This is a genomic window from Erwinia sp. HDF1-3R, assembly GCF_039621855.1.
GTDB lineage: Bacteria > Pseudomonadota > Gammaproteobacteria > Enterobacterales > Enterobacteriaceae > Erwinia.
This window is the reverse complement of the sequence record NZ_CP155071.1, coordinates 1,952,519-2,067,861: the sequence shown is the minus strand read 5'-3', so window position 1 is coordinate 2,067,861 and position 115,343 is coordinate 1,952,519. Positions and strand designations below refer to the sequence as shown.

The window sequence follows — 115,343 nt, the reverse complement described above, 5'->3', positions numbered from 1 at the left end:
CAGCGGTACGCTGGCCAGCCGGCGGAGGTTCTCATCAAGGCTGATGCCGGAGGCATCCAGGCCGTCGGACACCCCTGCGCGCGCACAGGGGCCCTGGTTATCAGGCTCGGAAAAGCGGTAGCTTAGCCCGGCCATATGGCACAGCAGCTGTCGCAGAGTGATGGAGGCCGGTGCGCCATCGGCCAGACGTGGCTGGAATTCAGGGAGCCAGCGTTCAATGCCGGCGTCCAGATCCAGACGCGCCTGCGCCACCAACACCATTGCCGCGGTAGAGACAATCGGCTTACTGACTGACGCCAGCCGAAATACCGTCTCCAGGGTCATGGGTCGCGCGCTTTCGCGATCGGCAAGGCCCGCGGCCTGTTGGTGGACCAGCTCGCCATTGTGGGCGACCAGCACCACCGCGCCAACCAGCCGTCGCTCGTCCAGCGCCTGCTGCACGACGCCGCGAACGCGGTCAGCCAGGTTTGCCGGGGGAACACCCGTCGTCAGGGGAAAGGCGGAATTCGTCATGACAGAACCCTCATTATTTTCGGTAATATGCTGATGAATGGTTTCAGATTAAAGAAAAAACAGCGCCCGGGATAGTCCATCTGCCCGCTGACCGTATGACCTGCTGGTACTGCACCTGACGAAAAGCCGTACGGCTTCACACTTCCCGGCTTCGTGGCGGAAGGAATGCGAAATATCGACTAAAGTTCTTTTCAGGGTCAACTACTTACAGACTGGATTTGGTCTGGACATGGAGAACAACCAATGCAACAAGTCGAAAAACGTCAATGGCGGGCCATGCTGGTACTGCCACTGCTTCTCTCTTCCACGCTGGCCGATACCGCTTTTGCAAAGCAAAGCGACGCGCAGCAATCTATGCTGAGTCAGTCCCCCCAGCCGCCGGATATCCGCCTGGGGCCGCTGTTTCAGGCCGTGCAGTCGGCGAAGCTTTTTTCCGATCAGAAAACTTTTGCGGATGCGATCCCGAAGAGCGATCCCTCGACCATTCTTGCCGACTGGCAGATGCAGAAGAAGCAGCGTAATTTCGATTTACGCCATTTTGTTGACACCAACTTCACCCTTCCCGTCGACGGCGATAAATATGTCCCGCCTGCCGGGCAGAGCCTGCGCGAACATATTAATGGCCTCTGGCCGGTACTGACCCGCTCCGCCAGCCAGCCCGCGCGCTGGGATTCCCTGCTGCCGCTGCCAAAACCCTATGTGGTGCCCGGCGGCCGCTTCCGCGAGATCTATTACTGGGACAGCTATTTCACCATGCTGGGCCTGGCAGAGAGCGGACACTGGGATCGGGTCGAGGATATGGTGAATAACTTCGCCTCCCTGCTGGATAAATATGGTCATATCCCTAATGGTAACCGCAGCTACTATCTCAGCCGCTCACAGCCGCCCTTCTTCAGCCTGATGGTCGATCTGCTGGCGCAGCATCAGGGCGACGGCGTTTACACTCAATACCTGCCGCAGCTACAGAAAGAGTACGACTACTGGATGGCGGGCGCGGACAACCTTAAGGCGGGAGACGCGAGTAAAAACGTGGTGAAGCTGAAGGACGGCACGCTGCTTAACCGCTACTGGGATGCCCGCGACGTACCGCGCACCGAATCCTGGCTGGATGACGTCAACACGGCGGAGAAAGCTAACCATCGTGAGAAAGCGGGCCTTTATCGCGATTTGCGCGCGGGCGCGGCCTCCGGCTGGGATTTCAGCTCCCGCTGGTTCGGCACCCAGAACGATATCTCCACCATTCAGACCACGCGCATTGTACCGGTCGACCTGAATGCCCTGATGTTCCATCTCGAAAAGACCCTGGCGAAAGCAAATCAGGTCGCGAAACAGGCTGACGCCAGCAGGCATTACGACGCGCTGGCGAAAAAACGTCAGCAGGCGATCAATCGCTATCTGTGGGATGAGAAACAGGGCTTTTACGCGGACTACGACTGGCAGAAAGGTGCCGTACGTCCGCAGTTAACCGCCGCGACGCTCTTTCCTCTCTACCTTCAGGTCGCGACCGATAAGCAGGCCAGCCGCACGGCAGCCGTGGTGAAGAGTCGGCTGCTGAAAGAGGGTGGACTGGTCACGACCACCGTTAACAACGGCCAGCAGTGGGATGCGCCGAACGGCTGGGCACCGCTTCAGTGGGCGGCCGTAGAGGGGTTGAACAACTATGGTCAGCAGGCGCTGGCGAAGGATATCGGCATTCGCTTCCTGAAAAATGTTCAGACCACCTATGACAAAGAGCACAAGCTGGTTGAGAAATACGTGGTGGAAGGAAAAGGGCTCGGCGGCGGGGGCGGCGGTGAATATCCGCTGCAGGACGGCTTCGGCTGGACCAACGGCGTCACGCTGAAACTGATGGATCTCTACTGTCCAAAAGGCATCACCTGCAACAACGTGGGTGATATCAAATAAGCAGGTTCGGCAGCGCGTACCTCACGCGCTGCCGTCATAACGGCTTCCTGTTACCCAACAGCGTTTTTTTCTGTCACTCTTTCTCTTTTCACCTTCCCAGGCATTAACCATGCATAACGCAACTGCCCCCGTTCCGGATAAGAAAATGTTGATTGCCGCCTCAACAGGCAATTTTATTGAGTGGTATGAATTTGCTGTTTATGGCTTTCTGGCGACCATTATTGCCAAAAACTTTTTCCAGCTTGAGGGAGAAAGTGAACTGACCGGCCTGATCCTGACCTATGCCGCCTTTGCACTGGCCTTTTTCTGCCGTCCCATCGGCGCCATGATTTTTGGTCGTATTGGCGATCGCATTGGTCGAAAACCGACGCTGATTGCCGTGCTGCTGTTGATGACCTCTGCCACCTTCCTGATTGGCCTGATGCCCACCTACGCCGTTGCAGGCGTTGCCGCCCCGCTGCTGCTTACCCTGCTGAGGATGCTTCAGGGCCTGTTCGCCGGAGGTGAATTTGGCGGCGCGGTGGCCCTGATGACCGAGCTCGCCCCACCGGGCAAGCGTGGGCGCTACGGCGCATGGCAGTCCTTTACCGTGGCGCTGGGTCTGCTGGCGGGCGCGGCGACGGTGGCGGTTCTGGCCGCCGTGCTTACCAGCGATCAGCTCACGCGCTGGGGCTGGCGGGTGCCGTTTCTGCTTGCCCTGCCGCTTGGCGTGGTGGCGCTCTGGCTGCGCACTCAGCTGGAGGAACCGCCGGCCTTTGCTGCCGCGCAGCATACTCTACCTGCGCCCTTACCGGTGGTGGTAAAAGCCATCGTGCTGGGCATTGGCAGAATGATGGGCTGGTCGGCGGCGGGCTATACCTTCCTGGTGATTATGCCCTCGTGGCTGCAGACGTCATTACACGCCAGCTTTCAGCAGGCGCTGGCGGCGACCGTACTGGGTAATCTGGGCTTTGCCCTCACCATCCTGCCCTCCGGACGGCTGAGCGATCGCTTTGGTCGGCGACGCATAATGCTGCTGGCGATGGTAACGGTGATTGTATTCAGCTTTCCGCTGCTGGCGCTGCTCCAGCAGCCCACCACGTCAGTCTGGCTGAAAGCCCTGGCAGTGATGATGGCGGGCGGGGTGGTCGGTATCATCGCCGGGCCTGGCCCTGCCATGCTTGCAGAGATGTTTCCTGGCCGGGTACGCTATACCGGACTGGGGCTGGCTTATTCGCTCTCTAACGCGGTGTTTTCCGGCTGTGCCGGGCTGATTATTACCGGTCTGATAGCCCGGACGGGCAATGTGTTTATCCCCGCCTGGTACGTGACGCTGACCTGTATTATCAGCGCCATCGCCATTATGACCCTGCGCGCCGACGATCATCTGAAGCCACTGGAAACCTGATCCGTCGCAGACAGACAAAAAAAGGGAGACGTTTCCGTCTCCCTTTTTCATTCAATTGCGTATGCGTCAGCTTTTGACTTTGCGGTAGATCCACAGCACGACAATCGCGCCTACCACCGCCACGGCAAAGCTACCAAAGTTGAAACCGTCAACCTTGCCCATATGGAACAGCGTGGTGCTGATCCAGCCGCCGACCACTGCACCCACGATGCCCAGGATAACGGTCATGATGAAACCACCGCCGTCTTTACCCGGCATAATCCATTTAGCAATGATACCTGCGATCAGACCAAAAATGATCCACGATATAATACCCATTCCCTACTCCTTCCCTTGCTACATTTAGACCGCGTAAGTATAGGCTAAGATTCTAACCTTGTGATTTAAATCTAAAGTTTTTTTCAACTTTTTTATAACAGGTGTTAAGAAGTCATCAGAATCTGCCGATAAATTGCCGCAGAACTATTCAAATCTGGTTTCAACATTCATCAGGAGAGGGATGTGAAAGAGGAAGATAACGAGCAGTACCTCAAACGCGGCCCGCTGGCCGTGCTGGGCGTCCTGAAAGATCTGGTCAAAAATCAGACCCCGGTAATGGTGACTCATCAACGCGGCCAGTTTATTACCCGGTTGCTGTGTGCGGATCGCGAAAGGTTTATTGTCGATTATGGCAGTAATGATTATGACAATCAGCTCGCCGCTGAGGCCCGGCTGCTGAATATGACGGCGGAAACCGCCGGGGCGAAAGTTGAATTTGCCGTTTCTCAACTGACTATCACCAGCCATACCGGCCTGCCCGCCTTTACCTCCGGCCTGCCTGATGACCTGATGATGATTCAGCGCAGAGAGTTTTTTCGCGTAACCGCACCGCTCTCGCCGCTGTTCACCTGTTACGTGGGCTGGCCCGACGGGAGCGGACAGGGACGCCTGCGCCTGCAGGATATCTCGCTGGGGGGGATTAGCGTACTGGCAGAATGCCCGCTGCCGCCAGGTCTGGCAGAAGGTGAGCTGTTTAAAAACATGCGTCTGGAGATGGGGGAATATGGTCGCTTCGAGGTGGATGCCCGATTAGTGAACATTGGACAGCGCAGCGTGGTCGGCAGCAAAAATCAAACCGTTATCACGCCACGTTTAAGCTTTCGCTTCCAGAAACTTAGCGCCGACCAGGAACGTCAGCTCCAGCAGGTCATTTTCTCACTTGAGCGCCTGGCGCGCGATAAAGCGACCCGCTTTCAGTAGCTGTTATCACTCTGTCAGAGTTAAACCGGCGAGAGGATCCCCTTCCCGCCGGTCAACACAGGGTTCAGATAGTCCGGTAGGCGGTGGTGACTTTCCACAAATAGCGCGGTGCCTGCGCAGCGGGATGCTTGCTCTGAACGTGATGATAGAACGCTTCCGGCGTCATCGCGTTGATCATGGCTATTGCCCGGTCGCGATCGGGAGAGAAGGTGCGCAGCAGCGCGCCGGCCCCGTTGGCATAGGAAACGATCGTCGCGTAACGCAGCGTTTCAGGGTCGCGAATGCCCGCCAGCGACTGATCCTGCAAAATTTTCAGATAGGCGGTACCGATATCAATATTTTTCACCGGATCGCGCAGCTCCGAACTGCTTGGCTGACCGCGACGCCCCTGGACGCGATAGACTTCACGGCCGGCCGTGGAGGCTTTAATCTGCATCAATCCAATGGCATTCGACTTACTGACTACCGTTGGATTGCCGCCCGATTCCACTGAAATAATGGCATCCACCAGCTTCTGATCGATTCCGTAGCTGTGGGCCGCATTCTCCGTAAAGATCGACCACGCCTGCGCGACCTTTTGCGGTGGGGCCTTGGTTAATGGTGTTTGCTGTACGGTGACGGTCTGTTTATGGGGTTTGCTGGCACAGCCTGCCAGCAGGAGCACCCCTGCGATTGCAACGTAGTTAACGCTTCTCACGTTTTCATTATCCTTTGCGCCTTAGCCTGCGACCTATCATACCCGCCGCTGACCTGTGGAAAATTACCGTAACTCTGAATTTGCCGGGTCAGAGGGTGACTTAGGACAGGCTTTTAGTCATTATCGGGTTATTGGACCCCCGGTCTGCCAAAAAAATTCACTGGAGTCGGTATAAAAAGCAAACATTATGCAGCGCATGGCTCAACCCGACCACCAGCGGTAAGCGTAGCACACTGAAATGCGCCATTTATTCCACCCGTTAGAGGATTAAAGTGAAGATTATGTCCGTTACTCCGCGTTCTTTTCATCTGATTGCCCCTTCCGGCTATTGCCTTAATCAGGATGCCGCCCATCTGGCCGTCGATCGGCTGCGTGCCCAGGGGCATCAGGTGAGCCAGACGGAGGTTATTCCCCGACGCGATCGCCGTTTTGCCGGGACTGACGAAGAGCGCCTGCAGGATGTGAACGCTCTGGCAGCGCTGGCGACGCTGCCGGATATTGTGCTGGCGGTACGCGGTGGCTATGGCGCGTCACGGCTTCTGCCCCACCTCGATTATCAGGGTCTGGCCGCACGTCTTCGGGAGCAGCCCGTAGCGCTTTGCGGCCATAGCGATTTCACCGCGATCCAGCTGGCCCTGCTGACCCACGGCGTAAAGAGCTTTAGCGGCCCGCTGCTGGCGGGTAATTTTGGTGCGGAGGTGCTCTCTGATTTCACCCTCGATCACTTCTGGCGGGCGCTGACCTCGCCAGAATTCACCCTGAGCTGGCAAACGCCACCGCAGGACGTTGACGTTAGCGGGACGGTATGGGGAGGAAATCTGGCGATGATAACCTCCCTCGTGGGCACCCCCTGGCTACCTGCCCTCTCTGACGGCATCCTGGTCATTGAAGATGTAAATGAGCATCCCTACAAGATTGAACGCATGCTGCTACAGCTGGCCCAGAGCGGCATTCTGGCCCGACAGAAAGCCATAGTGACCGGCAGTTTTACCGCTGCAAATCTGAGCGCATACGATAATGGCTACGACTTTGACAGCGTCTGGACGTTAATCCGGCAGATAACCGGCCTGCCGCTGGTTACCGGCCTCTCTTTTGGCCACGATCGCGATACCGTCACGCTACCCTTAGGCGCCCACGGCAATTTGAAAGTAGAAGGTAACCAGGCTTCGTTAAGGTTATCAGGGCACCCTACGCTGCGTTAACTTCCCGGAGCCCCTATGAAGCAGTTATATGAGGACCTCTGGGTTTCCACGCCGGAGTTGTCGGCCTGTGAGACAGAATCAGAGTGGATGATGCATGGGTTTCTGTTGCAGCATGAGCGAGGCAACATGCTGATCTCCCGCGTTGAGAATGCTGACGATCACCAGACGATTGCCGGGCTTGGCGGGATAATCCGTCATTATCTGAGTGGCTGGCAGGAGGCCGGCCCCGGTGCGCGACAGCTGCAACAGCGGTTTAATTCCGCCCTCTACTGCCATACCCGGGCGCTCGGTCCAGTAAGCGCCTTTGTTGAAGCCGATGATACCTTCAACCTGGCAGAGGTACACTGCGGCAGCTTCCACCTGGTTCCGACGCCGGGCCATACGCCAGGCAGTACCACCTATCTTTATGCCTCCCCCTTCGGCAAAACCTATCTGTTTGTCGGGGGCACGCTGGTACGGGATGGCAATCGCTGGGTGACGCTGCAGTTACCCGAGAGTAACGAGGCCGATTTGCATAAATCGCTGGAGTTCTACCGGGCGCTGCGGCCAGACGTGGTGTTGATGAGCGTGACACGGGGTCATCCGGGCTGGTGCGAGGTGACCGTACGTGAGTGGCTGGCACTGCTGGATGAAGCCGAGCACCAGCCGCGGGATTGTCGCCAGCGGGTTATCGAGTAGCCGGGCAGGTTTTTTAACTGACTGAGGGGTCAGGATTCTACGTTTCCGGTCGCATCGGTGCGCTGCAGGGTGACTGCACCGTTCTCCCGTTCACTGCTGCGGCTGCAGGGCACCAGCTTTTTGGCCCCTTCGAAGGAGAAAAATGTCTCCTGATCCGCTTTATTAACGATCATCTGATCGCCGTTTCGAAACAGCACAATCGACACCCGCGTACCGCTGTCGGTGCTCGACTGCTGCTGCCCTGCGGCAATCTGGAAATGATTACCCGGCCACATCAGGGTAGTCAGGCCGTATTGTGCTTCGGTGACGGTCATGGTCTGACGACCAGGGCAGGTAATTTGAAACTCAGCGTTCATCGGTTGGGCATCTGGCGTGGCCCGCGCCGCAAAGGTGGCACTGACCAGCAGACAGCCCGCGGCGAAAATGCGAAACATGAGCAGCGTTCTCCGGAAATTTTCTCACTTAACGCAAATACTATGAGGGAAAAGTCCGTCACATGACACTGTCACCTTCGTGAAAAGGGACAAACCAGGAGTGTTCCTGGTTTGTCCGCACCCTCTACTTGTCCAGCGCGCTCATCTCTTTGATATCAGCCTGATTTACCGCCTGCTGCTTGCCGTTTTCATCGGTGTACAGCACCATACCGGTCGCTTTATCGACCTGCGGTTTACCCTGTACCACCAGCGTGCGCCCGTCGTTCATATGCAGAATATGATTGTTCGTACAGCCTGCAAGCAGCGTGCCGGCCATCAGAACGCTGGCCATTAACAGCATTTTTTTCATTTTTCATTTCCTGTTTATGCGTTATCCCGCCTGTATCATAATTTGATTGAAGGATGGTTAAAATAACTGTATTTTTATACAGCACAGTTAACCAGGATAAGTACATGTTTGTTGAACTGATTTACGATAAGCGCAACGTAGCGGGTTTACCTAATGCTCAACAGATGATTCTGGACGAGCTTGAAAAACGCATTCAGCGGGTTTTTCCGGAGGCGGACGTCCGGGTCAAGCCGATGCAGGCGAACAGCGTGAAAACCGATGCCAGCAAAAGCGATAAGGCCGTCATGATGAGAGTCATTGAAGAGATGTTTGAAGAAGCCGATCAGTGGCTGGTAACAGGCGAATATTAACGAGCAGAAGAGGTGCGCGACGACAGCTAACTGACCCGGCCTGCCCTTCAGCATGCAGCAGCCCGGTTACCTGATTTCATTGAGTGCAGTGAGTCTTAGCACTCCGCTCAGCGCGGTTGGTCTTTGTTACGCTCAGCGATTTCCGCATAGATCAGGTCATAGACTTTTGCCGCATGGGCCGAGCTGTCACGAAGCATCTGAATCGCATCCTCTAAGGTATGCGGTTCCATCTGGCCGACAATACGCCATCCCAGCGCGATATTTTTTGCCTCTTCCAGCCGATCGGGGTGGTTTTCAACAGACGCAGCTTCTGACACATCATTCTCCTGATTTAAGTAATGGTCCTATTTTACGACCCTTTTCATCTGGCTCAACCCCTGATTTATTCTAATGGCCAGGCTGCCACTTTTATAAACGCCTCTGGCAGAAAAACCACACAATTTCCCCCTGAAACAGAAATTTCGTCCACTAAAAACGGATTATTCCTGGAGGGTGATTCCGTACTATTTCACTCTTCTGCTATGTTCGCCAACACTTTTTGCGCACCGCGGCTTTATTTGCTGCAAAAAAAAACCGCCCTGGAGGGGCGGTTAGGTTCAGGCTGTAGCACTCAGTTATAGTAAGGGAACTTACGATCGGTACCGTTAATGTTGAGCGTAATGTAACCGCCCGGTGCGGTGCTGGCAGGTACCGCAGCATCCGCAGTCGCTAAGGTCACTACGCCATTTTCATTAGCCCCTATCCCCGCTAAACCATTATGCAGGCTGAGTCTTGCACTGGGGGTCACGGTACCCAACGTAGTGAGATCGGTCACCTCACTCAGGTCCGGGGTAAACAAGGAGCATTCACCGGAATCAAACCGCGTGGGGCCGGTGGAACGAAGATTAAACATGGTATCCCCGCTGCCGGCTTTGAGTTTTACCCATACCTCAACGATGTTTTCATAGCTGCGCTTATATTTGACATCAATCACCGACGTCGAGCCGCGATGAAACATATCCGCCCAGACTGAACTGACGCATCGCTGGAGGTTCAGCCAGGTCACCCCGGATGAAACAGCCTGCACCGGACTGGCTGCCGTGCCCGCCGGGTTAGTATTCGTCAGTTTACCCACGAACTCCAGCGTCCACTGCTGATTGACTTTCGGGAAGACGAATTTGCCAATGCGGAACCATTTATCACTGTCCGAAATATTATTCAGCCGGTAGCCGCTGTACCAGCCGGCCTTCATGGAGCCGGTCATCGTGGTGCCAAAGTTCTCCTCCCGGCGCCAGCCGGATTCGTAGCCTGACAGCCAGCGGTCGCTGGTGGTATCCATGCTGACCTTTGCACCCGCCTGCAAATTAAGCTGACGAAACTGCACCCGACTGTTGTTCATTAACAGCGGATTAGCGCAATCCTCCACGCTTAATGCATCGACAATCCACTGCCCGTTAGTGAGATCGCCGGGGAACCGCGTATGCTCAATCCAGACGTTGTGAATGATCCCCTGGGTCATGCGTGGCATATACAGGGTGGCATCACCATAGCCGGTCTGGAAGTTGGCATTACTCAGCTCAATTGCCGTTGCGTGATCCCAGACGCCATTCGGCGAGTTAGACCAACCCACTTCAAAAACCCGCGCATAGGTATTCTGGCTGTAGATTTGATCAAAGCGGGTATCCAGGGTGTCCAGCAGCTTGATGACGGTGCCGCCGTTATACTGCACGCGAAAGCAGCGGATATGCACGAACTCGCCCTCGATAGTGGTGTTTTCAAAAAATGGCTGCACGTTGGAGAGCATATCGGCGGTAATGGCCCCGCTGGTAGCGGTGATATCCGCGCTGGCCTGCCCGTTCCAGCTGATACCGCGAATAACGGTGCGCCGGGCATTGACTTTAAACACCGTATTGATCGACTTATCAGAGATAATTACCGTGCCCGGAGACACGCCGTAAGGGCTGTCGTCACCATAAAGCGCAAAATAAGGTATTTCGCTGGCCGAAAGGTCGATGGGCGAAATCAAAAATTTCCCCGGCGGAAAACGCACGCCAATATCTTTTGCGTTGATATCGTAGCTCTGCGACCAGCTAAACATCCGCCTGAAGGCGTCGCCGTCATCGGTTACGCCGTCGCCGCGTGCGCCAAAGTGATAGAGATTCACCTGCACGGGATCGTTAATAATACGCTTCCAGTAAAAGCTGCTGCCCTTCGCCACCGTTCCGCCGTCATCAGTCAGCGTGGTGGTGCCCAGAAAGCCGACAAAGTCGCCGCCGCCGTGAAATGACGAGTCTTTGTCGTAATAGCGTTTCAGGGCGGCGATGTCGCCAGCTTTCGTCGGTGCAGTGGTGCGCAGATCGGCAAAGCAGTTCACTTCGATCATAAAAACCTCCAGATAAAAGGAATAGTCGTACAAGGGGTGCCCACGGGGGCAGGTTTTGGGAACAGATGGAACGCGGTGAAACGAGGAGTATCAGTGATGACAGTCGAGCTTTTGACGCTCATCAGCCAGCGTCCGCTGGCGAACAAACTGCGCCATCACCGCCATGGCGACCATAAACGCGCCAATCAGGCCAAGATAATTTGGGGGGATAACGCTCTTAACGTCAGCGGGCAGCATCTGCCAGGCCTGCATGGCAGAATCGGGAAATGAGTGAACCCATGCGCTTATCGCGGAGCCAAGTGAAGCCAGCCACACCGACCAGGTTTTAAACAGCAGCCTGGCATGCAGTACAAACTCCACTGAGCTGTAGCGACGAATCACCAACAGCAGCAGCAGCGCAATCACTACGCCGCTCAGATAAAGGGAAAATTTCATAGCAGCCCCCGATAGCTTTCATAGCTGCCGCTGCGCATCACGTCCGCGTGTCGCTTCGCTCTGGCGGGTGTCTGCCTGGCCCACAGGCTGTTTAACATACCATCAGCAGCGGACGAAAAGTCTCCCCGGGCAATGGCGGCAAGCGTATTACTGAAGCCGCTCAGACCTTCCACTCCCATCTGATAAGCCATACTGTAAAGAATGTCTGAACGCGCGTCGTTACACTGATCCAGCGCACTGGCCAGCAGGGGACGTTGCTGCATCGCAAAAATCTTCCCCTCAACCAGCGTTTGCATCCACAGTTCACCGACCTGTCGGGGAACCTTGAAGATATAGCTGGTCAGAGAGGCGCCTTTCGGACCGATTTTGATGCCACAACCTACGGTGGGATAGCCTAACGAATCGATAAACGGTTCGTCCCGGTAGCCCTCTTCATACTTCAAAATGGAGACAATCTGGCTCATGATGAACCCCCTCTTTAACGTGAAAGATAACCGGTAGCATTTTTCGGGCACCTGTATCGGCGCGTTCAGGCTGTTAAAGAGCGGGATAATACGGCGCATCATTTTACGGGCAAGAAAAATAATGCGTTATACGCATATTAGGATGCCCCTTAAAAATGCGCAAGGCGCTTTGCGTGATACGCATAAAAAAGGTGTAATAACCCGATGAAACCTGGAGAAAGAATCAGACAGCTTCGTAAAGCTAATAACATGACCCTGCATGAGCTTGCCCTGCGGGTTGAAAGTGACGTGGGTAACCTGTCCCGCCTTGAGCGTGGCCGGCAGGGTTACAGTGATGCGTTGCTACAAAAAATTGCCGATGCCCTCACCGTGCCCGTTTCTGAGCTATTCTCATCAGGAGAACTAAACAATACTGGGGTTTTATCCAGTGTTGATTCGTTAACCAGCGTGAGGAGAGGTGATGTGTATCGTGTTGATGTTCTTGATTTTGCCGCCAGCGAAGGCGTGGATCCACCCGCCAGAGAAGTGGTAGAAGTCATTAAATCCATTGAATATGTCAGAAATGAGGCAAGCGTAATTTTTGGCAATAAACCGGAAGCGTACGTTAAATTAATCAATGTTCGTGGCGACAGTATGGAAGGCACTATTGAGCCAGGCGATCTGATTTTTGTTGATGTCAGCGTGTCATCCTTTGACGGGGATGGCATATACGTTTTCGACTTCAACGGAGACACTTTTGTTAAGCGTTTACAGAAAGTTAAAACGGAACTTTATGTCATATCCGACAATCCCCGTTATAAAGAGTGGACCATATCTCATCACGAAATGGCGATGTTGAACGTAGCGGGTCGCGTGTTGCTGAGTCAGTCACAGCAGTTCCGGCGCCATGGTTAACCCCCCACAGAGGTCCCGGTAAACGGGCCTCTTTATATTCCCACCAACATATGCGCTTGACGCATATCAATTCAGCTTCCAGGCTTATCTTACCTTCACCCTAAAAGAGAGCTTGCCGATGAACTCACGCCAACGCCGCGCACTGCGCTACAAAGAAAATTGTAAACGGCTCGACAGAAAAATGACGCAGGCGCTAACCGGATGCTCGCCCCGGGTTTATAAAGCCCTGTCTCTGCCTCCGCCGGAAAAATAAAAAAAACCTGTCGCCAGCAGGCTGCGGCGACAGGATAAGGTTTTAATCAGGGCTATTTATGCTGCCTGAATACGGCAAATACCACCGCAACGTTGCCGCTGGCGCGGTATACCGCGGCGCAGATCAGCAAATTAATGGTGATAATTGCCCATGACGTATGTTCATAATGATCGAAAAAGAAGCGGAAAGGCACCGACGCGTAGGCCAGAATCATCAGATAAGCGAGCCAGGATGCCCATTTTTGGTATGAAGACCCCTCTCTGCGGAAGGACATTAGCCGTAGCACAATCGCCATACAGATCGCCACATTGGCAATGACCAACGGATCACTTATTACCATGATATCCTCCTCGCCAGCGAGCCAGCCAGATAACCGGATTCTGTTGATTAATAAAGGTCAGGGTTTTAATCGCCAGTGCCGAGAGCAGAATGGCCCCCAGCCCATCCAGCGGACGATCGCTGTAACCCAGGATCTGTGCCAGCTTTGCGCCCGCCAGCCCTGACCCAAACACCCCTACGATCATTGAAACCAAAAAGTAGGCGGCACGCACCAGAAGTCGCATATCAGATGCGCTGGCGACATAAAAAACCGCGCCCGCAAAAGCGCCAAACAGCACGCTGTAGTTGACCAACCCCGGATGACTTTCCAGGCCCGTTCCCGCGACCGCAGCCGCGCCAGTACCAACTGCTATCAAATGCCCGATCATACTGCCCCCCTTGTTACTGCAATGCCCTGGTTGCCAGAGATAAGTACCCCGTTCGGCGTCGTTATGGTAACGACTTAAGGCTGTCATCTGACAAAACGCTTACGGGACAGGAACGTCACGCTACGCCAGCTTTATCAGTTCGACGAATGGTTAGGAAATGTGTAATAAGGCCAGATGTGGTATATAAAGTAAGCGTCAGGTGAGTGGCCTGCGCGTTCTTAATTAGCATGCTTTTAATGTAGATCGATAATTGCGTACGCGTGAGCGTGAGAAACTGATAATTTTAACCCGTTGTTCCCGCTTGAAATCATGCCCTGAAACTCAGACCGGGGATCATTGTGATGTCGCATCCGGCGATTAAGAATGGATGAGTCATCAACCGGTTCCCCTGCCCCACCACGCGGGGGGGTATATCCACAATCTGAAGGATGAAACGTACGGATTGAGAAAATAAGGAGAGGAGATGGAGATAAGACTGGCCTCACCCGATGAGGCAAACGCGCTCTGGCGCATCCGTAACCTTGCCATCCGTTATGGATGCAAAGACGTTTACGGCGCATCAACGATCGGTGCCTGGACGCCCGATGCCATGCCCGCCGGTTTCCCACGCACCATTGCAGACAATCCCTTCTATGTCATCGATGCGCCCGGGGGGCGGATTCCGGTTGCCACCGGCTTTCTGGATCTGAAACAGCAGAGCGTGGAAGCGATTTTTACGCTGCCGGACTTTATGGGCCGAGGGCTGGCCGGTCGCATTTTGCAGGCGATCAAAGATGAAGCCCTGAAAAGGGGAATACGCAGGCTGACGCTCGATTCAACGCCGAATGCCTGTACTTTTTATCAGCGGCATGGGTTTCGCGTGGTGCGTGAAGGTATCTATCACTCTCCGACGGCAGGCGAATTGAGCAGCGTGGAGATGGCGTGCGACCTGACGGAGTGAGGCGTTAGCAGCAGGATAAAAATTTAGATTAAAGTTTCCGTAATTCAAACCGATGTAGATTCTACTTATCCTTAACGCTGACATGATGCTGTGTATTTCATCAAACCCATCGAGTTCGCTCTGCTTACCCTCACTCTGGTCTACTGCTTTGCCATGTCCTCATGGTTCTGGTAATCAGATAAAGGCTGAGTGGGGATTATATCGCGCTGACAGGCGTAATAGCGGATATCCGTGACTCAACCGTAACGGATATCCGTGGTTTCACTTGATTAACCATGGCTCTGTTATTCCTGCTTACCCTTATCCTCAAGCGTTAATACCTCCCGAATCTCAGTGCGCAACAGCCTGATATTTGCCCAGCTCTCGCTTCGGGTGCGCCCAGCCACCGCTAAAAACTCATCCATGCTTATCCCCCGCTCCTCACGGGTTTCGGCCGCCACGGTACTAAAACGCTCAAACATCTCTTCCTTCACGTCCGCATCGCCAAACCAGCCATCCAGCCATCGCCGCAGCGATTTCGAATCCCCACTGGCTTTTCTCTGCACGACTCGAGCCCGCTTAGGCGGAAGTACCACCACAACTTCCGGCTGTTCCACGTCATCCGCAGCCCACAGATGGGCATACTTCGACTCCAGCAGCGTATATTCAGCCTTATCGCCAAAAGCCGCTGCGGCGCAGGCCCACACTTTAATGCCGCTGCTTCTGATCATGTCGGTCTTAGCTAAAGGGTATTTAGCTGCCGGATAAGGCTCCACAGCGTGCGCCCCTGACGTGCTGCCCTTTCCGGCGGACATCCGATACTGTCCAACGATGGTCAGGATTTCCCTGAGTTTTTCCTCCGACACCATCAGCGTCCTTGTGCCGCCGGAGATCTGATTAACCTCCGCCTCGGCAATCAGCTCCACCAGGCGTCGGGCGCGGGTAGCGTTAAAACTGAGAATGGAATCATCACGGGTAAGCTTTTTTTTACCCATCGCTTTTACCGCTTTCAGTCGCGCCCTGACAATGCTTACCGCCAGGTTGCCGTACTCATGCGAAAGTGCCAGGGCGGTTGTCGCGGCGATCTCGCCCGTTCGTACCATGGCGATCAACTCTTCATCGCAGGCTAAAAGCGTGAGATGCCGGGTGATATCGCTCCGGGAACGGTTAACGCGCCTGGCTATTTCCGCGTTGCTCAAACCAAGGTTATGCAGCCGCAGGTAAGCGACCGCCCGCTCCAGTGCGCCCAACGGTTTACTCTGGACGCGGGACAGCATCAAGATCAAACGATCTGCTTCCGTCCCGCTCAGATCTTCACAGGCAAGATGCGTTATATTGAAACCCGCCTCAATGGCCATCACCGCCCCATAATAGCGATGATGTCCATCAACGATCTTCACCCCCTTTGCAGTAGCCTTTACGGACAATGGCGGCACAGGTTCCCCGGCGAGAAAAGCGTCGCGGAAAACCTGAATCTGATCCCAGTCAATGTCACGAATGTTGTAACCCGGCTCAGCATAGAGTTCGGCAATGGGCACCTGCCAGGTTGGGACCGCACTGGCTTTCAGACCATGCGGGTCAGAAGATTTATACAGCTGAGAAAGTGTTGTCATTTGCTTACCGTCTCCAAAAAAGAGTTAACATCAGCGGCGCAATCAACACGCAGGACGTACGGCTATCGTGACAGGAAAGTCATTTCAGGAACCGGTATTCGCTGCCCTGTTTTTCACCACGGACCGGTAATTGAGGTTTTACGTCGCAACTGCCTGCAGCCTGAGCGATCGCGCCCACGTCACCACGACGATTGCATTGTTATCCGCAATGCCTGGGCACGGCCTGCGGCTTAACAGCTGGGTAGAAAAGCCGCAGCCAGACCCTGTTCACGCCGGTGAAGCACGCAAGACATGGCCTGGGGGAATACAGCCAAACAGCGGTGATATTTCTATTCTGGACTGCAATTCAGCCCGATGCCTGCTGCTGCTGCGCGGTTCAGGTGGAATGAATAGCTGACGCAGCTATTCCCTTTTTGAAGGGAAAAGGCCTGAAGCGGGCTACGTTAACCTTGTCGTGCGGGCTCAACCAGAAGAGGACGGATGTGAAAAAAGGAGAAAAGAGTAATAAAAAAACTGCCGGGAGGGTGAAGACCCAGCAGCTGAACTTTCCACGATAATCGTGATAAGGAAATGCATAAAGACAGAATGCCAGACGTTATTTAATAACCTAATAAGCCGGTCAACGCGTTTAAGTTCAGGCCAAAATTTTCTATAGCATGAACGATATGATTTTTGTGAAAATAATCTGAAAACTTCATTTTCTCACTAGCCTTTGTCAATCAGGATTTCCGCAGATACGTCCAGCGCCTGTGCGATGCGCACGAGGCTCGAAAGGCTAATATTACGCTTGCCGTTCTCAACCTCACTCAGATAGCTTCTGTCCATATGTGCCAGGTGGCTGAGGTCCAGCTGACTCAGCCCTTTTCGTCGCCTGAGCTGACGTATTGTCACGCCCACTCTCAACAGCAGAGATTTGTACATAGGGTTTTCCATTTTTAACATTCACTGAGAATATTTAAGGCAAAACCTGATTAGGTACGACAATCTTTAATCAATCAAATCGCTATTAGAGCAAGCTAAATCAAAGTGATAACGGGTCACAATTAACGACAGGGAGTCTGGAAGATGATTAATCCTCCAGAATATTACTGAACCGCTTTTCTGAAACCCGCTCCTCTGATTCAGCTTGCACAGTATGATAGTGATATGGCTTGCCCGGATCGGTACTTGCCCGCCTGACTTTACCATAGTCTTTCAGCCAATCCGTGTAGACGGCCAGCAAATCATCAACATCCCTGTGCGGCGGGACATGGCAAAGAAAGAGCTGAGCATCATGCTTGGTTAAGTGATGAATATACAAATCCTTTTTAGGTAGAACGCTCTCTTCTTCATAATATTCAACAACCTTAATATGGTTAAATTCAACCAAAGGCCAGCGTGATAAAAGTGTGAAAAACTGCATTTTTTCCATTTCAGCCCCCAGACGACTTAAGATGTTATTTGAGACTTTCCTTATAAAGAAAATAATAATAAGTGGTACTATATTCACTGGTCACTTTGTTATTCGTTATACAGATGGTAAACATAGGGTTTATCACTAAGGTTTATATTTTAGTGGCGGACCCTTTTTATGCTAAACATGTAATCACTTTCTACCCATCACAGGAGAACCTGTAGACTATATACTACACCCCACCTTAGCAATCCTTATCCGCTCTCAATTTGAGCAACAATACAGCAAGATCCCGATAAAGTGGCTTTCATCAGTGTAATATGCTAAAAAAAGCTGCGTGGAAGCGCGATTGACACCATAAAACCCTATAAAATCTAAATAACTCACCTAATAAGTTTTTTAACCTAAACACTGCTTGGCACTATATTTTAAAATGGCCTGAGATTTATTAGTGATATAGTCAACACCGTGACTTATATCATTTCAAAGTGAGTGCGAAAATTAGTTAAACAAAAAATCAATAGACCGCTAAATAAATAGATCAGGTATTGACGAGATTAACTCAGTAAGTGACCGGAAAGATTTTTGATACTCTTTACATGAATGAGAATCATTACTGGCTAAAGTGGGCGCTGGTTGCTAACTGGCAGAGCACACGCCTTCTGACAGGGCATGCGTGGCGTGTGGGCAGTGATACTCTCCAGGCCCGGTAATTACTAAAGCCGTCCGGAGCATGACGGAGCCTGTGAGATAAAGGCCCTATGGCTTACAGATCACCCTCAAATCGTTACCGCCTGATTTCGGGGTGCAATGATAAAGGGCTCACCGAAGCGCGCCCTGTAGTTGTTAGATGAAGGTTTATAGAAAGTTTCTTCAGATGCACGGCCATCTTAATTTATAGCCGGTACATCTTAAAAGAGTCCTCCCTTATTTGGCTGCACGGCCCGTTCTATATCATGCGACATATTATCTTCGAAAACGGCACCAAATGCAGCGCGCGCATACCCCTCACGCAGAGATAGATTCAGGCCATTACTACCTGTACCGGTAAAGTCACAGCTATGTTTAATGCTGCTTAGCGCTTTTTTAAAAATCGCGACTGCATAAGATTTTTCCTCATAGCCAAAAGAAAAATTAACCATGTGCGTTCCATTACACTCCATCAATACCCCACCTTCAAAGCAAGCTGAAGTTACTGTATTAGCGATAGCTGCACTGGAAAAGACGGTTTTAAACATCAGCGGAGCGCCTGTTACCCATAAGGGTACGTCAGCGTCATTTGCAGCCTGCTGTAATTCTGTCATCAGGTCGGACCCAATGGCAAGCGCTGCCGGGTACGGGTCCTGCTCTTTAATAAGGCGCAAAGCGGTAAGGCCGGCTGCCATTGGCGTCACTTCCTTATTATAGGTTCCTGCCAGACCAGCTGCATCATAACTATCGATGATATCCGCTTTGCCCATAACGCATGACAATGCTAAACCATTAGCCAGCCCTTTACTAATAACAACCAGATCTGCTGGTACACCAGAGCCATTAAGACCCGCTGCGCCATAACGAAGTCCTGACATAACCTCATCCAGAATAAAAGGGATCCCTTTCTGCAGACATAATTGGTACATATTTTTAAGATGGTCTACCGAATACCATCCCGGTTCTGGTGTCACGATGACTCCTGCGATGCGCTCCTGGCCTTGCTCAAGTAATTTAGACAATATGTCCAGGTTATAGCCAAAATGGAAAATATCGCATTGGGCATCCCAACCAGGCTTATCGAATTTTCTGTGCCAGTCGTGCCAGCCATGGTATCCGCTCGATAAAATCAGGCGTCTGCCCGTATAAGCCCTGACCATTCTTACTGCAGCAGTTGTACCGTCAGATCCGGTACGAAAGAAAACGGCTTTTTCGGCTGCTGGATATCGTTCAATAATACATTCTGCTAACGAAATTCTTTGAGGTGAAAGTGTTGTGGGGAAAATGGCACCTCTTTGGCTAATCTGCTCGATAATACTGGCATTGATCTCATCGTTACAGTAGCCGAATAACGCAGTACCGTTCGAAGATGTCATATCTAATATATCCCGACCATCACAATCCTTCAGCCAGGCTCCTCTTGCGCTCTGAACCACAAAAGGGGGATGTGAATCGATATCGTATTGACGTGCAGCAGTAACTGAAAGAGCTTTATGTAATAACTTTTCATTATTCATTTTACCCTACCTGTATTTTAAGATTAGCTTATCGCTTTCGCCATCCGTCTTGCATTAGCCATAATGGTATGCGTAGGATTCCAGTTGCCTGCAAAATTCATCACTGAGGCATCCATAACGTAGATATTATCGTAACCGTGGACTTTGCCATAAGGATCTACTACGGAATTCATTGGGTTTCTCCCTGCACGTGCCGTTCCATGCAAGTGAGAGCTCCCTTTTTGGTAAACAGGTACCTCACGCTGTATATAACTGGCACCGGCCTCACGTAGAATATCCTCAGCGCGTGCGGCTAAAAAATCTAAACGCGCGATATCAGTGTGAGTGTTTCTGTAATTAAATCTGATTAGAGGCATACCGAAACCATCCACATTATCATCAAGAATAATTCTGTTATATGACCAGGGTTCCTCCCCGGCCAGATAATGTAATCTTAAACAACCAATGTTATTTTCTGGTAAAGGTGACGCTGCTTCATAGAGTAAGCCGCCCAGGCCAGTGGGTGCAGCGGAAGACTGGAAAAAATCATCTGTATATATTGTTGCTGGTGCGCCAGGGTGTTTTTTACCGAGCTCTGCATCATTTTTCCATTCCGGGTTTGAACCCACGGTATATCCGCTAACCTTGAATGACAGGCCCCGGCCCACCAAATCATATTCATTCCCAATTCCTCGTCTGGCAAGGGAGGATTTTGACCGAAGTAATAGTGAACCGGATTGAATGGCGTTACCGCAGCAAATTAGTTTATGTACGGGTATAATAAGGTGTTCAGCGCAAAAGGGGATGTAACATTCGAGTGCATGCGCATGACCTTCATTTGATAACAGTATTCTTTTAACCACACATCCATAAAGGACGGTTATATTTCCCTTGAGATATGTCCCATCAAGCAGAGAGAGATTCATCACGGAAGCTTTGGCACCCTGTGGACATGAGCGACTATCACAGGCACTGCAGTAACCACATCCTGCTCTTCTGCCAGGGGGGGAAATTGCCAGGGGTATTTTTTGTGGCTGGTAGCCGAGTGATGACATCGCATTTGCAATATTGCGTCCTCTGGCACTGATCGGATAGGCACGGTCATTGCTCATATTTAATAAATTCTCGATGTACCCGTAATGCTCCTCCAGATCATTAATCTCAATAGGCCAATCCATTTGAAGATCTGATTGCAGATATCGGCTGGCACGCATGTCTGGTTCACGATATCTGAATGTAATGGCAGAATAAAACTGCATTCCGCCTCCTACGCAACATGCAGTCCATGGATTTCCGTCCCTTGTCCCATCTCCCGATAGGCTTCGGCTAAAAATTGACTGATGTTCAGTTAATATTGCACCTGGGGAGGCGACAGATCCCAGTTCTAAAATAAGAACATTATCACCCTGCTCCGCCAGAGTATTAGCAACGGTCGAACCAGATGGCCCCGAGCCAATGATGACAGTATCGAATTGTTCAAATCGCCCTTTGAATGTCACAACATGTTGTATTTTAGCCATAAGTACCTTCAATCGGCCCTGACCAATAGCAGCCCGGAGTAGTAAAACAATAAATTATTGATTTTCTTACCGTTGGCGCTGCCGGAAGATGACGAGTTCCATCAAAGACGTAGTGTAATCAGGCGTGACATACTCTAAATAGTACCAGCGTGTCAGTAGATTTCTTGAGTATATAATTAGCAAAATTTGGGTTAAAGTCGATAATTATATTTGCTAATGTTAAGTAAAACTAACAAAACCAACCTAGTAATCTGCAGACTATGCATGGTAGAAACGGGTGAGATTTACGCGATCAATATTATCTTTTTTTCATTTAAAACAGTTAGTTAAAAACACTACAGGTAGGGGTAATTATGTCTGATTATGAAGCTAAGGCTGCCAAACATTTATTATCAAATCCGATCTTTCTGGGGGGTGAAAATCGATCGGGTACCACCTTGCTGAGTGTGATTCTTGACTCTCATCCGGATCTAAGAATTGCACCCGAAATAGATTTTACTGAACCTGTTAATCTCGGGCCACATATCCTGGAAGCGTGCGATTTTATGGATGAAAATCCTGCAATCCTTATTGGAGCAACGAAAGATTCTATCCCCTTAAAATGGTATGACGGCATACATTTTGTCGCCCAGTGCGAACGCTCTGGCTTGTGTCGTGAAGAGATCAGGTCGCAAATTGTAGACGTGATGAGACGGCGCAGGAGCAACCTTTTAGATTTAGACGGCCGTTGCTTTCTAATTGAATCCCTTGGTGAATATTTACGTGAGAAAGCGGGTAAACAGCGCTGGGGAATTAAGCTTCAGAGAAAAATCAAAGATGTTGCTCGTTATTCCGCCATCTGGCCCAGAGCACATTTTATTCACATCATTCGGGATGGCCGCGATTTGTCGGCATCGCACCTTAAAACTGTACCCGACTGGGGCTACAAGAGTGTGGCGGAAGCGGCAAAAGGCTGGCTCGAAATTGTCGGGGAGGCACACAGAATGGCGCCGAGGGAGCGATATCTCGAAATAAAATATGAAGAATTGGTTCTCAATCCACAGACTGTACTGAGACAGATCGTCGATTTCCTTGGGCTGCCCTGGAGTGAAGCTCCGCTGCGGCATACAGAACAACATCACGCCCTTAATGACAATCCCTGGGGACACCCCGCTGCTGAAGCAGTCAGTAAACCGCTGTATACCGATCGCAGTGGTCGTTATATGAAAGATTTATCGCCTGCACAAATTAAAGAGTTTGAAAAAATTGCCGGGGACGAATTACAACGTCTTGGATATGGTTTAACAGTCCACCGATAATCAGGTACCTAATGATGAAGAGCTTACCACAATCAACTCTCCGCTTGCCGTCATCTTTTTTTCTGATTCTTAGCGGACAGTTTGTTTCTTTGCCTGGTACGCAGGTAACCGTTCTTGCCATTCCGTTGACGACCATAACGCTGAATAAGGCCGCTCCTCTGAATACCAGTATACTGATTGCTTGTGGACGGGCGCCTTATTTTCTCTTAGGAATTTTTACAGGGGTGCCTGTCGACAAGGTTCCTCACATAAAACTTTTACTGACAACGAATTTATTAATGTCAGTCACTATTTTTACCCTGTCCCTGCTCTATTTTAACAGTGGCTATATCAGCATGGTCCACCTGTATACGGTTGCATTAACTATGGGTGTTGCAGCGATGGTGGCAGATATAACCTTCCTGACATTGATACCCACCTTAGTACCCTGTTACTTATTAACACAAGCTCAAAACCAGGTAGAACTACTTCAGTCAATCGCGACTATGGTGGGGCTTCCTCTTGCTGGCTGGATGATAGCGATCTTAACATCCCCTGTTGCTGTACTTGCCGATGCCTTATCATTTCTTTTAGTGGTCGCATTAATCCCTTTTGTTTCAAACTCAAAAAAAACCGCCATTATTAGTGAACCCAAACCGGAAGATAATGCAATAAAACATACGAAACTGACGCACAATTCACTTCGTGAATTTTTTAAATCCTCGCCGCTTTATGAATCTTCTTTTCACCTCTTCGCAAGGTGCGCACATCACAGTTGCTGACAGTAAATAATCATCATACCTCATCCACGCAGGCAGATTAAAAAGGAAAATTTATGAAGTTTTCTGATATGTCATCAATTACGGTCCCCCCTGGGGAGCTGACTCTCTGGCATGTTCGTGGGCCACATATCTCGGACATTCGTTGGATTACCGACAAGAGGAGAGCTGCACTTAATCAGGAAAGCAGTATATTAGACATAGTGGAGGCCAGAAAATCTGGTCAGGCTAATCCATCCTGGCTGGCTTGTCGTTTCTCTATGGCCAGCGATATTAATACCGACGCCTTTGCAAAGACTATAAGCGCCTGGACCGACCGCCATGAAAACTTAAGAACTCATCTTATAAGTTCTGGCTACCCACTCCAGAGGGTAACACTGGCAGAAGGTAATCTTAAGGTTGAACAAGAAACCCCGCCTCACATTTCCGTTCGCAGCCAGTTAATAAATTACCTGGAAAATAGATTTGACACTGAGGTCGGTCCATTACACTGGCCTGGCTATTTGATTGCCACTGTTTCAAATACTCATTCAACTACTGTGTTTGTAGCTATAGACCATACTTTAACGGATGGATACTCCATTCTTGAAGTACCGTATGAATTTCACACACTTTATACCGCTTTTATGACGTCATCAGATATGACATCCTTCAAGGACATTTTACCTTCGGTTATCAGCTACCCTGATTTTGCCGAGGAAGAACGAGCGGCGGCCGATATGATTCATTCTGATGATGAAGATATTTTACGCTGGAAGAAGTTTATTCTGGAGTCAGGAGGGGAACTTCCCAAATTTCCAATCCCTATAGATGCATCGGTAATACCTGGCCGCGCACAGTTTGAAGATTATGTCGAACTGCTTGATATGAAAACCGCTTCTCTATTTGGAAAAGCTTGCCGTTCAGCTGGTGGTGATATTTTTTCGGGCTTACTCACCTGTATGGCGAGTGTAACTTATCAAATCACGGGAGCTTCTGAATTTAGAACAATGATCCCACTTCATACTCATAAGAACCAACGTCAATCTTCAATGGGATGGTATGTGGGTATGGCCCCCGTTTCTTTTCAGATCGATGGCGATGCAGATTTTGAAAAAACGCTTTCTAAGGCCGTCTGCGGATTGCGAGGTGTAAAAAATTTAGCGAGAATACCCATTCCAAAACTGTCTGAACTCCTTAAACAACCGCTACGCGATCCCTTTATGGTTTCGTTTATGGACCTGCGCCGCGTTGCAGGTTCAGCAAACTGGACAGAATGGCAAACCAGTACTCTGCGCTGTCGTAGCTTTGATCCCTATGAAATTTGCTTTTGGTTTTTTCTTACCCGTAACGGCCTGTTTGTTAATTATCGCTATCCAGCTTCTGAGGTAGCTAAAGCTGTGCTATCCGATTTTGTCACGCGGATTAAAGCCATGACGCTATCCATACCTGACCTGTGATGCGCTGCAAACGGCGCTATGGCGGGAGCAGAACGCCCCCGCCGATCGGCACACTTACATGTGCTGAATCATAGCATCGCCGAACTCTGACGATTTCAGCAGCTTAGCGCCGTCCATCAGACGCTCAAAATCGTAGGTGACGGTTTTGGCGGCAATAGCCCCTTCCATACCTTTGATAATCAGGTCTGCGGCTTCGGTCCAGCCCATATGACGCAGCATCATTTCCGCTGACAGAATAACGGAACCTGGGTTCACTTTATCCTGACCGGCATACTTAGGTGCCGTGCCGTGGGTCGCTTCAAACAGCGCGCATTCGTCGCCAATGTTCGCACCAGGCGCAATACCGATGCCGCCTACCTGCGCCGCCAGGGCATCAGAAATGTAGTCACCGTTCAGGTTCATACAGGCAATCACATCGTACTCGGCCGGGCGTAACAGGATCTGCTGCAGGAACGCATCGGCGATCACGTCTTTAACAACGATCTCTTTACCGGTGTTTGGATTCTTAATTTTCATCCACGGACCACCGTCAATCAGCTCGCCGCCGAACGCTTCTTTCGCCAGCTGGTATCCCCAGTCTTTGAAAGCGCCTTCGGTGAACTTCATGATGTTGCCCTTGTGCACCAGCGTCACGGAGTCGCGATCGTTAGCGATCGCGTACTCGATCGCCGCACGCACCAGGCGCTTAGTCCCCTCTTCTGAGCACGGCTTCACGCCGATACCACACTGTTCTGGGAAGCGAATTTTGTTAACGCCCATTTCATCGCGCAGGAACTTGATCACTTTATCCGCTTCGGCAGAACCCGCCTTCCACTCGATACCGGCATAAATATCTTCAGCGTTCTCGCGGAAAATCACCATATCCGTGTCTTCCGGGCGTTTAACCGGGCTTGGCGTACCGGTGTAATAGCGCACCGGACGCAGGCAGATGTAGAGATCAAGCTGCTGGCGCAGTGCCACGTTCAGTGAACGAATACCGCCGCCGACCGGGGTGGTCAGAGGGCCTTTGATTGCCACGCGATACTCTTTAATCAGATCCAGCGTCTCTTCCGGCAGCCAGACGTCCTGGCCATAGAGCGCGACCGATTTTTCGCCGGTGTAAATTTCCATCCAGGAGATTTTACGGTCACCGTTATAAGCTTTCTGTACAGCGGCATCGACCACTTTGATCATTACGGGTGACACATCAACGCCAATACCATCACCTTCAATAAACGGGATGATTGGGTTGTTTGGTACGTTCAGTTTTCCCTGATCCAGGGTGATTTTCTGACCTTCCGCCGGAACAACTACTTTGCTTTCCATTAACCTCTCCTTCGAACGCTTTTTTGTTAATGATTTGTAAGATGCGCGTCAATACTACTTGAATATTGACGTCGCGCCAATCATCTCGGGTTTGCGGTATAATGCGCTCATTATCACTCAGTGCAAAGACTATGCGTAAATCTTCCCTTATGAATCACCGCGTTAAACGCCCCTCCGCGCCCGCTGCCGCTAAGGGGCCCCGACGTATCATAATTTTTAACAAACCCTTCGACGTGCTGCCTCAGTTCACCGACGAAGCGGGCCGCGGCACGCTAAAGGATTTTATTCCGGTGGCTGACGTCTACGCGGCGGGTCGCCTGGATCGTGACAGCGAGGGCCTGATGGTGCTGACTAACGACGGGCCGCTTCAGGCCAGGCTAACGCAGCCGGGAAAACGAACCGGTAAAATTTATTTTGTCCAGGTCGAAGGCGATCCCAGCGACGACGATCTCCAGCCGCTGCGAAATGGCGTGCTGCTGAAAGATGGCCCCACGCTGCCTGCTCAGGTGGCGCGGGTGCAGGAGCCAGAGTGGCTGTGGCCGCGCAACCCGCCCATTCGCGAGCGCAAAGCAATCCCCACCCGCTGGCTTAAGATTACCCTTTTTGAAGGGCGTAACCGTCAGGTCCGGAGAATGACGGCGCATATTGGCTTCCCGACGCTGCGTCTGATACGTTTTGCCATGGGCCCGCTACAGTTGCAGGACCTTGCTCCCGGCGAATGGCGCGATATCACCGACGCGTGCTCGCTGTGAGTTATCACTCTTTTCAAGGAGGCAGGCATGTTTAAACCGCACGTTACCGTAGCCACCGTGGTGCAGGCTGAAGGTCAGTATCTGGTGGTGGAAGAGATGGTGCGCGGTCGCGCCACCTGGAACCAGCCGGCAGGCCATCTCGAAGCTAATGAGACGCTGCTTCAGGCTGCCGCGCGCGAACTCTATGAGGAAACCGGCATTGAGGGCGTTCCTCAGGCTTTTCTCCGTCTGCATCAGTGGATCGCGCCCGATAATACGCCGTTTTTACGTTTTTTATTCGCGCTGGATTTACCGAAAGTGCTGCCCACCTATCCGCAGGATCGCGATATTGACCGCTGCTGGTGGCTGCCTGCCGAAGAAATTCTGAGCGCGAAAAAGCTGCGTTCTCCGCTGGTTGCAGAAAGCATTCTTATTTATCAGCAGGGTACGCGCTATCCGCTAGAGGTGCTGAGCGCCTTCCAGTGGCCGTTTAGCGAGGATGCGCCCGCCCCGGACGCGTGGTAAACTACGCCGCAATTTTACGGGGCGCTTTTCCATCGCCACTAACGTCAGGTATTTCTCATGTCTCAAAGCCAGAAAAAAGTGATCGTCGGCATGTCCGGCGGCGTCGACTCCTCCGTTTCTGCCTGGTTACTGCAACAGCAGGGTTACCAGGTCGAAGGCCTGTTTATGAAAAACTGGGAGGAGGACGACGGTGAGGAATACTGCACCGCCGCAGAGGATCTGGCTGATGCACAGGCGGTCTGTGACAAACTGGGCATGGTGCTGCACACCGTAAACTTTGCCGCCGAGTACTGGGACAACGTTTTTGAACTCTTCCTGGAGGAGTATAAGGCGGGCCGCACCCCTAACCCCGACATTCTCTGCAATAAAGAGATCAAATTTAAAGCCTTCCTCGAGCATGCCGCAGAAGATTTGGGTGCGGACTACATCGCCACCGGTCACTACGTGCGGCGTCAGGACGTTGACGGTAAAAGCCGCCTGCTGCGGGGACTGGACGACAATAAAGACCAGAGCTACTTCCTCTACACGCTTAGCCACCAGCAGATTGCGCAGAGCCTGTTCCCGGTAGGCGAACTCTCCAAGCCGGAGGTGCGCCGTCTGGCGGAACAGCTGGAGCTGGTGACTGCGGCGAAAAAAGACTCTACCGGCATCTGCTTTATCGGGGAGCGTAAATTCCGCGATTTCCTCGGCCGCTATCTGCCCGCACAGCCGGGTGCCATTGTCACCACCGAAGGCGAAACGGTCGGCGAGCATCAGGGACTGATGTACCATACCCTCGGTCAGCGTAAAGGCCTGGGGATTGGCGGCACCCGCGAAGGCAGCGAAGATCCCTGGTATGTGGTGGACAAAGACGTGACGAATAACCTGCTGGTGGTTGCGCAGGGCCATGAGCATCCCCGCCTGATGTCGCTGGGGCTTGTCGCACAGCAGCTGCACTGGGTTGACCGCGAGACGTTACGCGCGCCGCTGCGCTGCACGGTGAAAACGCGTTATCGTCAGGCCGATATCGCCTGTACGGTCACCCCGCTGGGTGACGATCGTCTGGAAGTTCGCTTCGACCAGCCGGTCGCCGCGGTGACGCCAGGCCAGTCAGCCGTATTTTATCTTGATGAAATTTGCCTGGGCGGCGGTATTATCGAAGCGCGCCTGCCGCTGCTATAACGGCATTGTGGCGACAATATGCTGCCCGACGCGTTGACCGGGCAGCCGGGTACAAACAGGAGTGACCCTGGTGAAAAATTATTACGATATTACGCTGGCGCTGGCAGGTATCTGCCAGTCGGCTCACCTGGTGCAGCAGCTGGCGCATCAGGGAAACTGTCCGGCTGAGGCACTGGATACGTCTCTGCGAAGCGTGGTGGATATGAATCCGGGCTCCACGCTGGCGGTATTCGGCAATGATGAATCCAATCTGCGCTTTGGTATAGAGACGCTGCTGGCGGTACTGAACAGCAGCAGCCGCAAGGGTGCAGGCGCGGAGCTGACCCGCTACCTGCTGAGTCTGATGGTGCTTGAGCGCAAGCTGAGCGCCAATAAAAATGCACTCGACGAGCTGGCTTCGCGTATCGCACAGCTGGACCGCCAGCTGGCGCACTACGAGTTAACCTCTGATACGCTGCTCAGTGCGATGGCGGCTATTTACGTCGACGTGATAAGCCCGCTTGGCCCGCGTATTCAGGTCACCGGCTCCCCGGCTGTTCTGCAAAACAGTCAGATCCAGAGTAAAGTACGTGCCGCGCTGCTGGCCGGTATCCGTGCTGCCGTATTGTGGCATCAGGTCGGCGGCGGCAGGCTGCAGCTGATGTTTTCACGCAATCGCCTTGCCAGTGAGGCAAAGCGCATGCTGTCCCGAATGGACGAGTCTTCACTCTAAATTTTTTGTTAACCTTTTCAGGAGTTGCACTGATGGAATTATCCTCTCTGACTGCCGTTTCACCCGTGGATGGCCGCTATGGCGACAAAGTCAGCCCGCTGCGCGGCATTTTCAGCGAATTCGGCCTGCTGAAATTTCGCGTAGAGGTTGAAGTTCGCTGGCTGCAAAAGCTGGCCGCCTGTGCAGAAATTGGAGAAGTTCCTGCATTTGAAGCCGACGCAAACGCTTTCCTTGATGAAATTGTTGCCAGCTTTAGTGAAGATGATGCGGCACGCATCAAAACCATCGAGCGCACCACCAATCATGATGTCAAAGCGGTTGAATACTTTCTGAAAGAAAAAGTGGCCTCTCAGCCCGCCCTGCATGCGGTATCCGAATTTATTCACTTCGCCTGTACCTCCGAAGATATTAATAATCTCTCCCACGCGCTGATGCTTGAAACCGCGCGCCGCGAGGTGATCCTGCCTTACTGGCAGCAGATTATCACCGCCGTGAAGGCGCTGGCCGTCGAGTATCGGGATATCCCCCTGCTCTCACGTACCCATGGTCAGCCTGCCACGCCGTCAACGCTGGGCAAAGAGATGGCCAACGTCGCTTACCGCTTTGAGCGCCAGCTGCGCCAGCTGGAACGCATTGAGATACTGGGCAAAATCAACGGCGCGGTCGGTAACTACAACGCCCACATTGCCGCCTATCCGGAAGTGGACTGGCACCAGCTTAGCGAAAGCTTTGTGACCTCACTGGGCATTACCTGGAACCCCTACACCACGCAGATCGAACCGCACGACTACATCGCGGAACTCTTTGACTGCATGGCGCGATTCAATACCATCCTGATCGATTTCGATCGTGACGTCTGGGGCTATATCGCGTTGAATCACTTTAAGCAGAAAACCATTGCGGGTGAAATTGGCTCCTCCACCATGCCGCATAAGGTCAACCCCATCGATTTCGAGAACTCCGAAGGCAACCTGGGGCTGGCCAATGCGGTAATGCAGCACCTGGCCAGCAAACTGCCGCTTTCCCGCTGGCAGCGCGATCTGACCGACTCTACCGTTCTGCGTAATCTGGGCGTGGGCATCGGCTATGCGCTGATAGCCTATCAGTCGACGCTGAAAGGCATTTCCAAGCTTGAAGTCAACCGTGACCGGCTGCTGGATGAGCTGGACCATAACTGGGAAGTGCTGGCCGAGCCCATTCAGACCGTGATGCGTCGTTATGCCATTGAAAAGCCTTATGAAAAACTCAAAGAGCTGACGCGTGGCAAGCGCGTTGATGCCGAAGGCATGAAAACCTTTATCGACAGCCTGGCGCTGCCGGAAGAGGAGAAAACCCGCCTCAAAGCCATGACGCCAGCCAACTACCTTGGCCGTGCCATTCAGATGGTCGATGATTTAAAATAAGTCTGCTCTTCGGGCCGCCTCAGGGCGGCCCACGTTAACCTGCTGTTTATTCGCTTTCACCTATACTCTTCAAAGACTAAAATAAGGCTCTGGGGCCGCTCACATCATATATAAAGGATATCCGTTATGCGCGTACTGGTCGTGGAAGATAACCCTCTGCTCCGTCATCATCTTGCCGTCCAGCTGCGGGAGTTAGGTCATCAGGTTGATGCAGCAGAAGATGCCAAAGAGGCGGACTATTTCCTCAGTGAACACACGCCGGATATCACGCTGGTGGATTTAGGATTACCTGACGAAGACGGCATGACGCTGATTCGCCGCTGGCGGGGAGAAGAGGTGAAGCAGCCGATTCTGGTACTGACCGCGCGTGACGGCTGGCAGGCGAAGGTTGAAGCGCTGGAAGCCGGTGCCGATGACTACGTGACCAAGCCCTTCCATATTGAAGAGGTGGTCGCCCGCATGCAGGCGCTGATGCGTCGTAACAGCGGGCTGGCGTCGCAGATTATTACCATCGCCCCTTTCCAGGTCGACCTCTCGCGTCGTGAACTGACCATTAACGAAAGGTACATTAAGCTGACCGCCTTTGAATATACCATTATTGAAACGCTGATCCGGAATGCGGGCAAGGTGGTCAGCAAAGACTCGCTGATGCTCCAGCTCTATCCTGATGCCGAACTGCGTGAGAGTCATACGATCGACGTCCTGATGGGAAGATTGCGTAAGAAGATGCAGGCAGAGCATCCGACCGACGTGATAACTACCGTCCGGGGCCAGGGCTACCGGTTCGATCTCTAAGCCGATGACCCACTTTCGTCCTAAAAAACCTTTCTCACTGCGGGCGCGCTTTCTGATGGCTACCGCAGCGGTGGTGCTGATCCTCTCGCTCTCCTACGGGATGGTGGCGGTGTTTGGCTATGTGGTGAGCTTCGATAAAAATACCTATCGGGTGATGCGCGGTGAAAGTAATCTCTTTTTCACCCTGGCGCAGTGGCACGATGGCAAACTGACCATCGCTAAGCCGGAGACCCTCTCTCTTAATTTTCCCACTCTGGTGTTTATCTACAATGAGAAGGGCAAGCTGCTCTGGCAGCTGCGCGACGTGCCTGAAATCCGCGATAAAATCAAACGTGAATGGCTGAAGCGCGCGGACTTTTATGAAATTGATACCGATAACAGCACCAGCCGTCAGGCATTAGGCGATAACCAGGAAGCGCAGAACAAACTGACCGCCTATGATGACGATAATAACGACACCTTTACCCACTCCGTGGCGGTTAACCGTTATGAGGCGACGCCGACCCTGCCCGCACTGACCATCGTGGTGGTGGACTCGATTCCACAGGAGCTTCAGCATTCCGACGTCGTCTGGTCCTGGTTCAGCTATGTGCTGCTGGTTAACCTGCTGCTGGTTATTCCCCTGCTGTGGCTGGCCGCCCACTGGAGCCTGCGCCCTATTGGCACGCTTGCCAGTCAGGTTCGGGAGCTGGAGAGCGGCAATCGGGATACGCTTGACCCACTGCCGCCGCAGGAGCTCAAAAGCCTGGTGAGGAACCTGAACCTGCTGCTGGACAATGAGCATCAGCGCTACACGCGCTATCGCACCACGCTAAGCGACCTGACGCACAGTCTTAAAACCCCGCTGGCGGTGCTGCAAACCACGCTGCGTTCGCTGCGCGGCAACCTGACGATTGAGCAGGCCGAACCTATTATGCTGGAACAAATCAGCCGTATTTCCCAGCAGATTGGTTACTACCTGCACCGCGCCAGCATGCAGGCCGACCACAACGTGCTGAAGCGTGAACTGCACTCGGTTCCCGCCCTGCTGGACAGCCTCTGCTCTGCACTGAATAAAGTTTATCAGCGCAAGGGCGTGTCGCTAACGCTGGATATCTCCCCCGAGGTCACGTTCGTTGGCGAACAAAATGACTTTATGGAAGTGATGGGCAATATCCTTGATAACGCCTGCAAATATTGCCTGGAGTTTGTGGAAATCAGCGTGATGCAAACCGAGGACCAGCTGCATCTGATTGTCGACGATGACGGGCCAGGGATCCCCGAAAGCAAGCGCTCGCTGATCTTTATTCGCGGCCAGCGGGCGGATACCCTGCGTCCCGGCCAGGGGCTGGGCCTCTCGGTCGCCCGGGATATACTGGAGCAGTATGCCGGAGACATCATCGCGACCACCAGTGAACTGGGTGGCGCGCGCATGGAAGTGATCTTCAAGCGGCAGGAAGTGCTGCATGATGATGAATAGTTGCTGCTCTCCCCCCGCGGTGGCAAATGCGTTTCCCCGCCCCTGCCCGGGGCTGTTATAATCGAACAAATTCAGCTTTCAGGAAATGTCATTATGGCGTATCAGCTCGACCTCAACTGGCCCGATTTTATTGCACGCTACTGGCAGAAACGCCCGGTTGTGCTTAAGCGCGGCTTCAAAAATTTTGTCGACCCGATTTCTCCGGATGAACTGGCAGGCCTGGCGATGGAAAGTGACGTTGACAGCCGTCTGGTCAGTCACCAGGACGGGAAATGGCAGGTGGGTCACGGTCCATTTGAAAGCTACGATCATCTGGGTGAAAACAACTGGTCGCTGCTGGTACAGGCCGTTGACCACTGGCATGAGCCTTCTGCCGCTCTGATGCGGCCGTTCCGCTTTCTGCCCGACTGGCGCATCGACGATCTGATGATTTCGTTCTCCGTCCCCGGCGGCGGCGTGGGTCCCCATCTTGACCAGTACGATGTGTTTATTATTCAGGGCACCGGCCGCCGTCGCTGGCGCGTGGGCGAGAAGGTGGCGATGAAACAGCACTGCCCGCATCCCGATCTGCTCCAGGTCGAGCCTTTCGACGCCATTATTGATGAAGAGATGGAGCCGGGTGATATCCTCTATATCCCACCAGGATTCCCGCATGAAGGTTACTCACTCGAAAATGCCATCAACTACTCCGTTGGCTTTCGCGCCCCCAGTGGCCGTGAGCTGATCAGCGGTTTCGCGGACTATGTGTTGTCAAATGAGCTTGGCAGCTATCGCTTTACCGATCCTGACGTCCCGGCGCGTGATAACCAGGCAGAGATCCTGCCGGAAGAGATTGATGGTATCCGTAAAATGATGCTGGATGTGGTGAATCAGCCGGAGCAGTTCAATCAGTGGTTTGGCGAGTTTATCTCCCAGTCGCGCCACGAACTGGATGTCGCCCCGCCGGAGCCGCCGTATCAGCCTGATGAAATTTATGATGCGCTGCAGCAGGGTGATTCTCTCTCACGCCTGGGTGGACTGCGCGTCGTACAGATTGGGCATGCGGTATTTGTGAACGGTGAAAAGGTTGAATCGCCGCACCGCGAGGCGCTAAAGGTACTGGCCAGTCAGCATACCCTTAGCGCTGAAGCGCTCGGAGCCGCACTCGACGATCCCTCTTTCCTGGCCCAGCTTTCCGCACTGGTCAACTGCGGCTACTGGTACTTTGGCGAAGAAGAGTAACGGCAGTTTGGGGTACCCGCCGCGTTGTATTAAGCATCCCGGCCATAAAGGCGGTATGGGTACCCGTCGCGTTGTATTATCATCCCGGCCATAATGGCGCTCTCAGCGTATAAGCAGCCGATTTAACGACGGCGCAACAGAGCACCGTCGGTAAACGGGAAGCGTAAAACAGGTCGGGCGCTACTGCCCGGCATACTTTTCTGCGGTCAGCGCGGCGATACGGGTAATGACCGTTACCGCCTTCTCCATATTATTCAGCGAGGCAAACTCATGTTTGCCATGATAGTTATAGCCACCGGTAAACAGATTCGGGCAGGGTAAGCCCATAAAAGAGAGGGCTGCACCGTCGGTTCCTCCGCGAATGGGCTTAACATCGGGTTCGATATCACAATCGCGTATCGCCTGTAGCGCGATATCAATAATATGATGATGCGCCTCTACCTTTTCCCGCATATTGAAATAGCTGTCGTCGAATGACACTTCAATATGACAGGGCTGATGCAGCGTTTGCGTTAATCTGTCCGCAATTTCCTTCATCACCGCTTTACGCGCCTTAAACGTGTCGCGACTGAAATCACGGATGATGTAGTTCATTTCGGCTTTATCCACGCCCCCTTTGATGCCGTGGAGATGGTAAAAACCTTCATAGCCTGAGGTATGCTCGGGAACCTCTTTTTCCGGCATGGCGGCATGAAAACGCATCGCTAAATCCAGCGCATTGACCATCACGCCCTTTGCCGTACCGGGATGGACGTTGTTACCGGTGATTTTTACCGTGGCAGAAGCGGCGTTGAAATTCTCATATTCAAATTCACCTATACCGCTGCCGTCGACGGTATAGGCCCATCGCGCACCAAAGGCATTCACGTCGAAACAGCGGGTGCCCTTCCCGATTTCTTCATCCGGGGTAAAGGCCACGCAGATATCACCGTGGGGAATATTCTCATCCTGCAGGCGTGCCAGCGCGGTCATAATCTCTGCCACGCCGGCTTTATCGTCGGCGCCGAGGAGCGTTTTACCGTCGGTGGTGATTAACGTATGCCCGATCAGGCTGTGCAGCACGGGGAACATCACCGGCGAAAGGGATTCTTCGCCATTACCCAGCGCAATGTCGCCCCCGCGATAGTTCTCAACAATCTGCGGATTAACGTTCTTAGCCGTGAAATCCGGTGAGGTGTCCATATGCGCGATAAAGCCAATGGCCGGAACGGGCCAGGAAACGGTAGACGGCAGAGTGGCCATAACAATGCCGTGTTCGCTAAGGGTGACATTGCTCAGGCCCAGCGCCTCCAGCTCATCCTTCAGTACCCTCGCCAGCGTCCACTGCCCCTCCGTGCTGGGAACCTGCCGCACGTGACTCTTTGACTGGGTGTCACAGGATACATAATTTAAAAAGCGATCGAGTAATCTGTTCATCTGCCGTCCCTCTGAATGCCAGTGCTTATTATCGGAAACTTATTTTACAAAGTATTGCGTCAGGTCAGTCGGGGGTGAGTTTATTTCTTCATATTCACGCCTGCCGTAACACCTTTGCCGGTTAAACCCTTATTCCGGGCTATCTAAGCGCAGCGGATAGTGTATCAGGCTGTAAAAGCGCACCCTTGCCTGCGTCTGATTATGATAACGGTGGGGTCGGTCAGCCGCAAAGCGCAGCGCCTCACCGGCCACCAGCCTGTACCCGTGGTCATCAACGTTAAGCATCAGCGCCCCTTCCGTCACCACCACATGCTCAATCACCCCCCTTTCGTGAGCCGCCGATTCACTGATCCCGCCCGGTGCCAGCTCAACGGTCAGCATGTCTAATCCCAGGGTTTTGTCGTAAGGAAACAGGGAGGCAGCCTGCATGGTAGCGCTGCGCTGCTGCCACAACGGTAATTTCTCACTGCGCAGCACCGTCGCGGGAGGTGCGCAGGGCCCGATGCCTGAAATAAACAGCGAAAACGGCGCATTAAAGCCGGTAGCAATTTTCCACAGGGTTGCCACCGTGGGGCTGGATTCACCCCGCTCTATCTGGCCCAGCATGGCTTTACTGACGCCGGTGTGCAGCGCGGCTTCGCTGAGACTCCATGCACGTTCTGTGCGCAGGGATTTTAGCGTCTGACCGGGTTCAGGGTAGCCCTCGTCCATTTCTCCTCCACAACTCTTACACATCTCTTCCAGATCGGGCAAAAGCATAACGGCTTCCCGGTGCTGGCGCATCTCGCCATCCCGATTAAGCGGTCTCGCCCGCACGGTTAAGCTGTCACGGCCTCTTTATTTTACCTGAGACTAAAGGGGACGCCGCTCTGAGGGAAATGATTTTATTGCAGGTCAAAAATTTATTCGGTCAAGCCACCCGCGCCGCAATGACCTGAATGAGCGTTAATCTTGTGCGTTAATCTTGTACGTTAATCTTGTGCGTTAATCTTGTGCGCTATAACGCACAATGATAGCTTGTGTCTCATCCCAGTGCTAATCCGAGGTCAACATGCGCCCAGAGTTGTCGCTTCGCCATCTGACGATACAGGCGATGAGTGCCGGATTTGTCGCCGTGCTGGTGGGTTATACCAGCTCCGCCGCTATTATTTTCCAGGCCGCAGGCGCGGCGGGTGCCAGTGAACTCCAGACCGGCGGCTGGCTGACCATGCTGGGGCTGGCAATGGGTGTAACGTCGCTGGGGCTTTCACTCTCGTATCGCGCCCCGATCCTTACCGCCTGGTCGACGCCGGGGGCCGCCCTGCTGGTCACCAGTCTGCCGGGAACGCCACTCGACCAGGCCATTGGGGTGTTTGTGTTTGCTGCCGGATTAATTTTCCTCTGCGGCGTCACCGGTCTGTTTGCCCGGCTGATCGGTCATATCCCACAGGCCATTTCAGCAGCCATGCTGGCGGGGATCCTGCTGCGATTTGGGCTGGACGCCGTGGGGGCGCTGAAGCTGAACTTTACGCTGACCGCCAGCATGTGCCTGGTCTGGCTGCTGTCACGACGCTACCTGCCCCGCTATGCGATAGTGATAACCCTGCTGGCGGGATTAGCGATCGCGGCGGCGAGCGGCGAGATCCATTTTTCTTCTCAGCCGGTTCGCTTAGCCATGCCGCAGTTTATCGCGCCGCACTTTACCCTGTCGACGCTGCTGGGTATCGGCATCCCTTTTTTCCTGGTCACCATGGCCTCGCAAAATGCGCCCGGTATCGCTACCCTCCAGGCTGCGGGCTATCCGGCTCCCGTCTCTTCATTAATGAGCTGGACCGGCCTGACCGCCCTGCTCCTGGCCCCGTTTGGCGGCTTTACCGTCTGCATCGCAGCCATTACCGCAGCAATCTGCATGGGCCCGGATGTGCATCCCGATCCGCAGCGCCGCTACTGGGCTGCCGCCTGCGCGGGCTTCTTCTATCTGCTGGCCGGGCTATTTGGCGCGGCCATCGGGCAGCTGTTTAGTGCCCTGCCGCCCGCGTTGATTCATACCCTTGCCGGGCTGGCGCTGCTGGGTACCCTGGCAGGCAGCCTGCAGCGCGCCGTGGCGAATGAGAAACAGCGTGAAGCGGCGGTGATTACCTTTCTGATCACCGCCTCCGGTCTGACGATGCTGGGAATAGGCGCGGCCTTCTGGGGGCTGGTCGGCGGCGTGCTGTGCCATCTGATCTTCTCCCTCCCCGGCCTCGGGAGAGGTCAGAATTAATCCACCCATTCGATGCCCTGCCTTCTACTCCACCAAATGACACGCGACAAAGTGCTCACGCGCAACCTGCCGCAGCACGGGAGGTTCCCGACGGCAGAGAGCCGTTGCCAGTGGGCAGCGGGCAGAGAAGCGACACCCGGAGGGAGGACGTGAAGGATCGGGGATCTCGCCCTGGACTATCGCTGTTGGTTCACTGCCCGGGTCCAGCGTGGGTACCGCAGCCAGCAGCGCCTGCGTGTAGGGGTGCAGCGGCTGGCTGAACAGCGCGTCACGGCTGGCGGTCTCCACCAGCTGGCCAAGATACATTACCGCAACGTCATCGCACAGATGCTCGACCACGCCGAGATCGTGGGAGATAAACAGAAAGGTTACACCGCGCTCATCGCGCAGATCGGAAAACAGATTGATAATCTGCGCCTGAATCGAAACGTCCAGCGCCGAAATGGGCTCATCGGCAACAATAAAATCCGGATTGAGGATCAGTGCACGGGCAATGCCGATGCGCTGACGCTGACCGCCGGAGAACTCATGCGGAAAACGGTCGTAATGTTCGGGGGCGAGGCCGCAAACTTTCATGACATCAATCACCCTGTCATACAGTGCCGCACGGCTGCAGAGCTTGTGCTCCAGCATCGCTTCACCAATGGCGTCGCCGACGCGAATGCGCGGGTTCAGCGAGCTGTAAGGATCCTGAAACACCAGCTGTATCTTTGGCCGCAGCGCGCGCAGTTCCGCCTGCGATAGCGTCTCTGTCTCCTGCCCGCGATATTTCACGCTGCCCGCCGTTTTGTCATACAGCCCCAGCAGCGTGCGGCCAACCGTGGTTTTACCGCTTCCTGACTCCCCCACCAGCCCAAAAATCGTCCCCTGCCGGATACGGAAACTCACACCATCTACCGCGCGGAGCTGCCCGGTTTCCCGGCCAAACAGCCCGTCACGCAGCGGGAAGTGCTTTTTCAGCCCTTCCACTTCAATAACATACTCGGCGTTCATTTTACTGGCTCCGCTAACGCACTGTGGAAACAGGCTGCCTGTCGCACCTGTCTGACCGACTTCTGCACCTCTCCGCCCGGCTGTCGCGCCTGTCTGAGCAACTGTGGCGCCTGTCTGACCAACTGTGGCGCCTGTCCAACCAAAGGAGGAATGCCGCGACGACAGCGCGCGGTTGCCCGGTCGCAGCGGTCCACGAAGGCGCAGTAAGGCGGCAGTGCGGCCAGATCCGGCACCTGACCGGGGATCGAGTAGAGCCGCCGCCGCCGTTCTCCCGGCACCGGACGCGAGGCGATAAGTCCCCGGGTATAAGGATGCAGCGGGTTACGCAGTACTTCAGCGGTGGGTCCCTGCTCGACGATACGTCCGGCATACATCACCACTACCTGCTCCGCCATCTGTGCGATAACGCCTAAGTCATGGGTGATCAGCATCAGCGCCATCCGGTGTGCCCGCGCCTGGTCTCGCAGCAGCTGCAGGATTTGCGCCTGTACGGTCACATCCAGCGCGGTGGTCGGCTCATCGGCAATCAGCAGCTTCGGCTTACAGCTCAGCGCCATGGCGATCATTATGCGCTGGAGCATACCGCCGGATAGCTGATGTGGGTAGGCGCGCATCAGCTTCTCCGCCCCCGCCAGCCCCACCTCAGAGATCAGCCGCGTCGCCTGCTGCCAGGCGGCTTTGGGCGACGCTGCGCGGTGGCGGATTAGCGGCTCGCACAGCTGTTCGCCAATCGTCAGCACCGGATTCAGGGCGCTCATCGGCTCCTGAAAAATCATCGCCAGCTCGTTGCCACGCAGATCGGCCATCTTTGTAGATTTGAGCCGCAGCAGATCGCTGCCCTGGAAGCGAATCTCGCCGCCGTCGATGCGCGCCGCCTGAGGCGGAAGCAGACCCATAAGCGACATCGCGGTGACGCTCTTACCGCAGCCCGACTCACCCACAATGCCGAGAGTCTGCCCGGCATTGATCGAAAAGGAGACCTCCTGCACCGCCCGTACGCGGCCCTGCCCGGCGGCAAACGAGACGGATAACCGGTCAAAAGCGATCAGCGGCGCGCTCACTTCAGACTCCTTTTCATCTTCGGATCCAGCGCATCGCGCAGGCCATCGCCCAGCACATTAATGGCGATGACGGTGATAAAAATGGCGATACCCGGCGGCATCCACAGCCACGGGCGGCGCTGAAAATCGATCAGGCTGTTGGCCGCATCCATCATATTGCCCCATGAAGGCATCGGCGGCACGACGCCAAGCCCCAGATAGCTCAGCGCGGATTCGCTAAGAATGGCATTCGCCACCGCCATGGTTGCCATGACCACCAGAATCGGGACAGTGTTGGGCAGCAGATGTCCAAACAGACGGCGGCGCGATGAGAGGCCAAGGATGCGCGTCGCCAGCATAAAATCGCGCTCGCGCAGGGAGAGGATCTGCCCGCGCACCAGCCGCGCCAGCTTTGGCCACTCCAGCAGGCTTAACATCACCACCACCATATAGATACGCGAATCCGGTGAGAAATCGAGTTCCGAAAGCATCGCCCCGGCCACAATCAGCAGCGGCAGCCCGGGAATGGTCATCACCAGGTCTGCCAGCCGCATAATAATCTTATCGGTCAGACCACCCGCATAGCCTGATACCGCGCCGAGCAGATAACCAAGCGTCACGGAGAGCAGCATGGTGAGCAGGCCGATAATCAGCGAGATGCGGCCGGCCATCAGCAGACGGGTATACACGTCACGGCCGAGAAAATCCGTCCCAAGCCAGTGCGCGGCGCCGGGCGGTTTATTGATCATTAGCGCATCGGTGGCATCATCCTGCCACGGTGACCAGAGCGGGCCGAGTACGCACCAGACGGCCATCACAGTCAGTAATAACAGGCACAGCATCGCCAGCGGGTTCCGGCGCAGCGCGTGCCAGGCCTGATGCCATGGGGAGGGCGTCACCTGTGCCAGCATCGGTAATTCCGCTTTACGCAGGCGGCGACCGGTTGAAAATAACGAACTGAGCATCACGACCTCACACGAATGCGCGGGTCAGCCCACGCGTAAAGCACGTCGGCAATCAGGTTGCCGAGAATGGTTAATACCGCCAGAAACAGGGTGAAGCCCATCAGCACCGGGTAATCCCGGGCGGCCAGCGAGTCGATATGGATATGCCCGGCACCGGGCCAGTTAAAGACCTTTTCCGTAATAATGGCGCCGGAGAAGAGTCCGGGCAGTTCAAACCCGAGCAGGGTAATCACCGGCAGTAGCGCATTGCGCAGCGCGTGACGGAAGATCACCGTGCGTTCGCGCAGTCCTTTGGCGCGTGCGGTGCGGATAAAATCCATCTTCACCACGTCCAGCATGCTGGCGCGAAAATAGCGCGTCAGGCTGCCCGCCTGAAGCATCACCAGCGCCACAACCGGCAGCGCCAGGTGTGCAGCCACCTGCATGACCCACGCCCAGCCGGTCGCGTCGCTGCCGGTATTCGTCATGCCACCCACCGGAAGCCAGTGCAGATCGACGGCAAACCATTTAATAAGCAGCAGGCAGAGGAAAAAGGTAGGGAACGACATGGCGGCGAAGACCAGGATGCTGACCAGATGGTCGAACAGCGAATTGGGTTTCATCGCCGAGGCAACGCCGACCGTAAGCCCGATGCCCCAGTAAAGCACCAGCGCAACGATCGCCAGCAGGAAGGAGTTCCAGATGTACTGATCGAGCAGCTGACTGACCGGGATCTGATATTGCAGCGAGAAGCCCAGATCTCCGCGTACCAGCTGAGCAAGCCAGTGCAGATAGCGGCTGAACAGCGGCTGGTCGAGGCCATAAATAGCCTTCAGCTCTGCGGCGCGGGCGGCGGTAAGCGTGATATTGCCATCAATAAAGTCGCCGGGGGTTTTCGCAAACAGCATAAAGATAATAAATGAGGCGAGTAGCAGCATCGGCAGCGTTTGCAGCAGTCGCCGCAGAATAAAATTTCTCATCACGTTTTCCAACAGCCGCCGGAACGCCCGGCGGCCGCGACAGAGAGGGGTTATCGGGTGATTTTCACATCCGGCAGGCTGCCGGTGAGCCCGTTATAGATATCGGGTTTAAAGCCGCTGACCCTGGCGCTGCTTGCCGAGAGGATCTGCCGGTAGCCCAGCAGGATCGCCGGCGGATCGGCTGCCAGCACCTGGTATAGCTGATGATAAATGGGTTTACGTTTATCAACGTCCAGCACCGCATTACCCTCGCCGATAAGCTTGTCGACCTGCGGATTGTTATACCCGGACTCTTTCGCCTCGGTACTGTAGAAGTCCCAGACGCCGTCGTGGGGGTCGTTCAGCGTACTGGTACTGAAAGAGGCCAGGTCATAGTTACCCGCTTTGCGCTGCGCCATCAGCGCATTGAAATCCACCACCTGCGGCTTCAGCAGCACGCCAATCTGCCGCCAGTTCTCTTTAGCAATAGGGATCAGCGCATCATTAAGCACTTTCTTGCTCACCAGCAGCGTCAGTTCCAGCCGCTTACCCGCTTTAACGCGAATACCGTCGGGTCCCGGCTTCCAGCCCGCCTCATCCAGCAGCCTGCTGGCCTGCGCCGGGTCGTATTTATAGGGATTTACCCCCTGGGTGTCATAAGCCCAGGAGATCGGCGCAATGGGTTCATTAGCTACCCTGCCGTAGCCCTGATACACCACATCGATCAGCTTCTGACGGTCCAGCCCGTAGATCAGCGCCTGACGCACTTTCACATCCTGCAGCGCCGGACGTCGAACGTTGAATTCCACCTTGCTGTAATCACTTGAGCCGTACAGATTTATATTGGCAAAGCCGAGCAGCTTCAGCTGCTCAATATCATCCGGACGCGATGTGAACGCGTCGTAGTCGGTTTCGCCAGTCTGGAACAGCTGGAAGTTGGTAGAGGGATTCGTAACACGATAGATAAAGCGCGGCGTGGGTGGCGTACCGCGATAAAAATGGCTATTGGCGTGAAAGCGGATCTCCTGACCGGGAAGGTATTTATCGTAGACGTAAGGCCCGTTGCCCAGCGGTTTGCCGTGCAGAGTCCGCAGATAATCCAGATTACCGCGCTGATAACCTTTGCCGTACCAGGCTTTGGACAGCACCGGCCCGCCGATCTTTGCGAGCGTGGTAGCACCTGGCTGGGTGGTAGTGACCTGTAACGTCAGCGGGTCAATCACCTTCAGGCCACTGACGCTGTCGGCCTTACCGGCTTTATACCCGGCGCCACCGGCAATATTGGCGAGGGTGATATCGGTATCCCCATCATAGTGCGGATCGTATAGCACGGTGAGGGTAAAGGCGACGTCAGCAGCGGTGAGCGGAGAGCCATCGCTGAAGGTCAGGTTCGGGCGCAGTTTGATGGTATAGACTTTATTATCAGGACTGACGGTCCAGCTTGCTGCCAGCCCCGGCACCAGCTTACCCTGACTGTCCCAGTCAATCAGACGGGAGAAAATCACGTTGGTGACGTTCTCGTCCCAGCCGTTAACAAAAAAGTAGGGATTAAAAATCCCCTGAGGTTCGGAGATACCCGCGACCACGGTATCTTTACGCTGCTCTGCCGCCGCCGGGATCTGGCTGGCATCCGTTGCAGGCGTGACCCCCTCCCTGAGTATCTCATCGGCGTTTGCAAAGGAAGAGAAAGCCATCATGCTGCTGAGCAGCGCGATATTCATTGCTGACGTTACGCCCGCTGGTTTTATTTTTAATCTGGTTAGTAACCCGTTCAAAACTGTTCCCTCATCAAATAATTGCCTGTTGAAATGACAAATAATGACGAAAGATAAGAGTCGCCCCCGTTCCTGTCTAACAACGAAAGCGTATGACTTATAACAATATATCCTTAGTAAATAGGTAGCAAAGCAATGCTGAATTCATGCTAAAGCCTGGGTGCAGCGCAGTTAACTGCCTTTCGTTTGCGGGAGAAAATTGCCGGAAAGAGTATATGCACGCTAAACACAGGGCCACATTTTTTGCATCATAACAGCGGAATATTTACTCTTACACACCGTATGGAAAGCCCTGTCCCGCTGTATGCGATTGGCCTGAGAGGTTGTTCAGCCTGTACGGCAGATTAATCAAATTCATTGAGGTTAACTGTTAATTAGCATTTATTCCCTGACATCATAATAAGGATCATTACGATGAAAAATAAAAAAACCTCCGCCCTTCTCCCTTTTATAGTTCTTTTTCTTTCGGGCTGTTCCCACTATAGCGTATCAACGGAAAAGCTCTCCGAACTCTCAGAAACTGATTTATGCATCGCCCTGGGCGAAAGAAATAATACCGGGTCTGAGGTGCTGAGGATAACAGAAGAGATTCAAAAGCGGGGAGACAAAATCAGTTCGGAAAAATGTTACTTACTCTCTCACAAAGCCATGCGGTCATCTTCAGATATTACCGTTGAGCCCTATACTGAACGTAAATATAATACGACAGACTATGACTATCAGAAAAAACGCTGGGTCACAAAACCCTGTACCGATGAAGCCGGACTGACCATTAGTATTCCCGACCGCTAAGGTTCCCTGCTTAACCGGTTTGCCTGATACACCCCCCCTGATATACCACGCAGATAAGCCGTGGCGCCTCTAACCGGCGCCCCGGTTCGGGCATTGATGCACGCGGCAACCTGCGGTGAGCGCTCAGGCAGCAACCTGCCTTTACGCGCTCAAACTTCAGCGCAGCAGGCTGGCTTTATCGGGGGGCCAGCCTGCCGCGTATAATAAGCCGAATTATTTGCCGATCCTGTCCAGCAGGCTACGGACAAAAGCCGGTACGACCTCGCTGGCCAGTCCATACTCTTTATCCTGAAATTCACTTCCCACCTGGCTTGGCTCAAGATTCAGCTCTACGGTGTGCGCGCCCTGCAGTTTCGCCTCGTGCACAAATCCCGCTGCCGGATAGACATGACCGGAAGTGCCAATGGCGATAAAATAATCCGCCTTGCCCAGCGCGTCGTAGATTTCATCCATCTGCAGCGGCATCTCACCAAACCACACCACGTGCGGGCGCAGCACGGCAGGAAACTGACAGCAGTGGCAGCGGTCATCAGGCTTGACGTCCTCAGCCCAGTGCAGCAGCTGGCCGCTGCTGACGCAGCGCACTTTAAGCAGCTCGCCATGCATATGAATGATATTGCGGTTGCCCGCCCGCTCATGCAGGTTATCGATATTCTGCGTAACCAGCAGGAAATTGTCCCCCAGCGCAGCTTCCAGCTCGGCCAGCGCCAGATGGGCGGCATTGGGCTGGATTTCAGGCTGCTGAAGCTGGCGACGACGGGCATTGTAAAAATTCTGCACCTGCTGCGCATCGCGGGCAAAGCCCTCCGGCGTGGCTACATCTTCTACCTTGTGGTCTTCCCACAGGCCATCGGCAGCGCGAAAGGTGCGGATACCGGACTCAGCTGAGATCCCGGCGCCGGTCAGAACCACCACGCGAGGCAGAGGATGACGGGCGATTTCCAGCGTGCGATCGCGCTCAAAGATGCGCTGGCGAAAGCGCTGGTGCACCTGACGTCGGGTTTTCTTGTAACGTGCCAGCCTCAGCCGGCGACGGGGTGTTCGCATCATAATTTCTTGATCCTTAACGTGCAGACGTACGCGCGACCGCGTACGTCTGATGCCTGATTCCCGTTTATTGACCGCTCAGCACGCGGGCGGGGTCAATGCGACTGGCACGGCGGGCCGGATACCAGCTGGCAATCAGGCTGAGTATCAGCGAGGTGACCAGCACAATAGCCACATCCAGCCAGTGAACCTCGGAGGGCAGGAAGTCGATAAAATAGATATCGCCCGACAGAAAGTGATAACCGGTTAAGGTTTCAAGCCCGCGAATAATCGGCGTGAGATTAAACGCGGCCAACACGCCGACCACCACGCCGCTTACGCTGCCCACCAGCCCGGCCATCAGACCGTACCAGACAAATATTGCCCGAATAAGACCATCCTTTGCACCCAGGGTGCGCAGCACGGCGATATCCCCGCTCTTATCCTTCACCGCCATCACCAGCGTGGAGACGATGTTAAAACAGGCCACGCCAATTACCAGCACCATCGCCAGATACATAATAGCGCGGATCATCTGAATATCGCGGTACATGTAGCCATAGGTGCCAATCCAGCTGCGGATATAGACGTAGGAGTGGGTCACCTCCCCCGCGTCGCGCACCAGCTTTTGAGCATTGAAGGGATTATCCATTTTAAGCGCAATGCCCGTGACGTTGTCACCCATTCCCAGGTACTGCTGGGCATCCGCCAGCGGCACCAGCGCAAGGCTGTGATCGAGCGCGCCGCTGAGTGCCAGTATACCGCTGACCTGTAAACGCACGCGTTTAGGCTGCAACAGCTTGTGACCGGGATCGCTGTTAGGGATCATAATCGAGAGCCAGTCACCCTGTTTGACCTTCAGGCTTTTTGCCACACCCTGCCCGAGAATAATTTGCTGCTTACCCGCCGCGAAGCTGCTCCATGCGTTGTTTTGTACATACGAGGGCAGCGCACTCAGCCGGCTCTCCTGCTGCGGGTCGACGCCTTTAACCTGCACCGCCTGTAGCTTTGCTCCGCTTTCAATCAGACCGGTAAAGTTAATATAGGGCGCTGCGGCGGCAATGCCCTTCACCTCAGCGATTTTCGGCAGCAGGCTCTGCCAGCCGGTAAAGGGCTGATTCACCGGCTCGATCTCACCGTGGGGCACCACCGCCAGAATGCGGTTGTTGAGCTCCCGCTCAAAGCCGTTCATCGCGCTCAGCCCGACAATCAGTACCGCCACGCCCAGCGCAATACCGACCGTGGAGATAACCGATATCAGCGAAACCATGCCGCTACGGCGGCGACCACGGCTAAAGCGCAGTCCAAGAAGAAGAGAGAGCGATCCCATCAGCGCGTTCCTGCCAGCGTGACATGCTCGCTGAGCTCACCGTCGCGCATTTCCATCTGCCGGGTCAGGCGTTTCGCCAGGTTAAGATCGTGGGTGACGACCAGGAACGCGGTCCCCTGACGCACATTCAGTTCGCCCAGCAGGTCGAAAATAGCATCGGCATTGCGCGCGTCCAGGTTACCCGTCGGCTCGTCCGCCAGAACCAGCCGTGGATTATTAACCAGCGCGCGGGCAATCGCCACCCGTTGACGTTCGCCGCCGGAGAGCTCAGAGGGGCGATGCGCCGCACGTTTTTCCAGGCCAACGGCCGCCAGCATTTCGCGCGCCTTACCCTCGGCCTCACTCTGGCTGGCTTTGCCAATCAGCAGCGGCATGGCGACATTTTCCAGCGCGCTAAAGTCCGGCAGCAGGTGGTGGAACTGGTAGATAAAGCCGAGTTCGCGATTGCGTAACTCCGCTTTTGCCGCAGATGAGAGCACATTCAGTGAGCGGTCATTGAATACCACCTCTCCCGAGGTGGGCGTATCCAGCCCCCCCAGCAGGTGCATCAGCGTACTTTTACCGGAGCCGGAGCTGCCGACAATCGCCGTCAGCTCACCGGGAGCCATATTGAATGAAACGTTACGCAGCACGTCAGTCTGAACCGTTCCTTCCTGATAGCGTTTGCACAGGTTTTTGCACTGCAACAACATCGGGTTACTCATAACGTAAAGCCTCTGCGGGTTGAACGGCGGCCGCGCGCCAGGAAGGATAAAGCGTTGAAAGCAAGGCAACCACCATCGCGGAAATCACAATGGTCACTACCTGCGAAACAGAGATCTCCACCGGCAGCGCCGCGCCGTCGAGGAACGCGCCAATTAGCGGCATCAGATTATTCAGCTGGCTGGCCAGCAGCACGCCAAGCAGCGCGCCAAGTACCGAGCCAACGATGCCTGCCGTTGCGCCCTGCACCATAAACACCATCACAATCTGGCGACGGGTCAGACCCTGGGTCTGCAGGATCGCCACTTCACCCTGCTTTTCCATAATTAACAGCCCCAGCGAGGTGATAATGTTAAAGGCGGCCACGGCGACAATCAGGCTGAGCAGCAGCCCCATCATATTTTTTTCCATCCGCACGGCCTGGAACAGCTCGCCTTTGCGCTCGCGCCAGTCTTTCCATACCAGACCTTTGGGCAGCGTTTGCTGACTGAGCGTATCCACCTGTAGCGGTTTATCCAGCCACAGGCGCCAGCCGGTGATGTTTCCTGCCGGATAGCGCATCAGACGCGATGCGTCCTGCTGGTTCACCAGAATCTGATAGCCATCGACCTCGCTGTTTGCCGCGTAGGTGCCGGCAACCGTAAACAGGCGCTGGCTGGGCAGTCGGCCCATTGGCGTAAACTGGCTGGCCGAAGGCACCATCAGGCGGATCTGCTCACCGCGCTTCACGCCGAGCTGGTTCGCCAGCTGCTCACCCATAATGACGTTGTACTGACCGGGCTGGAGCACGGTCTGGCTGACGTTAACCAGCGAGGGCGTCAGCGGGTCCGGCTCATCAGGATTGATACCGAGCATCACCCCCACCCCGACGCTGCGGGCGCTTTGCAGGACCACGTCACCGGTGGTGAGGGGCGCGATGCGGCTGACGCCCTGTAGCTTTAGCTCACTGGCGGGCGTTTGCTGGGGATTGATCGATCCCGTGTCGGACGCAATGAGCGCCTGCGGCATCAGGTTCAGGGTGCTTTTTTCCAGCTCGTGCTCAAATCCGTTCATCACCGAGAGCACGGTGACCAGCGCCAGCACCCCCAGCGTGATGCCGATGGCCGAAAGCCAGGAGACAAACCGCCCAAAGCGGTCTGAAGCTCGTCCGCGCATATAGCGCAGGCCAATAAATAACGCGACAGGTTGATACATGTATTCCGTCTTTTAGCGAATCGATGGCGAAAAGTGATCGAAGATAATAAAGGTTAGCCGGGCGTTATGGAACCTCTAAGCCGCTGAGCGGGCTGCTTTGTTTTGTCAGCAAAAACAACAGAGATGTCTGGCACACGCCAGGCGAACAAAAATTATGCGCTATTTGCGTGATTAACCAGCAATAACCAGCGTAAACTTATAAAACCCCTCTGAAAGAGAGGGTATGACGCGAGTGGAAAACGGGGTCGAAGAGCGGAATGGTGAGGGGTAAAGATGTCAAAATATCCTAAAGGCAGCATCGTCAGGCATAAAACGGGAGAAATTAAGGGACTGGTGGTTAACGTCTTTGAACAGGGTGCCGCCCCGGCGGGCTACTACGTTAAATGGGACGATGGGAATCACAGCTATCATGCCGAAAATGAACTGGTGTGGGCAAATATTGACCGACCCAGAATGCACTACACCCAACAATCTCCAAAATAGAGGTATACTCCGGTGAGCTGAATCGGGAACACTGCCTGTGTCCCGCTCTCCCTACTGCGAAGAGACTGCCTGAGAGATTATGCCTGAACAGAGTCGATATACCCTGCCCAAGAAAGCCGGTGACCAGCGTCAACTGGGTCAACTGACCGGCGCCGCCTGCGCAGTAGAATGCGCAGAAATTATTGAACGTCATGCTGGCCCGGTGGTGCTGATTGCACCCGATATGCAAAATGCGCTGCGCCTGCTTGATGAGATCAAACAGTTCACCGACCAGCCGGTTATCAGCCTGGCAGACTGGGAGACGCTGCCCTTCGACAGTTTCTCTCCGCATCAGGATATTATCTCCTCGCGGCTCTCCACCCTTTACCACCTGCCTGCCATGACCCATGGCGTTCTGATCCTGCCGATCAATACGCTGATGCAGCGCGTTTGCCCGCACAGTTTTCTGCACGGTCACGCGCTGGTAATGCAGAAAGGGCAGCAGCTTTCACGCGATACGCTGCGCAGTCAGCTGGACCAGGCGGGCTATCGCCATGTTGATCAGGTGATGGAGCACGGGGAGTATGCCATTCGTGGCGCACTGCTCGACCTCTATCCGATGGGCAGCGAACAGCCCTACCGCATTGATTTCTTTGATGACGAGATCGACAGCCTGCGTCTGTTTGACGTCGACAGCCAGCGCACGCTGGAAGAGGTCGCGGCGATTAACCTGCTGCCTGCTCATGAATTCCCCACGGACAAAGCGGCCATCGAACGGTTCCGCAGCCAGTGGCGCGAACATTTTGACGTCAGGCGTGAAGCTGAGCATATCTATCAGCAGGTCAGTAAAGGCACGCTTCCCGCCGGGATCGAATACTGGCAGCCGCTGTTTTTCGAGCAGCCGCTACCACCGTTATTCAGCTATCTCCCCGCCGGGACGCTGCTGATCAATACCGGCGACCTGGAAGGCAGTGCGGACCGTTTCTGGCATGAGGTAACGGCCCGGTTTGAAAACCGTCGCGTAGACCCAATGCGCCCTCTGCTGCCGCCCGAATCGCTCTGGATGCGTACCGATGAGCTGTTCAGCGAGCTAAAAAAATGGCCGCGCATGCAGTTCAAAAGCGAAGCGCTACCGGAAAAATCCGCCAATACGAACCTGAACTATCAGACGCTGCCCGATATCGCGGTGCAGGCCCAGGCTAAAGCACCGCTCGATGCGCTCCGTCAGTTCCTGGAGTCGTTTAGCGGCCCGGTGATTTTTTCCGTGGAGAGCGAAGGACGTCGCGAAGCGCTTCAGGAGCTGCTGGCCCGTATCAAAATTTCTCCACGCGCGATCGCTGCGCTGAGTGAAACCGGGCCGGGCGGGCACTATCTGATGATCGGGGCCAGCGAACACGGCTTTGTTGACGGCCTGCGCCAGCGGGCAGTGATCTGCGAAAGTGACCTGCTCGGCGCGCGCGTCAGTCGCCGTCGTCAGGACAGCCGCCGCACCATCAATCCAGACGTGCTAATCCGCAACCTGGCCGAGCTCCATCCCGGTCAGCCGGTGGTGCATCTGGAACACGGCGTCGGGCGCTATATGGGGCTGACGACGCTGGAAACGGGCGGAATTACCGCCGAGTATCTGATTCTGACCTATGCCGGCGATGCGAAGCTCTATGTACCGGTTAATTCGCTGCACCTGATCAGCCGTTATGCGGGCGGCGCCGATGAAAATGCCCCCCTGCATAAGCTGGGCAGCGATGCCTGGTCACGCGCACGGCAAAAGGCGGCGGAAAAAGTCCGCGACGTGGCGGCGGAGCTGCTGGACATATACGCGCTGCGCGCGGCGAAAGCGGGTTTTGCCTTCAAACATGACCGCGAGCAGTATCAGCTGTTCTGCGAGAGCTTCCCGTTTGAAACCACGCCCGATCAGGCCCAGGCGATCAATGCCGTACTGAGTGATATGTGTCAGCCGCTGGCAATGGATCGGCTGGTTTGCGGCGACGTGGGCTTTGGGAAGACTGAAGTCGCCATGCGTGCGGCTTTCCTGTCGGTTGAAAACCACAAGCAGGTGGCGGTACTGGTCCCCACCACCCTGCTCGCTCAGCAGCACTATGATAATTTCCGCGATCGCTTCGCCAACTGGCCGGTACGCATAGAGATGCTGTCCCGATTCCGCACCGCTAAGGAGCAGACGCAGATTCTGGAAGAGGCGCGGGAAGGCAAGATCGATATCCTGATTGGCACCCATAAGCTGCTGGCCAGCGAACTGAAGTGGCGCGATTTAGGGCTGCTGATTGTCGATGAGGAGCACCGTTTTGGCGTGCGCCACAAGGAGCGCATTAAGGCGATGCGGGCCGATGTTGATATTCTGACGCTGACGGCCACGCCGATCCCGCGTACGCTGAATATGGCGATGAGCGGCATGCGTGACCTCTCGATTATCGCCACGCCTCCGGCGCGTCGTCTGGCGGTAAAAACCTTCGTGCGTCAGTATGACGATTTAGCCGTGCGCGAGGCGATTCTGCGTGAGGTGCTGCGCGGCGGTCAGGTTTATTATCTGTATAACGACGTTGAGAATATCGAGAAAGCGGCGAACCGTCTGTCGGAGCTGGTGCCTGAAGCCCGCGTTGCCATCGGGCACGGCCAGATGCGCGAGCGGGATTTGGAACGCGTGATGAATGATTTCCACCATCAGCGTTTTAACGTGCTGGTTTGTACGACCATCATTGAGACCGGAATTGATATTCCGACCGCCAATACCATTATTATCGAGCGCGCCGATCGCTTCGGTCTTGCCCAGCTTCACCAGCTGCGCGGGCGCGTAGGTCGCTCACACCATCAGGCCTATGCCTGGCTGCTGACGCCGCATCCAAAAGCGATGACCGGCGATGCTCAGAAGCGGCTGGAAGCCATCGCCTCGCTGGAGGATTTAGGGGCGGGCTTTGCGCTGGCTACCCACGATTTGGAAATTCGCGGCGCGGGCGAACTGCTTGGCGAGGATCAGAGCGGCCAGATGGAAACCATTGGCTTTTCTCTGTATATGGAGCTGCTGGAGAACGCCGTTGATGCGTTGAAGGAGGGCCGGGAGCCTTCGCTGGAGGATTTGACCAACGGCCAGACGGAGGTCGAGTTGCGTATGCCGTCTCTGCTGCCGGATGATTTCATTCCCGACGTCAGTACCCGTCTGTCATTCTATAAGCGCATTGCCAGCGCCGGGGAAGAAGGCGCTCTGGAAGATTTGAAGGTGGAGCTGATCGATCGCTTCGGTCAGCTGCCGGATGCCGCCCGTAATCTGTTGGACATTGCGGCGTTGCGTATGGTGGCGAAGCAGCTGGGTATCCGCCGCATCGAGGCGAGCGAGAAAGGCGGTTTCATCGAGTTTGCCGAGAAGAACCGGGCCGATCCCGGCTGGCTTATTGGGCTGTTGCAGAAGGAACCAAAACACTGGCAGCTGGATGGCCCGTCGAAGCTGAAGTTTATCCGCGATCTTGGCGAGCGTAAGGCACGAATGAAGTGGGTGCGGGAGTTTATGGGGCAGATTCTGGCGAATGCAGCCTGATTGGAGCTGATGCTCCGGCTAGTTGTGCGGGCTGCAATTTCTGCTCTGCCAGTGGGTAAGCCCTGCATTTACCGGCTAGTTGTACGGGCTGCAATTTCTGCGTTGCCGGTGGGTAAGCCCTGTGGTTGCCGGGCGTCCTCACGCCAGGCTTTGCCTGGTGCCTTTGGCTCCGACTCCTGGCCGGACGGCCCGGTCGCGAGCGGGCATCCCTGCCCGCCGCTCCCTGAGGGCAGCGTCCCTGCTGCCCTCGCCTGGCCATTCGTCTCTGCCGCAGCGCTGCGGAATGCCCGTCAACCACAGGGCTTACCCACCTTTCAGGCTACAGAGTCGCTTTCAATAGAATCCCGGCCTTTACCATGCACCTGCGCTATATCAGCCAAACCCTGTTAATACGCAGGCCTCTGAGTCGCTTTAATTGTCCATGACTTACCCCGAAGAAAGCCAGAGGACTCTCAGTCATACTTTTTTCATCTGGTTTGCATGATTACTTTGCTTTCAATCTGGGCGATATATTCCATCACTACCCACGTTGCTGTTACTTATAAACCAGCCAGGCGAATATGTCTGAAAGCGCCGCCCTTCCTACACGCTTATGCACAATGCTGACTGTGATTAACAGCTCCAGTCAGAATACCTGGCTGAATAATCAAAATGGATGAGGATAGCAGCGGCCCAATCGGAGGACAGTAACAGGAGAAGTATTAGCGGGCAGGAGCCTGGGAAACTGCCGATTAAATCGATTTAACGTAAACCCTCTCACAAAGCCGCAAAATGCTGCCCTCAGGAAACGGTGACATTTTAGCTAAAAGCTGCGTTGGGGCTAAACATAAAAATAGTTTTGCTTATCGTTATATAGTTTTTTTTATCGTTCTATTTATATAGTTTTGTTTATTGTTTTATTTATTGTTTTATTTATAAAGGCGGCTCTAAAGCCCGAGAGGTGGATAATCCCAGCCATTGCCGTGCATTCCGCAGCGCTGCGGCGTAGATGGAAGGCCAGGCGAGGGCAGCAGGGACGCTGCCCTCAGGGAGCGGCGGGCAGGGATGCCCGCTCGCGACCGGGCCGTCCGGCCTGAAGTCGGAGCCAAAGGCACCACGCGTAGCGTGGCGTGAGGACGCCCGGCAATGGCTGGGATTATCCACCGACACCGCAGAAACCGAAGCTTACATAACCAGCCAGCAAACGCCGGGACTACTTACCGACACCGCAGACACCGCAGCTTACATAACCAGCCTGCAAACGCCGGGACTACCCACCCGCACAGCAGGTATCCCAGCCTGCACAGCCAGTTTCTAAGCCCGTTATTACGCTTTATCGTTCAGGATAAGCTGACCATTACTGTCCAGTGGGATACGCGTACCGGGATCGTTATCCATGCGGACTTTGCCCTGCTGGCTACCGATCTTATAGGTCACATCATAACCCATCATCTTTTCCTGCTTATCGTAAACCGTCTTGCAGCGCTGTTCGGTAGTGGTATAGGTATCTCGATCCTGCAGCGCGCCCTGCGCCTGATTACCGCCATAGCCACCCGCCAGCGCACCGGCAACGGTTGCCACGCTGCGGCCACGACCGCCACCAAACTGATGACCCAGCACGCCACCGGCGACGGCGCCCAGAACGGAACCGGCAATGCGGTTTTCATCCTGAACCGCACGACGGTGGGTCAGCGTAATATTCCGACATTCCTGACGTGGGTTTTTAGAGGTCTCTTTAATCGGGGTAGCAGAAAGCACCTGTGCGTACTGAGGACCACGGTCAAATACGTTCATACTCGCTACCGCTGCCACACCCAGTGCAGCCGCCACGCCAATCCCGATACCCGCCAACATTGATTTATTCACAGGACACCCTCCTGAAATTGTTACCGCGCATTCTTTCCTTCTGCACAATCTCGTTGCAGGAGTTTGTACTCGGCGTGCGCGACGCGCCGTGGTATTGCATTGAATTGTGCGCATCAGGACCAGATGTGACAATAAGAATACCGGACGAAAAGTAACGGTTTGACATAAGTAAAAGCTTTTAAGAGTGTTCTGACTGGCAGGCGCGTGGAATAGGTGAACCTGAAAGGCTCAGGGTGGACGCGCCACCCTGAGTTTTACTACATGGCGTTCAGCAACAGGACCGAAACAGGGCCTAGTGCAGCTTCAGGCGGGGACGAATAACGCGGTTAATGCTGCCTACCAGCATCATCAGGCCGGTTTTAAAATAACCATGCAGCGCCACCTGATGCATACGATAAAGTGAGATATAGACGAAACGCGCGATGCGCCCTTCTACCATCATCGAGCCACGCATCAGATTTCCCATCAGGCTACCCACGGTACTAAAACGCGAAAGCGAAACCAGCGATCCGTGATCTTTATAGACGTAGGCTTTCTGACTCTTGCCTTTCATCTCTGCAAGAATATTGTCCATCACCCGCGACGCCATCTGGTGAGCAGACTGGGCGCGTGGCGGGACAAATCCCCCTTCCGGCAGTGCGCAGGAGGCGCAGTCGCCGATGGCATAGATAGTCGCATCACGAGTGGTCTGGAGCGTCGGTTCAACCACCAGCTGATTAATACGGTTGGTCTCCAGCCCGCCAATCTCTTTCATAAAGTCCGGAGCCTTAATGCCCGCCGCCCAGACCATCAGATCGGCTTCAATCACTTCGCCCGATTTCGTGTGCAGCCCCTGCTTATCGGCGCTGGTCACCATCGTCTGCGTCAGTACGCGCACGCCAAGTTTGGTCAGCTCATGGGTGGCCGCGGTGGAAATACGTGGCGGCAGCGCGGGTAAAATGCGCTCACCCGCCTCGACCAGCGTCACGTTCAGCGCCTTATTGTCCAGCCCCTTATAGCCATAGCTGTGAAGCTGTTTAACCGCATTGTGCAGTTCAGCTGAAAGCTCAACGCCCGTAGCACCACCGCCGACAATGGCGATATTCACCTTCTCTTTCACCCCTTCGCTGGCAGAGAATTTGAGAAACAGGTTAAGCATTTCATTATGGAAGCGACGCGCCTGGTGCGGGTTGTCCAGGAAGATACAGTTATCCTTGACGCCCGGCGTACCAAAGTCATTAGAGGTACTGCCCAACGCCATAACCAGCGTATCCCACGCGATCTCACGCTCCGGCACCAGCAGCTCGCCGTGCGAATCACGGATCTCCGCCAGATGCAGTCGTTTGTTTTCACGATCGATAGCGGTTAACGTCCCCAGCTGGAAGTGGAAGTGATGATTGCGGGCGTGGGCCAGATAGCTGAGTCCGTCGATGCCTTCGTCCAGCGATCCGGTCGCCACTTCATGCAGCAGCGGCTTCCACAGGTGGCTGTGGTTGCGATCGACCAGCGTGATTTCCGCTCTGTTTTTCCGCCCCAGTTTTTGCCCAAGCTGCGTGGCCAGCTCCAGACCACCAGCACCTCCGCCGACAATAACGATCTTCTTCATTGGTGTAGTCAAACGACCCCCTTAAAATGTGAACCAATCGTTAACTAAAGGTTAAATTAATATCCTTAATTAACATAGGGTTGGCGAGTTTAATTCGCTATCTGCTGGCAGAATAGCACGGGGAAAATCAGGGGTCGTGCAAAAATTGATGCAGGTCAATTTTTGTCTGGTGAACTCAGAATAGTACTAAGAGGCGCAGGTAAAATTCAGGCAGCTGAGCAACGCTCACGCTGCCTGAACGGTTAACCCAGCGTTTTAAAGGCTTTGATACGCTGAAGATGGGGAGCGATATTCTTAAATTTGTGGCCTTCGGTTTCGTCCCAGATAATCTCGTAGAAACTTTGCAGCGCGGCCGCGGAACGCTGACTGTCCAGCGCGTCATCCTGACGGGAAAGCACCGCCAGGCAGCGATCGCGATTCTTTTCACGAAAGTTACTCACGCATTTGCTGGCGATATCAACGTACTCCTCCGGGCGGTTGATCTTCCCTACCATGTTCTCTTCAGGCCACAGATTGGGGTTAAACATCACCTGGCGGATATCGCTAAGAAAGCCAATGCGCTCCGCCCAGAAACCGCCCAGACCCACGCCGCAAATGAGGGGCCTGTCGTCACTGCTGCTTTGCAGCAGCTTATCCGTCTCGTTCAGCAGAAACTGCATATCGTGCTTAGGATGCAGCGTGCTGTAGCTCAGCAGCCGCACATCCGCATCAATAAATTGCAGCTGCAGGACCTTCTCATGATTACCCGGGCTGGTTGAATCAAAACCGTGCAAGTAGATTATCATCGTCTGCCATCCTCTCTGTGGTGTTAGCCGGTCAACTACCCTTATGCGCCAGCCAGCGCGTCTGAAGTGCGCTCAGGGTTTGATGCGCCTCTTTCCAGCGGGCAGACGCCATCAGCTGCTCGCGGGTAAAAGTCCCCTGATGATAAAGGGAGGTGACGCGCTCAGCGTTGATCGGGGACAGATTATCGAGCACGCTTACCGCACCGTTGCGATTGTTGCATACCAGAATCATATCGCAGCCCGCAGCCAGCGAGGCTTCACCTCGCTCCGCATAGCTGCCCATAATCGCCGCGCCTTCCATCGACAGATCGTCGGAGAAAATCACCCCTTTAAAGCCCAGCTCGCCGCGCAGCACCGTTTTTAACCAGTGTGGCGAGCCGCTGGCGGGTCGGCTGTCCACCTGAGTATAAATGACGTGGGCGGGCATCACGGCATCCAGCGCCTGTTCGTCGATCAGCTGGCGGAATATCTGCATATCATGCTGGCGGATTTCCGCTTCGGTGCGATTGTCGCGCGGCGTCTCCAGATGAGAGTCTGCGCTGACCGCACCGTGGCCCGGAAAATGCTTACCGGTGGTCTTCATGCCGGCGCTGCGCATACCGCTGATAAAATGGCGCGCCAGAATGAGCGCGATGGCCGGGTCCTGATGGAAGCTGCGTTCGCCAATGGCCACGCTGCCGTGGCCAATATCCAGCACTGGCGCAAAGCTAATGTCGATATCCATGGCGATCATTTCCGACGCCATGAGCCAGCCCGCCTGCTCCGCCAGCTTTACCGCTTCCGCCTGCGGGTGAAGCGCTGCGAATGACTGCATGGCTGGCAGGCGGGTAAAGCCTTCGCGGAAGCGCTGAACGCGCCCGCCTTCCTGATCGACGGCCACGATCAGCCGATGACGGGAAGCCTGTCGAATCTGCCTCACCAGCTCCCGCAGCTGCGCCGGGTCGTGGTAGTTTCGACTGAACAGGATCAGCCCACCCGTCAGCGGATGTTGTAAAATTTCACGCTCTTCCGCATCCAGCTCGTAGCCGAGCACGTCTAACATTACCGGTCCCACTTCACACCTCTTCTTTGATTAGATCTGCTGCCAGGCTTCTGTCGCCAGCCCGTCATACAATTTATCACCGCTCTGCTGCCAGCGTCGTTCATACCAGCAGGCGATCAGGAGCCTCAGCCACGGCGCCCAGCGGCGGATCTGCTGGCGCAGCACCGCCGGATCAAGCTGCTGCCGTATCGCATAGTCTGCGATCAGACTCTCCTGCTGTGCCAGACAGAGATCGTTACCCGCAATCATCGCTGCCAGCTCCAGCGCGACGTCGCCGTCGCTGGCATATTCCCAGTCAATCAGATGCAGGGCGTCCCCGGTCTGCGTCACGATGTTGCCCGGGTGGATATCCATATGCAGCAGCGCCAGCCGCAGCGGCTTAGGCTCGCCCTGCCGCTGACAGCGGCGCAGCGCATTCAGCCAGCGGAGATGCCGACGCGAAGCGTGGCTTAACAGCCAGTACTGCTCCAGCAGCGGCAGCAGCAGCAGGCGAAAGCCGCTCAGCGGTTGCTGATGCAGCGCCGACACCCGCGCCGTAATATCGGGTAGCCGCTGCGAAAACTCATCCGGGGTAAGCGTCCTTCCCGCCTGCCAGTGCAACAGTAGCCAGCGCCGGTTATAACCCTGCACGACAGGCGCGAGACCGCTGTCGCTAAGCCCACGCAGAATATGATATTCACGCCGACGGTCAATGCCCGGCATCGGCGTGCTTTCCTGCTGCTGACGCGCCAGCAGCGTCACATCACCCACCTGCAATTTTCCACTCAGGCCGGTCAGGCCTGACAGCGGATAAAAAGAACCGGCGGGTTTAACCGCCGGAAACTGGTGTGCAATAAGCTGGCTTAGCGACGGATCAATGCTGAACGACACCGCTACCCGACCAGATAATTTCTCCGGTCTGCACCAGCATCAGCTGCATTTGCAGCGTGGGTGACTTCACGTCCCCCTCCGCATTGCTGTAGAGCACATACTGTGCGCCAACATAGCGCGCCAGACCGACCGCCTTGCTGCGTGAGCCCAGGCTGTCTTCAGCGGAAAGGCCCAGCGTCTGCTTAGCCGTTGCCAGCTGCTGCGGGGTGACCAGGGTAAACTGTGTATTGTTGGCCAGGGCGTTTTGCAGCGCACCCGTCGCCTTTGACGATTGCAGGCTACCGTTGGTACTGTTTTTGACGTTATCTACCAGCAATACGCTGCCGGCGGTAACGCCATCCGCTTTCAGCATCTGCGCCACCAGCGGGGTAACGCTGGCGTCCCAGTTGATGGACTGCATTTTAGGCGGCACCGGCACCGTCTCGATCGGTCCCGGCTGGGCTGGCGGCGGCACGGGCTGGGCTGGCTGGGCCGGTTCTACCGGTGCAGGCGACTGCGTCTGCTGCTGTTGATGGCTGATACAGCCGCTGAGGATCAGTGCCAGTAACAGCACGCCCGAACGTTTGGTTATTTTCCTTTCCACGCAATGACCTCTTACAGATACAAATAGAGCCTGACCTTACTGGCGGTCAGATTACCGGTTTGCGATGATATTTCAATTTTGTCGTGCGGCGCGACGGTGACGGTACGCGGACGCTCGAAGGGCAGTATCTCCAGCCCCTTATCGTCGTACCAGTAGAATCGGTAGTGGAGCGTTACCGCCCTCTCCTGCTGATTGTACAGTACCGAAGAGGCGCGCTGCTGCCCCTCATGCTCCGACAGAGTCGGCTCATCGGTGGTTATCCCGGCTGAGAGCACCGACGACTCCATCACCAGCGACTGTGAGGTATTAATGGTGGTGGTATCGCTGCTGCATCCGCTGAGGAGTGCAATCAGCGTCATGCCCGTAGCAAGAGCGCGCATCATAGAGTAGGTATCCGCGTTAAACGTGCATTTACTTTGCCAGCATTGGCCCTAAAGCACGGCCCCCGACGAGGTGCAGATGGATATGATACACCTCCTGCCCGCCGTGCTGATTGCAGTTCATGATCAGGCGGTAGCCGTCTTCGGCAATACCTTCCTGTTTTGCCACTTTAGCCGCCACGGTAATCATTCGACCCAGGGCAGCCTCATGGCCCGCTACCGTATCATTCACGGTTGGGATCAGGATGTTTGGCACCACCAGAATATGGGTGGGCGCCTGGGGAGAGATATCACGGAACGCGGTAACCAGCTCATCCTGATAGAGGATGTCAGCCGGAATTTCGCGGCGGATGATTTTACTGAACAGGGTTTCTTCAGCCATGGTGCATATCCTTGAGCGGCAGATTGATTTATCGCAGTATGAGCGAGAAATTCGATTTCATTCAACCTTACCGTCACTTTTCTTTCCCTGAATGCGCGCCTTTGCAGCATTTCAGCCTTACAGAGATAAAAAAAGGGCGCTTTCGCGCCCTCAGTGGTACTGACTAACGGTTACAGCTTGCGCATGTAGTCATCCATATCGGTCTTCAGGTTATCGGATTTAGTACCGAAAATGGCCTGAACGCCCGAACCCGCCACGACCACCCCTGCGGCCCCCAGCGTTCTCAGGCCGGTCTGATCGACCTTAGACACGTCGGCCACGCTAACGCGCAGACGGGTGATACAGGCATCCAGGTTTGTGATATTTTCCTTACCGCCAAAGGCCGCCACCAGATTAGCCGCCATCTCGCTGGCATTACCCGTAGCCTGATCGCGGGTTGCATCTTCACGACCCGGGGTTTTCAGATTGAACTTAGCAATCACTACCCGGAAGATGGTGTAATAAACCAGACCATAAATGATGCCGACAATCGGGAACAGCCAGATTTTGCTGCTGTTGCCGCTCAGTACCACAAAGTCAATCAGCCCGTGGGAGAAGCTGGTGCCATCACGCATGCCCAGCAGAATACAGATTGGGAATGCCAGCCCGGCAAGGATAGCGTGAATCACATAGAGGATCGGTGCCACGAACATGAATGAGAATTCAATCGGCTCGGTGATCCCGGTCAGGAAGGCCGTCAGCGCGGCGGAGATCATAATCCCGCCCACTTTTGCGCGGTTTTCAGGCTTAGCGGAGTGCCAGATAGCAATCGCCGCAGCAGGCAGGCCGTACATTTTGAACAGGAAGCCGCCTGACAGTTTACCGGCAGTCGGATCGCCCGCCATGTAGCGCGGAATGTCACCGTGGAACACCTGGCCGGCCGCGTTAGTAAATTCGCCAATCTGCATCTGGAAAGGAACGTTCCAGATATGGTGCAGCCCGAACGGCACCAGGGCGCGTTCAATCAGGCCATAGATACCGAAAGCCACCACCGGGTTCTGATAGGCGGCCCACTGTGAGAACTCCTGAATGGCGGTACCCACCGGTGGCCAGATAAATGAGAGCACGACGCCCAGGAATATAGCCGCCAGCCCGGAAATAATCGGGACAAAGCGCTTACCGGCAAAAAAGCCCAGATACTCAGGCAGCTTGATGCGATAAAAGCGGTTAAACATATAGGCAGCGATGGAACCGGCGATGATCCCCCCGAGTACACCGGTATCGGCCAGGTGTTTAGCGTCGATTTCCGCCGCAGAAATATGCAGTACCAGCGGCGCTACCACTGCCATAGTTTTAACCATTATGCCGTAGGCGACTACCGCAGCCAGCGCCGAAACGCCGTCATTATTGGTGAACCCCAGCGCCACGCCGATGGCAAATATCAGCGGCATATTGGCAAAGACGGAGCCGCCCGCATCAGCCATAACGTGAGAAACCACGGCAGGCAGCCAGCTGAAGTTAGCCGAACCGACGCCCAGCAGGATACCGGCAATCGGCAGGACCGATACTGGTAACATCAGCGATTTACCGACCTTTTGCAGGTTTGCAAATGCATTTTTAAACATAGTGTCAAACTCCTGAGTATGAGTGCTTTTATCCGCGCGGTGCGCGTGGCAATGGGGGGAGGTCCCACTGCCGAAGGAGCGTTGTTACGCTCTCAATATTTATTACGAACTGTAAAATAAATCGGTCATGATTTGTTTGATGATTGTCACGTTTCATCTAACATTCGTTGCATACGTAGCGTATTTTTCTGATAAACGCCAATTTCTGACCATAAAAAAACGGCACCGCCCTGCGGAGGCGATGCACTTTACGATCGGCAACGAATTATTACGAGCAGTAAAATTATTTTAGCGGTCTGACAGCTCAGAGAGCGGGACGTGGAACAGCGTAGAGAAGTTTTGCGTTGTCGCTTCAGCCATTTCCTCAATGCTAACGCCTTTTAACACGGCCATATACTCAGCAACGTCGCGCGTCCAGGCCGGCTGGTTTTCCTTACCGCGGTAGGGAACGGGTGCCAGATAAGGTGAGTCAGTCTCCACCAGCATTCTGTCGAGAGGCACATAGCGCGCCGCCTCGCGGATCGCTTCAGCGTTGCGGAAGGTAACGATGCCGGAGAAAGAGATGTAAAAGCCCATATCCAGCAGTTTTTCTGCCGTTTCACGATCCTCGGTAAAGCAGTGCAATACGCCGCCACAAGCCTCTGCCTGCTCCTCTTTCAGGATCGAAAGGGTATCTTCGCGCGCGGCGCGCGTATGGACGATAACGGGCTTATTCAGATCGCGGCCTGTGCGGATGTGCTCGCGGAAAGAGGCCTGCTGCTGCGCTTTCGTTTCCTGCTGGTAGTGATAGTCCAGCCCGGTCTCTCCCATCGCTACCACGCGAGGGTCGGCCGCCAGCCGGCGAAGATCGGCGAAATCCCACTCTTCTTCCTGGTTGAGCGGGTGTACGCCGCAGGAGAATGCCACGTTTGGCCTGTCGCCAATCAGCTGCCTCATGGCGGTATAGCCGGGCAGCGTGGTGGCAACGGCCAGCATAAACTTCACGTCGCGGGCGGCAGCCTTAGCCAGTACGTCGGAGACGTCCTGATGAAGATTTTCATAATCCAGGCCATCAAGATGGCAGTGTGAATCGACTAAAAACATAATTACTCTCTGGTTCGTTTACCCGACCGTAGGGGTGTGCAGCATCTGCTCCCAGCCCAACAGCCGATCGGTTAATAACAGTTCGCGATTGACGGCAGAGACATGCAGCAGCCGATCGCGACAGATAATCCATTCCCGCAGGCTGAGATCCAGCGCGCTGCCGGGAAGCTGTGACGCCATTCCGGCAATCAGCGGCTGGCGATCTGCGTTCGCAATAAAAGCCCCACCGCCCTGCTGCCACTTCAGGGCATCCACCAATAGCGCACACAGCCAGCCAATGCGCCTGGCCGCGTCATCATGATTGAGAACCGGCAGGAGGCGCAACATATCCGACTGTAGCGCCTCCGGCAGTGCGTGACATAATGCTTCCCGCGCTGCCCAGATCTTCTCTTCCAGCAGCCCAAGGGCCGCACCCGGTGCTCCTCCACTCAGGCGCAGAGCGGTGATACAGGCATCCTGAGGCGCCCCAACCTGTTTTTGCAGCCAGCTCAGGCTCGGCTCCTCCGGCGGCGGTGCCAGATGAAAGTTCTGACAGCGGCTGCGCAGCGTGGCCAGCAGATCCGCAGGCTGGTGGCTGCTTAACAGAAACCAGGTATTTTTGGGCGGCTCTTCCAGCGTTTTTAACAGAGCGTTTGCAGCCGCCTCGGTCAGCTGCGACGCATCGGGCAGCCAGACAACCTTCGCGCCCCCCTGCTGAGCGTGATGGTAAAGTTTTTCCGTCACGCCGCGAATGGCATCAATACCCAGCGACTGCTTGCCCTTCTCCGGCGAAAGCTGATACCAGTCGGGATGCGTATGCGCCTGCATAAGCTGGCAGGCGTGGCAGGTGCCACAGCTTTTAAAGCCATCGCGGCGCTGGCACATCAGCCAGCGGCTTAGCCCCCACACCAGCGAGGCATCGCCCATACCGGGAAGCGACTGCAATAACAGGGCATGATGCCCTCTGCCCGCCTGGTGCTGGCTGACAAGCTGCCGGTAGGGTTGATTCAGCCACGGATACCAGATCAAAGCTGCGCCTTAAGCCAGCCCGCGACCGATGCACGTATGGCCTGCGTGACCTGCTCCAGTGACTGGGTGGCATCAATGGTGGTAATGCGCCGATCGCTGGCCGCCAGCGACTGATAGCGTTCGCGAACGCGGGTAAAGAAGTTGAGTGACTCCTGCTCAATACGATCCAGCTCGCCTCTTGCCCGGGCACGTTGCAGGCCGATTTCAGGCGTGACGTCCAGATAGAGCGTCATATCGGGGGCAAAGTCACCGAGCACGCTGCTTTTCAGCTGCGCCATCAGGTTGCTATCCATGCCGCGCCCGCCGCCCTGATAGGCCTGCGAGGAGAGATCGTGACGGTCGCCCACCACCCATGCGCCGCGGGCAAGGGCAGGTTTAATGACGTTCTCCACCAGCTGGACCCGGGCGGCATAGAGCATTAATAATTCTGCCCGGTCAGTGATCCGTTCATTTTCGACGCCCTGCTTTATCAGATCGCGCAGTTTTTCTGCCAGCGGCGTTCCCCCCGGTTCGCGGGTAAAAACGATCTCAGCGATCCCCTGTTGCCTTAGCTCAGCGACCACCACGTCACGGGCGGTGGTTTTCCCTGCGCCCTCCAGCCCTTCAATCACAACAAACTTACCGCTCATTTCTGTTCCTTAACGGCCAGACGCCAAGCCTGAACCGCCCGATTATGACTGGCGAGATTAGTGGTAAAGGTATGTCCTCCCTTACCATCCGCAACAAAATAGAGGAAGTCTGTTTTCAGCGGATGCGCCGCCGCTTCCAGCGAGGGCTTGCCCGGCATCGCAATAGGTCCTGGCGGCATGCCGGGGATAATATAGGTGTTCCAGTCGCTGGGCGTTTCGAGATCCTTACGCGTCAGGCTGCCCTTATAGCGATCGCCCATACCGTAAATCACCGTTGGGTCAGTTTGCAGACGCATGCCCAGCCGCAGACGGTTAATAAATACCGATGCCACCTGGCTGCGCTCTGGTCCTATCGCCGTCTCTTTTTCAACAATCGAGGCCATGGTCACCAGGTCGTTCTTATCCTTATAGGGCAGGCCGTCTGCTTTTTCCTGCCACAGCCGGTCAACCAGACGATCCATCCGCTCATGGGCTCGCTTAAGCAACGCAACATCGGTGGTGTTAGCCGTATAGGAGTAGGTGTCGGGATAAAACCAGCCTTCAACATCCTGCTCCTTCAAATCCAGAGCAGCGGCGACCGCCGTCAGGCTGTCAGCCGATAGCGTATGCTTAATATAGGGCGCAGTGCGCAGTGCGGCCAGCCACTCCTGCATGCGCGTTCCCTCAACAAAACGTATCGGGAACTGGGCTTCTTTGCCGCTGGCCAGCAGTGCCAGCATCTGGCGGACGGTCATCCCCGGCGTAAAGCGATAGGTGCCCGCCTTGAATTTGGCCAGATCCGGTTCCAGCTTCAGTAACCAGCCAAACCACCGGGTACTGGCCACCACATGCTGTTTATTCAGTTCGGCTTCCAGCACCACTCTGCCCGAGCCCGCCGGGAGGGTGAATATCGTTTCATCGTGAATGGGCAGCGTGGAATCCGCGTACTGACGCACCTGCCAGTAACAAACGGCAACAGCAGCCACGGCGGCCAGCGCCAGGATGGTAATAATTTTTCGCGTAGGTGTCATGAAATGTCCATGTTAAACGTTTCTGGCAGTAATCAAATTGAACAGCTGGCGGGAAGCGTAGTGCCACGTGTCGATCTGACGGACCGGCACCACGGGCATTAGCGCATTGGTGATAAACACCTCATCCGCATTGGCAAGCGTATCGGGCGGCATTCTGACCTCATGCAGCGCGATCCCCCGCTCTTTTAACTGATGGATAACCCACTGACGTTGAATACCCTCAACGCCAGATGCGTGCAGGTCGGGCGTATAAACCTGCTCTCCCCTGCGCCAGAATAAATTTGCCGCACAGCATTCCACCAGCAACCCTTCGGTGTCAAGCACCAGGGCTTCGTCGGCTTCGGTCTGCTCAAGCTCTGTACGGATGAGTACCTGCTCCAGGCGATTCAGATGTTTAATACCCGCCAGCAGGGGGTTTTGCCCCAGCCGGACTGAACTTAGCGTCAGCCTGGCGCCGGTTTCACGCAGTTGGGCGTAATGTTGCGGATAGGGTGACAGGTAGAGGATCCGCGTCGGGCTGTCACAGCCCGCAGCACTGTAGCCGCGCCCACCTGAGCCGCGTGAAATAATGGTTTTCAGGACGCCATCGCTGCGCTGCGATGCCGCATAGATCATTTCAGCGCGCAGCGCCCCCCAGTCAACAGCCGCAATGCGCAGACGTTCACAACCTGTAGTAAGCCGTTGCAGATGGGCTTCCAGCGCAACGATCTGCCCCTCAACAATACGCGCCGTCGTAAAACACCCGTCGCCAAAATGCACGGCACGGTCTGCTGCTGCAAGACTGTTTTGTGACTCGCCGTTTATCCAGGCCATTCATCCCTCCGGTGACGATAACATAGGGGTAAAGATTACCTGTAAGCCCGAACGGATTCACCCGATCGCCAGGACTAAATTGTATAAAGATTAAAAAATGCGGATGCGCCAGCAGCCAGAAATGAAAAAGCCCCGCTGGTGCGGGGCTTCAGATACCACATTGCGGGATTAGATCCGTCGGAAGATCAGCGAGCCGTTCGTTCCGCCAAAGCCAAAGGAGTTGCACAATGCGTATTCCAGTCCACTGACCTGACGTGCGGTATGCGGCACGAAATCAAGGTCACAGCCTTCATCCGGGTTATCAAGATTGATGGTGGGTGGGATAACCTGATCGCGCAGCGCCAGTATCGAGTAGATTGACTCAACTGCACCGGCGGCCCCTAACAGATGCCCGGTCATCGATTTCGTTGAACTGACCATCACGGTTGATGCAGCAGCGCCGAAGACGCTCTTCACCGCCTGCGTTTCCGCTTTATCACCGGCCGGCGTTGAGGTGCCATGCGCGTTGATATAGCCAATCTGTTCCGGTGACAGCTGCGCATCTTTCAGTGCATTGACCATTGCCAGTGCTGCGCCCGCACCATTTTCCGGCGGAGAAGTCATATGATAAGCATCGCTACTCATGCCGAAGCCCACCAGCTCAGCATAAATTTTCGCGCCGCGTTTTTTCGCGTGCTCATACTCTTCCAGCATCACGATACCCGCGCCATCGCCCAGCACGAAGCCATCGCGGTCTTTGTCCCACGGACGGCTTGCCGCCTGAGGATCCTCATTGCGGGTAGACAGCGCACGGGCCGCGCCAAAGCCGCCAATCCCCAGAGGGGTACTGCCCTTCTCTGCACCGCCCGCCAGCATGACATCGGCATCGTTGTAAGCAATGATGCGCGCTGCCTGTCCGATGTTATGTACACCGGTCGTACAGGCGGTAGAGATAGCAATGCTGGGGCCTTTCATGCCAAACATAATAGTCAGGTGACCGGCTATCATGTTTACAATCGTAGAAGGCACGAAGAAAGGGCTAATCTTACGCGGACCGCCGTTGACCAGAGACGTGTGGTTCTCTTCGATCAGACCAAGACCACCAATACCGGAGCCGATAGCGGCACCAATACGGTCGGCGTTTTCATCGGTGATGACCAGGCCAGAATCCTGCATGGCCTGTATGCCAGCGACAACTCCATATTGAATAAAGGCGTCCATCTTGCGCTGATCCTTACGCGAGATAAACTCTTCACAGTTAAAATCCTTTACTAAGCCAGCAAAACGCGTTGCGTAGGCACTAGTATCAAAATGGTCGATCGGGCTGATGCCACTCTGACCGGCAACAAGAGCATTCCAGGTAGACTCTACGGTATTGCCGACAGGAGACAACATGCCAAGACCAGTCACAACTACACGACGCTTAGACACGTTCGTCCTCCAGGGAGGGAAAAAATGACACTGTGTGGGACGTTCAGATAAAACTCAGGCGGTCGAGTGACCGCCTGGAGATGCTCACTTAAGCCTGGTGACCATTGATGTAATCAATAGCAGCCTGAACAGTTGTGATTTTCTCAGCTTCTTCATCCGGGATCTCGGTATCAAACTCTTCTTCCAGAGCCATAACCAGCTCAACGGTATCAAGAGAATCAGCGCCCAGATCTTCTACAAAAGAGGCAGTATTTACAACTTCTTCCTGCTTAACGCCAAGCTGTTCGCCAATGATTTTCTTAACGCGTTCTTCGATAGTGCTCATACTATTAAATTTCCTATCAAAACTCGCTTTCGCGATGGTTTTCGTAGTGTATAAAATGTTGAAAAAGATGCAACTAAATCCCGGCTGGTCTAACCACGATTTTACGTTATTTTGCGGGATTCGCCGCAAATAACGCAAATAATTTCGTGATTATCAGACCATATACATTCCGCCGTTGACGTGAAGCGTCTCACCAGTGATGTACGCCGCCTCGTCGGAGGCTAAAAATGCAACGGCATTGGCGATTTCCTGTGGGTCGCCAAGGCGCCCCGCAGGCACTTCCGCCAGAATGCCCGTACGCTGATCTTCAGTCAACGTACGCGTCATGTCGGTTTCAATGAAACCAGGAGCCACAACGTTAACGGTAATACCACGTGACGCGATTTCACGCGCCAGTGATTTGCTAAAGCCAATCAAACCTGCTTTTGCTGCTGCATAGTTTGCCTGGCCCGCATTACCCATCGTTCCGACAACGGAACCGATGGTAATAATTCGGCCTGCGCGCTTCTTCATCATAGCGCGCATTACCGCTTTTGACAGGCGGAAAACGGAAGTCAGATTCGTTTCCAGGATATCCTGCCACTCATCATCCTTCATCCGCATCAGAAGATTGTCGCGCGTGATGCCTGCATTATTGACTAAAATGTCGACTTCACCAAACCCGGCGCGAATATTTTCAAGCACCTGCTCAATAGAAGCTGTTTCAGTCACGTTCAGCGACAGGCCTTTGCCCTTGCTGCCGAGATAAGCACTGATTGCATCCGCGCCGCTCTGGCTGGTGGCGGTGCCGATCACTATTGCGCCGCGTGCGGCCAGCGTTTCAGCGATAGCGCGCCCAATTCCGCGACTTGCGCCCGTTACCAGCGCAATTTTTCCTTCAAAGCTCATCATCTTCCTCGTATAACTGTTAAAGCGCAGCGGACAGGCTGACCGGATCGTTCACCGGTGCCGCCGTCAGGGTATCAACGATACGCTTAGTCAGGCCAGTTAGCACTTTACCCGGCCCCACTTCCAGCAGCGACGTCACGCCCTGGGCTGCCATAAATTCCACACAGCCGGTCCAGCGAACCGGGCTGTACAGCTGACGAACCAGCGCACTACGGATAGCCTCAGCCGAGGTTTCGCATTTGACATCAACATTATTCACGACCGGTACAGTCGGGGCGTTGAAGGTCAACTTCTCCAGCGCTATCGCCAGCTTGTCCGCGGCGGGCTTCATCAGCGCGCAGTGTGAAGGTACGCTGACCGGCAGCGGTAGCGCACGTTTGGCGCCAGCGGCCTTGCACGCGATACCTGCACGCTCAACGGCTTCTTTATTTCCGGCAATCACAACCTGCCCTGGCGAGTTGTAGTTAACCGGTGAAACAACCTGGCCCTGGGCAGACTCATCACAGGCTTTTGCGATAGAGGCATCGTCCAGACCAATAATGGCCTGCATGGCACCCGTGCCTTCCGGCACCGCTTCCTGCATCAGTTTTCCGCGCAGCTCTACCAGCCTGATAGCATCAGTAAACTCAAGCACGCCTGCACAAACCAGCGCACTATACTCGCCCAGGCTGTGTCCCGCCAGCATTGCTGGCATCTTGCCGCCTTTTTCCTGCCAAACGCGGAAAATAGCAACAGATGCAGCCAGCAGCGCGGGCTGCGTTTGCCAGGTTTTGTTCAGTTCTTCAGCAGGCCCATTCTGCACCAGCGCCCACAGGTCATAGCCCAGCACCGCAGAAGCTTCGCCAAAGGTTTTTTCAACTGTAGGGTTTTCCGCTGCCAGTTCAGCCAGCATGCCAGACGTCTGTGAGCCCTGACCGGGGAAAACCATTGCAAATTGCGTCATTGTCATTTCCTGTTAATCAAAAACGAACCAGCGCCGAGCCCCAGGTGAATCCACCGCCGAAGGCTTCCAGCAGGATCAGCTGGCCGCGCTGAATACGACCATCGCGCACCGCTTCGTCGAGCGCGGTCGGGACCGAGGCCGCAGAGGTGTTACCGTGACGATCCAGCGTCACCACCACTTTTTCCATCCCCATGCCCAGCTTGCGGGCAGTGGCATTGATAATACGCAGATTTGCCTGATGGGGGACCAGCCAGTCAATGGCTTCGCGTTCGAGATTGTTGGCCTGGAGCGTCTCTTCAACAATATGCGCCAGTTCAGTAACCGCCACTTTGAACACCTCGTTCCCCGCCATCGTGACGTAGGAAGGCTGTTCCTGATGCTCACGATCCTGATTGCTCAGCGTTAACAGCTGGCCGTAGCGGCCATCGGCATGAAGATGGGTAGAGATGATGCCCGGCTCCTCGCTGGCACCCAGTACGACGGCACCGGCACCGTCGCCGAACAGAATGATTGTGCCGCGATCTTCAGGATCGAGCATGCGCGCCAGCACGTCGGCGCCAATGACCAGTGCATTCTTCACTGCACCGTTTTTGATGTACTGATCGGCAACGCTAAGACCGTAGGTAAAGCCTGCGCAGGCAGCCGCCAGGTCGAACGACGCGGCATCATCAATTTCCAGCATCTGCTGGATCATGCACGCCGAGCTGGGGAAGGCATGGCTGGATGAGGTGGTGGCAACCACGATCAGCCCGATGTCGTTTTTATCGATACCGGCCATTTCCAGCGCGCGCCGGGCGGCCTGGAATCCCATGGTTGCGACATTTTCATCTGGCGCGGCAATACGACGCTCACGGATACCGGTTCGGGTGACAATCCACTCGTCCGACGTATCCACCATTTTTTCCAGATCGGCGTTAGTCCGCACCTGTTCGGGCAAATAGCTGCCCGTACCGATAATCTTCGTATACATTTCCGCTCAGTCACTCTTAGGTAATACAGCCTGAAGGCGGGCAGCAATCCGCTCCGGAACTTGCCGCCGCACCGCCTGCTCTGCCTGTTCGATCGCCGCAGCGAACGCGCTTTGATTGGCCGCGCCATGGCTTTTTATCACCGTGCCGCGTAATCCTAACAGACAGGCGCCATTGTACTGGTCGGGATTGAGATGGCCGAAGCGCCTTGCGAGGCGTTTCTTCAGTAAATGCCCCAGCAGCGACAACCACCATACCCTCTTTTTACCTTCGCCCTGTGATTTCAACAGCGAAAGAAACATTCTTACCACGCCCTCCATGGTCTTTAGCGTGATATTGCCCACGAATCCATCGCAGACAAGCACATCCGTTTTACCGGTAAGAAGATCGTTACCTTCAAGGTAACCAATATAGTTAATATCTGGCGATTCACGCAGTATATCAGCCGCCTCGCGGATGCTGGCGATACCTTTATTCTCTTCCTGGCCGATATTCAGCAGCGCTACGCGTGGGTGAGTAATGGTCAGTAACTCTTCTGCCACCACCGCGCCCATAATGGCAAACTGCACCAGCATCGCGCTGTCCGACTCCACATTCGCGCCCAGGTCAAGCACCACCGTTTTGCCCTGCCTCTGGTGGGGCAGAACGGTCATCAGCGCCGGACGCTCAATGCCTTCCAGCGGTTTTAACAGCAGTTTTGACAGCCCCATCAGCGCACCGGTATTTCCGGCACTGACGCACGCCGCTGCCCGCCCCTCTTTGACCAGCTCCAGCGCCACGCGCATGGAGGAGCCGCGACTGTGTCGGATGGCCCAGGAGGGTTTGGCATCACTGGCAATAACCGACTCGGCAGGAATAACCTGCAGGCGCGCGAGTGCGGCTGAATCAGCTTTTGCAAGTAATGGCTTGATTTTGTCGGGATCGCCGACCAGAAGAAGATGCAAATGCAGATCGGAGGCCAGTGCCTGCATTGCAGCAGGCACTGTCACGCAGGGACCGAAGTCCCCGCCCATGGCATCGAGTGCCAGGGTCAGACGTGTCAAAGTATCGCCGCGCTGTTCCGCAGGAATTACTTAGCGATGACCTTGCGACCGCGGTAGTAACCATCCGCAGTGATGTGGTGACGCAGATGCGTTTCGCCAGAAACTTTATCTACGGAAAGAGTTGCTGTAGTCAGAGCATCGTGCGAACGACGCATGCCACGCTTGGAACGGGTTGGTTTATTCTGTTGTACGGCCATGGACCTTACTCCTAATTACTTACGCTTTAAACTGGCTAATACGGCAAATGGGTTTGGTTTTTCTGCCTCGGGAGGCAACTTACCAAAGACCATGTCCGCCTCGGACACTTCACAGTGTTCAGAATCATGCACCGGAACGACAGGCAGGGCGAGGATAATTTCATCTTCAACCACCGCCAGCAGATCGATTTCGCCAAACTCGTTGACCTCGATCGGCTCGTACGCTTCCGGCAGTGCTTCAGCCTGCTCGTCAGTAACGACAGGGCTAAAGCAGTACGTCACGTGGACATGTTGCGGAAAAGTTTGACCGCAGCGTTGGCAACACAGCGTAACGGAGACCGCAGCAGTACCGTTAAGTACCGCTAAACGCTGGTTATCAATCGCAAACGACATCTTACAATCAACATCACTGTCCACGCTCACTACCGATTCGGTAATACGCTCCACCTGTTCAGGGGTGTAAACGCCCTGGTAGTCCAGGCGCTTTTGAGCGGTACGAACCGGATCGAGAGTCAGGGGTAATTTTACCTTTTGCATAGGGCGCGCATATTAACTTTGTAACGAGATAGAGTCAAAGAAAAAGGCCGCTTTACGACATCTTTCACCCATAATTCGCATCCAGTGCGGCGCACAGTTTAAAATGCGCCGCTCAGATCCGCTATCTATTCCGGAAAAAAATATGACCCAACTGGTTTTAGCTTCAACCTCTCCTTTCCGCCAGGCGCTGTTAGCGAAGCTGGCATTGCCTTTTATTACCGCGGCGCCAGAGGTGGATGAAACGCCGCAGCCCGGTGAATCGGCCACTGCGCTGGTAACGCGTCTGGCCGAAGCGAAAGCCCGGGCGCTGGCTGGGCGCTATTCTGACCATCTGATTATTGGCTCCGATCAGGTTTGCGTTATTGACGGAAAAATAACCGGCAAACCCCATACGCCGGAAAATGCCCGTCAGCAATTGCGGCGTGCCAGTGGCCATAGCGTGGTCTTTTATACCGGACTGGCGCTGTTCGAGAGCCGGAATAATCGCTTACAGGTTATTTGTGAACCCTTCAGCGTCGATTTCAGGGAGTTAACCGACCGCGAAATTAAAAATTATATCGACAGAGAGCAGCCGCTAAGCTGCGCGGGCAGTTTTAAATGTGAAGGATTGGGGATTACGCTATTTGATCGACTGTCGGGGCGCGATCCCAATGCGCTGATAGGATTACCGCTGATCGCGCTGTGCGACATGCTGCGTCAGGCAGGCATGGATCCGCTTGGGTAGCTTCAGGGCAGGCCTCTCCTGCCCTGAAAATGAGGATTATCTTGCGGGAGAAGTTTTGCGCAGCACGTCAAGGCAGCGTTTTAGTTCGCCATCCAGCGGCGCTTCAACCCGCATCACCTCGCCCGTGTCAGGATGGGTAAACTTAAGCGCGGCCGCATGCAGAAACAGTCTTTTCAGCCCGGTTGGGGCTAATTGTTGATCAAAGTCGCGTTCACCATAGCGATCGTCACAGGCAATCGGATGCCCGGCATGCAGCGTATGTACGCGAATCTGGTGGGTACGGCCGGTCACCGGGCTGGCCTTCACCAGCGTGGCACAGGCGAAACGCTCTTCAACCTTAAATCGGGTTTCTGAGGGTTTACCCTCGCTGTTAACCCTAACAATCCGCTCGCCGCTTTGCAGAATATTTTTAAGCAGCGGCGCCTGGACAGATTTAATATGCGAAGGCCACTGGCCACGCACCAGCGCCAGATAATCCTTCTGCATGCTTTTCTCACGCAGCTGCTCATGCAGCGCGCGCAGGGCGGAACGTTTTTTGGCGACCAGCAGCAGACCGGAGGTATCGCGATCCAGGCGGTGTACCAGCTCAAGAAACCGCGCCTCGGGCCGTAGCGCACGCAGGCCTTCAATTACGCCAAAGCTCAGGCCGCTGCCGCCGTGGACCGCCGTACCTGACGGTTTATTGATGACCAGGAGATAATCATCCTCGTAAAGGATAGCGCTGGCGAGGGCGGCAACCTTATCGAGCTTCGGCGAAATAGCCGCATCTTCACGTTCGGCAACCCGCACGGGAGGAATGCGAATCTCATCCCCCGCCTGTAGCTTATATTCCGGTTTAATTCGACCTTTATTTACCCGCACTTCGCCTTTACGCAAGAGGCGATAAATCATGCTTTTCGGCACGCCCTTAAGCTGGGTGCGTAAAAAATTATCAATGCGCTGTTCAGCCTCATCGACGGTAATGGTCACGATACGTACTGCTGGAGTATTGGTTTTCATGGTCGGCGATTCTAATTACCGCGCCACCATAGCGCCACTTCTTTTTCTGTGCTTAACTGACAGTGACTCTTTATGTAAGGGAATTTTTCGTCCAGTTTTTAGGCAATTTGCATTCGTGTGAGGCAAATCGCGTTTAAATGGACAATAAACTGCCTGATGCAGGAAAAGTCACCTTGCTAACACAGGGTTGGCGATGGAATAATGAGAATCGTTTCCTCGCTAAACCTTGTGAAACAAGTAAATATAACCAAATTATCGGGAACGTCTTAAGGACGGCGAGTGCGAACAGCGCGATGAGCTTACAGGGTAAGCAAGTTGGGTGAGTTAACGCGACCCGCTCCGGGCCTTATCCGATAGGAAGGATATAGCGTAATAATAAGTTTTGCCGGATAGCCCTTACACGCAGCAATGGCGTAAGACGTTTTGGGTAATCAGGCATTTAGCGGGCTGCGGGTTGCAGCCTGGACGACAAGACGGGACTGGTTCACTCGGTTTTATGCTGGCAGTTCCTCCTTTTAAAAGCGCTGTTTTTCCAAATGAAAAACAGGCTGCCGAGAATTAGCACCCCTGGAGACGCCGACACCCGTGAGGTTGGCGGCGCTGCGATGAGTCTCGGGGTCATCGGTCGATCGCGTCCAGCGTTACTATTGCCCGTAGCTTTGTCACTAATGCAAGAATAATGAGTAAGTTACGATGAAAAGAATGTTAATTAACGCATCTCAGCAAGAGGAGTTGCGTGTTGCCCTGGTGGATGGTCAGCGCTTGTACGACCTGGATATCGAAAGCCCGGGGCACGAACAAAAGAAAGCGAATATCTATAAAGGCAAAATTACCCGTATTGAACCCAGTCTTGAAGCCGCCTTCGTCGACTACGGCGCTGAGCGACATGGTTTTCTCCCCCTCAAAGAAATTTCTCGCGAATACTTTCCCAGTAACTACGCCTCTCACGGTCGTCCGAATATTAAGGAAGTCCTGCGTGAGGGTCAGGAAGTCATTGTTCAAATTGATAAAGAAGAGCGCGGAAATAAAGGCGCAGCCCTGACCACCTTTATCAGCCTGGCCGGTAGCTATCTGGTGCTGATGCCAAATAACCCGCGCGCGGGTGGCATCTCACGCCGTATCGAAGGAGACGACCGCACCGAGCTGAAAGAGGCGCTTTCCGCGCTGGAACTGCCGGAAGGAATGGGTCTGATTGTCCGCACCGCCGGGGTTGGCAAGTCAGCCGAGGCGCTGCAGTGGGATCTTAGCTTCCGCATGAAGCACTGGGAAGCGATTAAAAAAGCCGCTGAAAACCGCCCTGCCCCGTTCCTGATCCATCAGGAAAGCAACGTTATCGTGCGCGCTTTCCGTGACTATCTGCGTCAGGACATCGGCGAAATCCTGATTGATAATCCTAAAGTTCTGGAGCTGGCCCGTCAGCATATCGCTGCGCTTGGCCGTCCGGACTTCAGCAGCAAAATTAAACTCTATACCGGTGAAATTCCGCTGTTCAGCCACTACCAGATTGAATCGCAGATTGAATCCGCTTTCCAGCGTGAAGTTCGCCTGCCTTCCGGTGGGTCGATTGTTATTGATACTACCGAAGCGCTGACCGCCATTGATATTAACTCCGCACGCGCTACCCGCGGCGGCGATATTGAAGAAACGGCGTTTAATACCAACCTGGAAGCATCCGACGAGATCGCCCGCCAGCTGCGCCTGCGCGATTTGGGCGGGCTGATTGTTATCGACTTCATTGATATGACGCCGGTTCGCCATCAGCGTGCGGTTGAAAACCGTCTGCGTGACGCCGTCCGTCAGGACCGTGCCCGCATTCAGATCAGCCATATTTCACGTTTCGGCCTGCTGGAAATGTCACGCCAGCGCCTCAGCCCGTCGCTGGGTGAGTCAAGCCACCACGTCTGCCCGCGCTGTAGCGGTACCGGAACCATTCGTGACAACGAGTCCCTGTCGCTCTCTATTCTCCGACTGATTGAAGAAGAAGCGCTGAAGGAAAATACCAAAGAAGTCCACGCGATCGTGCCGGTGCAAATCGCCTCTTACCTGCTCAATGAGAAACGTGAAGCGGTGAGCGCGATTGAAAAGCGCCAGGGCGGCGTTCGCGCCATCATCGTGCCAAACGATCAGATGGAGACGCCGCACTACTCCGTCCTGCGCGTACGTACGGGCGAAGAGACGCAGACGCTCAGCTACCACCTGCCGAAGCTGCATGAAGCCGAGATGGCGCTGCCGTCTGAAGAAGATCACGCTGAGCGCAAGCGCCCGGAGCAACCTGCTCTGGCGGCCTTTGTCATGCCTGATGCTCCGCCAATGCCACAGGAAAAAGTCCCTGAGGCGCCAGCAATCGCTGCACCTGAAGCCACCGCCGCGCCAAAAGCGCCTGCTGCTGCGCCCGAAGGTAGCCTGCTGGGCCGCTTCGTCCGTGGCCTGAAGAAGATGTTTGCGGGTGAAGAGAAGCCGCAGGTCGCAGAGGCTCAGCCAGAAGTCGTGGAAGAGAAGGCGCCCGTCGCCGCGCCAGCCGCCCCGCGCGGTGAGCGCCGTAATAATCGCCGACAGAATAATCGTCGCGACCGTAACGGTGAGCGTGGTGAACGCTACGGCGATCGCAACAGCAGCGAACGCAATAACGATCGTGGTGACCGAAATAACGACCGTAACGAGCGCAATAACGATCATGGCGAGCGTAACAACGACCGTAACGAACGTAACAATGACCGTGGCGAACGCAATAACGACCGTAACAATGACCGTGGCGAGCGCAACAGCGACCGTAACGAACGTAATAACGACCGTGGCGAGCGTAACAGCGACCGTAACGAACGTAATAACGACCGTGGCGAGCGCAATAACAACCGTGGCGAACGCAATAATGACCGTGGGGATCGTAACGCGAGCCGCAACGAACGTATGGTCCGCGATCGCGATCCTGCTGCTGAAGGCCGCGAAGATAACCGTCGTAACAAGCGCAACGTCGTCGTTCAGGATGAGGTTCGTGAAGAGGTTCAGTTAACTGACGAAGCCGCCATCGAGCAGCAACCGCGTCGCGAACGCAACGATCGTTCACGCCGTCGCCAGGATGATAAACGTCCGACGGCGCAGGAAGATCAGCTGCAAGAGCCGGCAGTGCTGGAAGAGGTTGCGGAAACCAGCGACGACACCGTTGAGGTGATGCCGCGCCGTAAACCGCGCCAGCTAAACCAGAAAGTGCGTATCGAAACCGCTGAGCAGACTGCTGCGCGCTCTTTCCACACCGAAGAGAGCACGTCAGAACCTTCCGACGAAGAAAAGCCTGTCGCTGTAGAGCCAGTGGCCGAAGCCGATGAGGGAGACGAGCGTGACAGCATGCCGCGTCGCTCACGTCGTTCGCCTCGCCATCTGCGCGTCAGCGGACAGCGCCGTCGTCGCTATCGTGACGAGCGCTATCCAAATCAGTCGCCGATGCCACTGACTTTCGCAGCCGCTTCCCCGGAAATGGCTTCAGGTAAAGTGTGGATCTCCTACCCGGTTGCGCAGGTAACTGATGAGCACGCTGAGCCCGAGCAGTCTGTTGTGCCTGAGTATGGCCATCAGGATCAGGCAGACGCTTTCGCCGTTGCAGAGGGTGCCGCTCAGTCAGCTCTGAATCAGGGTGAGGCAGAGCCGGTGCATATCGCCGAACCTCAGCCGGAAGAGAAGCCGCAGGTGACGCTGGTTAATACCGACGAAACGGATGCGATTGACGCGCCGGTAAATCAGCAGCCTTCAGTTATCTCGGCCGCTGATCAACAGACTGCGGAAAGCATCTCTGAACAGGCCGTTGCAGCTGATGAGATCAAACCCGCTGTAGAAGCATCGGTTAGCCCGTCTGTAGAGCCCACCGATCGTTCGTCATCAGAACCGCGTATTGCCGACGCCGCCAGCCAGCTGGCTGCCGACAGTGCCGCTGATGTGAACGCCGGGACGCAACAAGACGTGCCTTCACGCTCCGCTGCGCTGTCAGCGACCTCTGAGCCCCATGCGCCGGTCCCGGCCCGTGACGAGCCTGCTTCGGCCCCGGCTGAAGCCGCTGCTGCGCAGAGCGAGTTCGCGCCTGTGCAGGGTGAAACGCCTGCTGCCCAGGGTGACTCCGCGCCTGTGCAGGATGAAACGCCTGTAGCCCAGCGTGAATCCGCGCCTGTGCAGAATGAAACGCCTGCTGCCCAGCGTGAATCCGCGCCCGTGCAGGGTGAAACGCCTGCTGCACAGCGTGAATCCGCGCCTGAACAGGATCAAACGCCTGTAGCCCAGCGTGAATCCGCGCCTGTGCAGGATGAAACGCCTGCTGTTCAGCATGAATCCGCTCCGGTAACTCAGGCGTCAGCTTCCGCTCCGCAGGCTGGCGAAAGTCACCCAGTGGTAGAAAGCAACAGAGCATCTGCCCCTGCGCAGTCCCCTGCCGCAGAGCCCGCTACTGTCACCAGCGCTCCCGTTGCAGAATCTGCCGTAGCGGCGCCGGTCGCCAGCGAAGCGGTAGTGGCTGAGAATGTGCCTGTTTCCGCCTGGAAGCATCATGCCGCCGCGCCAATGACCAAAGCACCCGCGCCTGATTATACGCCTGAGTCCGACTCGTCACGCCAGAGTGACTGGGTACGTCCGGCCTATAACTTTGACGGTAAAGGTGCGGCGGGTGGACATGCTGCAACGCACCAGGCCACCGCGCCTGCAACGCGCCCGCAGGATTAAGCCACTCTGCTAATAAAAGCCCTGGTCAGTTGACCGGGGCTTTTTTTATCTTCCCCTTCTCGTTTTTTCCCGTCGCGATAATGATACTGATACTTCATGACCGACTGCATTGCTACCCGGCCAACAGTGCGGGTGCCGGTGTTGAGTTGGGTTTACAGCATGTCATTGAACAGAGGTGTCGCTTAGTAGGTTTAGAGGTGTCGGGCTGAGTAGGTTTAATGTGCTGATTGGGACTGAACGAAGCCGTTCCGAATAGAGCCAGAGATGAAGCCATGCTAAATCGCTAAACAGGGATAATGCAGATAAAAAAAACCCGCTATCGGGTGGTTAGCCCCAATAGCGGGAGAAGGTGAACGTACCCGGTTAAAGTACGTTCAAAATTAAGTGACTAGCCGTTCAGTTTGAACAGGGACATGCTGGACATGTCGGTAAAGACTTTATAAGAGGCCTGCAGGGCCGTCTGCTGCATGGTGTAGGACGAGATCGCGCTGGTGTAATCCACGTCAACCAGCCCGCTCATTTCCGTTGCCTGATTGGTGGCGGTATCGTCACCTTTTGAATTCAGGTTATCCAGCTCATTAAGCTGCGTACCCAGCTCGGAACGCACTTTCAGCACGTTGTTTAGCGAGTTACTTAATCCCCGGCTGGTTTTGTCGATCGCAGCGCTGGCTGCCGTACTTGCCGCATCATCGGCGCTGGCCAGCGGCGTATTCAGGGAGGCAATCGCCGTATCCAGGGTGTTAAAGATATTCGCTTCGCTGGTACTGCCGTCCGGCTCCGCTTTAGCGTTGCTGGTCAGTGACATAAAGACCTGGCTACCGGTATGGCTGGTCACCATGGTGCGGTTAGCGTCCACTTTTTGCGTAATCGCAGTAGTGCCGCCGGTATAGGAGACGCTGCCGCTGGCATCGGTGGTAAAAGGCGCGCTGTTGGTCTTGTAACCGGCGAAAATATAGCTGCCATTGCCATCGGTAGAGTTAGCCAGGTTGAGCAGCTGCGCGCGGATCCCGGTCAGCTGTGTAGCATAGGATGCGCGGTCATCATCTGACAGCGTGCCGTTAGCCGCCGCAACCACCACGGTCTGCGCCTGCTGAATGACGCTGGTCACCTGCTGTAGCGTGGTCTCTTCCTGCGAGATCCCGTTAGTCGCAAAGGTTCTCGCGGTTTTATACTGCGTGTTCTGGGACTGGGCCTGCCCCAGCACGACCGCCTGGGCTGCCGCAACCGGGTCATCAGACGGGGTCACCACGCGCTTACCGGAAGAGAGCTGTTCACCGACCTTCAGCCAGCTCGCCTGCGAACTGCTGATGCCGCGCATCTGCTGATCGTAGATCATGGAAGTACTGAGACGCATGACGGATTCCTTAATTCAGTTATCAGCTAATGGCGCTGATAAGCGCATTGAAAATGGTGCTGGCAGTCTGCAGAACCTGGGCGTTAGCCGAGTAATACTGCTGATAGCGAGTCAGATTGCCGTATTCTTCATCCAGATTAACGCCGGAAACCGACTGCTGCTGATTGGTCAGCTGAGTTACCACATTGGTCTGGGTGGTACTGGTCGCTTCCAGATTGCTGGTTTTGTTACCAATATTCGCCACCATGCTGGCATAGCCCTGGGTCAGGGTGCTGTTGCTGTTGATGACCTTTTTGGTTTGCAGATCTAAAAGCGACTGAGCGTTGGTGTTATCACTCACTCCATCATCGGCACCGGCGGCGGCAACTTTAGACTCATCGGTAATATTCACGTCCATATTAACTATGACGTCAGAGACCGGTTTCACCAGAAAGCTGTCTTTCGCCGCCGGGGTGCCGCTGACCGTCAGCTGCAGGCCGTCAAAGGCCAGCGTGGAGTTACCGCTGCTGTCGGTAGCAGAGGTGGCGGTTACGCTGGCATTATCCGACAGGCGCGTTACGTTCCAGTTTGACCCGTCGTAGCTCACCTTGTAGTTGGAGGCCTGCACCTTGCTGGTATCGGTCCACGCGGCGCTGACGGAGGCAGTGCTGGTATTTTTGGTATTGGCCGTGACTGACGGGCTGCCGAGTTTGAAGAAAGCCTCGCCCTTGTCGCCGTTCACGTCATAGCCCGCTTCATGCTGGGTATTAAAGCTGTCGCCCAGCGTCATCGCCAGCTGCCCCAGCTGATTACGGGTATTATCCAGATCGGTGCGGAACGACAGCAGGCCACCCAGCGAGCCGGTGGTCACCAGCTTTTCGGGAATTTCGGTGGTGGCGCCGGTGACGGCGTCAACGGTGGCGATGGTGGTCCGGTTTGGATCGCTGCTCGATGGCACGGCGGCCAGCTGGCTGGCACTGTCGCCCTGCACCAGTGAGATACCGTTGCCCATGCTGATGTTGTAGCTGCCGCCATCCTGCTGACTGACGGTCACACCCACCAGGTTATTCAGAGAACTGACCAGCTGATCGCGCTGATCCAGCAGATCGTTCGGCTCGCTGCCCGCGCCCGCACCCTTTAATTTGGTGATCTGCTGGTTAATATTCGCAATCTGTTTGGTATAGCTGTTTACCTGGTCGACGGTAGAGGAAACGGACGTATTCAGGCTGCTGTCGAGATTACGCAGATAGGTATCCGTCACCTGGAACTGATTGACCAGGCCGTCGGCCTTGCCCAGCACTGTCTGACGCGCGGACGAATCGCTCGCATTACTGACCAGCGTCTGTAGCGAGGAGAAGAAGTCCTGCATATTGGTCGATAAGGTGTTGGTGGTGCTGGAGAACATTTTATCGATATTAGACAGCTGATTGTACTGCGTGGTCAGCGCGCTGGACTGCGTGCTGGCGTTGCGCAGCTGATTAGTAATAAAGGCATCATACTCACGGTTGACGCTGGAAACGGAGACGCCGTTACCCACATAGCTCGCGCCGGTCAGCGTGCTGTTTGCCTGCGCCAGAATCGTCGTCTGACGCGAATAACCGGCAACGCTGTAGTTACTGATGTTATTACTGGTGGTGTTTAACGCGGCCTGAGCGGCGCTTAACCCGGACATCGCGGTATTGATTAAATTAGACATCTCGGTTCCTTTTGTACCCAGGCCACGGCACGGGCAGGTAAGAAGATTCTGCGGCTGCGCTTAACGCAAATCCGGCTTGTTAGAGTTATCGGTTAAACCGCGACAAACTTGAGCAATTAATCAGAACAAATCGCCAATATCCTGGGTATAGGCTTTAACCACTTTTTCACCCATGCTTTTGAATTGATGGATCATCCCCACCAGCTTTTGGGCATATTTTGGATCGGTAGCATAGCCCGCTGCCTGCAGGGCCTGCGCCCCCTGTTCCGGGGTAGAGGCGGTAGTCACGGCGGAGTAGCGCGGGTTGTTGGCAATCAGCTTGACATAATCATTGAGCGCGTCGAAATAGGAGTCGTAGACGCGGAATTTGGCCTTTACCTTCACCGCTTCGCCGTTCTCATATTCGGTGGTGGTAATTTCGGTGCTCTTGCCCTGCCAGTTTGCACCCGCTTTGATACCGAACACGTTATAGCTCGGTTTGCCATCGGCGGTGCGGATCTGCCGCTGCCCCCAGCCGGACTCCAGCGCGGCCTGCGCCAGGATCAGGTGATGCGGGATCCCACTCTGGGCGCTGGCCAGCTGCGCCGGCTGTGAAAGCTGGGCGATGAAATCGCTGCTGTCGCCGCTGAGTGGCGTCTCGGACGAGGGTAAACGCGGCACCGCACGGCGAACGATCTGTTCCATCGCCAGCGGCGGCAGCGTGTTAATGAAGTTTTTATCCAGCATCATCGGCACGGTGCCCGCTTTTTCATCCAGCGGCTGCGCCTGCTCCATCTGCTTAACCATCATATCAGCCAGACCCAGCCCCTTAGAGGCGATCTGTTGCCCAATCTGCTGATCGTACATTGAGGTGTAGAGCCGCGTCTGCTCCGTGCTGAGCAGGCCATCCTGCGGCAGGGCCTCACGCATGCTTTTCAGCATCATCTGTACGAACATCCCTTCCACCTGTTTAGCCACTTCCCGGGCATGCGCCTTCGGGTCGCCGCTGGCCTGGCGTTTAAGGTTGTTAAGCGAGCGGCTGTCGTACGCCGCCCCCATCAGAGATTGAGAATCGCTCATCAGATGATTTCCAGTTTGGCATGCAGGCAGCCGGCACTCTGCATGGATTGCAGAATAGACATCAGATCGATAGGCGTTGCGCCCAGCGCGTTAAGCGCCCGCACCACGCTGTTCAGGTTCGCGCTGGCGTTCACGCTTTGCAGTGCCCCACCGCTCTGACGCAGGTCAATTTGCGTCTGCGGCGTGGTGACCGTCTGGCCCCCGGCAAAAGGCGTATTCGGCTGGCTAACGTTCTGCTGCTGATTCACCGTCACCGACAGGTTGCCCTGGGCAATGGCGCAGCTGCTGAGCATCACTTCGCGATTCATTACCACCGTACCGGTCCGCGAGTTGATAATCACTTTCGCATCCTGAATCGGCACTGAGACGTCGATATTCTGAATATCCGCCAGCAGGCGAACCTGCGAGGTGCCGTTGGCAGACACCTGCACCTGCACCGTACGACCATCCAGCGCCTGAGCGGAACCGTAGCCGCTGTGGGCGTTGATCGCATCGCTGATCCGCTGCGCCATGCTGAAGTCTTCATCATTCAGAAACAGGTTGATAACGCTTTGCGTGCCGAAGTTAGTCGGCAGTTCGCGCTCAATGGTCGCGCCGCCGGTTATGCGGCCACCGTTAACCTGGTTGACGGTTACGCTGCTTCCGCCCGCTGAGGCACCCGCACCGCCGACCAGAATGTTCCCCTGCGCCAGCGCGTAAACCTGATTATCCACCCCTTTTAAGGGCGTCATCAGCAGCGTGCCGCCGCGCAGGCTTTTGGCGTTACCCATAGAGGAAACGACTACGTCGATCACCTGACCCTGACGGCCAAAGGCGGGCAGCTTCCCGGTCACCATTACCGCAGCCACGTTTTTTAGCTGCATATTGGTGCCCGCGGGCACGGTGATCCCGAGCTGCGAGAGCATGTTGTTCAGGCTCTGCGTGGTAAAGGGCGTCTGGGTTGTCTGGTCACCGGAGCCGTCAAGGCCCACCACCAGCCCGTAGCCAATCAGCGAGTTATCGCGCACGCCGCCCACGGTAGTCAGATCGCGAATGCGATCCGCCTGAGCAAGAGTGCTGATACCCGCCAGCAGCAGCAGGGCAAACTGAAAAATAATCTTACGCATTGTAGCCTCTTAGTACGGTGACAGGTTCAGGAAGAACCGTTGCAGCCAGCCCATGGTCTGCGCTTCATTGATATAGCCGTTGCCGACGTATTCAATGCGGGCATCCGCCACCTGCGTCGACACCACGCTATTGCTGCCGCTGATGGTGCGCGGGTTAACGACGCCCGAGAAGCGGATAAATTCCGTCCCCTGGTTAATCTCGATCTGCTTCTCACCGACCACTTTCAGGTTTCCGTTTGGCAATACCTGATTAACGGTAACGGTGATGGTGCCGGTAAAGGTGTTATTCGCGGTCGCGCCGCCCTTGCCGGCGAAGTCATTCTTACCGCTGGCGTCAATATTGGTTTTGCTGCCGCCCAGCAGTCCGGTCAGGGCGCTTGGTAATGCGGTCAGGCCCAGCGTACTGCTGCCGTCACGCCCTGCTGACGCAGTCGAGCTTTTGCTCGCGCTGACGTTTTCCTGCAGGGTAATGGTCAGCGTATCGCCGATATTACGTGGGCGTCGATCTTCGAACAGCGGCTGGTAACCGTAGTTCATCGGCATCACGCCCTGAAAAATAGAACCGTTAACCACCGTTGGCGAAGCAGGCAGCGGCTGGGCCGTTGTCGACCCATCGACCAGGGGCTTACGGGGAACCAAAGCACAACCGTTAAGCGTCAGGAGCAGCGTTGCTACCAACAAACGTCCAGGCACTGAAATTTGCTTCGCCATGGAATCACTACCTTTAATCATCAGAAGTTCTTTTATTAACGGCCGGGAAAACCGGCCGCCATAACCTTAAAATTTCGACCCGGAACAGGCGGGTTGTGCAGTGCGACTATTACAGCTGCGTCAGCTTAGCCAGCATCTGATCGGAGGTGCTGATGGCCTTGCTGTTGATTTCATAAGCGCGCTGGGTCTGGATCATACTGACCAGCTCTTCCGCAACGTTAACGTTGGACGTTTCGACATAGCCCTGATAGAGCAGGCCAGCGCCGTTGTTACCGGGCGTACTGTCGGTTGGCGCACCGGAGGCCTGCGTCTCCTGGTAGAGGTTTTCACCCTTACTTTCCAGGCCAGCATCGTTAATAAAGGTGCTCAGCGTCAGCTGCCCAACCTGCACCGGCTGCGTCTGGCCCTGCTGGGTGACGCTGACCACGCCATCGCGTCCCACGGTCATGCTCAGGGCGTTAGCCGGAATGGTAATCGCGGGCTGCACGGGGAAGCCGCCGTTGGTCACCAGCTGACCGTTCTGGTCGGTCTGGAAGGAGCCATCGCGGGTATAGGCCAGCGTGCCGTCGGGCATCTGTACCTGGAAGTAACCCTGACCACTGATCGCCACATCTTTCGACGAATCGGTTTTGTTCAGGTTACCCTGGGTATGTAAGCGCTCGGTGGCGACCGGGCGCACACCCGTACCCAGCTGCATGCCTGAGGGCAGCGTTGTCTGCTCAGAGGACTGCGCGCCAGGCTGGCGAATAGTTTGGTACATCAAATCTTCGAACACCGCACGCTGGCGTTTAAAGCCGTTGGTGCTGACGTTGGCCAGGTTGTTCGAGATGACGTCCATATTTGTTTGCTGGGCGTCAAGGCCGGTTTTGGCAATCCACAAGGAACGGATCATTTAGGTTTCCTCTGCACTTAGCTCATTGACAGCAGCTGATTAGCGCGTTGTTCATTCTCATCGACGCTTGAGATCACTTTCATCTGCATCTCGAAGCGGCGTGCGTTGGCGATCATATCGACCATGGTTTCAACCGGTTTGACATTGCTGCCTTCCAGTACGCCTGGCATCACCTGTATGGTCGGGTCGCTTTGCAGGACGGCACCGCGCTGCGTCTGTGCGCTCGCGGTCAGACGGAACAGTCCGTCATCCCCGCGAGTCACTTCATTGCCGGTGGCTTTCACCAGCTTCAGACGTCCCAGCTGGACAGTGGCATTCGGCGGATCGCCCGGGTTCAGCGCGGTAATAGAGCCATCAGCAGCAATGGTCACCTCAGACCCCTGCGGTACGGCAATCGGTCCGCCGTCGCCCATCACCAGGTTACCCTGGATGGTGAGCTGCCCGGCCGGGTCGAGCTCCATATTGCCGTTGCGCGTATAGGCTTCGCTGCCATCGGGCGCACGCACGGCCAGCCAGCCGTCCTCACGCACGGCGACGTCCAGCGGGCGCTCGGTGTAGTCCAGCGAGCCCTGCGACATGTCGGCACCGGGTGTTGATGCGGTGACCAGCGTGCGCGTTGGCAGCGAAAGCCCCTGCACCGGCACCGCCCGCAGCGCGTTAAGCTGCGCACGGAAGCCGGGGGTTGAGGCGTTAGCCAGGTTACTGGCCGTCACTGCCTGCTGTTCGAGGGTCTGACTGGCAGCCCCCATGGCGGTATATATCGCGTGATCCATAAGACGATCCTGTTAGCCGAATTAACGCAGGTTGACCAGGGTGTTGAGGATCTGGTCCTGAGTTTTGATAGTCTGGGCGTTAGACTGATAGTTACGCTGGGCGACGATCATATTGACCAGCTCTTTACTCAGGTCGACGTTGGATGACTCCAGCGCGCCTGCGGTCAGGGTGCCGAGGTTACCGGTACCGGCAAGCCCTACCAGTGCCTGACCGGACGAGTTCGTCGCAGACCAGACGTTGTTGCCCTCTGACTTGAGTCCTTCCGGGTTGGCAAAGTTAGCCAGCGCAATCTGCCCCAGCGTCTGGGACTGCTCGTTTGAGTAGTTACCGACTACGGTGCCGTCGTTATTAATCTGATAGCTGGTCAGTTCGCCCGGCTTATAACCGTTCTGAGTCGGGTTACCAAAGGTGCTGGTACCGGTGTTCTGCTGCTGGCTGTTCAGCATGCTCAGCGAGAACGTCTGGGCTGCGGAACCGTTCAGGGACGCCATGCTCAGCGTCTGGTTCGCATCGGAAGTCAGCTGACCGCTGCTGTTAAAGGTCATGTTAAACGAACCAGCGGCAGCACCGGTGCTGGCATCCTGCGCGTTAACGGTCCAGTTGTTATCACTCGACTTGACGAAGTAGAGATTCATGGTGTGGGCGTTACCCAGTGAATCATACGTGGTCATTGATGCTTTGCTGTTGTAGGTGTCAACGTTGGTTGCATCAAAAGGCGTCGTCGTGGGAACGCTGTCGGTAGAGTTGAGGTTAGCCACCAGTGCCGCCGTGGTGGTCGCTTTCGCTGACATCGCGGTGGTCGGTACGCTCAGCGCCACCGGCGTAGCGCCGGTCTGAACGGTTGGCGGCGTGCCGGTTGCCGGATAGCCGGTCAGCTGCAGGCCCGCTGCGTTAACGATATTGCGGTTTTCATCCAGCGTGAACTGGCCATTACGGCTGTAGTAGACCGCACCGGTGGTATCGGTCATGCGGAAGAAACCTGACTGGCTGATCGCCACATCCAGCCCGCGGCTGGTAGAGGTGGTGGTACCGTCGTTAAAGTCCTGCGTGACCGCAGCCACCTTGACGCCCAGCCCAACCTTGGAGTCGGCAAACATATCCGCAAAGGAGACGGTGGCGGATTTAAAGCCCACAGTCGCGGAGTTCGCAATGTTGTTACCTATTACGTCAAGATTGCTGGAGGCGGCGTTAAGACCGCTGACTGCCTGTGAAAATGCCATGTGTAATCTCCTGGAAAGGGTTAATTAAATAATCTGACGAACGTTCGCGACGGTACTGGTACCCATCGTACCGAGGTCTAAAACGGCACCGCTCGTGTCGTTAGTCACCCCATTAACCAGTGCATAATTCAGCGGCTGCGCAACCAGTTGACCGGTCGCATTGCTGGCGCTGATTGACACGCTGTATTTGCCATCTGCCGCTGCCGTGCCATCGGATGACGAGCCATCCCATGAGAAGGTGTGCACGCCCGCAGTCAGCGCACCCAGGTTGATGGTCTGCACCACCTTGCCTGTCGAATCGCTGATGGTAGCCGTGGTGGCGGTAGAGGCCTGCTCCAGACTGACGCCAAATGGCGTGGTCTGACTGCTGCCCACTAAGACCTGCGAGCCATCAACCATCACGCCTTTACCGATAAGCGCGGAGGCCTGCAGAGACTGCCCGCTGTTGATCTGCCCGGAGATCGATCCCAGCGTGGTATTCAGTTTCTCAATACCGCTCAGGGTATTGATCTGCGCCAGCTGGGTGGTCAGCTGGCTGTTATCCATCGGATTAGTCGGGTCCTGGTTTTTTAACTGTGTCACCAAAAGCGTTAAAAAGTTGCTTTGAAGATCGGCAGACGACGTATCGGTGGTCGAGGTGGTGGTAATTGAGCTGTTATCCAGCTTTTCATTTACGCCTACAGCAATGCCCATTAGCGAGCTCCTTATTGACCCATCGTCAGGGTTTTCATCATCATTTGCTTAACGGTGTTTAACACTTCGACATTAGCCTGGTAGCTGCGTGAGGCCGAAAGGGTGTTCACCGTTTCCCCGACTACGTCAACGTTAGGCATTTTTACGTAGCCTTTCGCATCCGCCATGGGATTGCCCGGTTCATAGACCAGCTTTGCTGGTGTGGGATCGTCAACCACCTGGGAAACACGTACGCCGCCGGTAGGTGAGCCGGGCTCAGCATTGGTCTGAAAGACCACCTGCTTTGCCACATACGGCTGGCCGTCAGGCCCGGTAACGCTGTCGGCGTTAGCCAGGTTACTGGCGCTGACGTTGAGCCGCTGCGACTGTGCGTTCATCGCCGATCCCGCAATATCAAAAATATTGAGTAAAGACATCGATTATTGCCCCTGTAGCACGGACATCATGCTTTTGATCTGGCTGCTGATAACGGTCAGATCGGTCTGATATTTCAGGCTGTTGTCCGCAAACTGCGTACGTTCGCGGTCCATATCAACCGTGTTGCCATCCATCGACGGCTGATCCGGGATGCGGTACATCAGGTCCATGGAGGCGGGTTGCAGCGTTTCTGCGGGAATATGGCGTGCCGACGTAACCGCCAGCGACAGCCCCGATCCTTGTGCCCGCCCCTGCTCCATCACCTTGTTCATCTGACTGGCGAAATCAATATCGCGAGCCTGATAGCCAGGGGTGTCAGCATTGGCGATGTTAGATGCCAGGATTTCCTGCCGCTGGGCACGCAGGTTTAACGCTTCGGTATTAAACCTGAGTGCCGCGTCCAGTTTGTCGAGCATGCGTCCTCCGCAAATGAGAATTTAGAGCTGACAGCATAAGCGCGTGGGGGGAAGACTTATCGTCAGAATAGCGCCTAAAAGCGTTGCTAATTTGCGCCTTGACCTGGGGCAACAGTCAGTACAATGACTTTCATGTTGAGATGCGGGAAGAAAAAATGCGCGCCTTAAGCCTGCTTGTAATGTGCCTGACCGGACTGCTCACGCTGTCGGCCAGCGCCGAAGACCTGACCGGTCAGTTAAATCAATTTTTCAAATCCCGCTATGGGGAAAACGGCCAGAGTGCCGATACCCTTAGCGTGGTAGTAAAAACGCCGCAGGCTCAGTGGCCAGACTGCACTGCCCCGCAGTTCTCACTTCCCGGTAACAGCCGGATGTGGGGTAGCATGAGCGTCGCCGCAAACTGCGGGCAGAACCGTCGCTATATTCAGGTCCAGGTTCAGGTGACCGGCGATTATATTGTCGCCGCCCGGCAGGTGGCTCGCGGTACCGCCCTCACGCCCGCCGATGTTAAAATTGAACACGGACGGCTGGATACCCTGCCCGCCCGTGCGGTGATGTCAGCGGATGAGATTGCCGATGCGGTCACCCTGCGCGACTTTTTGCCAGGACAGCCGGTTACGCTGATGATGGTCAGACAGCCCTGGCGGGTTAAGGCGGGTCAGAACGTGACCGTAACCGCCAGCGGCGAGGGCTTTAACGTCTCCAGCGAGGGGCAGGCCATGAATAATGCCACCGCCGCCCAGCTGGTACGCGTGAGAATGAGTTCAGGGCAGATTGTGAATGGTAAAGTTGGCGCGGATGGGAATATTCTGATAACGCTATAAAGGGCTAAAGATGGCTTCAGTTCTGCCGATAGTGTAATTAACAGACATAGTACACTTATCTTATCTGGCCGCTTTCAGGCCTGAGCATACAGGAGCCAGACATGAGCATCGACAGAACTCAACCTTTGAACCCAGCGGCTACCGTTCAGACGCGTGATACTAACGAAACGGCAGCACCGAAGGCACGTCAGGTCGAGACGAAAACTACCCCGTCCGCTACCCAGGTTGTACTGAGCGGCGCGCAGTCACAGCTGACCAAATCCAGCTCGCAGGATATTAACACCGCGCGCGTGGAAGAGTTAAAAACCGCCATTCGCAATGGCGACCTGAAAATGGACAGCGGTAAAATCGCTGATGCCCTGATTCAACAGGCAAAAGATTCGATAGAAGGTAACTAACCGGATGGATAAGCTGCTGAACGCGCTTGATAAAATGCTTGAAGTGCTATCGAACCTGGCCGACGTCATGATGGCAGAGCAGCAACAGCTCTCTGGCGGACAGGTCAACAGCAGCTTGCTCCAGCGTATTACCGAAGATAAAAGCTCCCTGCTGGCCACGCTCAATTTTATTGAGCAGCTGCGGCGCGATGCGGAAAAAGAGGCCGGGCTACATGCGCCCTACAGCCTTCAGCCGGAGATGGCGAAGCGCTGGGCCGCTATTCAGGAGCAGACCGTTAAGCTGCGGGATACCAACCTGCACAACGGACTGCTGCTTAATCATCAGATTGGCTTTACCGAGCAGGCGCTGGAGGTGCTTAAGCCCCACCAGACGCAAAAATTCTATGGCCCGGACGGTCAGGCAACCTCGAGCGGTTTTATCAGTCGTAAAGTCTGATTAACGTTTCCGCCCTGCCTTTCCGAAACGCTTCCGACCCCGGCGCAGCAAACGTTGCGCCGGGGTCTTTTTATGATGCCGTGCGCCGCGCGTAATCGCTCACGCGGAAGCCCAGCAGCGCCAGAACGATGAAGTAGACGCCGCCGCCCACCGCACAGACACCCGCCAGTCGCACCAGCCGCCAGAGCATATTGCCGCTCGCCCAGTCAGGCATAATCATCATCATACCGACCAGCGCAGCGGCCATCGCGACTACCGCCAGCAGCAGGCGTACCAGGAAGCTTGTCCAGCCCGGCTGGGGCTGAAAGATTTTTTGCTTACGCAGCTGCCAGTAGAGCAGCGAGGCATTCAGACAGGCCGCCAGCCCAATCGACAGCGACAGTCCGGCATGCTTCAGCGGACCGATAAAAGCCAGATTCATCAGCTGGGTCACTATCAGGGTGACAACGGCAATTTTAACCGGCGTCTTGATGTTCTGACGTGAGTAGAAACCGGGAGCCAATACCTTCACCACGATGAGTCCCATCAGGCCAACGGAGTACGCCACCAGCGCCCGCTGAGTCATCGAGGCATCAAAGGCGGTGAACTTGCCGTACTGAAACAGTGCCACGGTGAGCGGTTTTGCCAGGATCCCCAGCGCAACCGCGCTGGGCAACGCCAGCAGGAAGCAGAGCCTTAACCCCCAGTCCATCAGGCGGGAATATTCGTCATGATTGCCGCTGGAAAAGCTTTTCGCCAGGGAGGGCAGCAGAATAGTCCCCAATGCCACGCCCAGAACGCCGGAGGGGAACTCCATCAGGCGATCGGCGTAGTACATCCAGGAGACTGAACCGGAGACCAGAAACGAGGCGAAAATGGTGTTAATAATCAGTGATATCTGGCTGACCGATACGCCAAGTATCGCTGGCCCCATCTGGCGCATCACCCGCCAGACGCCCGCGTCCTTAAGATTGAGTCGCGGCAGCACCAGCATGCCAATTTTCCGAAGGTGCGGCAGCTGATAACCCAGCTGTAGCACGCCGCCCGCGACCACGGCCCACGCCAGTGCCAGTACGGGGGGATGGAAATGCGGTGCGGCAAACAGGGCAAAACCGATCATACTGACGTTTAATAGCGTCGGAACGAACGCAGGTACCGAAAAGCGGTTCCAGGTATTCAGGATCGCACCCGCCAGCGAGGCCAGGGAAATCAGCAGGATATAGGGAAAGGTGATGCGCAGCAGGGACGAGGTCAGAGCAAATTTATCTGCCGTATCGGCAAATCCCGGCGCGGTAATCAGAATAACCCAGGGTGCGGCCAGCATGCCCAGCACCGTGACCAGCGCCAGCGCCAGCGTGAGCAGGCCGGAGACATAGGCAACAAAGATTCTGGTCGCCTCTTCCCCCTTCTGACTTTTGTATTCCGCCAGGATCGGCACAAACGCCTGAGAAAACGCGCCCTCAGCAAAGATACGCCGCAGCAGGTTGGGCAGTTTAAACGCCACAAAAAATGCATCCGTTGCCATCCCGGCACCAAATATTCTTGCCACAATGGCATCGCGGGCAAATCCCAGCACGCGCGAAAACAGGGTCATCGAGCTGACCGCCGCTAGCGATTTCAACAGGTTCATGGTCTTCCTGGTTCTTGGTGATAAATGACGACGTAAGACACGACTGAGCACAGGTCTTTCGCGCTCGGGTCGGCATAGTCTACTGATGCTGAAGGAAATAACCACATTCGTTTGTTACAGCGGATTATTGCGTTTGTTATTGGGTCAGAGCTGTGCTGCTCGCTGCGCCTGATCTGCGTTCCCCTGCAAGCCGAAACACCCGGTTCTGTACGGTGTCTTCGCCGTATGACATCACCCTTTGCGGCATTGTCTGATTTTGGTGAGTCACTCTTCCCCTCTTACACGCGTGATTTATCGGGAGCGTGCTTAAGTCCGATATGCCGGTTTGCACAGATAACATCATAAAAGCCAGCGATCTTATCACTGGCTTTTCGCATCGGGGCTGGCTTCCTGCCTGCCTCGTTTTACTTTATAACCTGCGATTACTTTTTAGCCACTTCAATGTGAATCAGTATCGGGGCAATATCATAACTGTCGCGCTTAGCCATAATCGGCAGGATCCCACTGTAGGTATCCACGGGTAACGTCATGTTATCTTCTTTATTATAGCTAAGTACCAGAGCGGCCGGTTTAACATTACCGCAGCCTGTTATGGAGTTGATGGGCCGTAAAGCCGGAGAGCAGGTCGTCTTTCGGTTACCGCGCAGCGTCATAATATAAACCTGGCCGGCTGCGTTCTTAACCTGAACCTTCAATGTTGTGTAGCCTGTCCCACCAGTCACCGTTTCCAGAGGACCCTGCCCGGCATAAACTGCAACAAAGCCAAGATTAGATTTATAGGTTACCTGACTGGTCGTTAGCGTGCTTTTTTCTGTCAGAGTATACTCTGTTACCTTACTGTCTTCTGCAATGGGTGAACTAAACGGATCGTAGCTGGAATAGGACACAGGCAGAATAAGATTATGTAAACGCTGATCCTTATCGTCATTAATGCGTATTGCCACCCATCCGGTGAAACTCCCCACTCCGGGATTGTCAGTACGCAGCAGCCAGCTATTCAGATAGCGCTTTCCGGCCTGGCTACACTGATTTGCATCACTGAAATTTTTTTCTCCACAGGGCGTTGTGATGCTGAAACGGATATTAGCATCGACGATTCCGCCCCCGGCCACACGCACCTTAGCTTTAAAAAGCGTACTGGTCTCATCATCCGTTAAGCGCCCTTCATACAGTGATAAAAGGCTTATTGCCCCCGTTGCCTCGATGTCCTGCGGCGGAACCGGCATATCGGGATAAAAATCCAGATTTTTAACTAATACTTTCCCTTCACCCAGGGTAGCCGCACTGGCCTGATTAGCATCAGGTAACAGCGTCTTTACCTTGTTATAAAGATATGGACCGATTACGCCAATATTTTTAGAGCTGGTGCCCGCGTAATGCAGCGCAACCACGCGGCTATCGGACTGAAGGAGCACGGGAGAACCTGATGATCCGCCAGCAGTATCACAGGTATAGGCCAGTGTTTCACTGGCGTTACCCGAAATTGTCTTGCAGGCGCCACCATCATCATCAAGGGAGGAAATACGTTTATAATCCCCCCAGGGATGCTGAGCAATATAGAGCGGTAAATTTTTTATCAGCTCATTCTTAGGTGTATCAGCATTAATCGCCAGCGTACCAAAAATTTGTTTAATCCCCGCCTCTTCATACGCCAGTGGATCGACTTTATAAACCGCCCAGTCATCGGTGTCGCCGGAACCTGCGATAACGACGCGTTCCGTTCGGATCTGCAGGGTATTTGTAGCATCCGTACGGCTACAGCCTGGAGACTCGTAGTTATAGGTTAATGAATGGCTTTTGCTCCCGGCATCCCCTGCGACATGATGATTGGTTATCACATAAGGCCCGCCCGCGACATTCCATCCGGATCCATTATTGGCTTTTACTACGGCATGGCTTTTGGAATAAAACAGGGGGTTAATGTCCTGGTAACAGGCCGCCTGTTTCATCTGATTATCACCAATTACTGCCCGAGTGCTTCCCTTGATATAGCGATATTGGTTAATCACCAGATGTCCGCTGGAGGACCTATTACCGGTGGTGAAAAGTTTTATAATCATGACGCCGCCGTCTATTGGCGAGGTAATAATCTGAGGTTTACTGCCATCATAGAATGCTTTGTCATTATAAATTGATTGTTGTTTTCCCGCGGCATCACTCACCTCAAGCCATGAACCCGTGGGTAGTACGACATTATCCAGAGTTGCAGCTAACTCTTTTGCCTCGGGAACCTCAATTCGCCAGCTACGGCTATTTCCTGATAAGGGTGCCGTCAAAACATCGACGTTAATTTTTTTAATTGTATAGGGATCTTCGCGGTTAACCGTAGAGGAATCCCCAGAAGCAGATTGTCCCTGACCCGGAAAAAAAACGGCTAAAATAAGGGGAAGGTAACGCATTGAACGTACGCAGTTCATAATATATTTCCCTTTACTTAAAGTGGGAAGCCACTTTATATTGCAGTATTTAACTGGAATGAACCATGCAATGAGAAAGCGCATAATTAAACTTATCAACGAGAATTACTCAGTCATTCATTCCACCTTAAGACTTATTAATAATATAACTAAAGGAAAATAACCCGAGCATCATTTTTAATCTTTAGACCTCACAATCGCCGCAGGAAGATAAATGACTTGCCCCTCACGCTCTTACTGATGCGCGTACTTGTAGGGTATTAAAATAATACCTGTTACCCGGCTTACGTAAAGAGAACGGATTATTCGCGCTCGTTTTCCCGCCAAAGTTTCTCAACGATACGCTGTGCCATCAGTGCCTGATCACCCGAGGTCTGCGGCTGCGTCTGATTCTGCACGCAGTCGATAAAATGGTGCGCTGCGCCGGTAAAACCACGCAGTTGCGACGTGGTTTGCCAGCTTGGCACAGGGTCACTTATCAGCTGGCCACCGCGCTCCTGCTGAAAATTGCGCATGTCGCTGACGTTCCATACGCTGCCATCCGTAATGGCCATGACGGATTCACGATCGGTTCCTGCCCGACGGTGCATACTGGTCGTTATCCTTGCCTGCCCCACCGTAAAGTGATGCTCCGCATACAGCATTTCGCCCAAATCGCTGGTCAGCAAACATCCGCCCTGCCGCTTGCCAACGCCGCCGCTTAGCCATAGCGCGGTGTCCACCACGTGCAAATAATCATCCAGCAGGGTAAAGAACAGATCGCGCGGGCCGACGCTATTGCTGCGGTGCTTATCCATTCTCAGTGACACCGGCGGCTGGCTGAGCTGCGCTTTTAGCTGTAGGTAACGTGGCGCAAACCGGCGATTAAACGCCACCATCAGCCTGCGCCCCCGGCGATGGGCCAGCTCCACCAGCTGTTCCGCTTCATGTAACGTTGCTGCCAGCGGTTTATCCACGCAGACATCCACGCCCGCCAGCAGCAGCTGTTTAACGATAGCGAAATGCGTCTCGGTTGAGGTGTGAACGAACGCGGCATCACAGCTGGCGGCCAGCGCATCCAGCTGCGAGAAAAGCGGTATACGGTAGCTGTCACAGAGGATTTTGGCTTTTTGCTGACTGGGAGAAAAGGCCCCGGCGATATGCCAGCCCGTGGTCTGCGTCACCACCGGTAGCCAGGCTTTCTGCGCAATATTACCCAATCCGACAATGCCTATACGAAGTTGACTCATTACGTCGCGTCTCGCTTATGTTCGTCCGGAGGTGTTATCCCCGACGTTCGGGTGTCCATTCGCTGGCGGTCAGGGCCGTCAGCACGTGATCCTGCCAGCGACCATCAATCAGCAGGTAATCCTTTGCATAACCCTCTTTTACAAAACCCAGCCGGGCCAGCAAATCGCCGCTGCGATGATTATGCGGCATGTAGTTTGCCATAATGCGATGGATGCGCTGCTGGCGCTGCATATAGCGAATCGCCGACTGTAGCGCTTCAAACATCATTCCCTGGCCCTGCCACTGCTGCCCCAGCGAATAGCCCAGGTAGCAGGCATGGAAGGATCCCCGTACCACGTTGCTGAAGTTCGCCACGCCGCGAACCGCGTTTTCTTCCGGATCCATCACCACAAAATAGAATGCGCTGGCCTGTCGGTGCATTTCGGTTATCAGACCGAGCCTGGCCTGCCAGCCGGAGGGGTAACAGTGACTTTCGTCCCGCACCGGCTCCCAGGGTTTAAGAAAAGCGCGGTTTTCAGCGTAATAGTCTGCCAGACGCCATGCATCGCGCTCATGGACCAGGCGAACAACCAGTCTGTCCGTAGTCAGGCGCACTTTGGGCGCAGCGGATCGATAGCCAAACATCATTTCTCCTGAATTGGCCAGATGACATTTATCACGACATCCCTCGCTCACACCCACTGAGCCGCTCAGGGCCGCATTCAGGGAGGGAGATGACTGACCTCACTATAGCCGCCCGCAGCGCGACAGGTAACTGGATCCCGTTAAAAACCTTCAAACTTTTACATTTGCCGCTAAATACCGCCGTCGGTTTGCCCTGCCCGCTAATCTCTTCCATACTTACCCTTTGTAAACTCAGAATAATTCGAGGAGGGTTTCTTGAAACTTTACATCTACGATCACTGTCCGTTCTGCGTAAAAGCCCGCATGATTTTCGGCCTGAAAAACATCCCTGTTGAGCTGATAGTGATGCTCAGTGACGATGTGGCCACGCCTGAGAAGCTGATTGGCCAGAAAATGGCACCGATCCTGATGAAAGAAGATGGCAGCTGCATGCCCGAAAGTCTGGATATCGTTGAATGGGTGGATAAGCGGAATGGTGAACCTCTCCTGACCGGCTCCACCAATCCCGCCATTAGCGAATGGCTGCGCCGCGTGAATGGCTATCTCAACAAACTGCTGCTGCCGCGTATTGCTGCGGCCTCCTTTGCCGAATTCGCTACGCCCGAGGCGCGCCGCTACTTTCATGATAAAAAGGAAGCCAGCCAGGGCAGCTTTGATGAACTCAAAAAGCATGCTGACGGCTATATCAAAAACGTCAACGACGATCTGCGCAAGCTCGATAAGCTCATTGTCCAGCCGAATGCGGTAAACGGTGAACTCTCTCTGGATGATATTCACCTGTTTCCGGTGCTGCGTTCGCTCAGCCTTATCGCCGGGATTGAGTACCCCAGCCGCGTGGCAGATTACCGCGACAATATGGCCAAACAGACCCAAATCAATTTGTTATCTTCGATAGCTGCCTGATCGATCGGGGCCGCGCCGTGCGGTCCTGCGTCATTTTGTTACCTGTTTCCCCTCCCTTTATCGGTTCTCCTGGTGACTCCGGACTGAATGTCGTGCAAGCTATTGTTTTGCGCCAGAAGGTACTGGCTGCACGCTCCCAGGAGGATAGCTATGAAAAAGGTGACTCTGGCGCTTTGCGCCTTTTTTTTGACCGGTCTGCTGGCTGGTTGTAATCAGCTTACGCAGTACACGATTAGTGAGCAGGAAGTGAATCAGGCCCTGCAGAAACACAATAATTATGAAAAGCAGATTGGCGTTGCCGGGCTGATTGACGCGCATATTGTCCTGACCGATCTCAGCAGTCAGATTGGTCGTGAAGAACCGAATAAAGTGACGCTCTCCGGCAATGCAAAGGTCAATATCAGCTCGCTGTTCGGCCCGCAGCAGGCCACCATGAAACTGACCATGAAGGCGCTGCCGTTCTACGATAAAGATCAGGGCGCGGTATTCTTAAAGGATATGGAGCTGGTAGACGTACAGGTCGAACCTGAAAAAATGCAGGGCGTGCTGAAGACCCTAACGCCTTATCTGAATCAGTCGCTGAAGGACTATTTCAATCAAAAACCGGCCTGGGTGCTCAGTACCGATCGCAGTAAGGCTGAGTCGCTGGCAAAACGCTTTGCTAAAGGACTGGAAGTGAAACCCGGCGAGCTGGTTATTCCCTTCACCGAACGTTAAGCGACTTCAGAGGCGCGCTGTGCGCCCCTGTTGATGGGCGCGACTCTTGTTCCACAGCGCGCCCTCCCCCCTCTCTGAGGCCGCCACCGGCGTGATTAACGGCCAGACTACGCTTACCCGCTGAAATCTTTTTTTTCCGACGGTAAACAAACCTGGTGCATTCAGCCCGCTTTATCCCTATGCTTGATACCCGGCCAAATCCAGCCATCACTGACTGATTTCACTTCTGCCGGAGCACGATGATGACAACACTTCCCCAGCAACTCCTGATCCGCCGCCCTGACGACTGGCATATCCATTTGCGTGACGACGAGATGCTGCAAACCGTGCTGCCCTATACCAGTGAAGTGTGCGGTCGGGCCATTGTGATGCCTAACCTGGTCCCGCCAGTTACCAGCGTGGCGGCTGCCGTGGCCTACCGTGAACGAATTCTGGCTGCGCGCCCTGCCGGGCACGATTTCACCCCCCTGATGACCTGTTATCTGACGGATACGCTGGACGCCAGTGAACTGGAAACCGGCTTTAACGACGGTGTTTTCACTGCCGCGAAGCTGTATCCCGCCCATGCCACAACTAACTCCAGCTACGGCGTAACGGATATCGCCAGCATCGCCTCGGTGCTGGAGCGAATGCAGAAAATCGGCATGCCGCTGCTGGTCCATGGTGAAGTGACCGGTGCAGATATTGATATCTTCGATCGCGAGGCGCGTTTTATTGAGACGGTGATGATCCCGTTGCGCAGGCAGTTTCCGGCGCTGAAAGTGGTGATGGAACATATCACCACCCGGGAAGCCGCCGCCTATGTCCAGGAGGGCGATAGCCTGCTGGCGGCCACCATCACACCTCAGCACCTGATGTTTAACCGTAATCATATGCTGGTTGGCGGCATCCGGCCCCATCTGTACTGCCTGCCGATATTAAAGCGCAACGTTCATCAACAGGCGCTGCGTGAGGTGATAGCCAGCGGCAACGATCGCTTCTTCCTTGGCACCGACACGGCTCCGCATCTGCAACACCGTAAAGAGTCCAGCTGCGGCTGCGCCGGGGTATTTAATGCGCCAACCGCGCTGTCTGCCTATGCGACAGTGTTTGAGGAGATGAACGCCCTTGCGCATTTTGAGGCATTTTGTTCGCTAAACGGGCCGCGTTTCTACGGCCTGCCGCTAAACGAGGGGACGGTGAAGCTGGTTCGCAAGCCCTGGAAAGTAGCCGAAAGCATTGCGCTGGGTAATGACCGCCTGATCCCCTTCCTGGCGGGCGAGACGCTTAACTGGACGGTAGAGCGTTAACGCCCCGGCCAGGGTTCGTTTCAGAAAGTGATTGCCTCTGCGTTAAATACTGTATATATTCACAGTAACTTAATCGGAGGCTGTTATGCGTGTTGAAGTTACCGTTGCAAAAACTACTTCTCTTCCCGCCGGTGCCATCGATGCGCTCTCAAATGAGCTGATCAAGCGCATTGATAAGCAGTTCCCGGAATCGCCAAACAGCGTCTCCGTCCGTTATGCCGGGTCCAATAATCTGACCGTCATGGGTGGAGGCAAAGAAGCCAAAGACCGCGTTACCGAAATCCTCCAGGAAACCTGGGAAAGCGCTGACGACTGGTTTATCACTGACTGATTCTATTTTGTGCCGTAGCTTGCCGGGTTTTGCCATCCGGCCTTTTTGTTTTTCATCCCCGCCCCCCTCGCCGTAATGCCTCTGCCGTTGTAGACTGGTTTAGATTACCTGTCCCTGACACAAGCTCAGCTGAGGAACCCATCATGACGCCTGAAACCCCCGAAGAAGCGATGACATTTGGTGAATTACTGGGACTGATTGCCGACCAGCAGCGACGCCTCAGCGTATTAGAAATTGCTTTTTCCTCCCTTTCATTTTGCCTGGATGAGAAGGCTGTTTTATTACTGACGCAGCGTCTGCGGCTGGAGGCGCAAAATCACGACCGTGATGAAAATATGCGGCAGCATTTTTCCCGCCTGGCTGAAGAAGTTGAAAAGCATCGTGCGCCGATCAATATACCGCTTCAGGGTGATGACCGATCCCCACTTTTTTAAACGCGCCGGTGCGATTAATTTCGTGAAGATGCCCTGACGAAATAATAACCAAATAAAACACCCATTCATCCTGTGGGTAAATTTCATTCAGCCAAATTCAAAATCCCTGTTATAGTTAAACGGCTCTGTGAAAAAAAGACCGCATTGAACCTCGATAAATCACTTCGTTGTCATCATTAACACGAATAATAAGGGGATCATAATGGACAGAAACAAAGACGTTATCCAGACACATCCCCTCGTTGGGTGGGATATCAGTACCGTAGACAGCTACGATGCAATGATGATCCGGCTACATTCCCTTACCTCAAACGAGCAGCAGTCCGAAGAGGCTGAAGTGGGGCAGACCTATTGGTTAACCACTGATGTTGCCAGACAATTTATCTCTATCCTCGAAGCCGGTATTGCCAAGATAGAAGCCACGGAATATCAGGATCGTGATTACAAAAAGCATTAGTCCGTTTTGGCTTTATCTTAAGGGCACCCAACAGGGTGCCTTTTTCATTACTGCGACAGTTTGCTATTCTGCATGCCTCACCTGATTACTAAGGACCCGGATGCAGATGGTTTATGATTTAATCGTAGTGGGCAGCGGCTCGGTTGGCGCGGCTGCGGGCTTGTACGCTACGCAGGCCGGACTGAAGGTTCTGATGATTGACCGGCATCATCCTCCCCACCAGCAGGGCAGCCATCATGGTGAAACGCGACTGATCCGCCATGCCTATGGCGAAGGCGCGTACTATGTCCCGATGATACTGCGCGCACAGCAGCTGTGGGACCAGCTGGAAACCGACTGCGGCGAGCGCATTATGCATCGCTGCGGCGTGATTAATCTGGCTCCCGACGACTCAACCTTTATGCGCAATATCCGCCATAGCGTCAGTCAGTTTACACTTGAAACAGAAACGCTTAGCGGTGATGACGTGACTCGCCGCTGGCCTCAGCTCAGCGTTCCACCTGGCTATAGCGGCATTTTCGAACCCCGCTCGGGCTACCTGAAATCAGAGCTGGCGATCCGTCATATGATTCGGTTGGCGAAAGAGGCAGGCTGTGCGCAGCTGTTTAACTGCGGCGTGGACTCGCTTGAGGAGCGCGACGGTTTGCAATGGGTTAGCACCGCCGATGGCGACTTTTGCGCGCGAAAACTGCTGCTTAGCGCAGGAACCTGGGTGAAATCTCTGCTCCCCTCCCTGCCCATCACGCCGGTCAGGAAAGTCTTCGCCTGGCATCAGGCCGATGGGCGCTACAGCGAAAATAACCGCTTCCCCGCTTTTACCGTTGAAACGCCTGACGGCGGGCAGTTTTACGGTTTCCCGGCTGATAACAATGCTATTAAGATTGGTAAACACAACGGCGGCCAGACCATCACATCGCCTGAACAACGCAAGTCTTTTGGCTCCGTCGCCGAAGATGGCAGTGAGCTCTTCTCTTTTCTGCGCCAGTTCTTACCGGGCGTGGGGGTCTGTCTGCGGGGAGAAGCCTGCACTTACGATAATACGCAGGATGAAAACTTTATTATTGATACTCTACCCGGTTCGCCGGATCGACTTATTATTAGCGGCCTGAGCGGACATGGTTTTAAATTTTCAACCGTATTAGGCGAAATAGCGGCAGATTTTGCCCAGGATAAATCCTCTCAATTTGATTTATCGCCATTTAGTCTTTCACGTTTATGATTTGATTAGTCTGGTAACGATTATTAAAAACGCCCTGCCAGCGCATCGCTTACAGGGCGTTTTTTACCGTCTTATTTAACCGGGCCTCGCCCGGTTTTTTTATCTACGCGCCGTTACTTTGGCGTATTAAGCGCGGCGTCTTTCTTTTTCTGTCGCAGACGAAGCTTGTTAATTAGCTTATGGGCTTCTGCCTCATTCGCCACCGCCGGGGCCGATCCATTAAGCGGCTTCCGCGCCGTTTCACGCATGGTAAATACGGTAATCACGCCAATAACCCCTGCGCCCATTAAATAGTAGGCCGGCATCATCAGATTGTGCGTTGTACTGACCAGCCAGGTGGTAATCAGCGGCGTGGTACCCCCGAACAGCGAAACGGAAAGGTTAAAACCAATCGCCAGCGCGCTGTAGCGAATATCAGTGGCAAACAGTGCCGGAAGCGTTGCGGGCATTGAGCCGCTGAAGCAGGTATGAATCGCCCCAAGGATAATCAGGCCCACGAATACCCATAGCATATTACCTGATCCAATCAGCATCAGGCAGGGGATCGCCATCACTATCAGGGCAACTGCGCCGCCCCAAATAACAGGACGACGGCCCAGGCGATCGTTCCAGTGCCCCCAGAACAGCGTCAGCGGCATCATGACAAACATCACCACCAGGATCAGCAGCAGGCTGCTCATCTCACTCAGCCCCAGAATCCCGGTCAGGTAGCTTGGCATATAGGAGGTGAGCATGTAGTTAGAGACGTTAAACAGCAGCACCAGACCAATACACTTCAGCATCTGCGCGCGGTACTTGCTTAACATCTGAAACAACGTCAGACGGGGTTTGCTGTGCTCCAGCGCTTCCTGTTTCTCCATATGCTTTTGAAAAGCGGGCGTCTCTTCCAGTTTCAGACGCACATACAGACCAAAGAGGCCCAGTGGCGCGGCGATGAAGAAAGGAATGCGCCAGCCCCAGTCCAACAGCGTCTGTTCCGGCATAAAGGCGGTCAACGCCGTGACCAGGCCCGCTCCCAACAGGTAACCGCCGAGCGTGCCGAATTCCAGAAAGCTGCCCATAAAGCCGCGACGGTTATCGGTTGAATATTCCGCGATAAAGGTTGCGGCACCACCGTATTCCCCCCCGGTAGAGAAGCCCTGTACCAGCCTGGCAACCAGCAGCAGGATCGGTGCCAGGATACCAATCTTCTCGTAGCTGGGGATGATACCGATGCAAAATGTCCCGATGGACATCATGATCATGGTGATCGCCAGCACTTTCTGACGACCAATTCGGTCACCGAGTGGACCAAACACCAGACCACCCACCGGACGCACCAGGAAGGCCGCCGCGAAGGCGCCAAAGGTCGCCAGCAGCTGTGCCGCCGCGCTGCCGCCGGGGAAGAACACCTTACCAATGGTAACGGCAAGATAGCTGTAAACACCAAAATCGAACCACTCCATGGCGTTACCCAAGGCTGCAGCACCTACGGCGCGCTTGAGCATGTCGCCATCAACGATAGTAATATCTTCGAAGGTCAGCTCTTTTGGCTTCTTTGGCTTTTGCCAGAAATGCTTCTTCTGTTTTTCTGTGTTGCTCATACAAGCTCCATGAGTAAGGGTGAGCAGCGTTATAGCTTTCGTTGCCGGTGAAAAATGAACTAAAGGGAAAGAAAGCTATAAAGCAGCGGATTGCGACGGGGCGAAGGTGTTAATACGCGTGGGCAACTTTTCTTTACGGATATTTACTCTAGTAGACGACCCGTTTTTTTTCAAGTTTGTGATAGCTATCGTTTTAATTGCGGAATTTTTGGCGTAAATGCAGGCAGCGTAAGCAGAAAGGACAAAACTGTATAAGCGTCAAACAGGGCCAGCCGTTCGACTGGCCCCTGAACGCGGGCAAATCGGACTGGCCCTTAACGCGGGCAGATCCGACTGCGGGATCTTTCAGCGTCAACGTTACGCTAACGGTCCGGATCGGGGATCGTTAGCGCTATCGTAAAGTTAGCGATCTGACTCGGGGATCTTTAAGGTCATATTCAATAAGCCACGCGACTTATTGAACACCTTATTACCGTTTTCACGGCCCGCGCGACGCGCGCGCTGCTCTTCCGGCGTAAGGACCAGCTCTTCCATACAGAGCGGACTACAGCAGTGCTGGTACTTTTCCGCACAGGCTGGGCACTGGATAAACAGCAGGTGGCAGCCATCGTTCTTGCAGTTGACGTGGTTATCGCACACCGTGCCGCACTGATGGCAGTGCGCAATCACCTCGTCGGAGATACGCTCCCCCATCCGCTCGTCAAAAACAAAATTTTTGCCCTTGAAGCGCACGGGTAGCCCCTGCTCACGCGCGCGCCGGGCATATTCGATAATCCCGCCTTCCACGTGATAAACGTTCTCAAAACCATTATGTCGCATCCAGGCGCTGGCCTTCTCACAGCGAATGCCCCCGGTGCAATACATGACGATTTTTTTGTCCTTATTGTCCTGCAGCATATCGACCGCCATCGGCAGCTGATCGCGGAAGGTATCGGCAGGGATCTCAAGCGCGTTCTCGAAATGGCCCACTTCGTACTCATAGTGGTTACGCATATCGACAAATATCGCCTCGGGATCGTCCAGCATGGCGTTCACTTCATTCGCTTTGAGGTAGTCACCCACATCGCTGGCATCAAAGGAATCATCGGTGATGCCATCCGCTACGATACGTTCGCGCACCTTCAGGCGCAGCACCCAGAACGATTTACCGTCATCGTCCAGCGCGATATTCATCCGCAGGTTATCCAGCGCCGGATGGAAGGCATAGAGCATCGTTTTCATCGCGTCGTACTGGCTGGCAGGTACGCTAATCTGGGCATTGATGCCTTCGGCCGCAACGTAGACGCGGCCAAAAACCTTAAGTCGGGTCAGCGCAACATAGAGCGCGTCACGAAAGGCTTTCGGATCGTCAACAGTGAAGTATTTATAAAAAGAGACGGTGGTGCGCGGCTCGGTTTCGGCCAGCATGCGCGCCCTCAGCTCTTCATTGGAAACAAGGTTATGTAACACTGGCATGGTGTTCGTTCCTGCATTCAAGAGAGAAATTTTGCGGCGGCTATGATACCTGAATCATTCGGAAATCAAACCAGATTCGTCAGTCGTTGCCGGGTTCTTTAAAAGGTAATGTTTGGCACTTAACAGCATAGCCTGATCAACATCACAGAAATAACCGCCTATAGTTAGCCTGTTCAGTTCAGAACTGTGATTGATACCGGAGAAAATTCATGAGTCACCTTTTCACCCCGATAACGCTGGGTAAGCTCACCCTGGAAAACCGCATCACCATCGCCCCGATGTGCCAGTATTCCGCCGATCGGGGCCGGGCCACCGCCTGGCACCGCATCCATCTGGGCCACCTCGCGCTTTCCGGTGCAGGACTGCTGATCCTTGAGGCATCCGCCGTTGAGGCTGCTGGCCGCATTACCCCGCAGGACCTGGGGCTGTATAACGATGAAACCGAGCAGGCGCTGGCGGATGTGTTAAAGGATGTGCGTCAGTACTCCTCAATTCCGCTGGGGATCCAGCTGTCACACGCGGGTCGTAAGGCGTCAACTGACGCTCCCTGGCACGGTGGCGGCTTTTTACAGCCTGAGCAGGGAGGCTGGCAGACCTCTGCCCCTTCAGCCGTGCCTTTCAATGAGACAGATACCCCCCCGGTTGCCTTAACCACCGCGCGTATTGAGGAGATTAAGCAGGGCTTTGTCGACAGCGCCATTCGCGCCGACCGGCTGGGGCTGGATTTGATCGAGGTACATGCAGCACACGGTTATCTGCTGCATCAGTTCCTTTCGCCCCTCTCCAACACGCGCGAGGATCAGTACGGTGGCTCGCTTGAAAACCGTATGCGCCTGACGCTGGAGATTTTCCGTGAGATCCGTCGCGTGTTCCCGGCGGATAAACCGGTGGGCGTGCGCATTTCTGCTACCGACTGGGTGGAAGGTGGCTGGGATACAGAACAGTCTGTGGCACTGAGTCAGGCGCTGGAGAAGGAAGGCTGTGCTTACATTCACGTTTCCAGCGGCGGCCTGTCGCCGAAACAGCAGATTGCGGTCGGCCCCAATTATCAGGTGCCTTTTGCGACGGCGGTCAAACAGGCCGTGGCTATCCCGGTTATCGCCGTTGGTCTGATAACCGACCCTGAGCAGGCCGAGGCCGTACTGGCCGATAATCAGGCGGATATGGTGGCGCTTGCCAGGGGCATGCTCTATGACCCGCGCTGGCCGTGGCACGCCGCCGCGAAGCTGGGTGCAAAAGTTAATGCGCCCGAGCAGTACTGGCGCTGTGAGCCACATGAAGTAAAAGGTCTGTTTAAATCCTGACCGACATCACTGTCCCACTGCGGTGGGACAGTAACCCTATCCTTAACCCCATCCTTAACGACACCGTGATAATTTCAGTTTGTTCTTAAAAAATGGCACAATAGGCCATAAATGTTCATCTCCGGCCCGCATAATGGTGCCCCTTTATTTTACTCTGGAAACTCATGACTCAGCTGCCTCAATTTTCGCGTGCGTTGCTGCATCCACGTTATTGGTTTACCTGGTTTGGTATCGGTTTACTTTACCTGTTGGTACTGTTGCCCTACCCCGTTCTTTATTACGCAGGCTGCGGCCTTGGCCGGCTCTCCATGCGCTTTCTGCGTCGCCGCGTCTGGGTCGCGCGCCGCAATCTTGAACTCTGCTTTCCCGCCATGCCGGAAGCCGAGCGCGAGGCGATGGTGGTCCGAAACTTTGAATCTGTTGGCATGGGCCTAATCGAAACCGGCATGGCGTGGTTTTGGCCCGACTGGCGCATTAAGAAATGGTTTCAGGTCAGTGGCCTGGAACATATTGAAAAAGCGCATCAGGATGGCAAAGGCGTACTGCTGATTGGCATGCATTTTCTGACGCTGGAGCTGGGTGCCCGAATATTCGGCATCCATAACCCCGGCATCGGCGTTTACCGCCCTAATGACAATGCCCTGCTGGACTGGCTGCAAACCTGGGGGCGGATGCGTTCCAATAAGAGTATGCTCGACCGCCGCGACGTGAAAGGTATGATTCGGGCGCTGAAAAATGGCGATATTATCTGGTACGCCCCGGATCACGATTACGGCCCAAAAAGCAGCGTTTTCGTGCCCTTCTTTGGCGTGGAAAAAGCCGCGTCAACCCGTGGGAGCTACCTGCTGATCCGCAGCGGCCAGCCCGCAGTGATCCCCTTTGTTCCGCGCCGCCTGCCGCAGGGCAAAGGCTATGAAATGGTTATTCTGCCAGAAGAGACAGCCATCCCCCTTGATGACGAGGCGGCCACGGCGGCCAGGATGAACAAGGTGGTGGAGAACGGCGTGCTGATGGCGCCTGAGCAGTATATGTGGCTGCATCGCCGTTTTAAAACACGCCCCAAAGGCGAGCCCTCTCTCTACAAATAAGCCCACGGACAGTCCGATAGCGGTCGGACTGTCCCACTTCCTGATACTCCCTGCTCGTTTAAATATCTCTGTCCCGCCCTGTTCATGACTGTTTTTTAAGCGCATAATTAGCAAGCTAATTAAACATTTACTGCCGACAGGTTACCTGCGCCCCTATGTCTACCCCCTCAGAAGTTACTCTGGTACAACTGAACTGGCGGAAAAACCTGTTTGTCGCCTGGTGCGGCTGTTTTCTGACCGGCGTGGCGTTCAGCCTGGTCATGCCTTTTCTGCCACTCTACGTTGAGCTGCTTGGCGTGAGCGATCCCCATGCGCTCACGCTCTGGTCAGGTGCGGTCTTTAGCATCACGTTTCTGTTCTCTGCCTTTGCCTCCCCCTTCTGGGGCGGCCTGGCCGACCGCAAAGGCAGAAAAATTATGCTGCTGCGCTCTGCCCTGGGTATGGCGATTGTGATGCTGCTGATGGGCATGGCAACGTCCGTCTGGCAGTTTCTTGCCCTGCGAGCGCTGCTGGGCCTGTTGGGCGGCTTTGTGCCAAACGCTAACGCGTTGATCGCGACCCAGGTGCCGCGTAATAAAAGCGGCTGGGCGCTGGGGTGGCTCTCTACCGGTGCCGTGAGCGGCGCGCTGATTGGGCCGCTAATAGGCGGCCTGCTGGCTGACAGCTTTGGCCTGCGGCCGGTCTTTTTTATTACCGCCGCCGTGCTGTTTATCTGCTTTATAATGACCCTGCTCGCCGTCAGAGAAACCTTTATACCCGTTAAAAAGAAAGACATGCTGCACGCGCGCCAGGTCTTCACCTCACTTAAAAATCCCAGACTGGTGCTGGCGCTGTTCGTCACCACGCTGATTATTCAGATTGCTACCGGTTCAATTGCCCCCATTCTCACGCTCTATGTCCGTGAACTGAACGGTACTACGCAAAACCTGGCGTTTATTGCCGGGCTTATCGCTTCCGTGCCCGGCGTGGCAGCGCTTATCAGCGCGCCGAGGCTGGGCAAACTGGGCGATCGCATTGGTCCCGAACGCATTCTGATCGCCATGCTGCTGGTCTCTGTTCTGCTACTCATTCCGATGTCGCTGGTGCAGAATCCCTGGCAGTTGGGCATCCTGCGGTTCCTGCTCGGCGCGGCTGACGGTGCCCTGCTGCCGGCAGTACAGACTCTGCTCATCTATAACGCCTCTAACCAGATCGCCGGGCGTATTTTCAGCTATAACCAGTCTTTCCGCGACATCGGTAATGTCACCGGCCCGCTTATGGGTGCGCTGGTTTCTGCCCACTGGGGATTTCGCGCGGTATTCGTGGTCACGGCAACCGTCGTGCTGTTCAATGCCGTCTACTCGTGGCGGGTACTGCGCCGTCGGGCCGTACTCACCGCGCGGGCAGAGGAATGAAGGCTGGCTGTTACGGGCGCAGTATTGCCTTTGAGCGGGTGCCTATAAAGCCAGGCGGCAATCGCGTTACGCTGTTGAATTAGAATGAATGTCACAGAAGTTTTTTTTATCCTTCATCATTTTTTTCTGTAACACACTGATACGCGTATACAAAACAGCACGATTTTTTTCCTGAGACGGGTTTACCCCTGCAAAACTTAGACTATCCTTTGCTGATAGTCTTAACCGGGAAAGGAAAATAGCATGTCATTATACGCAACGCTGGAAGAAGCCATCGACGCCGCTCGTGAAGAGTACCTGGCTGCGAATCCAGAGCTGGAAGAGGATGATGCCTCCGTCAGCCAGTTCAATCTGCAAAAATACGTTATGCAGGATGGCGATATCATGTGGCAGGCTGAGTTCTTTACCAACGAGGGCGATGAAGGCGAATGCCTGTCTCTGCGCAGTGGTGAAGCGGCCCAGGCTATTTTTGATGGCGATTTCGACGAGATTGAACTGCGTCAGGAGTGGATGCCGGAAAATACCCTGCACGAATGGGATGAAGGCGAATTCCAGCTTGAGCCGCCTGCAGACACCGAAGAGGGTGAAGCGGCTGCGCAGGAGTGGGAAGACGACAACAGCGAATCCGATCGCTGGGCCTGAGTCATGCAAGACGGCGCACCCTTTCAGGGTGCGCTATTGATAGGGTCCGTGGCTGGCGTCCACCGGCAACAGCAGCGTATCAACCACCAGCGACAGCGGCAGGTCGATAATCGTCAGAAACCGCCAGGGCGTATCGCGAATGTCCCACTGCACCCCAGGATAAAATTGCTTTCCGTGACCCTGTCCGGGCAGCGTACGGCTGATGATGCTGCCACAGCCACTCAGTACCAGCAGGCTGACACCCAGCAGTAACCCGCATATTATTTTCTTCATCGTAACCATCTGACCAAATCTAAGTAAAAGAGCGATACTAACCGCATATTGTATCCTACCCGCGTTCGCGCCGTCCGCTATAAACCCTGCTGGAAACGTAAGGTTGGCGTAAATAGCATAAAAAAAGGCCGGGGAAAGTCCCCGGCCTCTGCTGCCGTTACCCTGCTTTCGCAGAGCATTACAGCGCTATTTATTTCGCTTTCTGAATAGCCAGCGGATTCATTTTCAGCGACTGATAGTAATCAAACCAGTCATGATACTTATCCGCATTCTGCCACAGACGGTAGTGCATCCTTGACAGCGTCACCGGGTCGCTAAGCAGCGCCAGCCGACGGTCGCGATCCAGTTTAAGCGGTGACTCGCTTAGCGCCTGTTCAACGCGACGATCGCGGGCAAACTCCAGTATCTCACTTTTGAGATGACGCGAGGTTGCCATCGCGCTTGCCAGGGCATTAAACGATGGGTTAAACACCGCATGCATAAAGCCATCTTTCAGCGCACGTTCGCGATTGATCTGCACGTAGCGGTCGGTATCCAGCAGCTCTTTCGGCGGATCGTACTCTTCCGGGATAAGGAAGAGTTTCGCCCGTCGTGACGCTCTCCCGGTCGTAGAACGACTGGAAAATACCGACACAAAAGGTGAAAGGATCAGCGAGAAGACAATAGGTGCCAGCCACCACAGGAAGTTCAAATCAAGCCAGCCCATTCCTGCTGCCCAGACAATACCCAGCGCCATTTGTGAACCGTGACGTTTGAATGCCTCGCTCCATGGCGTTGCATCATCATCACGCTGCGGAGAGTTCCAGACCACTTCCCAGCCGAGGAAGGCGCTGACCACGAAGACCGTGTGAAACAGCATACGCACCGGCGCCAGCAGTACCGAGAACAGCATCTCGAGGAACAGAGACGCGAAGACCCGCAGCGCACCACCGTAGGGCTTAGCGCCTTTGCACCAGATCAGCACCACGCTCAGCAGCTTGGGCAGGAACAGGAGCACCAGGGTGGTAGAGAACAGCGCAATCGCCAGCTCGGGACGCCACTGCGGCCAGACCGGGAACAGCTGTCGGGGCTGCATGAAGTACTGCGGCTCCATCAGCGTATGCACCACCTGCAGTGCCGTCGACAGGGCGAGGAACATAAACCACAGCGGCGCAGAGAGGTAGGACATCACTCCGGTCAGGAACACGGCGCGGTGAACCGGATGCATGCCCCTGACCAGGAACAGTCGGAAGTTCATCAGGTTACCGTGACACCAGCGGCGGTCACGCTTCAGCTCATCCAGCAGGTTAGGCGGCAGCTCCTCGTATGAGCCAGGCAGATCGTAGGCAATCCAGACGCCCCAGCCTGCACGGCGCATCAGCGCGGCTTCCACAAAGTCATGCGACAGAATGGATCCTGCAAACGACCCTTCCCCCGGCAGAGGTGCCAGCGCGCAGTGTTCAATAAAGGGCTTCACGCGGATGATGGCGTTGTGTCCCCAGTAGTGAGACTCCCCCAGCTGCCAGAAATGCAGACCGGCGGTGAACAGCGGCCCATAAACTCGGGTAGCAAACTGCTGGCAGCGTGCATACAGCGTGTCCATACCGGATGCCTTTGGCGATGACTGGATAATCCCCGCATTGGGGTTCGCTTCCATCATACGCACCAGGCCGGTCAGACACTCACCGCTCATCACGCTGTCCGCATCAAGAACAACCATATAGCTGTACTGGCTGCCCCAGCGGCGGCAGAAGTCATCGATGTTACCGCTCTTACGTTTGACGCGGCGACGGCGACGGCGATAGAAAATACGTCCTTCGCCACCCACATCGCGCACCAGCTCCATCCACGCCTTCTGCTCGGCAAGGGCGATATCCGGGTTATAGCTGTCACTCAGAATATAGACATCAAAGTTCTGCTGCTCCCCGGTTCTCACTACCGACTCCCAGGTCGCGCGCAGCCCGGCAAAGACGCGTTCCACGTCTTCATTACAGATAGGCATAATTAGCGCGGTACGGTGCGCCGGATCGATCGCCTCATCCCCCACCGTTCCGTAGGAGATACTGTATTTGTCCTTGCCGATCAGCAGTTGCAGGAAGCCCATCAGAGCCGTCCAGAATCCTGCCGACACCCAGCAGAACAGCACGGCAAACAGGAACAGTATCCCGGTTTGCAGCACGTACGGCAGGATTTGCAGCAGCGACTGCTGCCAGTTCTGGTTGATCATATCCATAGGATCGATCAGCGCCCAGCCCTGGTACGGCAGAATGGTTTTCATGTACCAGGTAGCGACGACCGTCTGCGCGATGGTGAGGATCAGCAGAATATAGCGGCGGATTGAGCCAACATGTCGCCACTTCTCTTCCGACCTTCTCTCTTCCGCACTGGTAAAGCGTGGAACGGTTTTACGGCCACGCAGCGAATCCCAGGCGCGCGCAACCGGGTTGGTGCGCCAGGCTTCCGGATACATAGAGGAGCGCGTATGCGGAGGCATCGCCTTCAGGGTGGTGCGATCCAGGGCATCCTTATCGAACTGCTCACCCTGTTCGCCCACGGAGTCCGGCCAGGTGTGATCAATACGCGTACGAACCGACGACAGGGGCGCGTCGTCAGGACGGGAAGCCAGGGGCTCGCCCTCAGCCAGATTCTGGTGCAGCTGGCTAAAGGCGTCATCCCCCTGGAGTGGCAGCGATTCACGCAGCGCACCCTTTCGCTCCGGCGAAAGGGGCAGCGCATCGATATACTCGGTAGGTATAACAGTAGACTTATTCATTGGCAGGCAACTGATAGCTCCAGGTTTCCGTCAGCGTTTTGTCGCCGTTAAGCAGCGCCGCACGCATTTCCGTAGGCTGTTTATTATCTTTGACGCGGATACGCATCAGCAGACGCCAGCCTTTGGTGACCGGGTTATAGCGTACGCTGTTTTCCACCAGCTCACCGTTGTTACCGATGCTCACCTGTGGCGTAACCGGCGTATTTTCCGGCATCTTGCTCATATCCTGACCGGTAAAGTCAACGATAAAGGCCAGGGTGCCGTCCGGCTGGCGAACCAGATTAGACTGTTTCACGTCGCCGGTGGAGCGCAGCGTATCATTTACATAGGCGGTATCCGGCGAATGCAGCTGGCTTTCGTCGCGGGTGAAGTGCAGACGATAGTTGAAGCTCATTGCTTTGCCCGGTTCCGGCAGCTGTTCCGGCGTCCAGAAGGCAACGATATTGTCATTGGTTTCGTCAGCAGTAGGGATCTCCACCAGCTCAACGTGTCCTTTACCCCAGTCGCCCTGCGGTTCAATCCAGCCGCTCGGGCGGAGATCGTAACGATCGTCCAGATCCTGATACTGGTTGAAGTCGCGCCCGCGCTGAAGCAGACCGAAGCCTTTCGGACTCTCAACGGTAAAGGTGCTTACCGCCAGATGTTTCGGGTTATTCAGCGGACGCCAGATCCACTCGCCGTTACCGGCGTGAATGGACAGACCGTTGGAGTCATGCAGCTGGGGACGATAGTTAACCATCGGCGACGGCTGATTAGGTCCAAAAAGGAACATGCTGGTCAGCGGGGCAACGCCCAGCTTGCCCACTTTATCGCGCAGGTAGACCTTAGACTGAACGTCTACGGTGCTCTCTTTACCCGGTGTAATCAGGAAGCGATAGGCCCCGGTCGCGCGCGGGGAGTCAAGCAGCGCGTAGATAACCAGATGCTTGTCGGACGGCTTAGGCCGTTCGATCCAGAACGATTTGAATCGCGGAAACTCTTCACCTGAGGGCAGCGCCGTATCAATAGCCAGTCCGCGCGAGGAGAGACCATAAACCTGGCCCGCACCAATTACACGGAAATAGCTGGCACCGAGGAAGCTGGTGATTTCATCATCTTTTTTATTTTTGCTGTTAAGCGGGTACAACACTTTGAATCCAGCAAAACCGAGGTTTTTGACCGTATCAGGATCGTGCTTAACGTTGCCGAAGTTAAAGTAATCAGGCGAATATTTGATCTGGCGAACCGAAGAGGCAATCACCTCATTGATCTGTACCGGCGTATCGAAATACATGCCCTGGTGATAGAATTCCAGCTTGAATGGCGTCTTTAATTTACCCCAGTAGGCTTTATCCCGGTTGAACTGAATCTGTTGATAATCAGCATATTTCATTTCGCGCAGCTGAGAAGGCAGATTGCTTTTTGGGGCTTCATACCCTTTTCCTGCCAGCTCTTTTGCCTGTTTTGCCACATCATCAATGCTGAAAGCCCAGCTTGAGCTGGCATACATTGATAATAAGACCGCAGCGCCAAGTAAGCGCAATGTCATCTGTTGTGGCTTACTTTTCATTTTAATCAGCACATCCCCCCCTTTCGAGTACCAAAATTAATTCCATCCATCTTAATGGATAATTCAGCATTCCGACAGCCTGACACCACTTTTAGTTCCCCGGTATTGGCGGCGTTAGCGCCCTATTCTCAAGTGCTTAGCGGATACAGAATCCCCTGATAGTATACCCATGAACGTTCAACTAAAGTAAGCGATAAGCTTTAGCGTGGTTCAGGGCGAACTACTGCATTAATTTGTTGATTTTTGGATGAATATGACTAGAAAAACGCAGCAAAGAGAGTACTTCCTCGATTCTATCAGGGCATGGTTGATGCTGCTTGGCGTCCCCTTTCACGTTTCACTGATCTATTCTACCCAGTCATGGTCGGTCAATAGTGCGACTCCCTCCGAATGGCTGACCCTTCTTAATGACTTTATTCATGCCTTCCGTATGCAGGTTTTCTTCGTCATTTCCGGCTATTTTTCCTATATGCTGTTTCTGCGATACACCCCCCAGCACTGGCTTAAGGTCCGCCTTGAGCGCGTTGGCATCCCGATGCTTGCCGCTGTCCCGTTGCTGACGCTTCCGCAGTTTTTTATGATCAAAGCCTGGACCACTAAAATTGGCGACTGGCATAACCTTTCGCTGTATGAAAAGTTTAATGCCCTGACATGGGATTTGATCTCCCACCTCTGGTTCCTGCTAGTGCTGGTGGTACTTACCACGGCGGGTGTCTGGATGTTTAAGTGGCTGCGGGACAGCAGGCCCGCAAAAACAGATTATTCTGACCTGACATGGGGAAAATTAAGCCTGGCGATTCTGCTTTGCAGCCTGGCCTGGGGCGCGATTCGCCGTTTGTTGTTTCATTTTGAACCGCAGCTGCTGGGGAATGGATTCTTTAACTATGCCGTCATGCAGTCGCTATTCTTCCTGCCTTTCTTTGTGCTGGGGGCAATGGCCTGGAAATATCCGGCGATCAAAGCGCTGTGCGTCCGTCCGGTGCCCTGGACCTTTATTGGCTCGCTGCTGGCCTTTATT

At 54.9% G+C, this 115,343-nt stretch carries 110 protein-coding genes and 1 pseudogene (2 of these 111 running past the window's edge); 40 read left to right on the top strand and 71 right to left on the bottom strand.

The genetic code is table 11. The annotated features are described in order from the left end of the window. Positions 1 to 513, bottom strand: partial view of a serine hydrolase domain-containing protein gene (locus tag AAGR22_RS09520; protein ID WP_345831362.1) — the start only. 678 nt of this gene lie to the left of the window's left edge; the window shows 513 of its 1,191 coding nt (coding positions 1-513); the start codon lies at positions 511 to 513; its stop codon lies beyond the left edge, outside the window. Between the two features lie 243 nt (positions 514 to 756). Here AAGR22_RS09520 and treA point away from each other — a divergent pair, with 243 nt between their 5' ends. Beyond that, positions 757 to 2,418 carry an alpha,alpha-trehalase TreA gene (gene treA / locus AAGR22_RS09515; protein ID WP_345831361.1) on the top strand — a complete coding sequence of 554 codons (1,662 nt, stop codon included), beginning with the start codon at positions 757 to 759 and terminating at the stop codon, positions 2,416 to 2,418. Positions 2,419 to 2,527: 109 nt separating this feature from the next. After that, the gene (locus AAGR22_RS09510) at positions 2,528 to 3,805 is read left to right on the top strand and encodes an MFS transporter (protein ID WP_345831360.1); all 1,278 of its coding nucleotides are present in this window, start codon (positions 2,528 to 2,530) and stop codon (positions 3,803 to 3,805) included. 66 nt (positions 3,806 to 3,871) lie between these two features. On the opposite strand, the gene AAGR22_RS09505 is transcribed toward AAGR22_RS09510, so the two are convergent. Further along, complete coding sequence (locus AAGR22_RS09505) at positions 3,872 to 4,123, bottom strand: GlsB/YeaQ/YmgE family stress response membrane protein (protein ID WP_067703340.1); 252 nt, start codon at positions 4,121 to 4,123, stop codon at positions 3,872 to 3,874. Between the two features lie 183 nt (positions 4,124 to 4,306). Here AAGR22_RS09505 and AAGR22_RS09500 point away from each other — a divergent pair, with 183 nt between their 5' ends. Then, on the top strand, positions 4,307 to 5,044 hold the full coding sequence (locus AAGR22_RS09500; protein WP_345831359.1) for a flagellar regulator YcgR PilZN domain-containing protein: 738 nt from the start codon (positions 4,307 to 4,309) through the stop codon (positions 5,042 to 5,044). 64 nt (positions 5,045 to 5,108) lie between these two features. On the opposite strand, the gene emtA is transcribed toward AAGR22_RS09500, so the two are convergent. Next, positions 5,109 to 5,702, bottom strand: coding sequence for a membrane-bound lytic murein transglycosylase EmtA (gene emtA, locus AAGR22_RS09495; RefSeq protein WP_231877583.1), 594 nt, complete (start codon positions 5,700 to 5,702; stop codon positions 5,109 to 5,111). 320 nt (positions 5,703 to 6,022) lie between these two features. Here emtA and ldcA point away from each other — a divergent pair, with 320 nt between their 5' ends. Both ldcA and AAGR22_RS09485 read left to right on the top strand, forming a co-directional pair. Then, positions 6,023 to 6,943, top strand: coding sequence for a muramoyltetrapeptide carboxypeptidase (gene ldcA, locus AAGR22_RS09490; RefSeq protein WP_345831358.1), 921 nt, complete (start codon positions 6,023 to 6,025; stop codon positions 6,941 to 6,943). A 15-nt stretch (positions 6,944 to 6,958) separates the two neighbouring features. Then, on the top strand, positions 6,959 to 7,621 hold the full coding sequence (locus AAGR22_RS09485; protein WP_067703332.1) for an MBL fold metallo-hydrolase: 663 nt from the start codon (positions 6,959 to 6,961) through the stop codon (positions 7,619 to 7,621). 29 nt (positions 7,622 to 7,650) lie between these two features. Here AAGR22_RS09485 and AAGR22_RS09480 read toward each other — a convergent pair whose 3' ends face one another. Beyond that, the gene (locus tag AAGR22_RS09480; protein WP_345831357.1) at positions 7,651 to 8,055 is read right to left on the bottom strand and encodes a hypothetical protein; all 405 of its coding nucleotides are present in this window, start codon (positions 8,053 to 8,055) and stop codon (positions 7,651 to 7,653) included. A 124-nt stretch (positions 8,056 to 8,179) separates the two neighbouring features. Then, positions 8,180 to 8,404, bottom strand: a complete 225-nt coding sequence (locus tag AAGR22_RS09475; RefSeq protein WP_067703328.1) for a YgdI/YgdR family lipoprotein — start codon at positions 8,402 to 8,404, stop codon at positions 8,180 to 8,182. 104 nt (positions 8,405 to 8,508) lie between these two features. Here AAGR22_RS09475 and AAGR22_RS09470 point away from each other — a divergent pair, with 104 nt between their 5' ends. Further along, positions 8,509 to 8,754 (top strand): DinI-like family protein, encoded by a 246-nt coding sequence (locus AAGR22_RS09470; protein ID WP_067703323.1) that lies wholly within the window; start codon positions 8,509 to 8,511, stop codon positions 8,752 to 8,754. A 107-nt stretch (positions 8,755 to 8,861) separates the two neighbouring features. On the opposite strand, the gene AAGR22_RS09465 is transcribed toward AAGR22_RS09470, so the two are convergent. From AAGR22_RS09465 to AAGR22_RS09450, 4 genes are all read right to left on the bottom strand, one after another. After that, positions 8,862 to 9,071 (bottom strand): hypothetical protein, encoded by a 210-nt coding sequence (locus tag AAGR22_RS09465; RefSeq protein ID WP_067703321.1) that lies wholly within the window; start codon positions 9,069 to 9,071, stop codon positions 8,862 to 8,864. A 293-nt stretch (positions 9,072 to 9,364) separates the two neighbouring features. Beyond that, complete coding sequence (locus AAGR22_RS09460; protein WP_345831356.1) at positions 9,365 to 11,116, bottom strand: amylovoran biosynthesis protein AmsF; 1,752 nt, start codon at positions 11,114 to 11,116, stop codon at positions 9,365 to 9,367. 90 nt (positions 11,117 to 11,206) lie between these two features. Further along, complete coding sequence (locus AAGR22_RS09455) at positions 11,207 to 11,551, bottom strand: hypothetical protein (RefSeq protein WP_067703316.1); 345 nt, start codon at positions 11,549 to 11,551, stop codon at positions 11,207 to 11,209. Then, positions 11,548 to 12,015: a glycoside hydrolase family protein gene (locus tag AAGR22_RS09450; RefSeq protein ID WP_067703314.1), complete on the bottom strand. Its 468-nt coding sequence runs from the start codon at positions 12,013 to 12,015 to the stop codon at positions 11,548 to 11,550. The genes AAGR22_RS09455 and AAGR22_RS09450 overlap by 4 nt, the downstream gene beginning before the upstream one ends. 204 nt (positions 12,016 to 12,219) lie before the next feature. On the opposite strand from AAGR22_RS09450, the gene AAGR22_RS09445 reads away from it, so the two are divergent. After that, on the top strand, positions 12,220 to 12,909 hold the full coding sequence (locus AAGR22_RS09445; protein WP_067703311.1) for a S24 family peptidase: 690 nt from the start codon (positions 12,220 to 12,222) through the stop codon (positions 12,907 to 12,909). A 305-nt stretch (positions 12,910 to 13,214) separates the two neighbouring features. On the opposite strand, the gene AAGR22_RS09440 is transcribed toward AAGR22_RS09445, so the two are convergent. Both AAGR22_RS09440 and AAGR22_RS09435 read right to left on the bottom strand, forming a co-directional pair. After that, the gene (locus AAGR22_RS09440; protein ID WP_067703308.1) at positions 13,215 to 13,502 is read right to left on the bottom strand and encodes a phage holin family protein; all 288 of its coding nucleotides are present in this window, start codon (positions 13,500 to 13,502) and stop codon (positions 13,215 to 13,217) included. After that, the gene (locus AAGR22_RS09435) at positions 13,489 to 13,866 is read right to left on the bottom strand and encodes a putative holin (protein WP_231877582.1); all 378 of its coding nucleotides are present in this window, start codon (positions 13,864 to 13,866) and stop codon (positions 13,489 to 13,491) included. Before AAGR22_RS09435 ends, AAGR22_RS09440 begins: the two co-directional genes overlap by 14 nt. Positions 13,867 to 14,332: 466 nt before the next feature. On the opposite strand from AAGR22_RS09435, the gene AAGR22_RS09430 reads away from it, so the two are divergent. Next, the gene (locus AAGR22_RS09430; RefSeq protein ID WP_067703305.1) at positions 14,333 to 14,809 is read left to right on the top strand and encodes a GNAT family N-acetyltransferase; all 477 of its coding nucleotides are present in this window, start codon (positions 14,333 to 14,335) and stop codon (positions 14,807 to 14,809) included. 284 nt (positions 14,810 to 15,093) lie between these two features. On the opposite strand, the gene AAGR22_RS09425 is transcribed toward AAGR22_RS09430, so the two are convergent. From AAGR22_RS09425 to AAGR22_RS09405, 5 genes are all read right to left on the bottom strand, one after another. After that, on the bottom strand, positions 15,094 to 16,401 hold the full coding sequence (locus tag AAGR22_RS09425; RefSeq protein WP_345831355.1) for a chromosome partitioning protein ParB: 1,308 nt from the start codon (positions 16,399 to 16,401) through the stop codon (positions 15,094 to 15,096). 705 nt (positions 16,402 to 17,106) lie between these two features. Further along, the gene (locus AAGR22_RS09420; RefSeq protein ID WP_345831354.1) at positions 17,107 to 17,322 is read right to left on the bottom strand and encodes a helix-turn-helix transcriptional regulator; all 216 of its coding nucleotides are present in this window, start codon (positions 17,320 to 17,322) and stop codon (positions 17,107 to 17,109) included. 148 nt (positions 17,323 to 17,470) lie between these two features. Next, on the bottom strand, positions 17,471 to 17,812 hold the full coding sequence (locus tag AAGR22_RS09415) for a hypothetical protein (protein WP_345831353.1): 342 nt from the start codon (positions 17,810 to 17,812) through the stop codon (positions 17,471 to 17,473). Positions 17,813 to 18,705: 893 nt separating this feature from the next. Then, entirely contained in the window at positions 18,706 to 20,001 is a 1,296-nt protein-coding gene (locus AAGR22_RS09410) for an aminotransferase class III-fold pyridoxal phosphate-dependent enzyme (protein WP_345831352.1), read from the bottom strand. Between the two features lie 23 nt (positions 20,002 to 20,024). Next, positions 20,025 to 21,500: a GMC family oxidoreductase gene (locus AAGR22_RS09405; protein ID WP_345831351.1), complete on the bottom strand. Its 1,476-nt coding sequence runs from the start codon at positions 21,498 to 21,500 to the stop codon at positions 20,025 to 20,027. A gap of 353 nt (positions 21,501 to 21,853) precedes the next feature. Between AAGR22_RS09405 and AAGR22_RS09400 the strand changes: the two genes are divergently transcribed. Genes AAGR22_RS09400 through AAGR22_RS09390 form a run of 3 tightly spaced genes read left to right on the top strand, consistent with a single transcriptional unit; the run spans position 21,854 to position 24,995 of the window. After that, positions 21,854 to 22,798: a sulfotransferase gene (locus tag AAGR22_RS09400; protein WP_345831350.1), complete on the top strand. Its 945-nt coding sequence runs from the start codon at positions 21,854 to 21,856 to the stop codon at positions 22,796 to 22,798. An 11-nt stretch (positions 22,799 to 22,809) separates the two neighbouring features. Beyond that, the gene (locus tag AAGR22_RS09395) at positions 22,810 to 23,559 is read left to right on the top strand and encodes an MFS transporter (RefSeq protein WP_345831349.1); all 750 of its coding nucleotides are present in this window, start codon (positions 22,810 to 22,812) and stop codon (positions 23,557 to 23,559) included. A 53-nt stretch (positions 23,560 to 23,612) separates the two neighbouring features. Beyond that, entirely contained in the window at positions 23,613 to 24,995 is a 1,383-nt protein-coding gene (locus AAGR22_RS09390; RefSeq protein WP_345831348.1) for a condensation domain-containing protein, read from the top strand. 54 nt (positions 24,996 to 25,049) lie between these two features. On the opposite strand, the gene icd is transcribed toward AAGR22_RS09390, so the two are convergent. Next, positions 25,050 to 26,300 carry an NADP-dependent isocitrate dehydrogenase gene (icd, locus tag AAGR22_RS09385; RefSeq protein ID WP_345831347.1) on the bottom strand — a complete coding sequence of 417 codons (1,251 nt, stop codon included), beginning with the start codon at positions 26,298 to 26,300 and terminating at the stop codon, positions 25,050 to 25,052. Positions 26,301 to 26,401: 101 nt separating this feature from the next. On the opposite strand from icd, the gene rluE reads away from it, so the two are divergent. The 8 genes from rluE to AAGR22_RS09345 all read left to right on the top strand — a co-directional run bounded on the left by rluE (position 26,402) and on the right by AAGR22_RS09345 (position 34,307). Continuing rightward, on the top strand, positions 26,402 to 27,052 hold the full coding sequence (rluE, locus tag AAGR22_RS09380; protein ID WP_345831346.1) for a 23S rRNA pseudouridine(2457) synthase RluE: 651 nt from the start codon (positions 26,402 to 26,404) through the stop codon (positions 27,050 to 27,052). 27 nt (positions 27,053 to 27,079) lie between these two features. Next, complete coding sequence (locus tag AAGR22_RS09375) at positions 27,080 to 27,556, top strand: NUDIX hydrolase (protein WP_067703283.1); 477 nt, start codon at positions 27,080 to 27,082, stop codon at positions 27,554 to 27,556. A 57-nt stretch (positions 27,557 to 27,613) separates the two neighbouring features. Continuing rightward, a complete protein-coding gene (gene mnmA / locus AAGR22_RS09370; RefSeq protein WP_345831345.1) occupies positions 27,614 to 28,717 on the top strand; it encodes a tRNA 2-thiouridine(34) synthase MnmA in 1,104 nt (367 codons plus the stop codon). Positions 28,718 to 28,784: 67 nt separating this feature from the next. Then, complete coding sequence (gene hflD, locus AAGR22_RS09365; RefSeq protein ID WP_067703725.1) at positions 28,785 to 29,429, top strand: high frequency lysogenization protein HflD; 645 nt, start codon at positions 28,785 to 28,787, stop codon at positions 29,427 to 29,429. A gap of 32 nt (positions 29,430 to 29,461) precedes the next feature. Beyond that, positions 29,462 to 30,832, top strand: a complete 1,371-nt coding sequence (purB, locus tag AAGR22_RS09360; protein ID WP_345831344.1) for an adenylosuccinate lyase — start codon at positions 29,462 to 29,464, stop codon at positions 30,830 to 30,832. Between the two features lie 126 nt (positions 30,833 to 30,958). Next, positions 30,959 to 31,627 carry a two-component system response regulator PhoP gene (gene phoP, locus AAGR22_RS09355; protein WP_345831343.1) on the top strand — a complete coding sequence of 223 codons (669 nt, stop codon included), beginning with the start codon at positions 30,959 to 30,961 and terminating at the stop codon, positions 31,625 to 31,627. A 4-nt stretch (positions 31,628 to 31,631) separates the two neighbouring features. Beyond that, positions 31,632 to 33,086 (top strand): two-component system sensor histidine kinase PhoQ, encoded by a 1,455-nt coding sequence (gene phoQ / locus AAGR22_RS09350; RefSeq protein ID WP_067703273.1) that lies wholly within the window; start codon positions 31,632 to 31,634, stop codon positions 33,084 to 33,086. A 93-nt stretch (positions 33,087 to 33,179) separates the two neighbouring features. Continuing rightward, entirely contained in the window at positions 33,180 to 34,307 is a 1,128-nt protein-coding gene (locus AAGR22_RS09345; RefSeq protein WP_345831342.1) for a cupin domain-containing protein, read from the top strand. Between the two features lie 180 nt (positions 34,308 to 34,487). On the opposite strand, the gene pepT is transcribed toward AAGR22_RS09345, so the two are convergent. Together pepT and AAGR22_RS09335 are read right to left on the bottom strand one after the other, a co-directional pair. Further along, positions 34,488 to 35,723 carry a peptidase T gene (gene pepT, locus AAGR22_RS09340; RefSeq protein WP_067703267.1) on the bottom strand — a complete coding sequence of 412 codons (1,236 nt, stop codon included), beginning with the start codon at positions 35,721 to 35,723 and terminating at the stop codon, positions 34,488 to 34,490. A gap of 129 nt (positions 35,724 to 35,852) precedes the next feature. Beyond that, the gene (locus AAGR22_RS09335) at positions 35,853 to 36,434 is read right to left on the bottom strand and encodes an XRE family transcriptional regulator (protein ID WP_345831573.1); all 582 of its coding nucleotides are present in this window, start codon (positions 36,432 to 36,434) and stop codon (positions 35,853 to 35,855) included. A 340-nt stretch (positions 36,435 to 36,774) separates the two neighbouring features. Between AAGR22_RS09335 and AAGR22_RS09330 the strand changes: the two genes are divergently transcribed. After that, positions 36,775 to 37,965, top strand: coding sequence for a benzoate/H(+) symporter BenE family transporter (locus AAGR22_RS09330; protein WP_345831341.1), 1,191 nt, complete (start codon positions 36,775 to 36,777; stop codon positions 37,963 to 37,965). A gap of 24 nt (positions 37,966 to 37,989) precedes the next feature. On the opposite strand, the gene AAGR22_RS09325 is transcribed toward AAGR22_RS09330, so the two are convergent. The 5 genes and pseudogenes from AAGR22_RS09325 to AAGR22_RS09305 form a co-directional block, all read right to left on the bottom strand. After that, positions 37,990 to 38,958 carry an oligopeptide/dipeptide ABC transporter ATP-binding protein gene (locus tag AAGR22_RS09325; RefSeq protein ID WP_345831340.1) on the bottom strand — a complete coding sequence of 323 codons (969 nt, stop codon included), beginning with the start codon at positions 38,956 to 38,958 and terminating at the stop codon, positions 37,990 to 37,992. A 131-nt stretch (positions 38,959 to 39,089) separates the two neighbouring features. Next, positions 39,090 to 40,019, bottom strand: a pseudogene (locus AAGR22_RS09320) (ABC transporter ATP-binding protein); the annotation flags it as partial. Next, positions 40,016 to 40,963 (bottom strand): oligopeptide ABC transporter permease, encoded by a 948-nt coding sequence (gene opp4C / locus AAGR22_RS09315; protein ID WP_067703256.1) that lies wholly within the window; start codon positions 40,961 to 40,963, stop codon positions 40,016 to 40,018. The gene opp4C and the pseudogene AAGR22_RS09320, both read right to left, overlap by 4 nt. Beyond that, complete coding sequence (locus tag AAGR22_RS09310; protein WP_067703254.1) at positions 40,963 to 41,922, bottom strand: ABC transporter permease; 960 nt, start codon at positions 41,920 to 41,922, stop codon at positions 40,963 to 40,965. The genes opp4C and AAGR22_RS09310 overlap by 1 nt, the downstream gene beginning before the upstream one ends. Positions 41,923 to 41,972: 50 nt before the next feature. After that, positions 41,973 to 43,622, bottom strand: coding sequence for an ABC transporter substrate-binding protein (locus AAGR22_RS09305; protein WP_345831339.1), 1,650 nt, complete (start codon positions 43,620 to 43,622; stop codon positions 41,973 to 41,975). A gap of 468 nt (positions 43,623 to 44,090) precedes the next feature. Between AAGR22_RS09305 and AAGR22_RS09300 the strand changes: the two genes are divergently transcribed. Continuing rightward, positions 44,091 to 44,468 carry a hypothetical protein gene (locus tag AAGR22_RS09300; protein ID WP_345831338.1) on the top strand — a complete coding sequence of 126 codons (378 nt, stop codon included), beginning with the start codon at positions 44,091 to 44,093 and terminating at the stop codon, positions 44,466 to 44,468. A gap of 213 nt (positions 44,469 to 44,681) precedes the next feature. Here AAGR22_RS09300 and cobB read toward each other — a convergent pair whose 3' ends face one another. The 4 genes from cobB to lolC form a co-directional block, all read right to left on the bottom strand. Further along, on the bottom strand, positions 44,682 to 45,515 hold the full coding sequence (gene cobB / locus AAGR22_RS09295; RefSeq protein WP_345831572.1) for a Sir2 family NAD+-dependent deacetylase: 834 nt from the start codon (positions 45,513 to 45,515) through the stop codon (positions 44,682 to 44,684). Between the two features lie 67 nt (positions 45,516 to 45,582). Continuing rightward, complete coding sequence (gene lolE / locus AAGR22_RS09290) at positions 45,583 to 46,827, bottom strand: lipoprotein-releasing ABC transporter permease subunit LolE (RefSeq protein ID WP_345831571.1); 1,245 nt, start codon at positions 46,825 to 46,827, stop codon at positions 45,583 to 45,585. After that, the gene (gene lolD / locus AAGR22_RS09285) at positions 46,824 to 47,528 is read right to left on the bottom strand and encodes a lipoprotein-releasing ABC transporter ATP-binding protein LolD (RefSeq protein WP_067703244.1); all 705 of its coding nucleotides are present in this window, start codon (positions 47,526 to 47,528) and stop codon (positions 46,824 to 46,826) included. The genes lolE and lolD overlap by 4 nt, the downstream gene beginning before the upstream one ends. After that, positions 47,521 to 48,720, bottom strand: coding sequence for a lipoprotein-releasing ABC transporter permease subunit LolC (gene lolC / locus AAGR22_RS09280; protein ID WP_345831337.1), 1,200 nt, complete (start codon positions 48,718 to 48,720; stop codon positions 47,521 to 47,523). Before lolC ends, lolD begins: the two co-directional genes overlap by 8 nt. Before the next feature lie 273 nt (positions 48,721 to 48,993). On the opposite strand from lolC, the gene AAGR22_RS09275 reads away from it, so the two are divergent. Next, positions 48,994 to 49,203: a hypothetical protein gene (locus AAGR22_RS09275; protein ID WP_067703237.1), complete on the top strand. Its 210-nt coding sequence runs from the start codon at positions 48,994 to 48,996 to the stop codon at positions 49,201 to 49,203. A 79-nt stretch (positions 49,204 to 49,282) separates the two neighbouring features. After that, positions 49,283 to 52,726, top strand: a complete 3,444-nt coding sequence (gene mfd / locus AAGR22_RS09270; RefSeq protein WP_345831336.1) for a transcription-repair coupling factor — start codon at positions 49,283 to 49,285, stop codon at positions 52,724 to 52,726. Positions 52,727 to 54,031: 1,305 nt separating this feature from the next. Here mfd and AAGR22_RS09265 read toward each other — a convergent pair. The 22 genes from AAGR22_RS09265 to yceD all read right to left on the bottom strand — a co-directional run bounded on the left by AAGR22_RS09265 (position 54,032) and on the right by yceD (position 72,656). Further along, the gene (locus AAGR22_RS09265) at positions 54,032 to 54,571 is read right to left on the bottom strand and encodes a glycine zipper 2TM domain-containing protein (RefSeq protein ID WP_067703231.1); all 540 of its coding nucleotides are present in this window, start codon (positions 54,569 to 54,571) and stop codon (positions 54,032 to 54,034) included. A gap of 292 nt (positions 54,572 to 54,863) precedes the next feature. Next, positions 54,864 to 56,168: an NAD(P)/FAD-dependent oxidoreductase gene (locus AAGR22_RS09260; protein WP_345831335.1), complete on the bottom strand. Its 1,305-nt coding sequence runs from the start codon at positions 56,166 to 56,168 to the stop codon at positions 54,864 to 54,866. A gap of 230 nt (positions 56,169 to 56,398) precedes the next feature. Then, positions 56,399 to 56,941, bottom strand: a complete 543-nt coding sequence (gene ycfP, locus AAGR22_RS09255) for an alpha/beta hydrolase YcfP (RefSeq protein WP_067703228.1) — start codon at positions 56,939 to 56,941, stop codon at positions 56,399 to 56,401. A 31-nt stretch (positions 56,942 to 56,972) separates the two neighbouring features. Then, on the bottom strand, positions 56,973 to 57,983 hold the full coding sequence (nagZ, locus tag AAGR22_RS09250; protein WP_345831334.1) for a beta-N-acetylhexosaminidase: 1,011 nt from the start codon (positions 57,981 to 57,983) through the stop codon (positions 56,973 to 56,975). A gap of 30 nt (positions 57,984 to 58,013) precedes the next feature. After that, positions 58,014 to 58,853: a thiamine kinase gene (gene thiK / locus AAGR22_RS09245; RefSeq protein ID WP_345831333.1), complete on the bottom strand. Its 840-nt coding sequence runs from the start codon at positions 58,851 to 58,853 to the stop codon at positions 58,014 to 58,016. Next, the gene (gene lpoB, locus AAGR22_RS09240) at positions 58,837 to 59,436 is read right to left on the bottom strand and encodes a penicillin-binding protein activator LpoB (protein ID WP_345831332.1); all 600 of its coding nucleotides are present in this window, start codon (positions 59,434 to 59,436) and stop codon (positions 58,837 to 58,839) included. Before lpoB ends, thiK begins: the two co-directional genes overlap by 17 nt. A gap of 11 nt (positions 59,437 to 59,447) precedes the next feature. Then, positions 59,448 to 59,816, bottom strand: a complete 369-nt coding sequence (locus AAGR22_RS09235; RefSeq protein ID WP_067703721.1) for a DUF1425 domain-containing protein — start codon at positions 59,814 to 59,816, stop codon at positions 59,448 to 59,450. Between the two features lie 31 nt (positions 59,817 to 59,847). Beyond that, positions 59,848 to 60,198, bottom strand: a complete 351-nt coding sequence (gene hinT / locus AAGR22_RS09230) for a purine nucleoside phosphoramidase (RefSeq protein ID WP_345831331.1) — start codon at positions 60,196 to 60,198, stop codon at positions 59,848 to 59,850. 170 nt (positions 60,199 to 60,368) lie between these two features. Continuing rightward, positions 60,369 to 61,802, bottom strand: a complete 1,434-nt coding sequence (gene ptsG / locus AAGR22_RS09225; RefSeq protein ID WP_067703216.1) for a PTS glucose transporter subunit IIBC — start codon at positions 61,800 to 61,802, stop codon at positions 60,369 to 60,371. A gap of 288 nt (positions 61,803 to 62,090) precedes the next feature. Then, entirely contained in the window at positions 62,091 to 62,885 is a 795-nt protein-coding gene (locus AAGR22_RS09220; RefSeq protein ID WP_067703212.1) for a metal-dependent hydrolase, read from the bottom strand. Positions 62,886 to 62,903: 18 nt separating this feature from the next. Further along, positions 62,904 to 63,893: a DNA polymerase III subunit delta' gene (gene holB / locus AAGR22_RS09215; protein ID WP_345831330.1), complete on the bottom strand. Its 990-nt coding sequence runs from the start codon at positions 63,891 to 63,893 to the stop codon at positions 62,904 to 62,906. Further along, positions 63,890 to 64,522, bottom strand: coding sequence for a dTMP kinase (gene tmk / locus AAGR22_RS09210; protein WP_067703206.1), 633 nt, complete (start codon positions 64,520 to 64,522; stop codon positions 63,890 to 63,892). The genes holB and tmk overlap by 4 nt, the downstream gene beginning before the upstream one ends. Continuing rightward, the gene (mltG, locus tag AAGR22_RS09205; RefSeq protein WP_067703200.1) at positions 64,519 to 65,532 is read right to left on the bottom strand and encodes an endolytic transglycosylase MltG; all 1,014 of its coding nucleotides are present in this window, start codon (positions 65,530 to 65,532) and stop codon (positions 64,519 to 64,521) included. Before mltG ends, tmk begins: the two co-directional genes overlap by 4 nt. A 12-nt stretch (positions 65,533 to 65,544) precedes the next feature. Beyond that, a complete protein-coding gene (gene pabC / locus AAGR22_RS09200) occupies positions 65,545 to 66,345 on the bottom strand; it encodes an aminodeoxychorismate lyase (RefSeq protein WP_067703198.1) in 801 nt (266 codons plus the stop codon). A 168-nt stretch (positions 66,346 to 66,513) separates the two neighbouring features. Further along, the gene (gene fabF, locus AAGR22_RS09195) at positions 66,514 to 67,755 is read right to left on the bottom strand and encodes a beta-ketoacyl-ACP synthase II (protein WP_067703195.1); all 1,242 of its coding nucleotides are present in this window, start codon (positions 67,753 to 67,755) and stop codon (positions 66,514 to 66,516) included. Between the two features lie 88 nt (positions 67,756 to 67,843). Further along, positions 67,844 to 68,080, bottom strand: a complete 237-nt coding sequence (gene acpP / locus AAGR22_RS09190) for an acyl carrier protein (RefSeq protein ID WP_004157115.1) — start codon at positions 68,078 to 68,080, stop codon at positions 67,844 to 67,846. 153 nt (positions 68,081 to 68,233) lie between these two features. Further along, entirely contained in the window at positions 68,234 to 68,968 is a 735-nt protein-coding gene (gene fabG, locus AAGR22_RS09185; protein WP_067703190.1) for a 3-oxoacyl-ACP reductase FabG, read from the bottom strand. Positions 68,969 to 68,987: 19 nt separating this feature from the next. Beyond that, positions 68,988 to 69,911 (bottom strand): ACP S-malonyltransferase, encoded by a 924-nt coding sequence (gene fabD, locus AAGR22_RS09180; protein ID WP_345831329.1) that lies wholly within the window; start codon positions 69,909 to 69,911, stop codon positions 68,988 to 68,990. Between the two features lie 16 nt (positions 69,912 to 69,927). After that, positions 69,928 to 70,881 carry a beta-ketoacyl-ACP synthase III gene (locus AAGR22_RS09175; RefSeq protein WP_067703186.1) on the bottom strand — a complete coding sequence of 318 codons (954 nt, stop codon included), beginning with the start codon at positions 70,879 to 70,881 and terminating at the stop codon, positions 69,928 to 69,930. Between the two features lie 6 nt (positions 70,882 to 70,887). Beyond that, positions 70,888 to 71,922 (bottom strand): phosphate acyltransferase PlsX, encoded by a 1,035-nt coding sequence (plsX, locus tag AAGR22_RS09170; protein ID WP_067703184.1) that lies wholly within the window; start codon positions 71,920 to 71,922, stop codon positions 70,888 to 70,890. A 26-nt stretch (positions 71,923 to 71,948) separates the two neighbouring features. Beyond that, positions 71,949 to 72,119, bottom strand: a complete 171-nt coding sequence (gene rpmF, locus AAGR22_RS09165) for a 50S ribosomal protein L32 (protein ID WP_073980962.1) — start codon at positions 72,117 to 72,119, stop codon at positions 71,949 to 71,951. Between the two features lie 15 nt (positions 72,120 to 72,134). Continuing rightward, entirely contained in the window at positions 72,135 to 72,656 is a 522-nt protein-coding gene (yceD, locus tag AAGR22_RS09160; protein ID WP_067703181.1) for a 23S rRNA accumulation protein YceD, read from the bottom strand. 142 nt (positions 72,657 to 72,798) lie between these two features. On the opposite strand from yceD, the gene AAGR22_RS09155 reads away from it, so the two are divergent. Next, positions 72,799 to 73,380 (top strand): nucleoside triphosphate pyrophosphatase, encoded by a 582-nt coding sequence (locus AAGR22_RS09155; protein ID WP_067703178.1) that lies wholly within the window; start codon positions 72,799 to 72,801, stop codon positions 73,378 to 73,380. A 36-nt stretch (positions 73,381 to 73,416) separates the two neighbouring features. On the opposite strand, the gene rluC is transcribed toward AAGR22_RS09155, so the two are convergent. Beyond that, on the bottom strand, positions 73,417 to 74,379 hold the full coding sequence (rluC, locus tag AAGR22_RS09150; protein WP_345831328.1) for a 23S rRNA pseudouridine(955/2504/2580) synthase RluC: 963 nt from the start codon (positions 74,377 to 74,379) through the stop codon (positions 73,417 to 73,419). Positions 74,380 to 75,072: 693 nt separating this feature from the next. Between rluC and rne the strand changes: the two genes are divergently transcribed. Beyond that, on the top strand, positions 75,073 to 79,080 hold the full coding sequence (rne, locus tag AAGR22_RS09145) for a ribonuclease E (protein WP_345831327.1): 4,008 nt from the start codon (positions 75,073 to 75,075) through the stop codon (positions 79,078 to 79,080). A gap of 388 nt (positions 79,081 to 79,468) precedes the next feature. On the opposite strand, the gene flgL is transcribed toward rne, so the two are convergent. From flgL to flgB, 11 genes are all read right to left on the bottom strand, one after another. Next, positions 79,469 to 80,434 carry a flagellar hook-associated protein FlgL gene (flgL, locus tag AAGR22_RS09140; RefSeq protein WP_067703165.1) on the bottom strand — a complete coding sequence of 322 codons (966 nt, stop codon included), beginning with the start codon at positions 80,432 to 80,434 and terminating at the stop codon, positions 79,469 to 79,471. Positions 80,435 to 80,456: 22 nt separating this feature from the next. Next, positions 80,457 to 82,109, bottom strand: a complete 1,653-nt coding sequence (gene flgK, locus AAGR22_RS09135; RefSeq protein WP_345831326.1) for a flagellar hook-associated protein FlgK — start codon at positions 82,107 to 82,109, stop codon at positions 80,457 to 80,459. Positions 82,110 to 82,229: 120 nt separating this feature from the next. After that, positions 82,230 to 83,168, bottom strand: coding sequence for a flagellar assembly peptidoglycan hydrolase FlgJ (gene flgJ / locus AAGR22_RS09130; protein ID WP_067703160.1), 939 nt, complete (start codon positions 83,166 to 83,168; stop codon positions 82,230 to 82,232). Further along, entirely contained in the window at positions 83,168 to 84,274 is a 1,107-nt protein-coding gene (locus AAGR22_RS09125) for a flagellar basal body P-ring protein FlgI (RefSeq protein WP_067703157.1), read from the bottom strand. The genes flgJ and AAGR22_RS09125 overlap by 1 nt, the downstream gene beginning before the upstream one ends. A gap of 9 nt (positions 84,275 to 84,283) precedes the next feature. Next, a complete protein-coding gene (locus tag AAGR22_RS09120) occupies positions 84,284 to 84,985 on the bottom strand; it encodes a flagellar basal body L-ring protein FlgH (protein ID WP_067703718.1) in 702 nt (233 codons plus the stop codon). Positions 84,986 to 85,094: 109 nt separating this feature from the next. Next, positions 85,095 to 85,877, bottom strand: coding sequence for a flagellar basal-body rod protein FlgG (flgG, locus tag AAGR22_RS09115; RefSeq protein WP_067703154.1), 783 nt, complete (start codon positions 85,875 to 85,877; stop codon positions 85,095 to 85,097). A 17-nt stretch (positions 85,878 to 85,894) separates the two neighbouring features. Then, positions 85,895 to 86,650 (bottom strand): flagellar basal body rod protein FlgF, encoded by a 756-nt coding sequence (locus tag AAGR22_RS09110; protein WP_067703151.1) that lies wholly within the window; start codon positions 86,648 to 86,650, stop codon positions 85,895 to 85,897. Between the two features lie 21 nt (positions 86,651 to 86,671). Next, complete coding sequence (gene flgE / locus AAGR22_RS09105) at positions 86,672 to 87,871, bottom strand: flagellar hook protein FlgE (protein WP_067703146.1); 1,200 nt, start codon at positions 87,869 to 87,871, stop codon at positions 86,672 to 86,674. A gap of 24 nt (positions 87,872 to 87,895) precedes the next feature. Then, positions 87,896 to 88,564, bottom strand: coding sequence for a flagellar hook assembly protein FlgD (gene flgD / locus AAGR22_RS09100; protein ID WP_067703143.1), 669 nt, complete (start codon positions 88,562 to 88,564; stop codon positions 87,896 to 87,898). Positions 88,565 to 88,575: 11 nt separating this feature from the next. Beyond that, complete coding sequence (gene flgC / locus AAGR22_RS09095) at positions 88,576 to 88,980, bottom strand: flagellar basal body rod protein FlgC (RefSeq protein WP_067703140.1); 405 nt, start codon at positions 88,978 to 88,980, stop codon at positions 88,576 to 88,578. 3 nt (positions 88,981 to 88,983) lie between these two features. Then, entirely contained in the window at positions 88,984 to 89,397 is a 414-nt protein-coding gene (flgB, locus tag AAGR22_RS09090; protein ID WP_067703137.1) for a flagellar basal body rod protein FlgB, read from the bottom strand. 155 nt (positions 89,398 to 89,552) lie between these two features. On the opposite strand from flgB, the gene flgA reads away from it, so the two are divergent. The 3 genes from flgA (at position 89,553) to flgN (ending at position 91,055) form a co-directional block, all read left to right on the top strand. After that, complete coding sequence (gene flgA, locus AAGR22_RS09085; RefSeq protein WP_067703715.1) at positions 89,553 to 90,221, top strand: flagellar basal body P-ring formation chaperone FlgA; 669 nt, start codon at positions 89,553 to 89,555, stop codon at positions 90,219 to 90,221. A gap of 101 nt (positions 90,222 to 90,322) precedes the next feature. After that, positions 90,323 to 90,619, top strand: a complete 297-nt coding sequence (flgM, locus tag AAGR22_RS09080) for a flagellar biosynthesis anti-sigma factor FlgM (RefSeq protein WP_067703134.1) — start codon at positions 90,323 to 90,325, stop codon at positions 90,617 to 90,619. Between the two features lie 4 nt (positions 90,620 to 90,623). After that, on the top strand, positions 90,624 to 91,055 hold the full coding sequence (gene flgN / locus AAGR22_RS09075) for a flagellar export chaperone FlgN (protein WP_067703132.1): 432 nt from the start codon (positions 90,624 to 90,626) through the stop codon (positions 91,053 to 91,055). A 70-nt stretch (positions 91,056 to 91,125) separates the two neighbouring features. On the opposite strand, the gene murJ is transcribed toward flgN, so the two are convergent. From murJ to rimJ, 4 genes are all read right to left on the bottom strand, one after another. Further along, entirely contained in the window at positions 91,126 to 92,664 is a 1,539-nt protein-coding gene (murJ, locus tag AAGR22_RS09070) for a murein biosynthesis integral membrane protein MurJ (protein WP_345831325.1), read from the bottom strand. A gap of 422 nt (positions 92,665 to 93,086) precedes the next feature. Beyond that, a complete protein-coding gene (locus AAGR22_RS09065) occupies positions 93,087 to 95,081 on the bottom strand; it encodes a serine protease (protein ID WP_345831324.1) in 1,995 nt (664 codons plus the stop codon). A 302-nt stretch (positions 95,082 to 95,383) separates the two neighbouring features. Beyond that, positions 95,384 to 96,310, bottom strand: a complete 927-nt coding sequence (locus AAGR22_RS09060; protein WP_345831323.1) for a Gfo/Idh/MocA family oxidoreductase — start codon at positions 96,308 to 96,310, stop codon at positions 95,384 to 95,386. Positions 96,311 to 96,344: 34 nt separating this feature from the next. Further along, positions 96,345 to 96,935: a ribosomal protein S5-alanine N-acetyltransferase gene (gene rimJ, locus AAGR22_RS09055; protein ID WP_345831322.1), complete on the bottom strand. Its 591-nt coding sequence runs from the start codon at positions 96,933 to 96,935 to the stop codon at positions 96,345 to 96,347. Between the two features lie 255 nt (positions 96,936 to 97,190). Between rimJ and grxB the strand changes: the two genes are divergently transcribed. The 7 genes from grxB (at position 97,191) to solA (ending at position 102,285) form a co-directional block, all read left to right on the top strand. Further along, positions 97,191 to 97,838, top strand: coding sequence for a glutaredoxin 2 (grxB, locus tag AAGR22_RS09050; RefSeq protein ID WP_345831321.1), 648 nt, complete (start codon positions 97,191 to 97,193; stop codon positions 97,836 to 97,838). 150 nt (positions 97,839 to 97,988) lie between these two features. Then, positions 97,989 to 98,555, top strand: a complete 567-nt coding sequence (locus AAGR22_RS09045; protein WP_067703121.1) for a lipoprotein — start codon at positions 97,989 to 97,991, stop codon at positions 98,553 to 98,555. A gap of 242 nt (positions 98,556 to 98,797) precedes the next feature. Then, positions 98,798 to 99,844 (top strand): dihydroorotase, encoded by a 1,047-nt coding sequence (gene pyrC, locus AAGR22_RS09040; RefSeq protein WP_345831570.1) that lies wholly within the window; start codon positions 98,798 to 98,800, stop codon positions 99,842 to 99,844. Positions 99,845 to 99,929: 85 nt separating this feature from the next. Next, positions 99,930 to 100,175, top strand: a complete 246-nt coding sequence (gene dinI / locus AAGR22_RS09035) for a DNA damage-inducible protein I (RefSeq protein WP_067703109.1) — start codon at positions 99,930 to 99,932, stop codon at positions 100,173 to 100,175. Positions 100,176 to 100,318: 143 nt separating this feature from the next. Then, the gene (locus AAGR22_RS09030; protein ID WP_067703106.1) at positions 100,319 to 100,609 is read left to right on the top strand and encodes a hypothetical protein; all 291 of its coding nucleotides are present in this window, start codon (positions 100,319 to 100,321) and stop codon (positions 100,607 to 100,609) included. Between the two features lie 202 nt (positions 100,610 to 100,811). After that, complete coding sequence (gene bssS, locus AAGR22_RS09025) at positions 100,812 to 101,066, top strand: biofilm formation regulator BssS (RefSeq protein ID WP_067703098.1); 255 nt, start codon at positions 100,812 to 100,814, stop codon at positions 101,064 to 101,066. Between the two features lie 106 nt (positions 101,067 to 101,172). Beyond that, positions 101,173 to 102,285, top strand: a complete 1,113-nt coding sequence (gene solA / locus AAGR22_RS09020) for an N-methyl-L-tryptophan oxidase (RefSeq protein WP_345831569.1) — start codon at positions 101,173 to 101,175, stop codon at positions 102,283 to 102,285. 113 nt (positions 102,286 to 102,398) lie between these two features. On the opposite strand, the gene proP is transcribed toward solA, so the two are convergent. Together proP and AAGR22_RS09010 are read right to left on the bottom strand one after the other, a co-directional pair. After that, complete coding sequence (gene proP, locus AAGR22_RS09015) at positions 102,399 to 103,868, bottom strand: glycine betaine/L-proline transporter ProP (RefSeq protein ID WP_345831320.1); 1,470 nt, start codon at positions 103,866 to 103,868, stop codon at positions 102,399 to 102,401. A 402-nt stretch (positions 103,869 to 104,270) separates the two neighbouring features. Further along, positions 104,271 to 105,323 (bottom strand): rhodanese-related sulfurtransferase, encoded by a 1,053-nt coding sequence (locus AAGR22_RS09010; protein WP_067703091.1) that lies wholly within the window; start codon positions 105,321 to 105,323, stop codon positions 104,271 to 104,273. A gap of 209 nt (positions 105,324 to 105,532) precedes the next feature. On the opposite strand from AAGR22_RS09010, the gene AAGR22_RS09005 reads away from it, so the two are divergent. From AAGR22_RS09005 to AAGR22_RS08990, 4 genes are all read left to right on the top strand, one after another. Next, positions 105,533 to 106,627, top strand: coding sequence for an NADH:flavin oxidoreductase/NADH oxidase (locus tag AAGR22_RS09005; RefSeq protein ID WP_345831319.1), 1,095 nt, complete (start codon positions 105,533 to 105,535; stop codon positions 106,625 to 106,627). A gap of 164 nt (positions 106,628 to 106,791) precedes the next feature. Then, the gene (locus AAGR22_RS09000) at positions 106,792 to 107,715 is read left to right on the top strand and encodes a Kdo(2)-lipid IV(A) acyltransferase (protein WP_067703085.1); all 924 of its coding nucleotides are present in this window, start codon (positions 106,792 to 106,794) and stop codon (positions 107,713 to 107,715) included. A 155-nt stretch (positions 107,716 to 107,870) separates the two neighbouring features. Further along, positions 107,871 to 109,109, top strand: coding sequence for a multidrug efflux MFS transporter MdtG (mdtG, locus tag AAGR22_RS08995; protein ID WP_345831318.1), 1,239 nt, complete (start codon positions 107,871 to 107,873; stop codon positions 109,107 to 109,109). 243 nt (positions 109,110 to 109,352) lie between these two features. Continuing rightward, on the top strand, positions 109,353 to 109,751 hold the full coding sequence (locus AAGR22_RS08990) for a MysB family protein (protein ID WP_067703078.1): 399 nt from the start codon (positions 109,353 to 109,355) through the stop codon (positions 109,749 to 109,751). 33 nt (positions 109,752 to 109,784) lie between these two features. Here AAGR22_RS08990 and AAGR22_RS08985 read toward each other — a convergent pair whose 3' ends face one another. From AAGR22_RS08985 to AAGR22_RS08975, 3 genes are all read right to left on the bottom strand, one after another. Continuing rightward, positions 109,785 to 110,033 carry a YceK/YidQ family lipoprotein gene (locus AAGR22_RS08985; protein ID WP_345831317.1) on the bottom strand — a complete coding sequence of 83 codons (249 nt, stop codon included), beginning with the start codon at positions 110,031 to 110,033 and terminating at the stop codon, positions 109,785 to 109,787. A gap of 181 nt (positions 110,034 to 110,214) precedes the next feature. Then, positions 110,215 to 112,776, bottom strand: a complete 2,562-nt coding sequence (gene mdoH / locus AAGR22_RS08980; protein WP_345831316.1) for a glucans biosynthesis glucosyltransferase MdoH — start codon at positions 112,774 to 112,776, stop codon at positions 110,215 to 110,217. Next, positions 112,769 to 114,325 carry a glucan biosynthesis protein G gene (locus tag AAGR22_RS08975; protein ID WP_345831568.1) on the bottom strand — a complete coding sequence of 519 codons (1,557 nt, stop codon included), beginning with the start codon at positions 114,323 to 114,325 and terminating at the stop codon, positions 112,769 to 112,771. Before AAGR22_RS08975 ends, mdoH begins: the two co-directional genes overlap by 8 nt. 253 nt (positions 114,326 to 114,578) lie before the next feature. Here AAGR22_RS08975 and mdoC point away from each other — a divergent pair, with 253 nt between their 5' ends. After that, positions 114,579 to 115,343, top strand: the 5' portion of a protein-coding gene (mdoC, locus tag AAGR22_RS08970; protein ID WP_067703068.1) for a glucans biosynthesis protein MdoC. Its footprint extends 360 nt past the window's final position; 765 of the gene's 1,125 nt are visible here — the first part of the coding sequence; the start codon lies at positions 114,579 to 114,581; its stop codon lies off the right edge, out of view.

Coding starts and splice junctions, on each gene's coding strand:
- AAGR22_RS09010 (WP_067703091.1), bottom strand. CDS start 105,323: ATGCCAGTGTTACATAACCTTGTTTCCAATGAAGAGCTGAGGGCGCGC.
- AAGR22_RS09300 (WP_345831338.1), top strand. CDS start 44,091: ATGAAAAATAAAAAAACCTCCGCCCTTCTCCCTTTTATAGTTCTTTTT.
- AAGR22_RS09395 (WP_345831349.1), top strand. CDS start 22,810: ATGATGAAGAGCTTACCACAATCAACTCTCCGCTTGCCGTCATCTTTT.
- flgA (WP_067703715.1), top strand. CDS start 89,553: ATGCGCGCCTTAAGCCTGCTTGTAATGTGCCTGACCGGACTGCTCACG.
- mfd (WP_345831336.1), top strand. CDS start 49,283: ATGCCTGAACAGAGTCGATATACCCTGCCCAAGAAAGCCGGTGACCAG.
- fabG (WP_067703190.1), bottom strand. CDS start 68,968: ATGAGCTTTGAAGGAAAAATTGCGCTGGTAACGGGCGCAAGTCGCGGA.
- AAGR22_RS09375 (WP_067703283.1), top strand. CDS start 27,080: ATGTTTAAACCGCACGTTACCGTAGCCACCGTGGTGCAGGCTGAAGGT.
- flgC (WP_067703140.1), bottom strand. CDS start 88,980: ATGTCTTTACTCAATATTTTTGATATTGCGGGATCGGCGATGAACGCA.
- AAGR22_RS09415 (WP_345831353.1), bottom strand. CDS start 17,812: ATGGAAAAAATGCAGTTTTTCACACTTTTATCACGCTGGCCTTTGGTT.
- AAGR22_RS09275 (WP_067703237.1), top strand. CDS start 48,994: ATGTCAAAATATCCTAAAGGCAGCATCGTCAGGCATAAAACGGGAGAA.
- AAGR22_RS09390 (WP_345831348.1), top strand. CDS start 23,613: ATGAAGTTTTCTGATATGTCATCAATTACGGTCCCCCCTGGGGAGCTG.
- ycfP (WP_067703228.1), bottom strand. CDS start 56,941: ATGATAATCTACTTGCACGGTTTTGATTCAACCAGCCCGGGTAATCAT.
- rimJ (WP_345831322.1), bottom strand. CDS start 96,935: ATGTTTGGCTATCGATCCGCTGCGCCCAAAGTGCGCCTGACTACGGAC.
- AAGR22_RS09125 (WP_067703157.1), bottom strand. CDS start 84,274: ATGCGTAAGATTATTTTTCAGTTTGCCCTGCTGCTGCTGGCGGGTATC.
- solA (WP_345831569.1), top strand. CDS start 101,173: ATGGTTTATGATTTAATCGTAGTGGGCAGCGGCTCGGTTGGCGCGGCT.
- mdtG (WP_345831318.1), top strand. CDS start 107,871: ATGTCTACCCCCTCAGAAGTTACTCTGGTACAACTGAACTGGCGGAAA.
- AAGR22_RS09005 (WP_345831319.1), top strand. CDS start 105,533: ATGAGTCACCTTTTCACCCCGATAACGCTGGGTAAGCTCACCCTGGAA.
- AAGR22_RS09000 (WP_067703085.1), top strand. CDS start 106,792: ATGACTCAGCTGCCTCAATTTTCGCGTGCGTTGCTGCATCCACGTTAT.
- AAGR22_RS08985 (WP_345831317.1), bottom strand. CDS start 110,033: ATGGTTACGATGAAGAAAATAATATGCGGGTTACTGCTGGGTGTCAGC.
- phoQ (WP_067703273.1), top strand. CDS start 31,632: ATGACCCACTTTCGTCCTAAAAAACCTTTCTCACTGCGGGCGCGCTTT.
- AAGR22_RS09120 (WP_067703718.1), bottom strand. CDS start 84,985: ATGGCGAAGCAAATTTCAGTGCCTGGACGTTTGTTGGTAGCAACGCTG.
- AAGR22_RS09345 (WP_345831342.1), top strand. CDS start 33,180: ATGGCGTATCAGCTCGACCTCAACTGGCCCGATTTTATTGCACGCTAC.
- flgN (WP_067703132.1), top strand. CDS start 90,624: ATGGATAAGCTGCTGAACGCGCTTGATAAAATGCTTGAAGTGCTATCG.
- AAGR22_RS09065 (WP_345831324.1), bottom strand. CDS start 95,081: ATGAACTGCGTACGTTCAATGCGTTACCTTCCCCTTATTTTAGCCGTT.
- flgJ (WP_067703160.1), bottom strand. CDS start 83,168: ATGAGCGATTCTCAATCTCTGATGGGGGCGGCGTACGACAGCCGCTCG.
- AAGR22_RS09235 (WP_067703721.1), bottom strand. CDS start 59,816: ATGCGCGCTCTTGCTACGGGCATGACGCTGATTGCACTCCTCAGCGGA.
- AAGR22_RS09045 (WP_067703121.1), top strand. CDS start 97,989: ATGAAAAAGGTGACTCTGGCGCTTTGCGCCTTTTTTTTGACCGGTCTG.
- flgG (WP_067703154.1), bottom strand. CDS start 85,877: ATGATCCGTTCCTTGTGGATTGCCAAAACCGGCCTTGACGCCCAGCAA.
- AAGR22_RS09335 (WP_345831573.1), bottom strand. CDS start 36,434: ATGGACGAGGGCTACCCTGAACCCGGTCAGACGCTAAAATCCCTGCGC.
- AAGR22_RS09470 (WP_067703323.1), top strand. CDS start 8,509: ATGTTTGTTGAACTGATTTACGATAAGCGCAACGTAGCGGGTTTACCT.
- murJ (WP_345831325.1), bottom strand. CDS start 92,664: ATGAACCTGTTGAAATCGCTAGCGGCGGTCAGCTCGATGACCCTGTTT.
- nagZ (WP_345831334.1), bottom strand. CDS start 57,983: ATGTTAGACGTGCTCGGCTACGAGCTGGATGCGGAAGAGCGTGAAATT.
- icd (WP_345831347.1), bottom strand. CDS start 26,300: ATGGAAAGCAAAGTAGTTGTTCCGGCGGAAGGTCAGAAAATCACCCTG.
- lolD (WP_067703244.1), bottom strand. CDS start 47,528: ATGAGTAACCCGATGTTGTTGCAGTGCAAAAACCTGTGCAAACGCTAT.
- yceD (WP_067703181.1), bottom strand. CDS start 72,656: ATGCAAAAGGTAAAATTACCCCTGACTCTCGATCCGGTTCGTACCGCT.
- mltG (WP_067703200.1), bottom strand. CDS start 65,532: ATGACACCTACGCGAAAAATTATTACCATCCTGGCGCTGGCCGCCGTG.
- tmk (WP_067703206.1), bottom strand. CDS start 64,522: ATGAGCGGTAAGTTTGTTGTGATTGAAGGGCTGGAGGGCGCAGGGAAA.
- AAGR22_RS09505 (WP_067703340.1), bottom strand. CDS start 4,123: ATGGGTATTATATCGTGGATCATTTTTGGTCTGATCGCAGGTATCATT.
- ldcA (WP_345831358.1), top strand. CDS start 6,023: ATGTCCGTTACTCCGCGTTCTTTTCATCTGATTGCCCCTTCCGGCTAT.
- AAGR22_RS09030 (WP_067703106.1), top strand. CDS start 100,319: ATGACGCCTGAAACCCCCGAAGAAGCGATGACATTTGGTGAATTACTG.
- AAGR22_RS09110 (WP_067703151.1), bottom strand. CDS start 86,650: ATGGATCACGCGATATATACCGCCATGGGGGCTGCCAGTCAGACCCTC.
- pyrC (WP_345831570.1), top strand. CDS start 98,798: ATGACAACACTTCCCCAGCAACTCCTGATCCGCCGCCCTGACGACTGG.
- rpmF (WP_073980962.1), bottom strand. CDS start 72,119: ATGGCCGTACAACAGAATAAACCAACCCGTTCCAAGCGTGGCATGCGT.
- flgM (WP_067703134.1), top strand. CDS start 90,323: ATGAGCATCGACAGAACTCAACCTTTGAACCCAGCGGCTACCGTTCAG.
- AAGR22_RS09175 (WP_067703186.1), bottom strand. CDS start 70,881: ATGTATACGAAGATTATCGGTACGGGCAGCTATTTGCCCGAACAGGTG.
- AAGR22_RS08975 (WP_345831568.1), bottom strand. CDS start 114,325: ATGAAAAGTAAGCCACAACAGATGACATTGCGCTTACTTGGCGCTGCG.
- opp4C (WP_067703256.1), bottom strand. CDS start 40,963: ATGCTCAGTTCGTTATTTTCAACCGGTCGCCGCCTGCGTAAAGCGGAA.
- flgD (WP_067703143.1), bottom strand. CDS start 88,564: ATGGGCATTGCTGTAGGCGTAAATGAAAAGCTGGATAACAGCTCAATT.
- AAGR22_RS09480 (WP_345831357.1), bottom strand. CDS start 8,055: ATGTTTCGCATTTTCGCCGCGGGCTGTCTGCTGGTCAGTGCCACCTTT.
- AAGR22_RS09440 (WP_067703308.1), bottom strand. CDS start 13,502: ATGGTAATAAGTGATCCGTTGGTCATTGCCAATGTGGCGATCTGTATG.
- AAGR22_RS09420 (WP_345831354.1), bottom strand. CDS start 17,322: ATGTACAAATCTCTGCTGTTGAGAGTGGGCGTGACAATACGTCAGCTC.
- AAGR22_RS09430 (WP_067703305.1), top strand. CDS start 14,333: ATGGAGATAAGACTGGCCTCACCCGATGAGGCAAACGCGCTCTGGCGC.
- AAGR22_RS09410 (WP_345831352.1), bottom strand. CDS start 20,001: ATGAATAATGAAAAGTTATTACATAAAGCTCTTTCAGTTACTGCTGCA.
- purB (WP_345831344.1), top strand. CDS start 29,462: ATGGAATTATCCTCTCTGACTGCCGTTTCACCCGTGGATGGCCGCTAT.
- AAGR22_RS09455 (WP_067703316.1), bottom strand. CDS start 11,551: ATGAAATTTTCCCTTTATCTGAGCGGCGTAGTGATTGCGCTGCTGCTG.
- AAGR22_RS09475 (WP_067703328.1), bottom strand. CDS start 8,404: ATGAAAAAAATGCTGTTAATGGCCAGCGTTCTGATGGCCGGCACGCTG.
- AAGR22_RS09485 (WP_067703332.1), top strand. CDS start 6,959: ATGAAGCAGTTATATGAGGACCTCTGGGTTTCCACGCCGGAGTTGTCG.
- phoP (WP_345831343.1), top strand. CDS start 30,959: ATGCGCGTACTGGTCGTGGAAGATAACCCTCTGCTCCGTCATCATCTT.
- treA (WP_345831361.1), top strand. CDS start 757: ATGCAACAAGTCGAAAAACGTCAATGGCGGGCCATGCTGGTACTGCCA.
- AAGR22_RS08990 (WP_067703078.1), top strand. CDS start 109,353: ATGTCATTATACGCAACGCTGGAAGAAGCCATCGACGCCGCTCGTGAA.
- acpP (WP_004157115.1), bottom strand. CDS start 68,080: ATGAGCACTATCGAAGAACGCGTTAAGAAAATCATTGGCGAACAGCTT.
- AAGR22_RS09405 (WP_345831351.1), bottom strand. CDS start 21,500: ATGGCTAAAATACAACATGTTGTGACATTCAAAGGGCGATTTGAACAA.
- AAGR22_RS09310 (WP_067703254.1), bottom strand. CDS start 41,922: ATGAGAAATTTTATTCTGCGGCGACTGCTGCAAACGCTGCCGATGCTG.
- rne (WP_345831327.1), top strand. CDS start 75,073: ATGAAAAGAATGTTAATTAACGCATCTCAGCAAGAGGAGTTGCGTGTT.
- flgE (WP_067703146.1), bottom strand. CDS start 87,871: ATGGCATTTTCACAGGCAGTCAGCGGTCTTAACGCCGCCTCCAGCAAT.
- mnmA (WP_345831345.1), top strand. CDS start 27,614: ATGTCTCAAAGCCAGAAAAAAGTGATCGTCGGCATGTCCGGCGGCGTC.
- mdoH (WP_345831316.1), bottom strand. CDS start 112,776: ATGAATAAGTCTACTGTTATACCTACCGAGTATATCGATGCGCTGCCC.
- hinT (WP_345831331.1), bottom strand. CDS start 60,198: ATGGCTGAAGAAACCCTGTTCAGTAAAATCATCCGCCGCGAAATTCCG.
- AAGR22_RS09460 (WP_345831356.1), bottom strand. CDS start 11,116: ATGATCGAAGTGAACTGCTTTGCCGATCTGCGCACCACTGCACCGACG.
- AAGR22_RS09305 (WP_345831339.1), bottom strand. CDS start 43,622: ATGAATATCGCGCTGCTCAGCAGCATGATGGCTTTCTCTTCCTTTGCA.
- ptsG (WP_067703216.1), bottom strand. CDS start 61,802: ATGTTTAAAAATGCATTTGCAAACCTGCAAAAGGTCGGTAAATCGCTG.
- fabD (WP_345831329.1), bottom strand. CDS start 69,911: ATGACGCAATTTGCAATGGTTTTCCCCGGTCAGGGCTCACAGACGTCT.
- AAGR22_RS09445 (WP_067703311.1), top strand. CDS start 12,220: ATGAAACCTGGAGAAAGAATCAGACAGCTTCGTAAAGCTAATAACATG.
- pabC (WP_067703198.1), bottom strand. CDS start 66,345: ATGGCCTGGATAAACGGCGAGTCACAAAACAGTCTTGCAGCAGCAGAC.
- AAGR22_RS09510 (WP_345831360.1), top strand. CDS start 2,528: ATGCATAACGCAACTGCCCCCGTTCCGGATAAGAAAATGTTGATTGCC.
- pepT (WP_067703267.1), bottom strand. CDS start 35,723: ATGAACAGATTACTCGATCGCTTTTTAAATTATGTATCCTGTGACACC.
- lolC (WP_345831337.1), bottom strand. CDS start 48,720: ATGTATCAACCTGTCGCGTTATTTATTGGCCTGCGCTATATGCGCGGA.
- AAGR22_RS09155 (WP_067703178.1), top strand. CDS start 72,799: ATGACCCAACTGGTTTTAGCTTCAACCTCTCCTTTCCGCCAGGCGCTG.
- AAGR22_RS09400 (WP_345831350.1), top strand. CDS start 21,854: ATGTCTGATTATGAAGCTAAGGCTGCCAAACATTTATTATCAAATCCG.
- cobB (WP_345831572.1), bottom strand. CDS start 45,515: ATGCGAACACCCCGTCGCCGGCTGAGGCTGGCACGTTACAAGAAAACC.
- rluE (WP_345831346.1), top strand. CDS start 26,402: ATGCGCTCATTATCACTCAGTGCAAAGACTATGCGTAAATCTTCCCTT.
- flgB (WP_067703137.1), bottom strand. CDS start 89,397: ATGCTCGACAAACTGGACGCGGCACTCAGGTTTAATACCGAAGCGTTA.
- AAGR22_RS09325 (WP_345831340.1), bottom strand. CDS start 38,958: ATGAACGCCGAGTATGTTATTGAAGTGGAAGGGCTGAAAAAGCACTTC.
- flgL (WP_067703165.1), bottom strand. CDS start 80,434: ATGCGTCTCAGTACTTCCATGATCTACGATCAGCAGATGCGCGGCATC.
- proP (WP_345831320.1), bottom strand. CDS start 103,868: ATGAGCAACACAGAAAAACAGAAGAAGCATTTCTGGCAAAAGCCAAAG.
- dinI (WP_067703109.1), top strand. CDS start 99,930: ATGCGTGTTGAAGTTACCGTTGCAAAAACTACTTCTCTTCCCGCCGGT.
- AAGR22_RS09060 (WP_345831323.1), bottom strand. CDS start 96,310: ATGAGTCAACTTCGTATAGGCATTGTCGGATTGGGTAATATTGCGCAG.
- AAGR22_RS09425 (WP_345831355.1), bottom strand. CDS start 16,401: ATGACAACACTTTCTCAGCTGTATAAATCTTCTGACCCGCATGGTCTG.
- AAGR22_RS09330 (WP_345831341.1), top strand. CDS start 36,775: ATGCGCCCAGAGTTGTCGCTTCGCCATCTGACGATACAGGCGATGAGT.
- AAGR22_RS09450 (WP_067703314.1), bottom strand. CDS start 12,015: ATGAGCCAGATTGTCTCCATTTTGAAGTATGAAGAGGGCTACCGGGAC.
- AAGR22_RS09220 (WP_067703212.1), bottom strand. CDS start 62,885: ATGTTTTTAGTCGATTCACACTGCCATCTTGATGGCCTGGATTATGAA.
- bssS (WP_067703098.1), top strand. CDS start 100,812: ATGGACAGAAACAAAGACGTTATCCAGACACATCCCCTCGTTGGGTGG.
- rluC (WP_345831328.1), bottom strand. CDS start 74,379: ATGAAAACCAATACTCCAGCAGTACGTATCGTGACCATTACCGTCGAT.
- flgK (WP_345831326.1), bottom strand. CDS start 82,109: ATGTCTAATTTAATCAATACCGCGATGTCCGGGTTAAGCGCCGCTCAG.